This is a genomic window from Fibrobacter sp. UWB16 (assembly GCF_900215325.1).
Lineage (GTDB): Bacteria > Fibrobacterota > Fibrobacteria > Fibrobacterales > Fibrobacteraceae > Fibrobacter.
Genome location: NZ_OCMS01000002.1, coordinates 921,898 through 1,037,240 on the forward strand (window position 1 = coordinate 921,898; position 115,343 = coordinate 1,037,240).

Consider the following 115,343-nt stretch of genomic DNA (forward strand, 5'->3'; position numbering starts at 1 on the left):
GACAAGAAGTTCCAGATTACCGTGAAGTAATAAAAGTCGACCCCGGAACAAATGCAGCCGAGGTGAACGCTGCGAAAATGCTTGCATTTTCATAGCTGAGCCGAAGGGCATTGTACTTGTACAAATCCGGGGTGACAGGCTTCGCCTGCATTCGTCATTCCGAGCCCTTTACGGGCGAGGAATCCAGTCAAGTTTTAAAGCCGCGTTATGCGGCTTTTTTACTATCTTGCTTTTCATGAAACAGAAAATCCCCGGAATCCTCTTTTTACTCGCCATGCCTCTTTCCGTCCTCCTTTACATCAAGGTGGAGGCGCTCTCTGGCTCGGAGATTCTCGGGCTTTTTTCAGCTGTGGCGCTCTACGTCGTCGTTGCGCTTGTCATCGCGCTCTTCTTTAATAGCAAGGACAGAACTTAGAAAAGAAACGTCATTCCTCTTCGAGGCTTGACGGCTGCGGTTATCCAATACGAACGCAAGCGTTCGTGCTGTCAAACCTTGCACGTCATTGCGAGCGAAGCGCGGCAATCCATCTAAGTCCAGCGCTTATTCTTCCTTGATTGTATAAGGCAGCAGTCTTATTCCTACAGGGTTCAACTTGGCATGTCCACGGACGTTTGCTGGCAACTGTAGCCCAAAACCTGTTGCTTTAAGGCGATCTTCCTTGATGCCTTTATTCACAAGGTACTCGTAAACAACTGTTGCGCGCGCTTCCGAAAGGGATTGCGGAATCATCGCTTCACCTGGCTTTACGCTGCACTGAATTTCAATGGCGATTTTCTTGTTGTGCCGCATGATAGAAACCACATCGCTTAAAGCCGTGTAAGATGAATTAATCGGCTTGTCTGTGCTCTTGTGGAATTGAATTCGCCTTGCGATTTTGTCGAGGTTCTGCTTTTCTCGAATCGGGCAGCCGTTTGCATCGACTTCGGTTTGTTCAAGCGTGTTCGGACAGTTGTCGAGGTAATCGAAAATGCCATCTTTATCAGAATCCAAAGGGCAACCGATGCTATCGACTGGCGCATTTTCAGGCGTATCAGGGCATTTGTCATCTTCGTCAAATACACCATCAAGGTCATGGTCTAGCCGGCATCCGACGCTATCGACTTTTACTCCTGAAGGAGTCTTTTCACATTTGTCCATAAAGTCCGGGATGCCGTCTTCGTCAGAGTCAATGGGGCAGCCGTACATATTGACAATCTCGTTCGGCATGCTGTTTTGGCACTTGTCCCATTCGTCTGGGACGCCGTCCTTGTCCATGTCCAAGAAGCATCCGTATTTGTTCACGGTGAGTCCTGCAGGCGTATTCGGGCAGGAGTCGAGTACGTTCGGAATGCCATCTTCGTCTGTATCGAGGATACAGCCTTTCTCGTTGACTTCTTCACCGGGTTCGGAATTGGGGCATTTGTCTAGTTCGTTCGGAATGCCGTCGTTATCGTTGTCTCGGATACATCCAAATTCATCGACTGGGTAGCCTTCCTTGGTGTTGGGGCACTTGTCTAGGTGGTCTGGAACGCCATCGCTATCGTGGTCAAACGGGCATCCGTTCTCGTCAATAAGCACTTCTGCGGGCGTGTCAGGGCATCGGTCTAGGTCGTTTGCAATACCGTCGTTATCGTCGTCGGGCGCACAGCGGTACTTGTTTTCTTTGAACGAAAGGCCTGACTTGGGGCATGCGTCCATCTTCTTTTTAAAGTCTTCGATCCTTCCACTGAGGTCAAATGTACGGCTAAACTTGATGGATACGGCCATGGTTGGACTGCCAGGGACAGTGTAAGAATACTTGTGGTCCTTGTTCTTGACAGTGATGGCGTGGCCACGGTGGATCTTTTGCTTTCTGAAAAGGTCCATACCGAGATCGGCATTGATGGAAAGCGTTGTGAATTTCGGAAGTCTTACTTTCAAACCCGGTGAAAATCTCAGCTGGTCATTCAAAAATTCGTGCCATACGTTTTTAGTGCGAATGTGCGTTTCACCGGAGGTCTCGAGTACAAGAGAAACCCATTCATAGGGGAATAGATTTAAGCCTGAACCCCAGATAAAAATGTTCTCTCCGTTTCCAAATGTTCTGAGATAACCTGCATAGTTGTTCCAGTTGAGGTTCCTATGGATGTTTATCGTCATGTACAATGTTGCGGCGGCGACGAAATCAGATGCAGAATAGGGGTTGGACAATTCGTCTTCGTGAATGTACCAAAGGTGCCTTGGGCGTAACCCCTTTTCATTTGTTCCGGTAGGGATGAAAACTTCAAGTGCTGCAGCAAAGTTGAACAGATCTCTCAAGGACTGGTTGGGAAGTTGGACCTTGGCTAATAGTCCTATATCTCCAAATCCAAGCCCCTTGAGCTTGGTGTTACCAGCATTTCCGTCATAGTGGACGTTCAGGTTCAATCCGATTTCAAGGTAGTCCAAAATACCATAGCCTACATAACCGAGGACGGAGTTTGATGGGGAATCCTTGGTAAGCTCGTATTTTTTACCGTTTTCATCCGTCAGGAATCCTTCGATACTGGCGGGCTTACTGCTATTCGCCATTTCGAATCCGCCCATGACGAACAAGTCTCCCGGACTGAGAGTTCGTGCTCCAGGAACATGGATTCCGCTGCTGTTGATGGAAAATCCGGACTGCGCAAACAGAAAAACTGCGCTAAAGAGAAGTGTTGATAGAAATTGTTTCATTTTTCATAAAGAATTTAGACATTTTTTTATGATTATCTATTTGCATTTTAAAATTTATGTATATATTTCACTTCCGAAGTGAGAAACATGAACTCCGCAAATAAATTGCCCCCATGGCATAGAAAGTCGCAAAAGGCGTACAAGATTAACAGGGTGATCATCATCTTGCAAATTGTGACTGCACTTGCGATGTGCGGTGTTATCCTGTATGGTATGAACAGATTGATGCAATAAACTGGAGGAAAGCTTATATGAGTAAGGCTTACTATTGTGGTCGTCGTCCTAAGAGTGATGCGTTCGATGATGCTCCCGATCCGTCTTATTTGGGCGAAGAAGATGATCTGATCAAAGAAGAAGAAGAACCGCAGGAAGAAGAAGTTGACGAAGAAGTCGATTTTGACAAGCCGTCCTTTGGCCGTAACCCAATTTGGTCTGACTACGGCGAGGATATGGATTTCGACCAGTGATATGGTCGAATAAATTACTCAGACTCGGCTTCGCTCTTGCTCTTTTAATACTGACCGCCTGCGCTTCCAAGCAGGCGAAGCTTGCCGCGTCATCTCAGGGGAAACCTATCCAAGCGGAGAAGGTCTCTATTGATGTACCTACTGGAGTAAATCCAGGTAAGGAAATAGTTGGGGATTCGACAAGGCCCTCTTGGGTCTATTATCAGTATGGCCTTCAGGCTATTGATAATAATCAATGGGCTGTTTCCAAGCATTATCTCGAAGAATCGCTCCGTTTGCTTGTAACCGAGAAGTACGATTCTACAAAGAGTAAGCTTACACGTTCTGAAGATTCTATCTACAAAATGCAGATGCCTGTGCGTATCGTGCAAGCATTAGAAGATGTTTATCCGAACCTTGCAGAGCAAGAGGGGAATGATTCGGCTTCTGTAGATAGCTTAACTATTGATGGTGTTGATGCTTACGACGAAAATGCAGCCGATAGCGCTTCAATTCGTGTTATCGAAAATTTCTTAGATACAGTAGATGCCGGGCGTTTCTCGCTCCCGATTCGCTTTAACGAACGCGTCATGCAAGAAATTTACTACATGACGACTACGGCTCGCGGATTTATTACAAGGTCGCTTACCCGCAAGACGGCTTATGATTCCTTGATCAATGCAAAGCTTGCACAACGGCGTATGCCTCGTGACTTGATTTATTTGGCTTTGGTGGAATCCGGCTTTAACGTGAAAGCGTACAGCCGAGCAAAGGCTGCCGGCATGTGGCAGTTTATTCCTGAAACGGGTGCCCGCTATGGTCTTGAACAGGACTTCTGGGTGGATATGCGTCGCAATCCAGAACTTGCGACCGATGCCGCTTTGACTTACCTTTCTCGTCTTCACGATGAATTTAACGACTGGCTTTTGTCTATGGCGGCGTACAACTGCGGTGAAGGCCGAATTCGTCGTTTGATTAAGGAAAAACAGGCTGATTCTACATGGGGCAATCGCCCGGTGACGTATTGGGACTTGCAACTCCCGCAAGAGACAATGCATTATGTGCCGAGAATCCTTGCTGCAATGGTGATTGGGCATTATCCGGGACATTACGATGTGCAAATTACTAAGCGCCAGTTGCCTGCTTATGATACCGTTACTGTTTATGATTCGTTCTCGTTCGATGAAATTGCAAAGTTCCTGAAAGTCACGGAAGATACGCTTCGTACTTTGAATATGGAACTCACCATGTGGTGTACTCCGCCAAACCGTGACGCCTATTTGTTGCGCTTGCCTTATGGCACTCGTGCTGCGTTTGTGCAGAATTATGACCGCATGGAAAAGAATGGATTTTCGAGCTGGAAACAGCACAAGGTCCGTAAAGGGGAATCGATTGGCGTAATTGCACAACAGTATGGCGTCCGTGTGGCCGAAATTCAACGTGCCAACGACATGAAAAAGACGAAGCTCAAGCCGGGCCGTACGCTTCTCATCCCGATAAAAGTCGCTCCGCGCAGGTCTACAGGCAAAAAGCCAACGAAAGTCCGTACATATGTGGTGCAACTTGGTGATAATTTGGCTTCCATTTCTCGCCGTTTTGGCGTTTCTCAGGAATCGCTTCGCGTCTGGAACAATATCGAGGCGGGTTATAACGTCAAGAAGGGCGATACTATTTACGTTTCAAAGCCTGATCTCAAGCCGACGAGCTTTATTCAGCAACGTGTTGCGCTCAAAAAAGGTGAAAAATACGTGGTCAAGGCTGGGGATACCTATGCTGAAATTGCAAAGAAGTACAAAGTCCCTGTTTTCCTCTTGTTGCAGGCCAATAGCGGGTTTACCAAGCGCCTTACGATTGGTGATTCTTTAGCGATCCCGGCTTATGTTCGTCCGCTGCGTCGGATGTCGGGTGCCGTGGATGAAGGTACTCCAGATGTGGAACCGACCAAGACAAACGATGCTGTTGCAGATTCTAAGAAGTCTAGCAAGACCACTAAAAAGACGGAAAAGACAACCGAAAAGACTACTGAATCGACATCGAAATCTTCAAAGAAGACTCCCGCCAATACGACGATCATCTATACGGTCGAAGCTGGGGATAATCTGTTTGCAATTTCCAAGAAGTTTTCGACGACGGTTGCAGCCATTCGCGAAATGAACGATATGGGCAATTCCTCGAACATCAAGGTTGGTCAAAAGCTCAAGATTCCAGGATCTGCGGCTCCGGCGCCGAGCACCCCGAAGGTCGAAGAAATTACTCACGTGGTCAAGAAGGGCGAGGGCCTTTGGGATATTTCCCGCCAATACGGTGTGACAATTGAAGATATTGTGAAGTGGAACGGCCTTAAAGACACGAAAATCAAGATTAATGAGAAGTTAAAAATCAAAACGACCAAGAAAAACAAGAAATAATCGTTTGTTTTTGAAAAAAAATGTGTAAATTCGTGTTTTTTATGGAATAAATTGGAAAAAATAGTGTAGTTTTAACTTGAAAAATCAAAAATTCATTGGAGTATAATATGAAGAAGAAAATCTTGGCTCTCTGTGCTGCTGGTCTTATTTTTTCCTTGACTGGTTGTGAAGAAACCATGGACCCGAACGACCCGCAGTCTGTTCGTAGATATTTGACGAAGAAGCAGATTGGCTTTACGCCGAACCAGTTCGTCTCTTATGCGGTCAATAGCGATACCGCCAAGATGACTTTGTTCCTCCAGGCTTCCTTTGAAATTGACCAGCCGGCTGATAACGGCAACAACGCCGTCGCTATCGCAGCAAATAAGGGCAACATGATGGTGCTCAACTACTTGTTCGATCACGGCGCAAAGGCTAACGTCAACAACGGCAACGGTGAACCGGTTATCGATAACGCAGTCATGATGGGCAACAAGGAAGTTGTCGTCCGCATCTTGGATCAGCTCAAGAAGGAAGGCGTTGAACCGCAGAACCTCGCTACCGCAGTTCTTATCGCCGCAAAGACTGGCAAGGCCGACATGCTCGAAGTGCTTGCAAACGCTGGCGCTCCGCTTGAAAACCGCAGCCCGGATGGCTATATGCCGATTCATTGGGCAGTCAAGTCTGGTAACTACGACGCTATGATGTTCCTCATCAACAAGGGTGTCGATGTGAACGCCAAGTGCGGTCAGGGTTACTCAGTGCTCGACTGGGCTACGAACGAAGGCTATACTCGCCTCATCAAGGCTTTGAAGAAGAAGGGTGCCAAGAATACTGCAAAGTATAAGATTGACTCTCGTGGCAAATAAGCTAATCTTTTTTGCTTAAAATTTGTCATGCCCGCCTCCGAGCGGGCATCTCCTTTTTATAATCAGTCATACCAGTCTTTTTTGCATGTCATCCCGGCTGGAGCCTGTGCTGAGCGCAGTCGAAGCATGCCGGGACCACCTTTTTATAACCTGTCATGCCCGCCTCCGAGCGGGCATCTCCCTTTTTTTATGTGTAAATTTCTATCTTGTCAAACGGAAAAACAACAGGAGATTTTATGTCCGTTCAAGTGATGGTTAATGGTATTCCGGGTAACATGGGCCGCATCGTGGCCGAAACTTGTGTTGCTCGCGGTTTGGAACTTGTCCCGTATTCTTTGACGGGTGAAATTATCGTCGAAAACGAAGCCGAAGTTGCAGGCAAGACGATTCAGCTCTTGAAGCCCTCCAACCGCGAAGCCCGCATTGGTGAAGTGCTTGCCAAGTATCCGAACATGATTTGCATTGACTACACGCACCCGACGGCTGTGAACGACAACGCCGCTTTCTACGTGAATCACAAGATTCCGTTCGTGATGGGCACGACCGGTGGTGACCGCGAAGCTCTTACAAAGCTTGTTGCTGATGCTAACCATCCGAGCGTCATCGCACCGAACATGGCAAAGCAGATTGTCGCTTTCCAGACGATGATTGAATTCTTGGCCAAGGAATTCCCGACGGCATTCAGCGGCTACAAGCTCTCCGTTGTCGAAAGCCACCAGAAGACGAAGGCCGATACGAGCGGTACCGCCAAGGCTGTGGTCGGCGACTTCCAGAAGATGGGTTTTGACTTCACCGTCGATGACATCGAAAAGGTGCGCAACGAGAAGGAACAGATGGAACGCATGCACGTGCCCGAAGAATATCTCGGCGGTCACGCTTTCCATACTTACAGCCTCGATAGCGCTGACGGTACGGTTCACTTTGAATTCCAGCACAATGTTTGCGGCCGCAAGATTTACGCCGAAGGCACTGTTGATGCCGTGAACTTCCTCGCTGACCAGATTGCTGCAGGCACCGCAAAGCCGTTCAACATGATGGACGTCTTGCGCTCTGGAAAAATGAGATAAATGCGATCCTATATCCTTCGTCGTTTGCTGCTGATGATCCCGACATTAATCGGGATTTCATTGGTGTGCTTTATCTTGATTCAGCTCTTGCCGGGTGGACCTGTCGAAGAGCTGATTTCTCGTGCGCAACAGGCGGCTTCGATGAAGGGTGGCGTGGATGCGTCCAAGGCGCTCTCGCCGGACCAGATTGCGCAAATTCAGGCGTACTTTGGTTTTGACCAGCCTGCGTGGAAACGTTACCTCACGTGGCTTTGGAATGTTTTGCATTTGAATCTTGGGGAAAGCTACACGTACGGACTCCCAGTCTGGGACGTGATTGTAAGCCGTTTCCCGATTTCTTTGTTCTTTGGCGTGACCTCGTTCTTCTTGAGCTACCTTATCTGCATTCCGCTTGGGCTCTGGAAGGCGGTGCATCACGGAAGCAAGCTTGATTCTTTTACGAGTGGTCTTATTTTCTCGGGCTACGTGATGCCGGGTTATGCGCTTGGCATTTTGCTCATCATCTTCTTGGCGGGCGGTTCGTACTTGGACATTTTCCCGCTGGGTGGGCTCACGAGCGATGACTTCGAGGATTTTACGTTCTTCGGGAAAGTGTTTGATTTGGCACAGCATTTGGCGCTCCCGATTTTCTGCTACATGATTAGCGAATTTGCGTTCCTCACGTTCCTCATGAAAAACTCAGCACTCGAGGAATTGGGCCGCGATTACATGCGTACGGCTTTGGCTAAGGGCTTGAGCTTTAAGCAGGCTCTTGTGCGCCACGCTCTCCGCAATGCGCTTATCCCGATTGCAACCCGCCTTTCGGAAATTTGCACGCTGATGTTTGCGGGCGCTCTCCTCATCGAGAAGGTCTTTGATATCGATGGCATGGGGCTTTTGTATTATAATTCGATGGTCAATCGCGATTACAACGTGGTGATGGGGATTATCTTTCTCAGTAGCCTTATGGCGATGGTGGGTCGCCTTTTCAGCGATATCCTTTATACGCTCGTTGACCCGAGAATTAAGTTCTCGTAATTAGATTATATACCCCTAAAACCTACATTTTCTTTGTCATTTTCCTCTTTCTTATTGTATATTAAAAGTATGCAAAACGATATTATTAAAATTTCTCCGAGTATTCATGAGTTTCTCTTGACTCATGGTTATACTGAAAACTTTACTGTGACTCCCATTGCTGGTGCAGGCTCTGGAAGGCGTTATTTCCGTATCGCTAGCGATGAACGTAAAAGCGTCTTGCAGGTGAGTGCCGAAGTGAATGAAGATTTCAAGCACTTTGTCGAGTATTCCAAGACGTTTAGGGAATACGGCTTGCCGGTTCCGCGCGTTTATTGCGTTGACGAAGATGCTTGCCAGGTGTTGCAAGAAGACTTGGGCAAACGCAGCCTTTTGGACGAAGTTTTCCCGAATGATTCGAAAGTGCTCTCTGGCAGCGCTCGTATTCTGTACCCGGAAGTGATTGACGCACTTATCCAGTGGCAGAATGCAAGCCATCAGCTCTTCAGCCATCACACCGAAATTTGGCTCCGCCGCTTTGACTTTGCCGCCCTCAAGTGGGAATCCGATTACTTTACCGAGAATTACCTCAAGCTCCACAAGGGCATTACGGAAATACCGGAATCGGTTCGCAATTTCTATTCGCTCGTGGCGGTCTCCGTCGAAGCTCAGACGAAGGTCTTGATGCATCGCGATTTCCAGAGCCAGAACATCATGGTCCGCCCGAATTCCGAAGTCGCATTTGTCGATTTCCAGGGCGCTCGTCGCGGTTCCATGTTCTATGATATCGCATCGCTCTTGTGGGATCCGTACGTGAGTCTCCCGCTTCCGATGATCAAGGACTTCTTTGAATATTGGCGCAGCCAGTACCGCGGTACAAGAATTTATACGAAGGACGATGCATGGGAAGGCTTTGTGCATGCTAGCTTGCAGCGCTTGATGCAGGCTCTCGGCGCTTATTGCTTCCTCTCCAAGGTGAAAAAGATTGAAAAGTTCGAACAGTACATTGAACCGGGCAAGGCTCAGCTCCGTGTACTGTTTGGCGAATTCAAGCAGATTGCCAAGGCTACAGATCCTGAAGTGTTCAAGTTCATGGATTGGGCGCTTCAGTAATGGCTCTCATCTATACGCGTATTTACGCGCAGCCAGTGGAGTTCAATCGTGCTTTGGGTTACGCTTATGACGCGCTTGTGAAAGGTCCTTATCCGTTCGACGCGATGTCGACATGGAAAGGGCTTTCGGAGCGTGTGGTTCAGGGCATTTATATGGGGCAGGGGCTCTTGCTCCCGCATACGCGCGTTTCTGGCTTGCAGGAACCGTTGATGGCTTTTGTCGTCGCTCGTGAAGGCATTACGGGGATTAAAACTCGTAATGACGAGAAGGCGCAATTTATGTGCGTGCTTCTCTCTCCGGCGGAATCGGCGATGGCGCATACGGTTACGATTGCGAATGTGGCAAAGCGCTTGCTCGACCCTGAATGGAAAGAAAAAGTCCTCGCCGTCACCGACGAGGAAGAACTAAAGAAAATGTTCTAAAGTGTTACTGGATCCTTCGTGGCTGCGCCACTCAGGATGACGAAGTGCATTTACCATTGTACGCTACCGACGGCATAAGCGCGGTAGCCTTTAAAGTCTCCGAAGAATCTTGTGTAGCTTGTTCTAAAGCTGAACCATTCCCACGGAGTTAAGCTCAATGTCAATCCAAGTTCTTTGTAGCGGAGAGTCGTCTCTTCGTTCAGGAACTTTTTGTCCATGGCGCTTTCGGGCGTGTGCAAATCCTTGATGTTTCCGCCGAAGGCGGTGTCTTTGGCGACAGCGCCAAAGAAGAGCGTAGCCTTGATAAAGTTGTATGTGGCGGTCAATTCGGTATGGACTTCTTGGCTGTTTGGGCCGAGGTCACAACCAAGGCTTTGGGCGTAGCTCGCGTACGTGTAAGCGTTCCCTTTGTGATGCGTATAAACCCAGGGCTCAATGCGCGTGTATTCAAACATCCAGTTGAGATTCACAGGGCCAATTTCAAAGTTGTCGCGAGCGACGCCGAGCGTTGTGGCCCACTTGTTGCCCCACCAACTATCGTCAAACATGCTTGTCGGGGATTTCATATCATCCCACAAAAGTTCAGCGTAAAATTCCCAATTCGGGAGAGTTTTCACGCTCAAGTCAAAAGCCAGTGAGATGTTGTCCTGATCGCCTTGCAAGTGTTCCTGAAAAACGTAAGGGATGAAGGGGAGAACGTAAGCCCATTCAAATTCGCGGCCCGTGCTATCGCTATCGGGGTTCGGATTTGTACCAGCCGCTTCGGTGGTGGTGCCGTAAAGCGACGTTTCTGAAATGCCAAGTGTGATTTCTTTCGGGAGGTTCAAGTTCAGGCGGTGCGCATGGAAATACTTGCCAAAGTTCTTCTTTTCGTAGAGTTTGGCGGCATACTGCGTGTATTCAATAGGGCCTAATGTGAACTGGTAACCAAAATAAGGAGTCGGGGCTGCATCGGGAATGCGGCTGGAGCTATCTTGCCATGGTCGGTAAAAATTGCGTTCTCCACGTAAAATCACGTGGTTACGGCGGGCAGGCCCCCATTCCAAAAAGTCAAATCCAGCGAGCAACTTGACCGGCTCAAGATTGTAGCTCACGTTTGCGGCGAAGAGGTCCCAAGTGCGTTTGCGTTCGCTTTGCTTGTTGTAGGGGATTCCTTCGTCGGGATTGTAGTAATTGAAATTGATGTAACGGTTTGTGTAGTCCGTGTTGACTTTGACACGGGTGTCAAACAGGAACGCGTCGGTAAATTTACCGCTTGCGAAAAGGCGTATGGACATGGAATTGTCGTAATGCGTTTTCGCCTTGCTGAGATTCGTGACAGCAAGAGAATCCAGGAGCTGGACGTTGATGTTCAACTCTTTGGTATGCGCCGAATCGGCAAAGGTAATGTGGTGTGGCATGTCGACCGGATGCGCCGAGCAGGTGAGTGCGGTTCCAAAGATAATGCTAAGAATAGACGGGGTCTTGTGCCACGATTGCATTACTTCACTTCCTTGTCTTTTTTCCAGATGCCGATGATGCTCTTGTTCTTGCGGAAGGCAAGCCATAGAGTCGGCCAAATGAGGATGAGGTCACGGATGAGGCTAGTCCAGGCTTCTGCCTTATCCTGTGCGCCTTCGAGTTCAAAGCAACCGCAGGTGATGCCGAGGTCATTCCACAGCGCCCAGGCGAGTGCGATGATGAAGCTTACAAACATCCAGAAAATCGCAAATGCGGATTCGCGGACAAACGGCGACACGATCATCGCAAGCCCGAACCAGAATTCAAATTGCGGGTACACGAGTGCAAAGAAGTTGTTCACGAAGTCGAGGTGCAATGCCGAGAAAAACTGGTACTGCGCAACGAGCGTTGCAAACTGGTGCGGGTCCTGGATCTTGAAAATGGAGGCGAAAATGAACATGCCGCCAATGCCGATGCGGCAAAGCGTTTCGAGAGCGCGGATGGCGAAATCCTTTTGAATCTTGATGGCAGGGAAGATGAGTGCGCAAGCGAGAACGATGGCGCCAACGCCAACGTGGATGTTGTAGCGGTATGCCTTTGGCCAAATGTCGAGGAGCCATTCTTGGTCGGTGAATGTGAGAATCGTTTCGGGGAAGCTGATTTCGGCAACGCCGACGGTCACGAAGAATGTCGCCACGAGAAGGAGAACGCCCGCGATAATGGTCTTCTTGAGATTTTCTTTTTCAAAACATGCAATCATGGGAACTCCTTAAAGAATGTCTGCCGGCTTTTCGAGGACATCTTGGGTGCCAATCCAATCGACGGATTTGGCGTCATCGACGCGGATGTTGTTGATGATGGCAAGTGCGATGCTGAATGCGGCAATGCCGAGCAGGACAATCCAATTTAAGGACTTGAGGTAGACGAGAATGTCTTGATAAATCTTCTGAATTTTTTCTTTCATGTTGTTCAATATACAAAAAAAGAACCCACCGTTTGGCGGGCTCTCTTTCGTTCTTTCTATTAACTAGTGAATTCCAGCGCCGTCAGCGACGTCGCAGGTCACCGGCTTGCCGTTCACTTCGAGAGCTATTTCGCCGCAGAACACAGCGCCACCCTTTGCGGTAAGGGCAATCTTTTCGAAGTCTTTGACCTTGAGCTCGCGCGGTTCGCTCGGGGTAACACCCTTGAACAAAGCACGGTCACCCGGCTTGGCGTCTTCCGGAACGCTTACGAGTCTGCACTTGTGCGTTTCCGGTTCGAGGTCGCCTGCAAAGAGCATGCCTTGGCTCATGATGCCACGGAGGGCACTCGGTTTCAAATTTGCGAACAAGAGAATCTTGCGGTCCTGGAGTTCGTTTGCCAGGTAGCTGCTCTTAAGGCCACTGCAAATCGTGCGGAGTTCGCCTTCGCCTGCATCGACCTTGAGTACGTACAAGCTGCTTGCGTCCGGATGGTCGGCGACTTCCTTAATTTGTGCAACACGGAGGTCCATAGCGGCCGGAACGTCTGCTGCCATAAGCGGCTTGTTCTGCTTCGGCTTGGCCTGCTGCGGTTCAGCCTTCTTGACTTCTTCTTCAATGCGCGGGAAGAGCGGCTTGCCTTCGCCGAACTTTTCGCCACCCTTAAGGATGCCCCACACGAGGTCGTTCTGGTCGGTGAACTTGCTACCGATCATGGCGAGACCTTCTTCGCTCTTGCCCGGGATGACCGGCCAGAGCATGCTGAGCGAGAGACGCACTGCTTCAGCAGAAATGTAAAGCACTGTTGCAAGTTCGTCCTTCTTGGATTCATCCTTGGCGAGCTTCCACGGAGCCTTGATTTCGAGGTAGCGGTTGATGCTGCGGACGAGCGTCATGATTTCTTCGACGACCTGGGAAAGCTTGACCTGCGGAACCCATTCCATCACGTTTGTGCGGACGCGGTTTGCAATCGTAATCACTTCGTTTGCGGCATCGTCGAGAGCGTTCGGAGCCGGGAGTACGCCGCCGAAGTTCGTGAGCACCAAGCGGTGGACGCGGTTCAAGACGTTACCGAGGTCGTTAGCAAGGTCACTGTTGATGCGGCGGACAAAGCCTTCATGTGTGAAGTTCGCGTCTTGACCGACAACCATTTCTCGAGCGAGGAAGTAGCGGAACGCGTCGATGCCATACTTTTCCATGTAGTCCATCGGGTTCACTACGTTGCCTGCGGACTTGCTCATCTTTTCGCCACCGTTCACGAGCCACCAGCCGTGGGCGAGGATGTGCTGCGGGAGCGGAATGTCGAGAGCCATGAGCATGGTCGGCCAATAGACGCTATGAGTTGTCAAAATGTCCTTACCGATGAGGTGGTAAGAGGCGGGCCAAATCGGAGTGCCGTCAGCATAAGTCTTGTGGAAGGCGGTGGAGGCGCTCACGTAGTTGAGGAGAGCGTCAAACCAAACGTAAGTCACGTAGTCCGGGTCGAACGGCAGCGGAATGCCCCAGCTGAGGCGGATCTTCGGACGGCTGATGCAGAGGTCGTTCAGCGGCTGGCGGAGGAATCCGCGGATTTCGTTCCAGCGGTAGTCCGGCACAATCCAGTCCTTGTGGCTTTCCAAGAAGTCAATCAACTTCTGCTGGTAAGAACCCATCTTGAAGAAGTAGTTCTTTTCCTTGAGCCATTCCACCGGGCGGTGGCTGATCGGATCGCACTTGTTTTCGTCGAGTTCGTCTTCGCTGAAGAAGCGTTCTTCGCCAACGGAGTACCAGCCTTCGTATTCCTTCGAGTAAATTTCACCCTTGTCCCAGAGCTTCTGCAAACATTCCTGCACAAAAGCCTTGTGTTCCGGCATCGTCGTGCGGATGAAGAAGTCGTTCTGGATGTTCATCTTCTTCCAGAGGTCTTCGAAGCGGTGGTAGTATTCGTCCACGTGTTCCTGCGGAGTCACGTTACGCTTGGCGGCAGCGCGCTGCACCTTCTGGCCGTGTTCGTCGGTACCGGTCAAGAAGAATGTCTGGTAGCCGATGATCTTGTGGAAGCGGGTAAGGATATCTGCAAGAACGGTCGTGTAGGAATGCCCGATATGCGGGGCATCATTGACGTAATAAATCGGAGTGGTGACGTAAAATTTTTTCATGGCTACAAATTTAGTAAAAGGCGAGTGCCGCGGCAAAAGTGCGCAAAGCTAGAAAGCGCAAAAACTTGTTTTTGCATTTTCTAGCTGAAGCCACGGACGTCGTAGACGTCAAAGTAACTTGTTACTTTGACATGGTCGAGCCGTACTAAATGCATCCCGAAGGGATGCAAATATAGTAAAATTGCTTATATTATTACTATAAAACCAGAGGTACATATGTCATTTATTGATTTGGCAAGAAATCGTTATAGTTGCCGTGCTTTTAGCACGCAGGATGTTGAACCCGAAAAATTGATGCAGGTGCTCGAAGCGGGCCGTATCGCACCGACGGCGGTAAACGGTCAACCGGTGTTTATCAAGGTGCTCCAGTCGCCCGAAGCGCTCAAGAAAATTCGTGGTATCACGCGTATGGCATATAACGCTCCTGTGGTGCTTATGGTCTGCTATGATGACAATAAGGTTTACACTCCGACAACGTACATGGATAGCTTTAAGAGTGGCATCATGGATTCTAGCATTGTCGCGACTTCGATGATGATGCAGGCGACCGACCTCGGGCTTGCAACTCTTTGGGCTCGTGGTTTCAATGCTGCTCACATTGAACATGAATTTGGTTTTGAACCGAACATCAAGCTTGCTTGCCTTTTGGACATTGGCTATGCCGACCCGCAGAACGGTGTGCCGTCACCTCGTCATGACGTGCGCAAGCCGATGAATGAATTTGCCGAAAAGCTTTAATACGGGCAAAAATTTGCAATTATAGAGGGGTTATGAATAAGCTAAAGTACTTGTTGCCTTTGGTTGTTTTTGGTGTGTTTTCTTGTTCTGGGAAACTGCCTCAAGTTGAAGGTCGTTTGAATGCTTTGGCTTTGCCTCGGAGCGTCGTTGTCGTTTACGAAAACGATGTCCATTGCAATATGGACGGCTATGCAAAATTTGCGGGTCTTCGCGATGCAATTGCTGATACGGCTGATGTCTTGACTGTTTCGTCTGGTGATTTTTTGCAGGGCGGTGCGATGGGGAGCTTCTCTCGTGGCGGCTATGTTGTAGCGCTCATGAATGCTGTCGGTTACGATGTCGTGACGCTTGGTAACCATGAATTTGATTATAAGATTCCTCGCTTGATGGAACTTTCGGACTCCATGAACGCAGCAATCGTTTGTGCGAACCTTGTGCAGAAAGGAACTTTGACGCCGCTGTTTAAGCCTTACATTCTAAAGCAGATTGGCTCCAAGAAAATTGCTTTTGTCGGAGTGCTGACACCACAAACTCTAGTGGGGGAGTCTTATGCATTTACGGATGAATCGCTAAAGACTTTGTACGATATTCCTACAAAGGAAATTTTCAATTTAGTGCAGTCGGCGGTTGATGATGCGCGTAAAGCAGGCGCAGATTACGTGATTTTGCTTTCGCACTTGGGGCTTGTGCCGCCGGTGAGTTCTGTTGAAGTTGTTCAGAAAACGACGGGGATTGACGCTGTGCTGGACGGGCATTCGCATAGTGTTGTTGGCGAAGAGTTTATTGCAAACGCCAATGGCGACAGCGTTCTTGTTTCGCAGACGGGAACGAAATTCCAGAATGTCGGGGTGCTGGATATAACTCGCCATGGAAAATTTCATTCTCGGTTGATTCCGATGGATGGCGTCGTTGCGGTGAACCGTAAAGTTGCTGCTGTTTACGATAGCTTGCTTGCATTGACTGCCGCCGATTTGCAGAAAGTTGTCTCGAATACGAAATTTGAATTGACAATTAATGGCGATGATGGAAAACGCTTGGTTCGCAAAGGCGAAACGAACTTGGGCGACTTGGCGGCCGATGCCATGCGTTTCTCTGTGGGGGCGCAAATTGGAATCGAAAATGGCGGGAGTGTCCGCGTGACGATTCCTGCGGGCTCTGTGAAATATCAAGACATTTTGAACGTGATGCCTTTTGGAAATGGCATCTGCTTGATTCGTGCGACTGGGCGCCAAATTAAGGAGGCGCTTGCACAAGGCGCTTCGAAATTGCCTGAGGAATCCGGCGGATTCTTGCACGTCTCGGGACTCCGCTATACGGTTGTTGTGGATGCGAAAAATGGTGGCGGAGCTGCGCAAGTACGCATTGAAAATGTGCAGGTAGAGACTGAAAACGGCTTTGTCGCTATTGACGAGGATGCTCTCTATACGGTCGGATTGTCGTCTTATGTGGCGTATGAGGGCGGTGAAATTACAGCCTTCCGCGGAAGTGAAATCATTATGGATAAGGTGATGACCGATGATGAAGCGATGGTGAAATTCTTGAAAAGTTTGGGCGACGAAATCCCCAAAGCTTACCGAAAGCCGCAAGGGAGGATTGCGGTGAAAAATATTCTGTAGATTTTTTTTGACAAAATAGCTTGTTGAAACTATAGTATATTGGTCTAAAAAGGCAAAATGAATAAAACGTGACTAAATTCTTGAAGTTTATCGCAAACCGCAGGGGCTATTTGTGGTAAAATAATTTTTTTAATTTATTTTACATTTATTTGTTAAAGGTATTCTTGACAAAATAGCATTCTTGTGAGTATTATTTCTTTACTCAATCTCTAAATTGAGATTGGTAAAATATTCCATAAAGGATGTTGAAATGTTTAATAGCAAAATTTTGCTTTTGATGTGGATTGTTCTTGCCGTGAATGCTGTGGCTGCGGAACGGTCTGTTGCTGTTTCTTCGGCGGAACTTAATGTAATCGATGCCAAAACAGATGTGCTTGGTCGCCATAATTCTAAAGTTCGGAATACGCCACAGGCGTATGTGAAAACGACGAAATCAATGGCTTTGGCGAAAGAAGGGGAAAATTCACCAAATCCGAATACAGTTTCTATAGAGCCACATCAAGGATTTTTTGAATATAGGGCTAATACTAAAGGGACTATGGTAAAAAAATATGTCTTGGACACCGTAGATTACACTGAAGCACAATATTTGAGTCTTATCCAAGATATTGAAGATCGTGACGCACCGAGAAATGCATTTAAAGATTTTTATAAAAATGGTTATAAGTATATTGTAGATACATTGTCATCTAAATCAAAAGAATATAGTGGTGTTTCCATTACAAAAATAACAGGCGAAAGTTATGGAAATGATTCTTATAGCACGGATTTGTTTGTTGAGTGTTCTAAATATGTAATAAATTCGAGTGACCCTTGTCGTACAGAAGAACATTATGATTTTTTGAATTATGCCACAGTTGTGACAAATTCAAATTATTATAAATACCTTTTTTCTGCAAAAAAAGGGGTGAATATTGGTATATCTTTTACTGAAAACAATCTGCCTTCTTCTAGTTTTGGCATTGATTATAAATTGGTGGCAAATTGCAATACAAGTTATCCCGATCAAATTGTTCATGGTGCGAAAGTTGCTAGAACAATAAAGTCAATTGTGCCTAAAGCGACTCTTTATGGTTTGACAACATCTTGTACGTCTTCTCAAATACCTGTTGCCCTACCTATCGACGGTTATGATAAAGTTCCTAAGATTTATATAGGGAATCATTCTTATGGTAATGGTGTCGGTGTTTATGATAATCAGAGAAGTAGTTTCATAGATGATTTTGTTTATCATACAAGAACTATAGAAATTGCAAGTGCTGGTAATGAGGGATTGTTTTTAAATAATCAAATAACTCCATATGCTAGAGGGGTTAATGTCGTATCTGTTGGGGCGGTTCATAATGACTTTACATACGATCGAAGTTCTAGCTGGAAAAATCCGCGTTTTGATTCTAATGATTCTTATCCAAATTCTGGATTAGAATATGTTAAACCAGAGATTGCTAGTTTTGCCGATTTGTTTTTCCCTAAAGCAGATATATTTAAAGTTGATAAAGTTGTAAAAGGAACGTCGGCAAAATTGGATCCTTTTTTTAGACAAACGAGTTCTGCAACACCTTTTATTACTGCATTAGTCGCTCATTTGTTAGATAAATTTCCATTTTATAGGTGGCATCCGGAAGTGGTGAAAGCACTCTTGATTACTTCAAGTATTATTCCGATAAAGGATGCTGCACAACATGATAAGGATAACGAAAAGTTTAAAGTTGCTATGGGTGTTCCTGATGGTCGTGCTATGGCTCAATATAATCGTTCTCGCTTTTGGAATGGAAATAAAGGAGACTTTTTTAATAGCAATGGTGAAATTCGTTTTGATGAGATTGATATTGATCCTACAAAGACATATCGTATTGCTATAGCATGGTTGTCTAGTGGATCCTATGTGCTTGAAAATGGACGTCTTCCGCAGGATATTAATCTTGAAGTATGGCAAGATGGAAAAACGCTTGGAAAATCGGCATCTGAATCAAATCCTTTCGAATTTGTTGAAATCAAGCCGAAATCGAACAAAAAATTAACGATTATTATAAAAAGAAAGCGTAACGACTATGGTCGCGTGCTTTTGGGATATAATCTCTTAGAAGTTCATTAAATCGTTTAACTCGTTTTCTATATTTGTCCTTGTTAAATTTAACAAGGACATTTTTTATGCGTGATCAATTCGAAAGCCCGCTCATCAAGCGCTATGCTTCCAAGGAAATGAGTTTCATCTTCAGCCCGCAGTACAAGTTCCAGACTTGGCGCAAGCTGTGGATTTACCTCGCCGAATCCGAAATGGAGCTCGGCCTCCCGATTACGCAGGAGCAAGTCGATGAATTGAAGGCTCACGAAAAGGACATCAACTTCGAAGTTGCCGAAGAAGAAGAAAAGCGCCGCCGTCACGACGTGATGAGCCATGTTTACGCTTACGGCGTGCAGTGCCCGAAGGCTAAGGGCATCATCCACCTGGGTGCAACGTCTGCTTTCGTCGGCGATAACACAGACCTTATCCAGATGCAGCAGGCTATGATCCTCGTGCGCAAGCGTCTTTGCCGCGTGATGGACAAGCTTTCCAAGTTTGCTATGGAATACAAGGACATGGCCCAGCTCGGTGCAACGCACTTCCAGGCTGCCCAGCTCACGACTGTGGGTAAGCGCGCTTGCCTCTGGCTTCAGGACATGCTCATCGACCTCGAAGAATTGAACTTCCTCATCGAAGTGCTTCCGTTCCGCGGCGTGAAGGGCACCACCGGTACGCAGGCCAGCTTCATGGACCTGTTCAACGGCGACGAAGAAAAGATTATGGAACTCGACCGCCGCGTGACCGCCAAGGCAGGCTTCAAGCGCGTGCTCACCATCACCGGCCAAACCTACACTCGTAAGTGGGACAACCGCGTGAACCAGGTGCTCAGCTCCATCGCTCAGAGTTTGCACAAGTTCGCCACCGACATGCGCCTCATGCAGGGCGTGAAGGAAGTCGAAGAACCGTTCGAAAAGACTCAGATTGGTTCCTCTGCCATGGCATACAAGCGTAACCCGATGCGCAGCGAACGCATTTGCTCTCTCGCTCGTTTCGTGATGGCTCAGGTCAACAGCACCGCCTTCACGCAGGCAACGCAGTGGTTCGAACGTACGCTCGACGACAGTGCGAACAAGCGCTTGGCAATTCCTGAAGCATTCCTCGCTATGGACGCTATGCTCATCATCGCTGAAAACGTCACTAACGGTCTCGTCGTTTATCCGAAGGTCATCGAAAAGCGCATCATGGCTGAACTCCCATTCATGGCTACCGAAAACATCATCATGGAAGGCGTGAAGAATGGCGGCGACCGTCAGGAACTCCACGAAGAAATCCGCGTGATGTCCATGGAAGCTGGCAAGGTTGTGAAGGAACAGGGCAAGGACAATGACTTGCTCGAACGCGTTTTGAAGAACGAAAAGTTCCAGAAACTCGGCATCACCGAAGCTAAGCTCAAGGAAATCCTCGACCTGCGCAAGTTCGTGGGGCGCGCTCCGGGACAGGTCGTGAAGTTTGTGACCGAAGAAGTCCGCCCGGCTATCGAAGCTGTGAAGGACTGGGCTAACATCGACGCCGGCGAATTGAAGGTTTAATTTGCCTTATTGCCGTCGCGATACGGCATCACCGCGACTCTCGACGTACGACTTGTACGCCTTCGGTCGCGGATTCTTTGTCTCGCTAGGCACTAAGACAAATTGATTGTTATTAATACGATTTTGATGGCAAAAAAACGAGTCCTTGCGGGCTCGTTTTTTGCATTGTAACTAAATGATGTTACGGCTTGAATGGCGGAATATAATCATCGCCTTCGTTACTGCGATTATGCGGTTCCATATACACCCTCCTTTCCTTTTTGGATGACGAAAATATATTTAGTTTTGCGTGTTTTTTAATGTGAATTCCATCACGGTGTGATTTTGTTCACTTTTGAAAAAAGCGATTTTTTTTGTGATTTCTCCAATAAAATGGTGTATTTTACCATTATGGAGAAAATTGACTTATCACAATGGACGATGTTCAGCAATCGTCACAATTCCGAGAACTACAACAGTCTGGATGGCAAATGGATGTTGAAATTGGGTTTTCCGGGTTTTTGCTCGACGAAGGAGGAATTGCTTCGCGAGCAGGATATTTGCCGGAAAGTGGTTTCACTTGGAATCCCGACGCCGCATGTGGGCGATATTGTCGAACAGGATGGTCGTTTGGGCCTGATTTACGAACGCATCGTGGGGAAACGCTCGATTTCGAAATGTGTGGGCGAAAATCCCGAACATCTTGAGGAATACATCAAGGTTTTTGCAGAGCATTGCAAAAAGCTGCATTCTACGTCGTGTATTCCTGGCACGTTCCAAGATGCGGAGGAAAAGTATTCGCGCTTGATCGAAGAATCGAAGATGTTCCCTGAGAATGTCAAGGAATTTGCGCGTAACCTCATCAAGGAAACGCCAAAGGTTTCTCGTTGCGTTCATGGCGATATGCAGACGGGCAACTTAATTGTCAATGACAATGGCGCGTACTTTATCGATTTGGGCGAGTTTGCCTGCGGTAACCCGCTTTTCGATTTAGGTTGTTATTTCTATTTCTGCCATTACCTGCCGGATGATTATTTGCTGGCTGCCCACTACATGAATGCGGCGATGATGCGCAAGTGCTGGGACGTGTTTGCGAAGTATTACTTTGGTGCAGATACTCCGGAGAAATTGGCGGCGGTGGATACTCGCGTCAAGCCGTATGTATTGTTCCCGATTCTTGACTTTGAGCATTTGATGGCCGAAGATGCAAATTTAAAATACCTGGAAATGAATTTCCAGGTAGCTAGAAAAGACTTGGGATTGTAAGCGATTTTACTCGTTAATTCCATAGAGCCGGTTGTGTGCAAGGCAATCGGCTAGTTTTTTGTATTCCGTGACAAAAGCTTCGTGGGCGGGGGCGTCGCCGAGCGCTTTGTAGAGGGCGCTGGAAAGCGTTCCGCGTTTGAGCATTTTCTCCATAAAGCTTTGCGAGACTTCGGTGAGGTCGTTTTTCACGACGCTGTAGATGTGCTTCCAGAGGTCGCCGGCGGTAATCGGGGCGGCAGGAGTGTTCGCGGAATCCATGCCAAATACAGCGAGAAATTCTGGCCAGTCGATGACTGCGTTCTCGGCGTCCTTTGTGGTCTTGGCGAGGAGTTCGGCGAGGCGTGTCGTGTCGAAGTTACGCAAGAATTCGCGGTATTCCTTGAGCGTGTGTGGTACGGGATTTACGGCGGATGCGTTTTCGCGAGATGCCGCGAACTTGCCATTCACAATCGCCTTAAGTGTTGCTATTTCAAGCTCTACAATGGCGATATCGGCGTTTGGGCATTCCTGAATATCGACAAGGCGTATTTCGATAGCCCCGCGGTCAAAACGGGCGATGGCTCCACGGCTATTCAAGAAGAAATGATTGAGCAAGTGTTCGGTATCGTAAGGCGCGATAGCTTTCTTTACCTTGTCGAAAATCATCTTGTTGTATTCGTCATAGCTGTACGCCTGTTCCGGGATGACTTGGCCCGTGATTTCAGGGACTTTGTCCTGATTGTGGCGGTAAACTTCGATGCGGGCATCACGATAGCCGGTGTATTTGCCGTCGAGATACGGGCTGCTTGCGGCAATGGCTGGAATCAGCGGCAACAGCAAGCGAATTGCTGCGTGAAGCTCGCCAAATTCTTCGTCACCGTCAAAAGAAAGGTTCAGGTGTGTACTTTGTAGGTTTGCCCAGCCGTGGCCTTTGCAGTTGAAAATGCGGTCGTAAGTTTGGTAAATGTCGAGGCAATCGTACGGCCAAAGTTGCATTTCTGCCGGGTCCATGAACGGATGGCAGGCGCTCGGCAAAAGCATCGCGTTGATCTTTTCGAGCTTCTTGTTTGCACGGCGAATCTCGTGGAAGAATCGCTTGCCGAGTCCGTCAAATGTGGATTTTGGGTGTGCGCACTTGAATTCCAACACATGGCTTACGAGCTCGTTCGAAAGTCCGATATCGTCGTATTCAATGTCCGAAAGCTGATTGCCGTCTTTATCTTTTCCGAGCGGAACATCGGCGCGAGGCAGCACGTTGAGCGTGTCGCGATCGACAATCATGAATTCCATTTCAACGCCGAAGCGTTCCCAAAGTTTGTAGTTGCTCATGATTGCCCCCTATAAAAACATATCCCTTTCGTGTTGGAGCACTTTCTGTTGTGCTGCGTTTTGGCGGTCCTCGATGCGGTGGCGCAGGCTTCTCATGATGGCGAGATAAATCTTCTTTTTGCCAACTTGATCTTCGATTCCGTGGTCGATACTCGGGTTGTCGTTCACTTCAATCACGACCGGGTGACCGTTGATTTCCTTGAGGTCTACGCCGTAAAGCCCGTTACCGATAAGGCTTGCGACGCGGAGGGCCGTTTTCACGATGCCGTGAGGAACGCTTTCAATCGGGAGGCAATCCCATTTGCCACAAACAGCGTTTTTATCCTTGCTATCCCAGTTGTATATTTGCCAGTGGTCCTTTGCCATGTAGTATTTGCAAGCAAAGAGCGGCTTTCCGTCGAGAATGCCGATTCTCCAGTCAAATTCCGTGGGCGTAAATTCTTGAGCGATGAGCAAGTCGCTATGCTCAAACATCGTGTCGAGAATTTTTTCAAGTTCTTCCTTGTTGTTTGCCTTTTTGACGCCCATGCTGAAGCTCGAATCCGGCGTCTTGATGACCATCGGGAATCCGATTTCCTTGGCGAGCGTGTGTCGGTTTTCGCTGTGGGCAATAATCGTCTTCGGTGCCGGAATCTTTCCGACCGTCATCAGTTCTTGCAAATAAACTTTGTTGGAACAACGTAAAATACTGTCGGGATCGTCAATGACGGCGATGCCTTCGCTCTGGGCGCGGCGTGCAAATGCGTATGTGTGGTGGTTGACGTTCGTCGTTTCGCGAATGAAAATGGCATCGAATTCGCCAACGCGGTGGTAGTCCGTCTTGGTAATCATTTCCACGCGGAAACCCGTATCTTGTGCGGCTTCGATAAAGAGCTGAATCGCTTCCTTGTTGCTCGGCGGTTCCACTTCTTCAGGATTCGTTAAAATGCCGAGGTCATACACGTAGTCTTCCGTCTTGGGGGAGACATAGCGGTCTTTCTGGAAATATTCAATGGCGAACTGATCGACCATTTCCTTGTGCGTTTCGGGAATTTCGTCAACGCTAATCGGGCGGATGGACTGGATGAACCATTTTTGCTTGAAAACAAATTTTGCACGCAGGAGCGGTGCCTGGAAAACGCGGTAAAGTGCCTGCGAAAGTTCTAGGTATTGCGCGCTGACGTTTTGCCCAAAGTAAATGGAAAGCACGAATTCTGTGCCGGTCAGCTTGTGAAGGCTCTTCTGGATCAGCTCGTCAATTTCATCGCTGATGATTTTTACGACTGCTGGGGCCTTGAAATCGCGGATGTTCTTGACATTCGGGATGACCTTGTGACCGCGCGCTTCGGCAAGCAGGCTTACATAATAGCCCTTGCTCTGGTAGCTGTAGTCCTTGCACAAGTTGAAAACGCGAACGTTTTTCTGAGTTGTAAATTCTGGATTAGTAAGGTAGTCTTTTGCCGAGACAATTTCGGCTTCGGGAATGTGAAACTTCCAATTCTTTGGAGTGTTCACTACAATTATCTTTTTCATAATATCTGCACGTGTGGCGTCTTCATGTCGAAGTTGCGTCGTGCGTGCCAAAAACCTCTTTGCTTTTTGACGATATAAAGATAGCTCAATATTTCAAGAAATGTAAAGCGAGGCGAGGAAAAGGGAGATTTTTTCTACATTTCCCTCTATGCTCACAATTTCGGAATTCCTTCAAGAAAATTCGTTCCCTGCGATTTCGCTTTTTGAAAATGCTGATAACGAGGCCATTCACGTCAATGGGGCGTCGGTTCCGCTTGCCTCGATGATGGTTGCGAACCGTTTCTTGAAAAGTCCGCAGAACATTCTGGTGATTGCGAAAGATTACCGCAGTGCCGAAGTCTGGGTAGAGAATCTCGAAAGTATGGTGGGCGAGGAGTTTGTTCGCTTTTTCCCGTCGCTCGGCTTGAAACCCTACGAAATCAAGGTGCCGTTCGAGGGTGTGCTTGAAGAACGTCTGAAGTTCTTCCGCGATGTTTCGCATACTGAAAAGCCGTTTGTTGTCGTTTGTCCGCTTGATGCGTTCTTGATGAAACTCCCGGAGCCGGGCGAAATTATGCGTCAGGTGCGTTCGCTCCGCGTGGGCGACCAACTGGAGCCTTCGTCTTTGCGCCCGTGGTTCTTGGACCATGGCTTTGTAGAACAGCCGATGGTGAGCGGCGTGGGCGAGTTTTCGATTCGCGGTTGCATTGTCGATGTGAACTGCTTGCTTTATCCGCACCCGATTCGTATTGAATTTTATGGCGACGAGATTGAATCTATCCGAGCGTTCGATATTTTCTCGCAGCGTTCGCTGGAGCAGATGACGCATATCGAGTTCTTCCCGATGGGGGAATTTACGGTGCCGGAATCGGTGATGGCGGGCGAGGAATGTTCCAAAGAATCGCTGTGGTGGCATCGTCCGAATCACCAGCGCTTGGTGGCAAGCCTCCTGGATTACATGCCACGTGCGTCGCTTGTATTCGAGGAACTTTCGTTGCTTTCGGAAACGGCTTCAAAGATGTATGGTGCATTCCGCGGTGCTTATGACGAAGCCCGAGTGACAGATGCAGGGATATCTCCGCCGAACGAACTTTGGTTCAAGATTGGTGAGCTTTCACGTTTGTTTGTAGGTCGTGCATCGCTTGACATGACTCGTGTCAAGGTGGATGACGGCAACTGGCACGAAATGCACATGCGTCCGCAAGATTTTACCTCGAATGGTACGGATGCGGTTGCAAAAGAAATTGAGGAATTTTACGACAAGGGCGGTCGCGTTTATGTGATGGCGCAGACGCTTGGCGGCGTGAACCGCTTGCGTGAAATTTTTGATGGCTTGCCGGTCGAAGATTATTTTATCGGAAACTTGAGCGAAGGCTTTTGGCTCGAAGACGATAATGTGGCGTTTCTCACGGAATCGAGAATTCTAAACCGCCATGCGAACAAGGCTCGTAAGCACAAGATTGCGGGCTCGGTGACGAATGCGTTGATGGTGGAATCGCTGAATCGCGGTGACCTGGTGGCGCACGAAGACCACGGTATTGGTCGCTACTTGGGGCTTGTCCGCGTGGAAGTCAACGGTGGTATGGTCGATTGCGCATTGCTGGAATACGATGGCGGCGACCGCTTGAAGTTCCCCGTGTCGGACTTGCAAAAGATTGAACGCCTCGACCGCTCGGACGATGTGGAAACGAAACTCGACCGCCTCGGCAGCAAGACTTGGGAAAACATCAAGAAGCGCGTCAAGGAAAAGGTCATCAAGATTGCGCGAGACCTTGTGGAACTTTATGCGAAACGCGAACTCGTCGAAGGTTTCGGTTTCCCGCCCGATGGCAACATGCAGAAGGAATTCGAGGAATCGTTCGAATACGATCCGACGCCAGACCAGCTCCGCGCTACGGCCGACATCAAGCGCGATATGGAAAGCCGTCGCCCGATGGACCGCCTCATTTGCGGTGACGTGGGCTTTGGAAAAACCGAAGTTGCCATGCGTGCGGCGTTCAAGTGTGTGGCCTCCAACAAGCAGGTCGCTATTCTCGTGCCGACAACGATTCTTGCGGCGCAGCATTACGAAAACTTCTGCGAACGCTTTGCCGCTTATCCGGTCAACATCGCCTTGATGAACCGCTACAAGAGCGCCAAAGAAAAGAAGGAAATCTTCAAGCAAATTGCAGACGGTTCCGTGAACATCGTCATCGGAACGCATGCGCTGTTATCGAACAAGAGCGAATTCAAGGATCTCGGACTTTTGATTATTGACGAAGAACAAAAGTTCGGCGTGAAGCAAAAGGAAAAATTGCGCCAGCTCCGCCTTGCTGTAGATACGCTCAGCATGAGTGCCACGCCGATTCCGCGATCGCTGCACTTGAGCATGACGGGCGTTCGCGATATTTCGCTCATCAATACGCCGCCCATCAATCGCTTGCCGGTCGAAACCAAGCTGATGCAGCGCGATGACGAAGTCTTGAAGAACGCCATTCTCGATGAACTCGCTCGTGGCGGCCAGGTGTTTGTGGTGAATGACCGCGTGCAAACGATTACGAAGCTCGCCGAAGATATCGAAGCGATGGCTTCCGAAGCGAAAGTCGCTGTGGCCCATGGTCAGATGGAAGATCACGAGCTTGAATGTGTGATGGACGCTTTCCTTTCGCGCAAGTTCGATATTCTCGTGAGCACAAGCATCATCGAATCGGGCTTGGACGTGCCGAACGCGAACACGATTATCATCATGAACGCGCACCATTTTGGCATTAGCCAGCTTTACCAGATGCGTGGCCGCGTGGGCCGTAGCAGCGTCTTGGCAAAGGCGTTCCTTGTCATTCCGCAGCGCGGTGAAATCTCGCAGGAATCCATGCGCCGCCTCAAGGCTTTGGAGCAGTTTACTGACCTCGGTAGCGGTTACCAGCTTGCGATGCGCGACCTTGAAATTCGCGGTGCGGGCAACTTGCTCGGTCAAGAACAACATGGTTTTATTGCCGAAGTCGGCTTTGAAACGTATGTGCGCTTGGTGCGTGAAGCGGTCGAAATGCTGCGCGGTGGCGCTTTTGAAAAGCCAATTCAGCCGCGTGTGGAAATCGGCGTGGATGCGTACCTCCCCGAAGATTACGTGGAAGACGGGCTTACGAGAATCTCGTTGTACCAGCGCATTGCTCGCATTACATCGCAGGCGGATGTACAGAACATCGAAAGCGAATTGCAGGACCGCTTTGGCCCAGTGCCGACACCGGCAAAGATGCTTTTGCTCGTGACCGAACTTGGACTTTTGGCGGGCCGCTTGCGCATCCAGGGGCTTGCGCTCCGCAAGGGTGTCATTGTTGCGACATTTGCAGAAACGCCGTCGCCGGACCCGCGCGTGCTTGGCGAAATCAGCAGCCTTTGCACATGCTGTATGCGTTATTTGGGAATGTCGCCGTTACAGGCTGTTTTCGAGGTCGGGCGCGGGACTCCCGTGGAAATGGCAAAAAAAACGCTCGACGTGTTCCGAGCGTTCGCAAATATTCAAGTTCAGGCGGCAACCGTCAGGTCGGCGGATCCGTTACTCACGGCACTTGGCGTAGGCGAACCGAACTGATTCCAGGCGACCTTCAAGTTCTTCAAGAAGTTCCGCAGGTTCTAGGAACGATTCATCGGCGTCAGTCTCGAAGAACACGTTGCTTTCGGGAATGAGCTTGATAGCGGCTGCGGTTGATTTTTTGCGGAAACTATCTTCGTGCAGTGAAAAGAGCGCTCCATAGGGGAGGGCTTTTTTCACAAAATTTGCATCCCCGCCAAAACGGTGGAAAATCGGGCGTGGTGCTTCTCGTGACGGCGCATCTTGTCCTTGCGAAACCTTAAAACCAGCTTCTTCCAGAAGTTTCAACATGTGCATATAGTCCCCAACGCAGTGTATTTGCAAATCCCGCTTGAGTTCTAAAGCAAGTCCGGCCTGCACCAAAAAAATCTGGTCTTGGGTGCCGTCGTTATAGCCCGGATAGCGCTTGTCGATGCCCGCTTCGCCAACCATGGCGAGCGGATCCTCTTCGAGGTGTTTTCGTAAATCCGCAAGCATTTTTTCCGTTACTTGCGTTGCAATCATGGGGTGTAACCCGTATGTCACCTTAAAAGGCTTGAATTCTGTCGAAAATTCCTTTTTCAGCTGGGCTACTTCTTCCCATTCCCAGGGTTCACAAGAAACCGCAATAAAGTCGTAATTGCGGTCTAATAGCAACTGCGTAAGTTGCTTTTTTTGGGGTAATCGAGCCAAATGAATGTGAAAATCGAACATAATAGCCCCCTATGCCTTTAAAATACAAAGAATTTAAAGAAAAACAAAATTATTTGCTTGTTTTTTGGGGCAAAAAAGCCTAGTTTAAGTTTGTTGGTGCGCCAACCCAAGTTTTTTGATCACCTCATTAAAGGAGTCGCTATGCGCGATTTACTCGAAAAAGCTCTGAATAAAGGATTGACTGTCTGCTTTACATCTGAAAATGGCTTTGATGTCATTCGAATTTCTTCCGGTAACGAAGTCGTTGCAAGTTGCAGCCTTGGATCGAATAGCTTCCGTGCTTCGGTCGAAGATTCCCTCCAGGCGCTTTTGCTCGACTTGGAACGCAAAGGCTTCTAGTTGTGGGCGCGGTCGCCTAGGCGACTTTTTAGCTGAGAGCTCGCAACCTTCGTTTGCTTTTGGCTTTATATGAAAAAATCCTGCGATGTTCTCGCAGGATTTTTTGTATAAACAAAAGAACCAAGCAGTCTTCAGTGAGCAAAAAGCCCTCGGTATTAACCGAGGGCGATTGCGAGAGCGAGGTCCTGACGGAGTCTTGGTTAGCGAAAGGACCGAGCGGTCTCCTTAGTTTATACGACCCACCAAGTTGCCGGAGAGCATAAAGTCCTTGGTTGCACCGTAGCTGTGATAGCCAGCAGAGAGAGAGAAGCGGTCTGTAAGAGCCTTTTCGACATAGATTGCGCCGAGAAGAGCTCTGACATGCTTCGGATTGCCTTCAAAGTAACCGTGCTTTCTGCGGTTGCTGAGGCATTCTGCTTCGAGAATGACGCGGTCAACGGTCTTGAAGTTGAATTCAACGCCAAGCGTAAACGGAACAGCGAGGTCGTCAGAAATATCCAAGAGAGCGGCTTCACCGAATGCCGTAAAGAAGTTCGGGATAATCGGTGCACGAACCTTCAAAGATGCGTTGTGCTTGATCTTGGCGTCGCTATCGTGAACTTTGTCGAAAACGTTGCTGCGGTAGCCGAGCTGGAATTCGAGAAGTTCGAGGCTCGGGAGGTCGTGGAAGTTGAACACGAGGCGGAGGTCACCCTTGTTGAGGTGGGTAGACTTGCTGATAAAGGAAAGGGCGATGTCCATGTTTTCAGTCGGAACGAAACCGAATTCAAACTGGTTTTCTGGATCCTGCGTAGAAAGGAAGCCGTTCAGGTAACCATCGATGTAGCCACCGAAGTAATCGCCGTTCTTATCTGTATTGTCCCAGCGACCGACCTTGAAACTGAACCAGTTGTTGCCTTGGTAAGCCCATGCTTCATCGAGTGTGAAGTAATCTTCGGCAGCGCCAGTTTCACCCTTTGCATTGTCGTCCCTCAAATCGGTCGGATAGAAAGCTACAGCAAGTTTGCCCTTGAAGTTGTTCGTTTCGGCGAGGATAGCGAGGTTGGCTTTACCGTTCCAAGTTTCGAGGTTATCCGAATTTTCATCGCTTTCAGATGTCCAGAAAACCTTGCCAGCTTCGAGTTCGAAGTCTGCGTTGATGTCGAAATCAATTTCGTTTACAGTGAATACTGCGTTTTCGATCATCTTCTTTTTCTTACGACCTGCGGTGGAGGCTGGTTCCGTTGCGGCCGGTTCAGACGTTGCTTCTACAGCAGTTGAAACCTGGACTGCCGGAGCTGCTTCCTGAGCCTTGGCTTCTGCAACAGGTTCTGCCGGGGCCTTGACTTCGGCAACCGGAGCGGCTTCAGTCTTTGTGGCTTCGGCCTTGGCTTCTACAGCCTTATTTGCTTCTTGAGCTTTAGCATCGGCGGCCTGAGCTTGTTCTGCAACAGCTGCTTCTGCCTTGACTTCGGCAGCGGCGGCTTCAGTCTTTGCGGCTTCGGCCTTAGCTTCTACAACCTTGTTTGCTTCTTGTGCTTTAGCATCGGCGGCCTGAGCCTTTTCTGCTACAGCAGCTTTGGCTTCGGTCTTTGCATCAGCGGCTTCAGCCTTGGCTGCTTCTGTTGCCTTTGCGGCTTCCTGAGTCTTGGTGTCCGCTGCGGCGGCGGTAGCCTTGGCGTTGTCTGCAGCCTTTTCGACCTTGGCCTTTGCCTTAGCCTTCTTCTTTGTTGTTGCTGTCTTTGCCTTGGTTACAGCAGTCTTTGCTTCTACTGCCGGCTTTTCGGTTACAGCCTTTACATCTTCTGCACTGGGTGCTGCAAATACGGATGCTGCGAGCAAGCAAGTTGCAAGAAACATTTTCTTCATTTGGATCTCCTTGGTATAAATCCGGGTTTAAATACTCGATTAAATGTTAGTAAAAAAAACTTAATCTTTTTTTTACTACATATAAAGCCCCCAATAATCTAATTTAAATATCCAAAAGAGGTGATTGTTTTGAAAAAAATTTTGTTGGCGGTGTTGGTTGTTTTAACGGCGAGTGCGTTCGCCCAAATGAAAATTAATGTCTATAAGAAAATTGATGGGAATATAGACGAAAATCGCCCTCTCGGATATTTGATGTCTTCGGATGCCATCAAGGAACTTCCGATTCCGAAGGACAGAATTGAACATGAAAGCTTTGTAGATGTTCAAGAAAAGGTGCGCGGGAAAAACGGGAAATACAAGACCGTTACCAAAAAGCAAAGGGTTGTCACTTACGAAGAAGTGGAACCAAAGGCTCCGCCACGTTATGTACCGGTGAATTGCAAGTTTGGCGATGTGTGGGTCAAGCGCTCGGAACTGGACCGCTTTATGCAGGAATATGCAGACTTGAGCGGAGAATATGTCTCTGAAACGGGACGCGTTGTGCTCAAGAGTTCGCCGAGCAACGCGAGCCGCTTTAACATTATCGTGCAAAACGGCAAGGACGATAACGTCGCCGAAATCGAAATGGGCAACCTCGAAAAGAAAAACATCAATGGTCATGCACGTTTTGTCTACAAAGAAGAAGGATGTGCCGTGGGTGTGGATGTGTTTAACCGCGTCGTGCGTGTGGCCCAGCATGGCTGCGAATCTTATAATGCCGGTGAATATACGCTTGCGGGTAACTATCCGACGTTCAAGGGCAACAATCGCATCGTCGAAACGTTTAATTTGGATTCCTATAGTTTTTCTTACCCTAAATACCTCTGGTGTGCAAGCGGTTATGACACATGCGAACCGCTGAAAGATGAACACGGTATTGTGAACATCACCTGGAGCAAGGATGGTCATGGGACGATTGAACGCAAGGCGGGGAGTACGGTGCATACGTACCGCGCCATGGAACGCGTAATTCCGCACAAGCGCGACTACTTTATGGGCGAAAAGCCGATTGCCATCAAGACTAAGCGCACCGATATGAGCGGTGAATGGATGAACTGGTATTTCTATCCGCGCGCAGGCCGCTTCAAGATGATGCGTTCTGGGCAGCGCCACGATGCCGCTTACATGGAAATTTACGAACCGGTCAAAGAAGATGATTAAGTCGATTGATCAAAGCCGCATTTTGTTTTTGGATTCGGGGCCACTCGTTAGGCTTTTGCAGATGCACCCGGACTATTATCCGATTGTTTCGGGAGTGCTCGATGGCGTGTACGAGAACAATGTGCAGGTCTTGGTTTCGTCTGTGACTTTGTTTGAAATTTGCAAGAAGGCGTATGGAGCAAACGATGGTGTGCTGGCAAGGCAGTACCGCGAATTTTTCGAGAAGTCTGCGAACGTACGCCTTTGCGAAGTGAATGCCGATGTGTCACTCAAGGCGGCTGAACTTTTTGCTGCCGCAGCCCGCACGAACCACAAGCTGACCGAGGCGGAATCTTTGCGCTTGGCGACTGCTTTTGTGAACGGCGCTGACTGCATCCTCACGGAATGTGCAAACTTCCGCGACGATACCGATGCGCTTGTGGTAACGCTCGACGAAATTTAGGCTACGGGGTATGGGCTCGCACCTTTAGTGCTTTGAGCACGCTTCGCTTTGATCAAAAGAAGGACTGTTTTTAAAGATATCTTTCGTCTTTCGTCTCTTGTCTTTCGTCTAAAAAACTATCTTTAGCGCGTAAAATTTATTGGAGTTTAACATGTCTAATTACTGTCCTGTTATTGGTCTCGAAATCCATTGCCAGCTCGCCACTAAGACAAAGATGTTCTGTGGCTGCGAAATTGAAGTGAACACAAGCCCGAACAAGCACGTTTGCCCTGTTTGCCTCGGTATGCCGGGTGCAATGCCGGTGCCGAACAAGAAGGCTGTGGAATACGCCATTCGCCTGGGCCTCGCTCTCAACTGCGAAATCGATTTGAACGCCATGTGGACTCGTAAGAACTACTTCTACCCGGATCTTCCGAAGGGTTACCAGATCACGCAGACGGGTGGACTTCCGGTGTATGACCATCCGATTTGCAAGAACGGCTGGCTCGAAATCGTGAAAGCCGACGGCACCAAAAAACGCGTGGGCATTACCCGTATCCACATGGAAGAAGACGCCGGTAAGCTCATCCACGACATGAGCCCGTCCCAGAGCCATTTCGACGCTAACCGCTGCGGTACACCGCTTTGCGAAATCGTGACCGAACCGGACATCCGTAGCCCGGAAGAAGCCGTGCTCGTCTTGAAGAAGATCAAGCAGACGCTCGAATACACGCGTGTTTCTAACGCCAACATGGAAAACGGCAACATGCGTTGCGACGGTAACATTTCCCTCCGCGCAAGCGAAGACGCTCCGTTCGGTATCCGCGCCGAAATCAAGAACTTGAACAGCTTCACGAACCTCGAAAAGGCTCTCTACTGCGAAATGAACCTCCAGGCATCGACGCTCGATGCAGGCAAGGAAGTTGAACAGTGCACCAAGCGTTATGATCCCAACGCCGACAAGACGATTGTGATCCGCTCTAAGGAAGATGCTCACGACTACAAGTACTTCCCGGAACCGGATATGGTCCGCCTCGTGACCGACCCGGCTTTCGTTGAAGAAATCCGCCGCACCCTTCCGGAACTGCCGGATGCACGCCGCGAACGCTTCATGAATGCTTTCGGCGTTTCTGAATACGACGCCCAGGTGCTGACCGAAGACCGCGATGTGAGCGAATGGTACGATGCCGCCGCCAAAAACTGCAAGAACGGCAAGGTGCTCGCCAACTGGGTCATCACGGAACTCCTCGCCAAGCTCAAGGACGTGGAAGGCGGTCTCTCCGCTCTTAAGATTAAGCCGGAACAGCTTTGCACACTCGTGAACCTCATTGCAGACAACACCATCAATGGTAAGATTGCAAAGACCGTGTTTGCCGAAATGTTCGAAACGGGCAAGGATCCTGAAGCAATCGTTAAGGAAAAAGGCCTCGTGCAGGTGACTGACACCGCTGCCATCGAAGCTGTGGTCCGTGAAGTCTGCGCCGCCAACGCCGCTCAGTTCGCTGAATTCAAGGCAGGCAAGGTTGCACTCAAGGGCTTCCTCGTGGGTATGACGATGCGCAAGTCCGGTGGCAAGGCTAACCCGGGGCTCGTGAACCAGATCCTCGACAAGCTCGCTAAGGAAGGCTAGTTTAGACGAGAGACGAAAGAGTGTTTTTTTCGAATTCGAGAAAGCGTCATTGTGAGCCCAAGGTCACTGAGCGTAGTCGAAGTGGGGGCGTGGCAAACCACGGCAGTTTGTTGCTCGTGGTTTTGTTTGCACTCTTTCTTTCTTTCCCGACCTCTGCCTTTGCAAAAATGGACCGTTCGGACAGTTCCTATGTCAGCACGTTGAACATGACCGAAGAGCAAAAGGAAAAGGTCTATGGCGTTGATTCCTCAACTCTCGCCAAAGGCCCGACCTTGCAGGAACTTAACGAAGAAAATCCGACTTACGTCAAGCGTGATTATGACCATAGGCAACAGGTCGTTGTTGGCAGCGTAGTGATGTTCTGCGTTGCCCTTGCGATGGTCCTGATGAACAATTACAACCCGAAGAGATAAGTTTAAACCTACAACAAAGTGCCGCTGGCACGCCGAAATCAATATGAACTACACAGAAGAAGCAAAACAGAATTTCAACGACCTCTCCAAGAACCCGTATCCGGGCCGTGGCATCGTGCTTGGCACAAGCGCCGATGGCAAGTCCTACGTGCAGGTTTACTGGATTATGGGCCGCAGCGTGAACAGCCGCAACCGCGTGTTTGAAATCGAAGCCGACACCGGTTTCATGAAGACCAAGGCTTTCGATGAATCCAAGCTCACGGACCCGCACCTCATCATTTACTATCCGGCTCGCCACACGAAAGACGTGCAGATTATCACGAACGGCGACCAGACGGATACGATTTACAATGCCATCAAGCTTGGTGGCACGTTCGAAAGCGCTCTCCGCACTCGCCAGTACGAAGACGATGCTCCGAACTTCACGCCGCGTATTTCCGGCATCCACTACAAGAATGCTGAACCGGCCATTTACAAGCTCTCCATCCTCAAGAGCCGTAACAACAGCGAAGACGCTGGCTGCGAACGCATGACGTTTGAATTCGAAAAGGCTCTCCCGGGTCTTGGTCACTTCATCAGCACGTACGAAACGGATGGCAAGCCGATTCCGTCTTTCAACGGTTTTCCGAAGCTCATGCCGATTTTCAATACTGCTGAAGAAACGCTCAAGGCTTACTGGGACGCTCTCAATGCAGACAACAAGGTCTCTTTGATGGTCAAGTGGATTGATCGCGAAACCTTCGAAGCTAAGACGCTGATTGTGAACAAGAACGTTTAGTTGATTGCGCGCCTTGAGCGCGCATCTTACTTCTCAATGACCTGCCCCAGAATCTGGTGCAGGCGTTTTTTATTCCCGAATCCATCGGGATTTTCGATGTAGTAGAAAATCTGCTTGATGAGTGCGCTCGTGTTAAAATCGTACGAGGCGATTCGGAGCAAATAGCTTTCGGCAGAGTTGTCGAATCCGAGCACGTTCGGGTCGGTTTTGTCGCCCGGCAATGTGCAATCGCCGTCATCGCTTATTTCGTAAAAGAGTCCTGCGACTTCATCGTTCACGCAGACCCAGCAGTTGCAATCTTCGGGCACATTCTTGGCGAATTGCAAAAGTTTTTTCTTCACGAGATTACGGGCGTATGATTCGACGGAAAATCTCGAAACTCTCTGTCTTGCGATTTCCTTGTAGTCCCACGGGCTTGCAAATTCGTCATCGGTAAATGCAATGACTTCTAGCCCCGAATTCATGAGGCCTGTCAAGCGGTCCTTGGACCAGGAACTGTTATGGTACGGCGAGAAATAACAGACCTTCTTGAAGCCTTTTTGCAACAGGTATTTGCCGAGCTGCTGGCCTGGAATTTCTCCGAATGTCGAGTTGAAAAACGCCCAGTTGTTCTTGCTCAAGAATCTCGGCGGGATGTTCTGCAGCGGGTGTTCCCACCACACGGAAACGGGGTATTTTACGCCGTAAAATAGCTGCAAAAGCGCATGTGGATTCTGCACCAAGAGCGTCGATAGCACCGCGCCAATGGCGTTCGGGTAATCTGTCAGGTGACAGACTTTTCCGCTGCGGTCGATGAGTTTGCCGCTTTCTTCGTTGATTCCGAGCAGAATGAGCTTGAAATGCTGTTCACCGGCAGTCTGGTAAACGAGACGCAAAAAGTCGAGTTCACGTTCGCTTTCTGCGGTAAAGCCGCCCCACGAATTGCATCGCGTGACGAACAAAATCTCGCTGAAATTCTTGACCGTCTTTGTCTTGAGCGGGGAGGCGAATGCGTACAAGCGCCCACGACGCACGAGAATTCCCTGATTCACTTTGTGGATCAGGAACTTGCGGAGAATCGTCTGCGACACGTTATAGCGGTCGGAAAGTTCCTTCGCAAGCGGCAAATTCCTATTCGGGTCGAGGAATCCCTTTTCCCAGTCCGTTGAAAATTCTCGTTCAAGGCGTTCGAGCACGGTTTCGCGATGAACCGTCTTCGAAAGCATTTGCGCAAGATCATTGGCGTCCGGAGCCTTGCCCCAGAAGAATCCCTTGCCGCGGATGCTGTAAATGAGCCCTTCTTCAGAGAGTTGCTTGAGTACGCCCTGAATGGTTCCCGACGAGACTCCAAACGTTTTCATCAGCTTGCGTACAGACGGGAGCATTTCCCCGTCTTTCAGCTCTTGCTGCAAAATCGCTTGTTTGATCTCATCACGCATATTCTATGCCATGTTACGGGCTGCAATCCATTCGCGAACGGCGCGTTCAGCACGTTCGGCAAGAATCTCTTTCTTGTTCTTTTTCTTCAAGCCTTCGTGATGGGGGAGGAGGCCGAAGTTGAAATTCATCGGCTGGAAATCCTCGTTCTCTTCGACAAGGCGGTTCATCAAGGAGCCGATGCAGCTTTCATCTGGGAGCGGGTCAGAATGCCCGTGCAAAATCGTCTGGGCCATATTCCAAGCGGCGTACCAACCAGTTGCCACAGCTTCGGTATAACCTTCAGAACCCGTAATCTGGCCAGCAAACCACGTAGGCGGAATGTCCTTGGCGCAATCGAGTTCCGGACGCAAGCGGAGCGTCTTATCAAGGAACTTCGGCGATTCGATGAACGTGTTGCGGTGCATGCAGCCGAGGCGTGCAAATTTTGCATTGCGCAGTGCCGGCACCATGGTGAAGATTTCCTTTTGCGTGCCCCACTTGAGGCGCGTCTGGAAACCGACCATGTTGAACAAAGTCTTCTGCTTGTTTTCGGCACGGAGCTGGATCACGGCATACCACAGATGTCCGTTGTTTCCAAGCCCAAGCCCAATCGGGCGCATGGGCCCGTGGCGTAACGTTTCGTAGCCACGACGCGCCATTTCTTCGACCGGCAGGCAACCTTCAAAAAGTTCACGCTTTTCGAACGGGCGCGGTTCGGTTGCTTCTGCTTCGCAGAGCTTATTCACAAATTCAGTATAAGTTTCTTTATCGAGCGGGCAGTTGATAAAGTCTGCCGTTTCGCCCTTTTCCCAGCGGTTCATGTAGAACGCATGGTCAAAGTCAATGCTGTCTGTCTCGACGACAGGAGCAATCGCATCAAAGAAGTGCAGACGATTACTGCCAAGACGCTTAAAAATATCGTCGGCGAGAGCATCACTTGCCAAAGGCCCTGCGGCAACAAGCGTCGGGCAATCGCCTTCAAGGCTTGTCACTTCTTCGCGGTGCAGCGTGATGTTCGGAAATTCTGCAATCTTCTTTTCGACAAGTTCACTAAAAATGTCGCGGTTCACCGTCAAGGAATCACCTGCTGGCACTGCCGCTTCGCGCGCGCAATCCAGGAGGAAACTTCCGAGCAGAGTGAGTTCCGCTTTTAAAAGGCCGTGGGCACTGGTAATGCCTAAAGCCTTGAAACTGTTAGAACAGACGAGTTGGGCGAGGTGTCCATCCCTGTGGGCGGGCGTCTGCCTGTTGGGGCGCATTTCGTACAAATCCACCTGAAAACCACGGCTCGCTAATTGTAAAGCCGCTTCGCAGCCTGCAAGACCGCCACCAATAACACGTACTCGTTCGTTCATTTTAATTCACCACAATTTTCCGGTAACTCTTCGCGTTTCCGATCCAGAGCTTGACCAACAATTCTTCGAGGGATGCCGTACTTACGCATTCCGGGTCCGCATCCTGAATTTCGTCCGAAATAAGATTCGCCTGAGTCAAGTTCAGCATGCCGTAGTACAAAGCCTCAAGTAACTGAGACAAAAACTCGGGCGAAACCTTAGCAACAGACTCCATGTCGTTCAACGGCGGGAGCTGCGTCTTATCCGGCTGGAACTGATCCAGGTTATCCATAGTCCACATGTCGGTCGCCTTGCTCATTTCGGGCGAGGGCGCAATACCGCTAAGCTTGGAACGGTAATCGTTCCATTCCTTGGCGGTCGTTTTCCCGGCCTTGCGGACAGACTTCAAGAAGGAGAGAACTGCGTAATACAGGTCCTTCTCCCTTTGGTTTGATTCTTTTTGAGATACTGGAATCATTCTTACCTTATAATGAATTAGTGGCGGAAGTGGCGCATTCCGGTGAACACCATCGCAATGCCGAACTTGTCTGCAGATTCGATGGAGAGGTCATCCTTCTTGGAACCACCCGGCTGAACAATGTAACGGACGCCAGCATCATGAGCGGCTTCGACGTTGTCCGGGAACGGGAAGAATGCGTCAGAACCCATAACGACTTCGCCGAAGACCTTCTTTTCGAGAGCCTTGAGGCCTGCTTCGTTGATGAGCTTGCCGTTTTCATCGAAGAATTCCTTTGCTTCCGGGAGGCGAGCAACGTTGTCGCGGACGCGCGGCTGGCAAAGGCGGAGGTTCGAGTCAATGCGGTTCGGCTGACCCGGGCCAAGACCCATCACCTGGAAGTAACCCGGCTTGTATTCGTAGCACATCACGATAGCGTTAGACTTTGTATGCTTGGTGACGAGCCAAGTGAAGCGGGCGAGGTCTTCCTTGTTCTTCGGGAACTGAGCCTTCGTCACGCATTCAAACTTTTCCCAAGTACCGATGTCGCGGTCCTGGACGAGCATACCGCCAATCACGTGCTTGTAAACCTTGCAAGGCGTCGCCTTCTTGATTTCGCCAACTTCGAGGAGGCGAATGTCCTTGGACTTGTTCTTGAGGAATTCGAGAGCGTCGTCATCGAAAGCCGGAGCGAGCAAAATTTCAACGAACTTGCCCTTGAGGAATTCGGCAGTCTTCAAATCGACCTTGCGGGTCACTGCAATCACAGAACCGAAAGCGGACACCGGGTCACCAGCCCAAGCGGCTTCGAGAGCTTCGCGGAGCGTTTCGCCCGTAGCAAGACCGCACGGATTCATGTGCTTCACAATCACGACAGCATTGCCGTCGCTGAATTCGCGAGCCATTTCGAGGGCGGCGTCAGCATCGACGATGTTGTTGAAAGAAAGTTCCTTGCCCCAAAGCTGCTTGGCAGAAGCGAGGTTTGCTTCGGTGCAGGTCGGGTCGCGGTAGAATACAGCGGACTGGTGGGAGTTTTCACCGTAGCGCATCGGCTGCGGGTCAACGAATTTCAAAACGAGTTCTTCGGACATATCATTTCCTTTGTGGATTTTTCCGATGAAAATATAGAAAAAAGCCCACGCACGGTGGGCTCAAAAAACTAATAACCAATGACTATTGACCAACGACTGCTGGCTAACAATTAGAACAAACTAGCAGGCGGATTGTTGTCGTCCAATCCCGGCAAGTCCGGATTCTGCGGAATGTTGGCGAGCGGGTCTTCCGGTTCAACGATCAGGTTGTAATAGACATTATTCTTGAGCTCGTCTTCGATGTAGAAGAGCGTGCCGCCCATAGCGCTGCCGCATCCGGCGCATGCGCCTTGATAGCGGATTTGCAAACGGTTGTCGTCCGTCAAGTCGAGAATCTGCACATCGCCACCATCGCCTTGGAGTGTTCCGCGGACGGTCTGGTGGAGCCATGCTTCAATCTTTTCGATCTTTTGAGCCTTGGTGAGCGCATTCCATTCGGCATCAGCTTCGGCACGTCCTTCAGCGGTTTGCGTGCGGTACTTGATGCGTTCCATCTTCTCGCGAACGATGATTGCTGTAGCCTTCTTTTCTGGATAGACGAGCTGAATCTTCGAAATGAGCGTGTTCATCTGCTTTATTTCTACGGCGTCCTCCGGGATAGCTCGCACGTTCGGCGTGTCGCGCAGTTCTTCTTCGAGGCTTTCGGCGGTAATCTTGCAAGCGTTATCAATCGTCGCCATCTGGATTTTGCGGCAGAACGAATCGGCAAGGGCTGTAAAGAGCGGCCCGCCGTACGTAAAGAATCTCGTTTCCAGAATCTTGTCGCATTCCGGGTCAATCATCAAGTAGACCTTAAGGCTCGCTTCTTTCACATCGACGAGGGCGAGGCCTTTTTCATCAGCTTCAATCTGGAAAATAGCCCCGCGGTACTTGGGAGCCTTAGCAATATCTTGTAACTTTTGAGAAAATTTTGCGCTTTGTTCTTCGTTCATGAGCGCTAATTTAGAAATTTATAACGTTTTTGGGGAGGATTTTTCTAAAACCTTCTAATTTTATAGGTTTGCTCCAGGTTGTAATAATTTTAATTCAATTTTATTTCATTTTTATGTTTTTTATATTATTTTTATTTTTAAACATTAACAAGGAGTATCCCATGAAAAAGATGTTTCTCGCCACATTAACGGCACTTGCATTATGCAGCTACAGCTATGCACAAGATGACGAATACGAAGATGAGGCTCCAAGCCGCGTCGAAAAAGCACCTTCAGTTGTTGAAGATGAGGATGAAGCTCCTGTCGTTAAAAAAGCTGAATCGAAAAAAGCAGTTAAGAATACAGCATCCTCCGAAAATCCTTTCTTTGGTATCGGTCTTGATGTAACCGGACTGATGTCTAGAAATTACGCCATCAATTTCTCCTTCATGCTCAATCCGGACATGATGTTGACTGCTATTTTCGGTTTCCAGCACCAAGGTGAAACAACCGTTTCGTCTGGAGGAACTGATACTAAAATGCAAGACAACACGACAACGCTTGCCGTGGGTGCCGCGTTCGACTATTTCGTCGCAAGAAAGTTCATTCCGTTTTCAATTGGCGGGGAATTTGTTTTCAACAGTCTGCCTGATGATGTTGTAATGGGAATGTTCACAGAAAGCAATGCTCGTCTAGACTTTGGCGTGATGGCTGGTATACATGGGGCAATTACACCAAATTTGATCTTGTCTGGAAAATTGGGATTTGAATTCAACTACTACTTCGGCGACATCAACGATGTTGACGACTTGGGAGATCCGATTACCGGTGACTATGGACACATGGATTTCGGTCTTGCTTACAAGATTAACTTGACTTGGTTTGCGTTCTAGTCCACAAAAATATTGAAAACTTAAAAGGCATCGACTAAACGTCGATGCCTTTTAAGTTAAGCCCATTTTTTATTAAGCTTGGCGCTCTTCGAGCGCGAGCTTTGCTAGGCCTTGATAATCGTGTCCTTGGCAAGGACGACAATACCGGATTCGGTCACGTGGAAGAGTTGCTTGTCGCGTTCCAGGTCGTAACCAATCTGGAAACCGGCCGGAATATGCAAGCCCTTTTCAACGATAGCGCGGCGTACCTTGGCACCCGGGCCAATCGTCACGTTCGGGAAGAGGATAGATTCTTCGACGAGTGCGTCCTTCTGGATGGTAACACCCGGCGAAAGAATACTCTTCACAACAGTACCGCCACCGATAATGCAGCCTGCAGAAACGATGGAATCGACGGCTGCGCCCTGATGGCTTTCGTTGTCGCCCGCAAAGAAACGTGCAGGCGGCTGGTTCCAGTTGTACGTACGGATCGGCCAGTAGTTGTTGTAAAGGTCGAACGGCGGATTTTCGGAGCAAAGGTCCATGTTTGCTTCGAAGAATGCATCAAGCGTACCCACATCGCGCCAGTAACCCTTCGTAGAAGCCTTTTCGCCACGCACGATGTTCGTGTTGAAGTCGTAAACATACACCGGGTATTCCTTGTACAAGCGCGGAATGATGTGCTTGCCAAAGTCCGTTGCACCGTCGTTTGCGCCCTTCAAGAGTTCGCGCACGAGGAACTTGCTTGTGAAGAGGTAGTTACCCATGCTGGCGAGGCACCAACCCGGACGGTTCGGCATCTGCTTCGGTTCCTTCGGCTTTTCTTCGAAACCGATCATGCGGTTGTCCGCGTCAATTTCGATAATACCGAATTCACGAGCTTCTTCGACCGGCACCGGAATAGCAGCAATCGTGAGGAGGGCTGCACGGCTCAGGTGGAAATCAATCATCTGGTTGATGTCCATCTTGTAAATGTGGTCGCCACCGAAAATAGCCACGAGGTCCGGGCGTTCGTCGGTAATCAAGTTGATGTTTTGGAAAATAGCATCGGCAGTACCGCGGTACCATTCGTCACCCGTACGCATCTGGGCGGGTACGAGGTCCACATACTGGTCCAAACTTGCATTCAGGCTCCAGGCGGCAGAAATGTGCTTGTTCAACGAATCGCTCTTGAACTGCGTCAAAACCTTGATCTTGAAAATGCCGGAGTTGATGAAGTTGTTAAGAACAAAGTCGATAATGCGGTAGGTTCCGCCAAAGTGTACGGCGGGTTTTGCACGGTCGCGGGTGAGGGGCTGTAGACGGCTCCCTTGTCCACCAGCCATGATCATGCAAAGAATATTCTTTTGATGCTCTCTTGAGTAAGACCAGCTCATGAAATTCCTCTGTAAATTCAATTTTGTAATAGCCGTCCATAAAATACTTTTTTTTTTGCAAAAAACCTTATTTTTTTGAATTTTTGTTAAAAAAAACATACCCCGCCATTAGCTGACGAGGTATTTCAAAAAAAATGTAAACCTGTAAAAGATTCGATTTTTACTGACTATCCTTGATGCAACGAACAGAAAGAGCGTTTTCCATGTAATTTATGCCCTCTTCAAAGGCTCCGTTGCCATATTCAAGCTGTCGACTGTAGGCTTTTTTGAGTTTCTGCTTTTTATCTTTGCTAGAAGTCCAAAAAACAGCTTTTTCTTTTTGCATCACAAATTCGCCCTGATTTGAAACATGCCCACCGGGTAGAGCTGCAAAACCGAACTCATCCGTTCCACTGTTGATGATTTCGTATTCGTCTAGATAATAGGCTTCTCCGGTCTTTTGGTCATAGACTTTCTTCTTTTTTTTCTTGATTTTCCAATCATCTTTAGATCTTAAAGCGTTGCCGGCCTTTTTCTTCGAATTTGCATCGACGTATTCCTCTAGCTCACGCCATTCTCCGCGAGAGGGGAGGTGCCAGCCTTCGGGGCAAGCGTTCATTGCCTTTTTCCAAGTGTATAGGCGTCCGTACAGCTTGCAATTCTCTTTTTTGTAGTCGTAGCACCACGAGCCTTCCATATGAAGGTTCAGGTTTTCAGCCATCCAGGTCTGTTTTCCTATTTGAACTGTTTTATATGTTTTGTTGTCTCGAGGATCTTTAAATGTTCCGCTCTTTTCAGGGGCTGCAACGGATAAGGAAATTAGTCCCATTACGCAAAAAAACATGATACTTTTTTTCATCATTTTCCCCTCCGTTATTGAGAATTTTTTTTTAAGACACTTTTAAAATATATCGCAAAAGAGAAAAAGTCAATAAATCCTTAAAATTTCTATGACAAATTAGAATATATGCACACGGCAGTAATTTCAAAAAAAACGCCCTAAATAATTGTAAATCTGTCCAGATGTGCAGGTCTGCCGTGCGTTAGAAGATAAAATCGTTCTTGAAAGGGTGGTGCCCGCTTACTTCGACTTCGCTCAGCACAGGCTCCGGCGGGCATGACAGGTTTAATGTTTAGGTTGAATCTTTCCATTTTCTTCCTACTGCCTACTTCCTACCGCCTACTAATCGCTAAAATTCATTGACCAACACCCATTTTTTTTGCTATCTTGTAGCGCGTTCGAAATATCTCGAAATCTAACACGTTAAACCAATAGGAGCTCATAATGAGTCTTACTCTTAACGATATCAAGCACCCGAAAATCAGTACTTGGGTGAATGAAATGATTGCCATGTGCGAACCGGACAACGTCGTCGTCGTTGATGGTTCTCAGGAAGAATATGATGCCCTCATGCAGAAGTGCGTCAAGGCTGGCCTCGCAACGAAGCTTGCTAAGAAGGAAAACTGCTACTTGTTCCGTTCTCTTCCGTCTGACGTGGCTCGCGTCGAATCCCGTACGTTCATCTCCTCCGTCAAGGAAGAAGATGCAGGTCCGACCAACCACTGGATCGACCCGTCTGAACTCAAGCAGACGATGCGTAAGCTCTACAAGGGTTGTATGCACGGCCGTACCATGTACGTGATCCCGTTCTGCATGGGCCCGCTCGGCTCCCCGATTTCCAAGAACGGTATCGAAGTCACTGACTCCGAATACGTCGTTCTCAACATGGACATCATGACTCGCGCTGGCAAGAAGGTTCTCGATATCTTCAACGCTGACGTGAACGCTGAATTCGTTCCGTGCCTCCACTCCGTTGGTAAGCCGCTCCGCGAATGCGAAAGCGACAACGGCATCTGGCCGTGCGCTGACGTTGAATACAAGTACATCACGCAGTTCCCGGAAGAACGCCTCATTTGGTCCTACGGTTCCGGTTACGGTGGAAACGCCCTCCTCGGCAAGAAGTGCTTTGCTCTCCGCATTGCTACCGTTCTCGCTCGCGACGAAGGCTGGCTCGCTGAACACATGCTCATCCTCAAGCTCACCAACCCGAAGGGCGAAGTCAAGTACGTGACTGGCGCATTCCCGTCTGCTTGCGGTAAGACGAACCTCGCCATGCTCATCCCGACTATCCCGGGCTGGAAGGTCGAAACCATCGGTGACGACATTGCATGGATGAAGTTTGGCAAGGATGGCCGTCTCTATGCTATCAACCCGGAAGCTGGCTTCTTCGGCGTTGCCCCGGGTACTTCTGCAGAATCCAACAAGAACGCTCTTGTTTCTGCTGAAAAGAACACGATCTACACGAACTGCGCTCTCACTGAAGACGGCGACGTGTGGTGGGAAGGCATCGGCTACCCGGCTAAGGGCAAGCTCGTTGACTGGAAGGGCAAGACCCGTGACGCTCTCCCGAAGGACAAGGCTCCTAAGGGTGAAGAAATGGCTCACCCGAACGCTCGCTTCACCGCTCCGGCTAAGCAGTGCCCGTGCATTGCTAAGGAATGGGAAGATCCGGCAGGCGTGCCTATCTCTGCAATCCTCTTCGGTGGCCGTCGTCCGTCCACCATTCCTCTGGTCCACCAGTCCCTCAGCTGGAACCACGGCGTGTTCCTCGGCTCCATCGTTGGTTCCGAAATCACTGCTGCCTCTACGATTGACGCCTCTCAGGTCGGTAAGATCCGTCGCGACCCGTTCGCAATCCTCCCGTTCTGCGGCTACAACATGGGTGACTACTTCAAGCACTGGATCGAAATCGGTCAGAAGTCCACTGAAGACAAGCTTCCGAAGATCTTCTACGTGAACTGGTTCCGCAAGGATGCCAACAACGAAAAGCTTCCGGGTGGCTTCATGTGGCCGGGTTACGGCGACAACAGCCGCGTGCTCGCTTGGATCTTCGACCGCTGCAACGGTGTTGACAACGCTGTCGAAACTCCGATCGGTTACATGCCGAAGGAAGGCGCTATCAATACTGATGGTCTCGCTGACTACTATAAGGAAACTCTCCCGCAGATCACGAAGGTTGACGTGGAAGGCTGGAAGAAGGAACTCGCTGACGTTAAGGAAAACCACTATCCGAAGTTCGGCAAGCACCTCCCGAAGGAACTCTCCGAAATCATCGACATGATCCAGGATCGCCTCAATAAGGCTTAATTGTTCGCAAGCCGCGTGTTGCGGTCTAGCTTGCTAGACCATAACCGAGGCGAAGAACAAAGGACTGCGAAGCAGTCCAATTCCTAAAGGAATTATCCTTTAAAAATGCCCTTGCGATGAAAGTCGCAAGGGTGTTTTTGTATATAAAGAAAGTGCCGCGACGAGAAGCCGCGGCACTTTGAGTATGTTATTGGTTATGAATTTATTCTACATATTTCTTGATGAGGCGGACCATCAAATCGGCTAGCTTTTCCACTTCGTAGTCACCCACGGATGCTTCGATGTGCTCGTTGCCGATACCACTGTCATTTGTGAGGAATACGTATGTGCCGCCCGTCGCAAGTTCAAAGAATCTCAGCATAAATTCTGTGTCCTTGTCCACGCCGCTTGCTGCCACCGGAATAATCTTGATGCCGTTTTGGGCAAAAAGTGAAATGGACTTCTGGAGACTTTCGATGACGTCGTCCTTGTGATGCGCAGGAGCATCAAGAATCAAGAAGGCAATACGTGCGCGAGCCGATTCATTCCAGGAAAGCTCTTGCAAAGCATCTTCGAGTGCGCTGTGGACAGCTTCGGGATAGTCGCCACCACCCATTGCTTGTTGCTTAGATACAAATTCCTGAGTCGTGGAAACGTTATCCGAAAAATCATCATGGCGGGTGAGGTAATCGTCTTTTTCGTCGCGGTAGAACAATGCTGCCGTGCGCAAAGCAACTTTATTGCCCGAACTAGCGTGATCGATAATGTAATTCAGGTCGGAAATAAGGAATCGAATTTCATCGGTCATGGAGCCCGTGGCGTCCACGATGAATGCTATATCAGCCTTTGCAGCGGCAGGCTTGGCGTCATCACTTACAACAACGTTGAAGTTGACTTTCTCATCGCCCTGCAATGTGAACTGGAGCGGTTCCTTATAGCTTGCGCCATTGACGTTAAGCGAATAATCTGAGGCTACGATATCGCTATCATCATCAGCAAAGAGGCTTTGCCAGCAGTAAGCAAACCCGGCGTTATCCGTCTTTGTGGAGAACAGCACGGTGCCACCCTTAAGAAGTTCCACGGGAACATTTGCAACGGCGGTGTTATTGCCATCGACAACTTGTACGGCCACGAGATTCTTGGGATAGAACTTCCAGTAGCTTGTTTTATCGTAATACTTGTTTTCGTTAAGGAGGTCACTCCAGAACTTCCAATTGTTGAGGTCGTTCCATTCACCTGCCGTGAGCAGGCCCGAAGTTCTGTTGTTCGAACCACCTGCGCCACCCATGACATCAACAGCAACGCCATCTTTTGATGTCTCTCCACCACCGAAACCACTACCTTCGTAACTGTCATAGCTATCTAAAATGACATAATCACGATCTCCGACGGAGGGGACATCAGCGAAATTTGCAGCGCTGCTTTTGGGCGAGTCGCTTGAAGAACTTTCAATAGTCGATTCAATACTAGAGCTTGAGGGTGTTTCGTCAATGCCTGCGGTACTCGCAATATCCGCTCCGTTATCGTCGCTACAAGCGGCACTCAATAGCGAAAACGCAATAATCGCCAACCATTTCTTTTTCATTTGAAAGCCTCCTTCTTCTTTTTACAGCTTAAATATAATTCATCTACGCAACAAAAATGTGTAAACTTTTTAAATATCGAAGTTTTTATTAACGAAAATGTTAAAATATTTGCTATATGCAACAAAGCGTTTTATATAGCGTTTTTTAAAGAACTCGTCAAAAAAACATTGGCCATGGTGATGTTAATAAAAAATAACAAAAGTATTGACTTTTTCAGAGAAACTGGAAAGACGACGATTGCCTTAGGCGCAAATAAAGACGGCGAGGTAGAGATTGTTGTTAAGGATGCCGGCAAGCATCTTGTATCTTTCTTGACAACGGCTGGTAATAAGCTGACTCAAGAAATCGATGTAGTAACAGGAAAACTCAAAGAAATTATAGGACAGATGAATGAAAAAGATATTCGTGATAGTCTGAAAAAAACAAGTTCGGCTTCGGCAAAGGCCAAAAGTTCGGCCAGCAAAAAAATTATTCGTTCATCATCATCCACAAAAGTGAATACAAAATATCCGAGTAGTATTCACGGACGTTGGGAGGTCACAAAAGAAGTTTACATCCATAAAATTACGAATCGTGATTTATGCTATAAAACGTTCGGTGGTGATGGCGATGACAGCTTTGCAAAAGAAGAATGCCGTGATTATGAAAAAGAGGATGATTACTGCGTTGGAAACGCTATGAATGTTTATTCCGACGGCACAATTGATTATTTAGCTGGTAAAAAACAGACGTCATTCCACTACACCTATGATAAAACGAAAGGCATACTTTCTTATACGGATGTAGATGGCGAAACATATTCAATACAGGCTTCATCGAATGGCAAAACCATGATTATGGAAACAGTAACAGATGCGGACTATATGAAGATCACACACAGACTGACATTTACGAAAATTACAGACGATATCGAATAGGGGATAACGAGCCCTGCAATAATTCGATTTTGACACTTAGTTTGCGCGTATTTGAACGAATCTTGCATGGAGCCTATTACGGGGGCGGTGCCTGTGAGCCATAGGCAAGAAATTATCGATGCGTTTGAAAAATCCCCTGCCGGGACAGTTCTCCCGTTGCAAATCAACGCGGGTGGGCTCGGCTTGAACATTCAAGCAGCGAATGTGGTCATCTTATGCGAACCGCAACTGAAGCCGAGTGCCGAAATGCAGGCGATATCGCGCGCATACCGAATGGGTCAGGTTCGAAATGTGCTGGTGTACAGGCTTTTGATGCTTGATTCGATTGACGAAAAAATCAACACATTGCTCAAATTCAAAAAGCAGGTCTTTAATACGTTTGCCGATAAGTCTCTGTCCGGGACGCAGGATTTGGAAATCAGTCCTGATGAAATCAAGAATCTTTTTAAGAAAGAAATTGAGCGAATTCGAGCTGCGCAAGGGAACGTTCCGACAGACAAAAGTCTTATTGCAGAAAACGAGTGGCTTGGAAAAGAAACGAATGAAGAAATAAATGAATTTGGCTATCGGGAACATGATCCGGTTTTGATAACGCCGGATTTTATCCGGAAAACTTGCGAACGCTGAGCTCAATGTGATGCTTAGAGATTGTGATTGCTAAAATTGGGTATAACGCCATAAAGCTATTGTCATTTTATCAAGACAAATTCGATTTTAGCCTTATATAAAGTGAATTTTTCAACTTACTTTAAAGAAAGTAAGGGACAAAAAGGAGGCTTTATGACGTATTCAATGAAGGGATTTTCTCTTTTTGCGGGTTCCATCGCATTTTTGAGCACTCTAGCCTGTGCTACAACGATAAACGTTGACATGGGCAAGGAATACCAGCGCATCAGCGGCTTTGGTGCCGCATCAGCATGGGCGGGGTCCATCACCGACAAGAACGCCGCCTTCCTTTGGGACTCCACTAGTGGCGCGGGGCTTACCCTGCACCGCATCCGTATTGCTCCGGACGGCTCCACCTCCGAAACAAGTATCGCCAAAAAGGCGAGTGAATACGGCGTCAAAGTTTGGGCGGCCCCATGGACATCCAAATACACTGTAAATTACGATGGCGATAAAAAGCATTTGGATTTCAATCACGCCCAAGACTGGGCAAATACCATCTTAAAGTTTACGCAAAACATGCGAAAAGCAGGAGTCAACTTATACGCGATTTCGTCGCAAAATGAGCCTGACGGCACCGGCGATAACCACTACGAACCCGAAGAATTGGCTCGTTGGGTTGGCGACTATCTTGGCCCCACTCTCGATACCACGGGCATCAAAATCATTGGCACTGAAGCCATCAACTGGTACGGATTCCCCAATTACAAAAAAGCCTTCTTCAACAATCCCGCCGCTCTGAAATATACGGACATTTTTGGAACGCACGAATATGGTGGAGACCCGGCCGCTTATCCTGAAATTCACGAAGCTGGCAAAGAATTCTGGGAAACCGAAGTCTACGATCTCGGAAGCAACAAGGAAGACGTTGGCATGGGAAGCGCACTCCGCGTTGCAAACATGATTCACGACGCCCTTACTATTTCGAACATGAACGCCTGGCATTTTTGGTGGATTTATTCCTGCAGCGAACCCAGCTGCGGCAACGGAGCGCTTTGGCCGCAAGGACAAGGCAACCCCGATAACGTGGAGCCTACCAAGCGACTCTGGGTCATGGGAAACTACAGCCGCTTTGCACGCCCCGGCGCGAGGAGAATCGATGCTACCAAGAATCCCGAAAGAGATGTAAAGGTCACCGCCTACCGCGACTCCCTCAAGACGAAAATCGCAGTTGTTATTCTCAATTCCAAGAACGAGGAATTCAAGGCGGATTTCGACTTTGGAAACACCAAAATTGGAAGCTTCAAACCCTATGTCACCGATGACAATAACAACCTCAAGGAAGGAAGCGAAGTCAAGGTCGATGGGACAAAGTGCAGTTACAGCGTCCCGGCCCGCAGTGCAACGACCGTTGAATTCATTCTGTGGCAAGAGCCAAAGGTAGAGCCTCCCAAAGATTCTACAGAAGCAATTGCTTTCGGAAGGATTTCTGTACCGCAAAGCCATCGGAGTTTATATAAAGTATTTAGTCCGCTTGGAGCGTTTATCGGTGAATTCGAAGCTGGAGATGTTGGCGAACTCCGCAATGCCATGACAAACGCTGGCTTAAGCCGCGGTGCGTACATGGTCAAATGCGGGAATGCAAAAACGAAGCGTGTGGTGTTGAGATAAGTAAAAGGTCGCCCCGCAAGGGACGAGTTTTTTATTAGATGTGCAACTATTGCATTTTTTGCAACAGTTCAAAACGAGTTGTCGCGAGTAGCAGATTGAGTTGTTGCATTTATTGCAACAACTCAAAATGATTGTATGCAGGCTGTTTAATGGTGAATATTGTTGGAAACTCCGCTCTATTGACAAAAGTTTCTAAGGGAATATATTTTTAGGCATATGATGTACCCCTTCATGACATTAGACGACAATGCTAAAATTGTCCATTCCGAAATGGGTAAGGATGGTTGCGCCGATTCTCAGAAAAGTGAGGTTAGCAATTCCGCTCAAAAGGTCGAAATCGACATGGATTCTCTATGGAATTCTGGTAAGTGGAGCTATGAAAAGAATGAAAAAATACTAAAAGAGCATCTGCGGACGCCTTACAATCACAAATAAGAATTATTTTTTATTTGTACATCTCATTTTATTATGGAATCGCTTTAATGAAAAAAATTTTAACAGCCCTATCCTTCTTATTTCTATTAAATAGTTGTGGGGAAGAAAAAGCTTTTATGACTTCTTCTGATACAGTTTCTGTTATTGATATTAATCTTAAAGAATATTCGGTAAACGGTAATATTGTTGGCAAAACCTATGACGATATTATTCAAGTAGATAATTTGCTTATAAAACCAATAGATCAAAAATTGAATTCTTTAAATCAAAAAAAAAAGGATACGCCCTCCATCTTCATTTGGCAGAAAATCTCTCTTACGATGTTTTTCACAGAATTGTAGCAACGGCCGGTTTTTCAGGGATTTCATCCATCCAATATGTTATAGGGGATAAATTTAAAAATCCTTTTACTTTATATTTACCAAGTAGAGAGGGAAACGAATGCTATCAGTTGAAAATGAAAAAGCATCTACAATTACTAGATGATGAGATAACTGATGTACTTGTCTTAAGTAATGGAAAATTAGAGTTTCTGACTAGTAAAAACGACAAAATACTACAAGACAAGCGCCAAGAAATCGAGTGTGCTGAAAAATACATGGAGCTTTCTTTGTTTGTTGCCAAGCAAAATATGACCGCCAAATATGAAGTTCGTTTAAACGAACTAGGTATTATCGGAGGTGAAAAATCCTATGTGTTAAAAAATGAAGATGAATTATGGAATTTATTAGATGACGTTAGGTCAAGAAAGGAACTTGAAAATAAAATTGATCGAAAAAAGATTGTATTTGGCATAGAAAAAAATATTTCGCTTAAAGATATCGTTTCGATTATAATGAAATTAACTGAATATGGTTATGAAATTTCTTATGCCGCTTTAGGAAATTGATTTTTTTAATTTTCTAGCAAGGTGTTGCGGGCGGAGAGTCATCAGCGGGATAATGCTACTTCAAATTTTCTATAAAAGAATTGAGAAGCGTTTCGCTGATATGTCTTTTAGACATCCGAAGAATTTCCGCGCATGCCAATGCATCTTCCTTATTTAACAATCCATTTTCGTTGGCGGCAATCAAGATTCCAATCGTGCCGGTGATGCGAAGTTTCATCGTCGTGGCGACATGCCTTGCACGAACTTCGTCAACAATCAAAAGGTCGCTTTTGTTTTCGTCAGAATAAACGATGGCTTCGCTTTCGCCAAGGTCTAAGCCCGTTATACGCATCAGCATGCCGACGGCATTGCTGTTGCTGACAGAAACCCTTTTGAAAAATTCACAAGACTTCACCTGCTCGGCTTCTTCTAGAAACGCCTGGTTTGAAGTCAATTCTTCGTAAACAGCCTCAGGAAGCAGGACCTCGCCAAACAGTTTTCCAAGAATATCAAGACGATTGATTTTTAGGAAAGAGATTATCGGAGTTGCATCTGATACGACAATCATTCTTACCTCTTGGCAAGGAGTTCCTTAATGTTGGATGCATCCTGCTCGGCCTCATCCCAGCTCTGATCGATATAAGGAATACCTTCGCTTCCGTAAAGTTCAATAAGTTCCCATTTGGAAATGCCCAGAATTTCTGCGGCACGTCCATGGGAAATGGTCTCGTTCTTAATAAACGGATACAACAGCAACGCATTGCGACGGAGTTCGTCGCTCTTGTTGTCGCACACCATAAGGTCTGCAATATCTTCTGGAATGTCTATTGTTACTGTCGCCACAGGATTCCTCCAACCCCAATATACATTTTTCTGTGCGAAAACGCAAATTTGGGGTGGGGGGTATAAAGGAGAAGCCCGCTTGCGCGGGCTTGACACTAAGGGTGGGACGGGGCTGAAGCGAGGGGAAGACTTTCCCCTCTTCCATCCACCTTACTTCTTCACGTGTCTATGGTATTCCTGGAGGCTACATACTTCGAATCTTCCGAAGTCGTGCTTGTCCATGAGGCCTTCCACAGTAGAGGTAAGGGCTGCGATGGTCGTCGTGATAGGAATGCCCGAGACAACGGCCTTGGAGCGCATCTGGATTTCGTCGACCATGGCTTCTGCGCCAGTTTCGGTGGTGTTCACGATCCACTGCACTTCCTTATCGTGGATAAGGTCGAGCAGGTTCGGGCGACCACGGGAGATACGGAATACGGCGCGGGTCTTGATGCCTTCGTTGTAGAGCATGGTGGAGGTGCCGCGGGTCGCGTACAGTTCGTAACCGAGGTTCACGAGCTGGCGAATGAGCGGGACTGCCTTCTGCTTGTCTTCGTCCTTGAGCGAGACGAAGATGTTGCCCTGGCTCGGGACCTTGTTGCCGGAAGCCAGCTGGCTCTTGAGGTAAGCAAGACCGCGGTCGCGATCGAGGCTCATGACTTCACCAGTGGACTTCATTTCCGGAGAAAGCGTGATGTCGACGCCCGGGAACTTGACAAACGGGAAGACTGCTTCCTTAACGCTCACGTAAGGTACGCGGACTTCTTCGGTGAAGCCGATCTGTTCGAGAGATTCTCCGGTCATGCAGCGTGTTGCGTAGCTTGCAAGCGGCACGCCGATGGACTTGGACACGAACGGCACGGTGCGGGATGCACGCGGGTTCACTTCGATCATGTAGAGTTCGCCATCCTTGACAGCGAGCTGCATGTTCATGAGACCAACGACATGGAGTTCCTTTGCAAATTCCTTGGCGAATTCACGGACCTTGTCCTGAATTTCCTTGGAGAGAGTCATCGGCGGGATAACGCTAGCGGAGTCACCGGAGTGGATGCCTGCGGGTTCCACGTGTTCCATGATGGCGCCGATAACAGTGTGCTTGCCGTCGCTGATACAGTCCACATCGAGTTCGGTTGCGTCTTCGAGGAAGCGGTCGATGAGGATCGGCTTGCCTTCGCCAATGGCGGCAGCTTCTTCCACGAACTTGCGGAGATACTTTTCCTTATAGACAATCACCATGCCGCGGCCGCCGAGAACGAAGCTCGGGCGCACGAGAACGGGGTAGCCGATTTTCTCGACGATGGCGAGGGCTTCTTCCACATTGTGGGCGATGCCGCTTTCGGCCTGCTTGATGCCAATCTTGGTGACGAGCTGCTTGAAGAAGTCGCGGTCTTCGGCGAGGTCGATGTCTTCGGGGCTTGTACCGATGACATTTGCACCAGCCTTCTTGAGACGCATAGCAAGGTTCAGCGGAGTCTGACCACCGAACTGAACAATCACGCCCGCGCACTTTTCGCGTTCGTAAATGCCCATCACGTCTTCAAGCGTAAGCGGTTCAAAGTAGAGCTTGTCCGAAGTATCGTAGTCGGTAGAAACCGTTTCGGGGTTGGAGTTCACCATGATGACTTCGAAGCCGTGCTTGCGGAGCGTGAATGCAGCGTGGCAGCAGCAGTAGTCAAATTCAATGCCCTGACCGATTCTGTTCGGACCGCCGCCGAGCACCATGATGCGTTTTTTGCTCTGGTGACCCGGAATTTCGCGGACCGGTTCGGTATGGTCGGCGTAGCAGCTATAGTAATACGGCGTGATGGCTTCGAATTCGCCGGCGCAAGTATCGACGGAGTAGTAGCTCGGGACGAGGCCAATCTGCTTACGCACTGCCATGACTTCTTCCGGAGTCTTGTGGAAGAGGTAACCGATCTGGATATCGCTGAAGCCGAATTCCTTGGCCTGGCGGAAGAGAGCCTTATCCTTGGCGAGGTTTTCGAGAGAACCTGCAGCGGTGATTTCGTCTTCGAAGCAGGCGAGTTCTTCGAGGTGACGGAGGAAGTAGCGGTCAATCTTGGTGACTTCGTAAAGTTTTTCGATGTCCCAACCGCGGCGGAATGCTTCGTAGACTACGAAGATGCGTTCTGCGCTCGGGCGTGCGACTTCCTTGGCGAGTGTTTCGTCGTCGTATTCCTTGAACTTTTCGCACTTGGCGCAGGCACCGAATCCGCCGAATCCCGTTTCGAGAGAGCGGAGAGCCTTCTGCATAGCCTGCTTGAAGTTCGTACCGATTGCCATCGCTTCGCCCACAGACTTCATCTGGGTGCCGAGTGTAGAATCTGCCTTCGGGAACTTTTCGAACGTGAAACGCGGAACCTTCACGACAACGTAGTCAAGAGCCGGTTCAAAGCAGCTCGGGGTCGATTGCGTAATGTCGTTGCGGAGCTCGTCGAGCGTGTAACCCACGGCGAGAAGTGCTGCAATCTTTGCGATGGGGAAGCCCGTAGCCTTGGATGCAAGAGCAGAAGAACGGGACACACGCGGGTTCATTTCGATGATGATGCGGCGGCCGGTCTTCGGTTCGATAGCCCACTGCACGTTGGATCCGCCGGTTTCCACGCCGATGGCTTCCATGACCTTCAGGGAGTCATCACGCATGGCCTGGTACGCGCGGTCATCGAGGCTCTGGATCGGAGCAACCGTGATGGAGTCGCCCGTGTGAACGCCCATCGGGTCCAGGTTTTCGATGGAACACACGATAACGGCATTGCCCTTCTTATCGCGCATGACTTCCATTTCGAATTCTTTCCAGCCGAGGAGCGATTCTTCGATAAGCACTTCGTTGTTGAGCGAGGCGTCAAGACCGCGGTTCACGATGGTTTCGAATTCCTCTTCGTTGTGGGCGATACCACCACCAGTACCACCAAGCGTAAAGCCCGGACGGATGATCAACGGCCAGCTTCCGATGGTGTGGGCGATAGCGGTTGCTTCGCTCATGGAATGTGCGGAACCAGAGCGGGGGAGGTCAAGCCCGATCTTGAGCATGGCTTCCTTGAACAAGTGACGGTCTTCGGCGCGCTGGATGGATTCGGCTTTAGCACCGATGAGTTCCACCTGGTAGCGGTCGAGAATGCCGCGTTCGTTGAGTTCCATGGCGAGGTTCAAGGCGGTCTGGCCACCGAGAGTCGGGAGCAATGCATCGGGGCGTTCGCGACGGATAATTTCGTGGAGAATATCGACGCTCAGCGGTTCGATGTAGGTGCGATCGGCCATTTCGGGGTCGGTCATGATTGTTGCTGGGTTGGAGTTCACGAGCACCACTTCGTAACCTTCACGACGAAGCACCTTGCAAGCCTGCACGCCGGAGTAGTCGAATTCGCAGCCCTGGCCAATCACAATCGGGCCGGAGCCAATGAGCATAATCTTCTTGATGTCGGTACGCTTAGGCATTCTTGCCTCCCTTGAAAGCTTCAATCATCTTCTTAAATTCTTCGAACAAGTACATGGAATCGTTCGGACCCGGGGCAGATTCCGGATGATACTGCACGCTGAATGCCGGGAACTTTTTGTGGCGGATGCCTTCGACCGTGTTGTCGTTCAGGTTGATGTGCGTGACTTCGACATCGGCGGGGAGAGACGTTTCGTCAATGGCGTAGTTGTGGTTCTGCGACGTGATTTCGACAGCGCCCGTCAAGAGATTCTTGACCGGATGGTTGCAGCCGTGGTGGCCGAACTTGAGCTTGGAAACCTTAGCACCGAGAGCAAGGCCGAGGAGCTGGTTACCAAGGCAAATACCCATGAGAGGGATCTTGCCGAGGAGCTGCTTGACCATGTTGTAAACCTGCGGGAGGCTGTTCGGGTCGGCAGGGCCGTTGGAGAGGAACACGCCATCCGGCTTCTGTTCCATGATCTTTTCGTAGCTCGTGCCAATCGGCATCACCGTGATGCGCATGTCCTGTGCGGCGAGGTTTCTCAAGATGTTCGTCTTGATACCGAAATCAAGAGCGACAATGTGGTACTTGCCTTCGTTATTGAATTCGTAGCCGTTCGGGTCACTCACCTTGCTCGCGTAGTCCTGACCATCGAGACCTTCCCAGGCCTTTGCCTTTGCGATAGCTTCAGCTTCGGTCATTTCCGTGTCTTCGACATGGAGGTAAGCCTTCTGGGCACCGTGGGTGCGGAGGTGGAGCGTGAGGGCGCGAGTATCGACGCCTGCAATGCCAGCCTTTTTCTGGGCGAGCATGTAATCATGAAGCGATTCTTCGTTCAGTTCCTTGGAAACCCAGTCGAGGGAGTTCACGACAATGCCGTTCAAGAAAACCTGGCGGGATTCGGACTTTTCAAAGTTCGTAGCGTAAGCGCCAACTTCGGCCGTGGTGAAAACCACGAACTGACCGGCATAAGACGGGTCGGTCAAAATCTGCTTGTAGCCAGCCATACCGGTATTGAACACGGCTTCACCTACGGTGTCTTTCTTTTCGCCAAAGGCGTAACCGTGGAATACGGCTCCGTCAGCCAAGGCTATAAAAGCCTTGCGCTCGCGCTTTGCTTTCCATTGAAATTTTTCGTTCATGATTTACTCGTTGCTAGAATGTAAAAAGGCTGTGTATAAAAAGAAAGGCAAAAGCTAAATGCCTTTGCCTTAAAAATAAAACTCTTAAAAAAATGAATAGTCTTGTCAAAAACTGAAACCCAACCGACCTTTTTGTGGGCCGAAACTGCTTCCTTGAAGGCGAGTTCGAAGTCGACAAGTTCCATTCTTTTCATCGGGGGCTAATTATAGTAAATTGACAGGTTTACGACAATCCATTATTTAAGATTTTTTGTTTTTTAATTTTTCTCGTCTGCGGCTTTGAGGAGTCCGAGGAAGAGCGGTGCCGGGTGGATCAGCGAGGACTTCAGTTCAGGGTGGAATTGGCAGGCCATAAAGTAGGGGTGGTCCGTGAGTTCCATAATCTGCATAATGTCTTCGTTGGCAGCTTTTCCGGAGAAAACGAGCTTTTGCTGATTTGCACCGGTCGGATCGCCCTTTTCAATCTGTTCGACATACTGCGGGTTCACTTCGTAACGGTGGCGGAAGCGTTCGCGGATGGCGGTAGAACCGTAAACCTGGGCGGCAAGGCTGTTTTCCTTTATGACCACGTCGTGACCACCGAGGCGCATCGTCGCGCCCAAGTCCTTGATGTGTTCCTGGCCGGGGAGGAACGCAATGACCGGAACTTCGACGTGGTTCGTTTCGCTTTCCATTTCGACCGTACCTGCACCCTGCATACCGCAGACGTGGCGTGCAAATTCCACGACGGAGAGCTGCATACCATAACAGATGCCAAGGAACGGAATCTTGTTTTCGCGCACGTAGCGGATGACCTGAATTTTGCCTTCGATACCGCGGCTACCGAAACCACCCGGAACGATGACTGCATCAATTCCCTTGAGAGCTGTTTCGACAGAAACGGTACCATTTTCAATTTTTTCCGTATCGACCCAGCGGATGTTGGCATGCAAATCCAAATGGGCGGATGCATGTGTAATCGCTTCGACAACAGATGCGTAAGAATCTTCGAGGGCAAGGTACTTGCCGCAAATGGCAACGGTAAGCGTCTTGCGCGGATTTACAGAATTGCGCTTGAGGGCGTCCACGAGCTTGCTCCATTGATCGAGCTTGGGCGGGGCGTAAATGCCTAGCGTCTTGGAAAGAATCTCGGGAATGCCTTCGGCATCGTAAACGAGCGGGCATTCGTAAACGTGCTTCACGTCAATGCCAGAGATGATGTGGTCAGCTGGCAGGTTGCAGAACAAGCCGATTTTTGCCTTGAGGTGCGGCTTGATATATTCTTCGCAACGGCCGATGACAATTTCCGGGTAAATGCCAAGCTTGTTCAAGTCACGCACAGACATCTGCGTGGGCTTGGACTTCTGTTCGTTCACGCCAGACGGAATCGGGACGTAGGTGAGGTGTACGAAAATCGCATTGTGGTCGCCAACTTCGTGACTTAGCTGGCGAGCGGCTTCGATGTAAAACTGGTTTTCGAGATCGCCTACGGTACCGCCGATTTCAATCAACAGCACATCCGCTTTTTCCTGGTTTGCAATTCTGTAAAACTGTTCCTTGATAAGGTCTGTCACGTGCGGGATGAACTGCACCGTATGACCGAGATAGTCGCCGCGACGTTCCTTTTCGAGAATCATCTTGAAAATGCGACCCATCGTGAGGCTCCAATCTTTCTTGGCTGTCACGTTCAAAAAGCGTTCGTAGTGGCCGAAGTCCATATCGCATTCGCCACCGTCATCCAAAACAAAAACTTCACCATGTTCGGTCGGGTTCATTGTGCCTGGGTCTGTGTTGAGGTAACCATCGCACTTGACCGGAACCACCTTCATTCTAGCAGAAAGCAGCGCCCCGATGGACGCTGCCGCTACCCCTTTGCCGAGTCCGGAGATGACGCCTCCGGTGACGATAATAAACTTAGTCTTTCCGTTGTATCTATGCTGTAATGCCATTTTAACTTTCCTAATTTACACAAATTGTAATTCTTTTTGTCGCTATAAGCAAAAGGCGTGCCAAAAATGGTAATTTGGCGATTTTTGCGAAATTTTCAACAACGGGCTCAAACGCTACGCAAAAATGTTTTACATAAAATGTAATTTTTCGTTTTTATTTTACACTATATGTAATTGTATTTTACAAAAAAGAGCGTGCATTTCTGCACGCCCATTTATAGATCCCGACACAAAGCAGGAATCTCTAAGTCTTATTACTTCACAACCTTGTAGGTCTTGTCGCCGACGATGACGAGGAAGTTGCCTCTGCTATTGATGCGGACTTCTTGCATGGCAGAGCTTGTCTTTGCAGACTTGAGCACGCGACCATTTACGTCTGTAATGGCGAACTTGGTGCCAACCACAGCGTTTTCAATAACGATGGCGCTATTGGTAGACCAAACTCTCACAGCGTTGTTCAACTTAATCTTGGACCCAATGGCGATGGTTTCCGGCTTTGCGCTAACCTTGTAAAGCTTGCAAGATTCGAAAGCGTAGAACGTGGTATCCTTTTCAATCTTCACACCACAGTATTCGCTTGCTTCGACAGACTTTTCTTCGACAGTCGGCTTCGGCTTCCAAATCTTGAAGTTACCGCTCAAGTGGAGCATGGCGAGGTAGTGGACCAAGCCATCATAGTAGCGGTACTGACCGGTCATGAACTTCGTGTTCCAAGCGTTCTGGAGATTCTTCTTGATTTTTTCTTCAGAATCAGCAGTGCTTCTCAAGGCGATGGCGGCAACTGCGTTTGCACCGGCTTCGCCCTGCGTGTACTGTTCCTGCGGATTGGAACCGTCCCAGTTAAAGCGAGCGTGCTGATAGCCGTCCTTTTCAAAGAAATTGATGATGCGATTTGCCATTTCAATTTCTCTGGTAGAGTCAGCACCGAACAGGTAATAGTCCATACCGAAGTTCATAGCGCAACGCATGGCGTCGTACATGTACTTGGTGGAGTTGGAGTTGTAAGAATAGGACTGCGGCTGACCATTGAAGGAGCTGTAGTCGGCAAACAAGCCAGAGCTCGTGTTAGAAGACTTGTAAAGGTGATCACGTGCAGCGGTGACGGCCTTTTTCCACTTGTCAGTATCCTTTTCTGCCCAGCGGGAGAAGAGTTCCAAGTAAGCAGGCAAGTCATAAGACGGGTCAGAGAAATCGTTTCCGTTGCCGAGCGGCTGGAACACGATAATGTAGTTGCCCTGGTTAAAGAGCTTGTGGCTTGGGTTGTTCCACATCTTGTCCATGATGTACAGAGCGTCTTTTCTGTACTGATCATCGTCCCAGCGGTTTGCTGCGAACAAGAGAGACATCATAAAGTACATTTCGCCATCAGGTGCGCAGTTGTCGTCACCGCCCATGCCGCTATCGTTGCGCTGCCAGGCAAAGTAACCGTCCCAGTCACCACCCTTGTGCCACATGTGGTTCTTGGCCCATTTCCAGAGCTTGTCAAATTCTTCTTTGTGACCTGTCTGCACGGCAATCATCATGCCGTAAGACATACCTTCGGAGCGAACGTCATTGTTGTTGATATCCTTGATGTAACCTTCGTTACCATTGTCGAAGAACACCTTGGAATTGTTGTCGCCCTTAAAATAGTGTTCCCACATCGCATCCATTTTTTCTTTGATTTCTGCGTCGGTCTTGCCCAAGTAGGTCTTGAACGGGCTTTCATAGTTGCCGGTGTAATATGCGCCGTTGAACTGGGAACCATCTTTTTCGCAGTCCGGGCCATAGTAAGCGCCGTTTTCATCAAAGAAATTACCTGCGGTATCAGCTGCAGTTGCCATGGCGGCACTGAACAGCAAGGAGAGAGAGAATGCACAAACTTTTGTTGATTTCATGACAACAATTATATTTTCATTTTGCCACTTTTTATAGTGGTTTAGACAAAATCCCGATGTAAGTTTTTACAACAAAAAGAAGTTTATCAAAAAAAATCACCCGTCTTTCGACGAGTGATTTTGTCTTCGGTTTTGATGTGCTTAAATCGTTTTACGAGTGATGCGCATTTCTACTAGCGACTAGTAAATGAAAAGCATCTCACGATATTTCGGAAGCGGCCACTTTTCGTCCGGAACAATCTTTTCGAGAGAGTCCACAACCAAGCGGAGGTCGAGCATACCGTTCAAGATATCTTCGTGCTTCCCTGCGAGAGCCTTTTCCATCACTTCGATAGCAGCGAGTAACTTCTTGATGCTTTCGCCAAGCGGCTTGGCGTAAGAATCGAGAGCCGGGAAGCCCTGGTTCAGAGCCATTTCGTTTGCCTTGAGAGCAGCGGAGTAAGCTTCGATGGCCTGCGGGAGGATGATGTCCTTAGCCATGTCGCGAGCGATTTCACCTTCGATGTGAATCTTCTTGTGGTAGTCTTCCATGTTGACTTCGTAGCGGGAATCGAGTTCGCGCTTGTTGAACACGCCGTATTTTTCGAAGAGGGCGACGTTTTCTTTCTTGGTGAGTGCCTGGAGTGCTTCCATGGTGGTGCGGGTATTCGGGAGGCCGCGCTTTGCTGCTTCTTCAACCCATTCGTCGGTATAGCCGTTGCCGTTGAAGATAACGCGCTTGTGTTCCTTAACAATCTTCTGGAGAAGGTTCTGGAGTTCTTCGTGGAACTTGTCTGCAGAAACGTTGGCAAGCTTGTCTGCAATGATGTCGAATGCTTCGGCAACAATCGTGTTGAGGATAACGTTCGGTTCAGAGCAACTCTGGCTAGAACCCGGTGCACGGAATTCGAACTTGTTGCCAGTGAATGCGAACGGAGAAGTACGGTTACGGTCCGTAGCGTCACGCGGGAGTGGCGGGAGAGTATCAGAACCGAGCTTGAGAGCGCCAGCCTGCTTGCTGGACTTCGGATCGCCCTTTTCGAGCTGGTCGACGACGTCAGCAAGCTGGTCGCCGAGGTACATGGAGATGATTGCCGGAGGAGCTTCGTTTGCGCCGAGGCGGTGGTCGTTACCAGCGCTTGCCACAGCCATACGGAGCAAGTCAGCGTGAGTATCGACGGCGTAAATCACAGCGCAGAGCGTGGTGAGGAAGATGGCGTTCTGGTGCGGGTCCTTGCCCGGGTTCAAGAGGTTGGTCTTACCGTAGTTCACAGACCAGTTGTTGTGCTTACCAGAACCGTTGATGCCAGCAAACGGCTTTTCGTGGAGGAGGCAGACGAGTCCGTGACGGTCAGCGACCTGACGGAGGACTTCCATAATCTGCATGTTGTGGTCGCAAGCGAGGTTCACTTCTTCGAACATCGGAGCAAGTTCGAACTGAGCCGGAGCGACTTCGTTGTGGCGGGTCTTAGCCGGAATGCCGAGCTTCCAGAGTTCCTTTTCCACATCGTTCATGAAGTTCAAAATGCGAGACGGAATGCTACCGAAATAGTGGTCTTCCATCTGCTGGTGCTTTGCCGGAGCTGCACCGAACAAGGTGCGGCCAGCCTGATAAAGGTCCGGGCGCTGGAGGTAGAAACGCTTGTCGACGAGGAAGTATTCCTGTTCGGCACCGAGCGTAACAGTGACCTTCTGCTGGGCAACACCGAAGAGGCCCATGAGGCGGTCGGCGGATTTCTGCAAAGCCTGGATAGAACGGAGAAGCGGAGTCTTCTTGTCGAGAGCTTCACCAGTGTAGCTACAGAATGCAGTCGGGATGCAAAGGGTTGCGCCGTTGCCGTGACGCTTGATGAATGCCGGGGAAGTCGGGTCCCAAGCGGTGTAACCACGAGCTTCGAAAGTAGAACGGAGACCGCCACTCGGGAAAGAAGATGCGTCCGGTTCGCCGACGATCAAGTTCTTGCCGCTGAAAGCGAGGATTGCCTTGTCGCCTTCGGGTTCCAAGAAAGAGTCGTGCTTTTCGGCAGTGGAACCGGTAAGAGGCTGGAACCAGTGAGTAAAGTGAGTAGCGCCGCGATCAAGGGCCCACTTTTTCATGCCGTGTGCAACTTCGCCAGCGATGCTCGGGTCGAGCGGTGCGCCGTCATCGATAGTTGCAAAAAGCTTTTTGCAGATGTCTTTCGGCAGGTAAGTGCGCATGGCGTCGGCGTTGAAAACGTCTTCACCATAAAAGTCGATATTTGCGGGGGCTGCGGCCATGTTTGCGCCTGCTGCTTCGCTCGCGATTTCCTTGATTGCTTTTAATCTATATGCGTTGCTCATTTGGCAAACTCCTTATTGTTTTTTGTTTTTCGCAGCCCTATTTGCAAAAAACGTGCCAAAATGGAATTTGAATGATTTTACGCGAAAAAAGTGTAATTTGCGGGTTCCTAGCCCTCTTTACAAAATGCGATGTTTTCCAATTTTTGGAAAAACGAATGTTAATTTACAGAAAGTGTAAAAACAGGATGTAAAAAAGCGTTTGAACTAAGCCTTTCGTAACCAACTTGGGCTTTATTTGACAAAAACCTTTACAATTCATAATTTTGACGTAGAAAAGTAAGCTCGTATAGCGTGTTTTTCATGAAAATTTGGCTTTTTTTGTTAATTACATCAATATTATGGGGAGCTTGTAGCAATAGCAGTAGCTCGTCCAACGATATTGTACCCGACGTCGAACCCGAACCTGAAATAATGGAGGGCATGCAGGTCATCAAAGGCGGTGATCTGGTTTTGGGGAGTAACGAATCTTCGTTCAGGGCTGCTGAACGCCCTGTCATGAAAGTCCATCTCGATTATGAATTTTATTTAGATGTTCACGAAGTTACTTGTGGGAGCTATCGAATTCTCGCGAAAAAAGGCAAGGTGAAAGACTTTGGCGAATGCGCAAACGATGATCTACCATTAGCCAATGTTACTTATTTCGACGCCGTTCTTTATGCAAACGCCAAAAGCGTTGAACTTAACTACGATACCGCTTACACGTACACAAAAGCAACTTACGATACCGAAGGCCATTGCACAAATCTAGAAGGTTTTGCGTTCCATCCTGAGGCAGACGCTTTTCGACTTCCAACAGAAGCAGAATGGGTCCTCGCCTCATCGCGCAGCTGGAATCCCAAAGAAAAAAGCTGGAATTCTGAGAATTCCGAATTTCATGCGCACCCCGTCTGTACCGCAGGAAAGGATGCTCAAGGATTTTGCGACTTGGCAGGAAATGTAAAAGAGTGGGTGAACGACTGGGCTGGAACGTTCCGCGACACGACTGTTACAAATTATGTCGGTGCTCCTGATGGTGGCGCTGTTGGGGAAAGAGTTTTAAAAGGCGGATATTATTCAGACCGCGCATCAGAAATAAATTTGGTTTCCCGTGGCGATGATTACACCGTAGAATCTTCATCTCATGCAGAACGAATTGGGTTCCGACTCGCTTTTGGAAAAATTCCATCTCCGACATGGCTTGATGATAATGGCAAAGTGCAACAGAGCATAGTCTCTCCGCTTGCAAGCGCTGCCGCCTTAAAAGCTCATACTGGAACATACAACATGATTCTCGCATTCCGTAATGACATTAGCGGGAATCTTGCTTACATCAATTACAATGACGGAACGCTATCCGTTACAGAAATTGAAGACACTTTGGAAGTTTACCATCCCGATATTTCGCCTGACGGAAAACATGTAGCATTCTGCACTCGATTTGAAGGTATTGCTGGAGAATCCCGCCTTTACATTCGCGACCTGAACGCAAACGGTTCAAATCTTGTAAAGCTCGATGTTCCAAGCGCTGCAATCCCGCGTTGGCGCGTTGTAAACGGCGACACGGTTATCGTTTACGTCACGGATGCTGGCAACAACAAAGACGAAACCGCATTTACAGCGACGAGTACGTGGCAAGTAAAATTCGCAAATGGCAAATTTGGCGTCCCAGAAAAACTTTTTGATGGAGCTTATCACGGTGGCATTAGTGAAGACAACAAACTCGCTGTTACAGGTGCAAGATTGTTGCGTGCCCTCTTTGCGGATTCTGGTTCTGACATTACACAAAAATCGAACTCTGCTATATGGTACAATAACGAACAAGCTTGCAATGCGTCCCTAGCACAAGACGGCAGCAAGCGCACTGCATTCCTTGATTTCGCCGGAGAAACCGGTACAGCATTTGTCGGAACTCCATACGCCACGCACGAACGCATCTTCATCGCTGACAGCAATGGCAAATTGTTGCAGAGCGTCAAATCTCCTGATGGCTATACTTTCGATCACAGCGAATGGGCGACTGATGGGGAACGTTCCAACATCGTAGCGACTCTTGTCAATATAAACGGAGCCCATACGAAAATTGTGCTTGCAAACCCAACCGACAATAGCATTTTGGAACTTGCCGAAGGCGATGAACTCTGGCACCCCAATTTATGGGTAAAAAAAGTGATCAAGAATGATTCAGTTCCCAAAGACACGTTCCAGCTTAATCCCGACAGTGCGGGAATTTACTTTGTACCGGGCACGTCAGAAATAGCCGTCAAGTGGCGCTATAAAATTGATTTGCTTTGGCATCAATACGACTCGCTAAACACAGTCATTCTCGGATCGTCGCGAGCGCTTCACGGTGTTATCCCGTCGCTTTTCGATCAAAAGTTCAAGGCGCTCAATATGGCAAATTCAAACAGCATGCTCTATTGCGCAAATTTCATTTTTGAAAATTATGTTCTGCCGCATGTCAGCCACCTCAAATACATCGTCATTTCCGTTGATATGGATATCTGGTTCAATACGGCGCCCAACAGCTTCTTGTTAAACAACCACCGCAATTATCCTGGTTTTGCATACGACGAAGATCATAATTACTGGAAAGACGCCATTCCAAGCAAGCTCGCAGAATACACAAGAAAATCACCGGGGTATTCTAAATTCGAACCTTTATTGAACACCATGGGTTACGAACAACTTGAAGCCGCAGGGTGGGGAGAACCAAAAGTCTGGACAGACAGTTTGTGGCCAAACCGATTCCCCAATCTTTATTACGACAACTTTAATTTATTGAAAACGATTATTGAAGAATGTGAAGCACGAGAAATTTACGTCATTGGCGTCATCTTCCCGCAGAACCCCGCATACAAAAATACCGGTGCACTCGGATTCCACGGAATACAGAGGAGCAAGGCTCCCGCGCTCATCAAGGAACTCGCCGATTTACACGATGAACACCCCAACTTTGTCCTTATGGACGAAAACAAGATGGGGGAGCACGACTACACCGACGACATGGCTTTTGACTGCAACCATCTAGCCCACGAAGGGGCTATTCAAATGACCAAGCGACTGGATTCTCTTTTGCAAACTTTGCCGTAAAATCCACGAAACTCCATTTTACGCTTGCTTTTTTGTGCAGTTAATATTATATTTAGTGAACAAAAAGGCAAGTAAACAAGTGTGTCGTTAAAAACGATGGGCAAAAATGGATTTACGCGATAAACTGAACATTCTAGGCGATGCCGCCAAGTACGATGTTTCATGCTCGTCGAGCGGTTCCAAGCGCAATTCGCCAAAAGGCGGAATGGGGTGCGGGCACAGCTCGGGCATTTGCCATACGTGGAGCGCCGATGGGCGCTGCATTTCGCTATTGAAAGTGCTGTTCAGTAATGCCTGTAAGTACGATTGTGCTTATTGCGTGAACCGACGCAGTAACGATATCCCACGAGCGACTTTTACTCCCAAAGAGCTTATCAACCTTATGTTGGAATTTTACCGCCGCAATTACATTGAAGGGCTTTTCTTGAGCTCAGCCGTGATTGGCTCGCCAGATTACACGATGGAACTGTTAATTAAGGTGGCAAAGGAATTGCGATTGGTACACCATTTTGGCGGTTACATTCATTTAAAGGCGATCCCCGGCGCAAGTTCTAGGCTTTTGTTCGAGGCCGGGCTTTATGCCGATCGCAGCAGCGTGAATATCGAAATTCCTTCGGACAAGCAGTTGCAATACCTCGCGCCCGAAAAGAATTTTGCATCCATTTACCGCCCGATGAATTTCTTGGCGGAACGCAAGCTTGAATACAAAACGGACAAGTCCAAGTACTCTCCGAAGTTCTTGCCGGCAGGGCAGAGCACACAGATGATTGTCGGAGCGTCGGGGGAGACCGACTTCCAAATTTTGACGCTTTCGGCGGGATTTTACAAGCAACAGCAAATGAAGCGTGTTTATTTTTCGGGGTATGTTCCGATAAATGCAGACAAGCGCTTGCCTGTAATTACCACAAAACCGCCGCTTTTACGCGAACACCGGCTTTATCAGGCCGACTGGCTCATGCGCTTTTACAAGTTCGAGTACAACGAGATTCTTGACGAGAAAAATCCGTTCCTGGACCCAGATTTGGATCCGAAAGTGATGTGGGCACTCCGCCATCCGGAATGTTTCCCAGTCGATTTGCAGACTGCCGATTACGAGATGATTTTGCGCGTGCCCGGCATTGGCGTGAGGTCTGCACAGCTCATTGTCAGCGGAAGGCGTTATTCTAAAATCAGATTCGAACATTTGAAGAAAATGGGGGTGGTGCTCAAGCGCGCGAAATACTTCATCTACGATAGCGACGTGCCGCGAGAACTCCACAAGCTTTACCCCGAAATGATTCGTCCCTTGCTCATAGCGGGCAAACCCAAGAACGATCAACTCGACCTATTCGACTCCATGCCCGCAGCGCTGCCACAGCCAAAAGCCGCACCATCCACTAACGCTTTGTCAATCGCAAACAACTAACCATTCTCATCTCGTCATCCTGAACGCGAAAGCGTGAAGGATCCAGTTAAGTTTCGCATCAAAATTATGTCCCTCGCGATTCATTACGATTCTACTTTCGACGGCTTCTTGAGTGCCGTTTTCGAGATTTACCGCCAACATCTCGATGTTTCTTGCTTTGTCGCCGAACGCACGTACGAAGCGGAACGTGAAGCGGCAACCGACCTTTTCGCGCACCCCTTCCACGTTGAAACGTCTGAAGATTCCGCCAACCGCCTCAAACGAGCTATTACCAAAGCAGCAAGCAAGGACATATTGAATTTACTCGAAACGTGTTTCCGTTCCGAAGACGCGAACATTGAGATGAACATTCTTGCGTACTTGCGCAAGCTTTTTGCGGGGCTAGACCCGAATTACGGTCGCAATCCGTCAAGTCTCGAAATGATTCCGCTCATTACCATCGCGCGTTCCGTACGTCGCGAAATGGACAACATGTATGGAATGGTGCGTTTCAACAAAGCGCCCGATGGCATGTATATCGCCGAAATCGAACCGAAGTACGACATTCTCGAAATGATTGTCGGGCATTTCCGGTGCCGTTTCCCCAACGGCACATGGGCGATTATTGATGTCAAGCGTGGCTTTGGCGTCTATTACGAGAATTACCGAACACATTTTGTAACGGTTCCCGACCCGAGTTACATTTCAGCGCACGCCCCTCCAGATGAATTTACTCGTATGTGGAAGTCTTACTACGACACGATGGCGATCAAGGAGCGGCTCAACCCGCGCCTTCTTCGACGTTGCCTGCCTGTACGCTACTGGAAACATCTTCCTGAACGTTCGTTATCGAACTACTCGGCGAAAAACATCGGAAATGTAGTGCCGCCGCAACTTCCATCTGAAGTCGCCAAATCAAACGCGTCAGCATCCATAAGGCTCAAATAGCCGAGCTTACGCCTTGTGGCACATATTTTGCTTGAAAAGTCCATGGTTGAGCGCTGAATTTTTTATATATGCGAAAAAATTTTGGCTCTAAAATACATTTAGTTGTATATTTATAATGGATTAATTGACATTATGGAGAAAATTAAAGACATGAACGGCTCATCTGTGAAACCGGGCTTTTTCGTTCAAGATTCTTTTCTGTATAGCAAGGACAACGAAAAGGTTGTTCTTCGTGGTGTAAACCACATGTTTATTTGGACGGATCGTGAAGGCAAGACCATTCCCGAAATTGCAAAGACTGGCGCAAACTGTGTAAGAATTGTTTGGAATACTCGAGGCCGCATCAGCGACCTCGACAACATTATTTCGCTTTGTATTGCCAACGGCATGATTCCTATCCCGGAAATTCATGACACGACCGGTAACTGGGACCGCCTGAGCGACGCCCTTGAATTTTGGCTTCGCGAAGAAACACTCCAGATGATTTACAATCATCAGGAATACTTGATTTTGAACATCGGTAACGAACCGGGCGACAAGGCCCAGAGCGCCGATGAATTTTTCAATGCCTACAACATCATCGTAACAAAGCTCCGCGCCTCTGGAGTGCGTGTGCCGATTATGATCGACGCCGATGAATGGGGCCAGAACGAAAAGAATTTGTTGAACGTGGGCCCGAAGCTTTTGCAGGCAGACCCCGAACACAACTTGATTTTCTCGATTCACATGTGGTGGCCGACCGAACGCCACAATCCGGTGGCTACAGGCTACGAAACCGTCAAGGATCGCATCAAGGGGACGCTCGAAGAATCCCTCAAGCGTAAGATTCCGCTGATTGTCGGCGAATTTGCTCCGGTGGCTGCAGGCGGTGTTCGTGAAATTCCGTACAAGTTTATCATGTCGGAATGCGAACGCTTGAACATCGGCTGGCTCGCATGGAGTTGGGGTCCGGGTAACTTCGACAGTCCGGAAATGGACATGACAGTTCACGGCTCCTACAACACGCTTATTGGCTGGGGCAAGGAAGTCGCTGTCGATAGTCCTCTCGGCATCCAGAATACGAGCGTGATTCCAAACTTTATCCAGAATAAGGATTTCACAACCGGCTCTCAGGGAACTGGTGCGAATATCATTGAAAACGGCGAATTCAATGCCGAAGATCCGCTTTCTGGCTGGACAACCGACTTCTGGGGTGGAAAGGGCGATGTGACCGTCAAGGATGGCGTTGTGCATTTCGACATCAAGAAGGGCGGCAAGGATTCCTGGAATCTCCAGTTCAAGCAGCATTTCGCGCTCCACAAGGGTGTAACGTACATCTTTAGCATGCGCGCCAAGGCTGACAAGCCGCGTACGCTCAACGTGAACATCAAGAAGGACTGCGAAAGCTATACACCGTATGCAAACGGCCGTATTCTCGACTTGAGCACGAGCTGGCAGAACTTCAGCTGGAAATTCACGATGAAGGAAGAGACCGACGTCGACGCCGTGCTCATCTTCGACATGGGCGGCGTGCCGATATCCTGGAATCTCGCAGACGTTTCGCTCGTTCACGCCCGCAGCGTTGCCGACCGTTTGAATAGAACGTTCCAGCGCAACGTGCAAAAGAACTCCGGTTACTTCAACGCACCGAACGGCCCGTGGGAACTGCACCTGTACTCCACAGATGGCAAACTCCTCGAGATTCTCGACAAGGGTAAGGGCGGGGAAGGCATGCGTCAATACCCGAAGATCGAACGCAGCGGCATCATGGTCATCAAAGACCTCGGATAAAACATCATTTTGTCATTCCGGCCTCCGCGCCGGAATCGCCTATTTACGAAAAAGCGCAATCCCTCGTGGATTGCGCTTTTTCTTTGTCATTTCACGAAATCAAAAAATGCGGCAGGATCAGTGCCAAAAATTTCACCGAGCTTAACAGCCATTTTTCGAGATACCGTTCTTCGACCGTTTTCCATAGCGCAAAGATTCTGCACCTGAATACCGAGTTTTTCTGCAAGAGTCACTTGAGACCAATTGCGCAAATCCCTATTTGCGACAATCATTTCCCCTGGTGTAGTATCAAGCGATTTAAACCATTCCGTTTGTTCAAACGGTTCAGATTCGTTGTCGTCGCTAACAATTACATTTTCGGGTTTATAAGTGTCACGCAAAAAGCGTACAAGTGGGGCAGGAATATGTTTCGCTCTGATTTCAATACGGGGCCTTTTCACGACTGCCAGCATAGTACACCTCTATATTTATAGATCCGTCTTTACATGTCCAGCATGCTACCCAATTTAAAGCGAGATGACAATGGTATGTCTCGTTTCCAAGTTTTGAGTAATGCCAAAATAGTGGTTGAATCGGACCAGAAACTTTCAATGATTGCAGAAGAGCCTTAAACTTATTTTGTACAGCTTTAGGCATAGTCATTGCATTTTTCTGAGCCCGTTTTGTTACGGTCACATTATACATAATATAATCAATTTTTGATTATTCGTCATTGATTATTTTTGTAAATGGCATCTTTATATTTTTAATGTCGTTTTGTGATGCATCTTTCATGCGCTTATCTCCTTAAATTAAAAAAGACATCCAAATTTTTGGATGTCGCAGCGCATTATTCAGAAACGCAAAAGAAATGTAAGTTATATAGATTTTTTGGCAAGGCACCCATTGTAAAAAGGGTGTAAATTCGCTTATTTACGCGTTCGCGGACTTGGCGTTTAGCTTTTGCATGAGTGGGATGAGTCCACCGCCAATGGAATTGCCAATCGTAATCGCGACAAGTGCCTTGAGCATTGTCGTTGAAAAATCGCCTGCCAGCGAGAAGTAGAACATGTCTGCAATGCAGTGTTCGAAACCGCTTAAGATAAAGACCATCACCGGGAGGAACACGATAAATACTTTCCCGACCTGGTTTTCTACGTTCTTGTAGCCGTCAGCAGCGATGAACATGAGCATCCCGCAGAAAATTCCGAGCACGAGCAAACTAGCAAAACCATCACCGTCCTTGATAACGCAAAGAGCATTTGCATTCGCTTGAAGTGCCGCTCCATAGCGAGTCGCTGCCATTAACTTCGCGAAAACGAACGTTCCAATGAAATTTCCGAGCCAGACAATTCCCAAAAAGCCCCAATAATTAATCTTTTTGTTGACGAAATAGCCGACCTTGCCTGTAAAAAGGTTGAATCCGAAATTCAAAATCGTAAAAAGCCCCAGTCCGAACAAGAACGACCCGAGGATCTTATTGTCGCAAGAAAGGTAAACCGTTCCGCCGAGCCCAATGCACAAACCGGAGTAAATAGACTTGATAAAATTAATCATGGCGCCAAATTTAAAATTTTTAAACAACGCTCATTTTCCAATTTTTGTCTACAAATACGTTATAAAACTTAAATTTTCACTACTTTATGATTCTGAAGGCGTTTTTTGCGAAAACAAGGTCTTTATGGACGTTAATCTTTTGGCTAGAAATGTAAAAGTCTAGTTGAAAGCTCCAGTGATACTACAAAAAATGCATTTTTAGACAGAAAAGATGAAATTGGAAAATAAAGAATCTGAAAAACATAACACAGCATTCAAAGAAGTCTAATAAGAGCAAATTCATCAAATTTAGATTTACGTATTTTGTAAAAATTCAAAATTTAATTTCAAAAACTGTAAACCGTGTTTGCGTCAAATTTTAGAGATTCTGTTCAGAAATTTCATTCTTTTACATTTTTAACCGCTTTTTCATGAATTGAAGCGGGCTTTACGCATTTTGTCGCGAGTTGGCACAGTTTTTGCATAAAGGGCGCAAAAACTAAAAAGGATTTCTATGCAAGCACAAGCTCTTTATGATCCAGCCAACGAACATGACGCCTGCGGCGTCGGCTTGGTCGCCAATATAAATAATATCGCTTCTCACCAGATTGTTGTCCAGGGTATCACCGTCTTAAAGCGCCTCCTCCATCGTGGTGCAACGGGTGGCGACCCGGAAACGGGTGATGGTGCCGGCCTTCTGCTTTCGATGCCGCACAAGTTCTTCCACAAGATCTACAACGATCTTCCGAGCCGTTACGGCGTGGCGATGATCTTTGTCGAAAATACTGTGGCTGCCGATTCTGCCGATGCAGAAATTGAAAAGCTCGCAGCTGCTGAAGGAGCTCCGGTCGTTAAGATCCGTGAAGTTCCGGTGGATCCGTCCGCTATCGGCCACACGGCTCGCGAAACACTTCCGCACATCCGTCAGTACATTTTTGACGGTTCAAAGTTCGAATCGAACGAAGCGTTCGAAATCAAGCTGTTTGTGCTCCGCCGCTTGATCGAAAAGTCTGTCAAGAACCTCTATATCTGCTCTTGCAGCTCCAAGACGATTGTTTATAAGGGACTCTTGCTCGCCACACAGATCGAAGGCTTTTACAAGGATTTGAAGGATAACGATTTCGAAAGTGCTATCGCGCTTGTCCACCAGCGTTATTCGACCAACACGTTCCCGACCTGGCCTTTGGCCCATCCGTTCCGTTACCTCGCTCACAACGGCGAAATCAACACGCTCCGCGGTAACCTGAACAGCCTCAAGGCTCGTGAACCGTACCTCAAGAGCGACCGCATTGGCGAAGATTTGCAGAAGTGCTTGCCGCTGATTGCCGCAGGCCAGAGCGACTCCGCTAGCCTCGACAACATGTTTGAACTTTTGGTGGCCGCTGGCCGTAGCCTCCCGCATGCGATGCTCATGATGATGCCGCAGGCTTGGGGTGCAAAGCATTACCTCGGCCGCGATGTGCGTGGTTTCTTCGAATACGAATCCATGTTGATGGAACCGTGGGACGGCCCGGCAGCGGTCGCGTTCTCCGATGGCGTGAACGCTGGTGCCATTTTGGACCGCAACGGTCTCCGTCCGGCACGTTACACTTTATGTAAAGACGGTTTGTTTGTCATGGCATCCGAAACGGGTGTGCTTGACATCGACGACGACAAGGTTGAAGAAAAGGGTCGTTTAAAACCGGGTGAAATCATTTACCTCGATATTGAAAACCACCGCATCTTGAAGAATGCGGAAATGAAGGCTCTCGTCGCCCGCAGCAAGCCATACCGCCGCTGGGTTGCCGAAAACAAGATGAGCGTTCGCGGCCTCTTCAGCGAAATCAATCCGTCTGACGTTCCTGCCGATTTGCTTATCCAGCAGAAGCGCTTTGGTTACTCTGCCGAAGACTTGAGCGTGATTTTGCAGCCGATGGCAAAGACGGGCGCAGAACCGCTCGGTTCCATGGGTAACGACGCCGCTCTCGCCGTGCTTTCTGACAAGCCGCAGCCGCTGTTCAATTATTTCAAGCAGCTGTTCGCTCAGGTGACGAACCCGCCGATCGACCCGATTCGTGAGGAACTCGTGATGAGCCTTACGACCTACATCGGTAACCACGGCAACATTCTCGAAGAAACTCCGGAACAGGCTCACCTCATCAAGATTCCGCGCCCGGTCGTGACCGAAGACGAAATCCGCCGTTTCGAAAACATCGGCGACAAGAGCTTTACTGCTAAGGTGCTCAAGATGCAGTTCCCGATTGGCGGCAATGGCGAAGTTCTCGAAGAAGCTTTGCAGAAGCTCGCTGGCGACGCCATCCGCGCCGTGCAGGACGGTTTCAACATCATCGTCCTTTCCGACAAGAACGTGGATTGGGGCTATGTCCCGATGCCGTCGCTCTTGGCTACCGCTTGCGTAAATCGCTCGCTCGTCGAAGCTGGCGTCCGCCCGGAAATCGGTTTGATTGTGCAGTCCGGTGAAGTCCGCGAAGTCATGCACTTTGCCCTTTTGCTCGGTTACGGCGCAACGGTCATCAACCCGTACCTCGCTCTCGAAAGCATCACGAACATGTGCCATACCGGCGAAATCAATGTGGATCCGGTCACGGCTGCAGCCAACTACATCAAGGCTGTGGACAAGGGTCTCTTGAAGATCATGTCCAAGATGGGTATCTCTACGCTCCGCAGCTACCGCAGCGCTCAGATTTTCGAAGCCGTCGGTCTCAACCGCGAATTTATCGACAAGTACCTCCCGGGTACTGCAAGCCGCATCGAAGGTATCGGCCTCAAGGAAATCGCTCAGGAAATCGACGCTCGTTGCCATATCGCTCTTGCCGACGCTAGCAGCGTCCTCAAGGAAGGCGGTCAGTACCGCTATCGCAGCGAAGGCGAACGCCACTTGTGGACTCCGCAGTCTATCGCTGCATTCCGCCAGGCTGTGCAGATGGGCGATTACGAAAAGTTCAAGGCTTACTCCAAACTCATTGACGACCAGTCCGAACGTCTCGCAACACTCCGCGGACTCTTCAAGTTCAAGGAAACGACTCCGATTGACATTTCCGAAGTCGAATCTCGTGAAAGCATTGTCAAGCACTTTGTCGCTGGCGCTATGAGCCTTGGCTCCTTGAGCCCGGAAGCTCACGAAACAATCGCTATCGCCATGAACAGCGTGGGTGCCATGAGCAACTGCGGTGAAGGTGGTGAAGACCCGGATCGCAATACTCCGGGGCCGAACGGTGAAATCCGCAGCTCTGCTATTCGCCAGATCGCTTCTGGTCGTTTCGGTGTGACAATTGACTATCTCCGTCACGCTAAGGATTTGCAAATCAAGATGGCTCAGGGTGCAAAGCCTGGTGAAGGTGGCCAGCTCCCGGCTCGTAAGGTGAACGAATTTGTGGCTCGCGTGCGTCACTCTATCCCGAATGTGTCGCTCATTTCTCCGCCGCCGCACCACGATATTTACTCCATCGAAGACTTGGCTCAGCTCATTTACGACTTGCACAACTCCAACCCGAAGGCTCGTGTTTCTGTGAAGCTCGTGTCTGAAGTCGGTGTCGGTACGATTGCAGCCGGTGTTGCCAAGGCTCACGCAAACGTCGTTCTCATCTCTGGTCACGATGGCGGTACGGGCGCATCTCCGCTCACTTCCATTAAGCATGCCGGTCTTCCGTGGGAACTTGGTATTGCTGAAGCGGAACAGACTCTCGTTTTGAACAATCTCCGTGGCCGCGTGAAGCTCCAGGTCGATGGTCAGCTCAAGACCGGTCGTGACGTTGTGATTGGCGCTCTCCTCGGTGCCGAAGAATTTGGCTTTGCCACGAACTTGCTCGTATCGCTCGGCTGCATTATGGACCGCCGCTGCCATACGAACCAGTGCCCGATGGGCCTTGCCACGCAGGATCCGGAACTCCGCAAGCACTTCAAGGGCAAGCCGGAATACGTCAAGAACTTCTTGTTCTTCATCGCTGACGAAGTCCGCGAAATCCTCGCAAGCCTCGGTCTCAAGAGCCTCCATGAAGCCTGCGGCCGTAGCGACTTGCTCGATGTGAACCACGCTATTGAATTCTACAAGGCAAAGCACCTCGACTTCAGCAAGGTCTTCCAGACTGTTGAAGGCTGCAAGTCCTTCGATGAAAATTATGAACCCGAAGAACTCGTCAACTTTGACCGCCGCGAAATTCTCCCGTTCGTGCAGGATTCCTTCAAGGAAGGCAAATCGGTTGAACTTTGCGCTATGATCCACAATACGGACCGTACGGTCGGTACAGAAACTTCTGGCTACGTGGATGACTTCTACGGTGCAAAGGGTCTCCCGGAAGATACGATCAAGATTCATTTGCAGGGTGTTGCTGGCCAGAGCTTCGGTGCATTCCTCGCTCCGGGTATTACTCTTGACCTTGAAGGTGAAGTCAACGACTTTATGGCTAAGGGACTCAGCGGTGGTAAGATCATCGTTCGCCCACCGCACAACGCAACGTTCAAGGCCGAAGACAACGTCATCGCTGGTAACGTCATCGGTTACGGTGGCACGAGCGGTAAGGTGTTCATCAACGGTCTCGCTGGCGAACGCTTCGGTATCCGTAACTCCGGTATGCTCCTCGTTTCTGAAGGCGTGGGTGACCATGGTTGCGAATACATGACGGGTGGTCGCGTGGTCGTGCTCGGTCGCGTGGGCGTGAACTTCGCTGCCGGTATGACGGGTGGTCTCGCTTACGTCTACGACGAAACAGGTCACTTTGACTTGAGCTGCAATGTGGATTCTGTGGACCTTGAAAGCGTGCTTCCGGGTACGGAAAGCGAAAAGGAACTCCTCGACATCATCAAGCAGCACGTCGAAGCTACTGGTTCTGCAAAGGGCAAGCGCATTCTCGAAGATTGGAATGATGCCCGTCCGAAATTTGTAAAGGTATTCCCGGTTGAATACCGTCACGCTTTAGCTATGCACACTCAGAAGTAAACCGGTACGGAGGATATAATGGAAACAGTACAGAGAATACAAGATGTTTACCGTCCGGTTGATGAACGTGTCAAGGACGTGAAAGAAGTTGAACGCTCGCTGACCGCTGTTGAAATTGTGGCTCAGGCCGGTCGCTGCTCGAATTGCGGCGTGCCGTTCTGCCACGGTGCAGGTTGCCCGCTCGGGAACCTCGTTCCGGAATTTAACGAAGCGGTTGCCGCAGGCGATATCCGCAAGGGTTACGATATCATTAGCAAGACGGCATTCTTCCCGGAATTCACGGGACGCGTTTGTCCGGCTCTTTGCGAATCTTGCTGCACACGTAACTTGAATGACGATGCAGTGATGGTCCGTCAGGTCGAAAAGTTCATGATCGAAACAGCCTTCGAAGAAGGCTGGGTGAGCCTCCCGACAGCAGAACCGAACGGAAAGACTGCCGCCGTGATTGGCGCAGGTCCTGCGGGCTTGTTTGCTGCCGAAGCACTTCGTCGCAAAGGCTTTGCCGTGACGGTTTACGAAAAGCACGAAAAGCCGGGTGGACTCCTGCGTTACGGCATTCCGAACTGGAAGCTCGAAAAGCAGGTGATTGACCGCCGCGTAGCTCTCCTCGAAGCCGCTGGCATCAAGTTTATTTGCAATACCGAAATCGGCAAGGATATTTCTGCGGAATACATCCACCGCAATTTCGATTACACGTTCCTCGCTATTGGTACGCCGAACGCTCGTGACTTGAAAATCCCGGGCCGTGAAGCCGAAGGCATTTACCTCGCTCTCGATTACTTGCACGGTGCCGAAATGCCTGATTGCAAAGATCCGGAAAAGTACAATGCCAAGGGCAAAAAAGTCTTGATCATTGGCGGTGGCGATACGGGTAACGACTGCGTGGGTAAAGCAATTCGTGAAGGATGCAAGAGCGTTCTCCAGGTGGAATTCATGCCGAAGCCGCCTGAGACTCGTTCTCCCTCTACGCCGTGGCCGGATTGGCCGTACTTGCTGCGCACAAGCTACGCACACCACGAAGGCGGCGAACGTCGCTGGAATGTTTCGTCCAAGCAGTTTATTGTCAAGGACGGTCACGTGGCAGGTGTCGAAGCAGTCCGTGTCGAATGGGATATGTCTCCGCTCGGCAAGCCGCTCAAGCCGAATGAAGTTCCGAATTCTACGGAAATCATCGAAGCTGATTTGGTCGTGCTCGCCATGGGCTTCACAGGCGTTCCGGCTGAAGGCCTCGTGAACGACTTGGGCTTGAAACTTACGCCGCGTACGGCAATCATCCCAGACCCTGCACGTAACATTTACGCGGTCGGTGACTGTGCTAACGGAGCTTCGCTTGTGGTTCGCGCCATGGCAAGCGCCAAGCAGGTCGTAAACCGACTCAAGTAATACATCTCCGTTCCTGAAACTCAAGAGTTTTACAATTTTTGTAAAACTCTTTTCTTGTTTTTACACATTTTGTAAAATATTTCATTTCCTGAAAATCTCTTAATTTTCAAAATCCTCGAAATTACTTCAAAATCACCACTTTTACTGAAATTGTAAAAGTGGCACGATTTTTGCCTATAGAGCGCGAATAGCGTAAAAAGGATTACATTTTATGTCTTTAAAATTTTCAAAATGGACTGGTCTCGGCAACGACTTCGTTCTCGTCGAACCTGGTGAGTCTTTCGACATGACTCCGGGCAAGGCTCTGGAACAGCGTGTAATTGAACTTTGCGATAGACGCTTTGGCATTGGCGCTGATGGGGTAGTCGTCGTAACTCCGATAAACGAAAATGTAAAAAGTAACGAATTTGAAATGCGCATCTTCAACGCAGACGGTTCCGAAGCCGCCATGTGCGGTAACGCCACGCGTTGTGTTGCAAAGTTTATCCAAAGTCGCGGTCTTAGCGATGATAGCAATTTTGTTTTGCACACCAAAAGCGGTCTTGTAAAGCCATCCGTTCTGCCGGATGGCCGTGTTTGTGTAAATATGGGCCTCCCGCGCGAATTCTTGGGAACGATCAAGCTCACAGCAGATACATTTGATTTTACGGGCGTAACAGTTTCTATGGGCAACCCGCATACCGTTATCTTCGTAGACGACATCGAAAAAATTCAGCTTGAAAATTGGGGACGCATCCTCGAAGTAGACAAGATTTTCCCTGACCGTTGCAACATCGAATTTGCACAAGTGATCAACGAAAATACGATTCGCATGCGCGTCTGGGAACGCGGTTGTGGCGTGACGATGGCTTGTGGCACCGGAAGCTGCGCAACGCTTGTTGCCGCTCAGCGCACAGGTCGCATCGGTCTCGAAGCAGACGTTGTCTTGGATGGCGGAACGCTTCACATCAAGCACGAAGAAGGCGGCCCAGTCTTTATGACCGGCCCCGCAAAAGAAGTCTTCAAAGGCGAAATCTAAATCGTTTAAACGAGTGAGCTCCTAAAACCTATTACCTAAAACCGAATACTTAAAAATGAACAATTCAATCATCAATCCGTACTACGATCGTCTTCCTGGCAGTTACCTTTTTTCAACGATTGCCAAGAAAATCAAGGAATACCAGGGCACCCACGAAAACGCAGACATCATCCGCTTGGGTATTGGCGATGTGACTTCTCCGATTATCCCCGCTGTGATCGAGGCCATGCACAAGGCTGTAAACGAAATGGGTGTCAAGTGGACGTTCCGCGGTTACGGTCCAGAACAAGGTTATGATTTCCTCCGTGAAGCCATTATCCGTGGCGAATACACTCCGCGCGGCATTGAAATGGATCCGAACGATGTGTTCGTGAGCGATGGTTCCAAGTGCGATGTCGCAAATATCCAGGAACTCTTCTCGGCTGACGCCAAAATTGCAATCCCGGACCCGGTTTACCCTGTGTATCTCGATAGCAACGTGATGGCTGGCCGTACGGGGGTTCTTCAGGACGACGGTCATTTCTCCGAAGTGACTTATCTCGCCTCAACGGCTGAAAACAACTTCCAGCCTGACTTGCCCAAGAATCCCGTCCAATTGATTTATCTTTGCAGCCCGAACAACCCGACCGGTACGGTGCTCACTCGAGAAACGCTCCAGAAGTTTGTGGATTACGCCAACGAAACTGGTGCAATTATTTTGTTCGATGGTGCATACAATTGCTACATCCGCGACGAAAAGCTCCCGCACTCCATTTACGAAATTCCAGGCGCTCGCACTTGCGCCATTGAATTCCGCAGCTTCAGTAAGACCGCCGGATTCACGGGCGTTCGTTGTGCATACACAATTGTCCCGCACGAACTTGAAAAGCTCCGTGCCATGTGGAACCGCCGTCAGTGCACTAAGTTCAACGGCGTAAGCTACGTGACACAGCGCGCGGCAGAAGCCATTTACACTCCGGAAGGCTGGGAACAGACAAAGGCCGTCATCAGCGGTTACATGGATACGGCTGCAAAAATCCGCAAGGAATTGACGGAATGTGGTTATACCGTTTTCGGTGGCGAACACGCTCCTTACATTTGGTGGAAGTTGCCCGAAGGCGAAAAATCGTTTGACTTTTTTGACCGCTTGCTTGCCACTTGCGAAGTTGTCGGCACGCCGGGTAGTGGTTTTGGTCCCTGCGGTGAAGGCTATTTCCGCCTGACCGCTTTTGGCGACCCAGACCAGACTGCAGTTGCCCTCAAGCGCATTAGGGAAAAGTTGTAAAACGAAGTCATTAGTTATTGGTCAAAGCCCTTTAGTATATAACAATCATTTACTATTTTACAAATTATGAAACAACCAATAGCTCCAGAAATCGCGGTCGTTCAAAAGATCAGTACAATCATCATCCACGAGAGAAACGTTGAAAAGCTCTTGGATAATGTGCTCACCATTTTGGATACCGACATGGGTATGCTGAATGGCACGTTTACTTTGCTGTTCGGTAATACCTTGAAAATTGAAGCATCGCATGGACTTGATGAAAAGAAAAAGCGCCTAGGCCAATATCAGGTGGGCGAAGGCATCACTGGACATGTGGCAGAAACAGGCCGCAGCCACGTGATTCCCGACTTGCGCAAGGATTCTCGATTCTTGAACCGCACGGGCGCTCGCAATTACGATAGCCAGGTTGCTTTTATCTGCGTTCCGCTGATTCATGATGAACAAATTATCGGAACGCTTTCAGTAGACCGCCCTGTCGATGTGACGACGGATCTGGACCGCGATGTCGCACTTTTGGAAATCATCGCCAACATCACGGGTGATGCCGCAAGCGAATGCCAGACAATGCTTGTGGAACGCCAGTCCTTGATTGACGAAAACCAGAAGTTGCGTGACATGCTCAGCGGTAAGCCGAGTGAACTTGTTGGCAACTGCCGCGAAATGCAGATTGTGTACGAACAAGTGCGTCAAGTCGCTCCGTCGGATGCGACCGTGCTTATTCGCGGTGGTAGCGGTACGGGTAAAGAGATGATCGCTCGTGCAATTGTGCAGCTTTCATCTCGTAAAGACAAGCCGTTTGTAACGCTTAACTGCGCAGCCCTTCCAGAGAATCTTGTGGAAAGCGAACTTTTCGGTCACGAAAAAGGCGCATTCACAGGAGCCATTAACATGCGCAAGGGTCGTGCAGAAATTGCCGATGGCGGAACGCTCTTCCTCGACGAAATTGGCGATTTGACAATGCAAACTCAGGTCAAGCTGCTGCGTTTTTTGCAAGAACGCACGTTCAGCCGAGTCGGCAGCAACGAAGAACTCCATTCCGATGTCCGCTTCTTGGCGGCCACAAGCCGTAACCTCGAAGAACTCATGGAAAAGAAGCTCTTCCGCGAAGACTTGTTCTACCGCTTGAATATTTTCCCGATTGCGATGCCGGATTTGGCAAAGCGCCAGAGCGACATTATTTTGCTTGCCGAGCATTTCATTGAAAAGATGAATCTCAGGTACGGCAAAAAGATTGTTCGCTTGTCCACAACAGCAATTAATCTTTTGATGAGTTATCATTGGCCGGGTAACGTCCGTGAACTTGAAAACTGCATTGAACGCGCCGTGCTTACGGCAACAGACGATTGCATCCATAGCTACAATCTTCCGCCTTCATTGCAGACTAGCTTAAGCACGGGTACCGGAAAGATTATTACCGATCACGCTCCGCTTGACGTGATGATGTGCAATTACGAAAAGGAATTGATCACAGAAGCTATCAAGCGCAACGACGGTAATATTTCGGCAGCGGGCCGCGAACTTGGCATTTCTCCGCGAATGATGAATTATCGAATGAATAAACTAGGATTGATTACAAAATAAAATGTTCGGTTTTTACAGAATCGCTTCTGTGTGCCCAACTTTGAAAGTTGCGGATACGGAATTCAATACTGATGAAATCATACGCTGCGGTCTCCTCGCCAAAAACGAAGGGGCCGCAGTTGTCGTTTTCCCTGAGCTCTGCATTACGGGTTACACCTGTAGTGATTTGTTCCATCAAGAGCTTTTGCTGAAGAAATCGCTTGCATCGCTTTTAAAAATTGCAAAGGCATTTGACGATTCCGACATGATTGTCGCTGTGGGGCTCCCGCTCCGAATGTTCGGTAAACTCTATAATTGCGCCGCCCTTTTGCAACGTGGAAAAATCATAGGCATTACGCCCAAAATCCATTTGCCGAATCAACGTGAATTTTACGAAAAGCGCCATTTCAATAGCGGTCGCGATTTGCTAAGCGCAAACAGTGTTAAAACCGGCAATTATGGAAAAGCTCCGCTCACGTATTCGTTTGATGACTTGGGCGAGGTCCCGATAACAAACTTCTTTACGGTAAACGGTAGCGAAGAAATACGCATCGGCGTTGAACTTTGCGAAGACTTGTGGACCGCGGCACCGCCTAGCGGTGAACTCGCTTTGGCTGGCGCTAATGTGATTTTAAATTTGTCCGCAAGCGATGCGCTAGTAGGGAAGGGCAATTACCGTCGTAATCTCGTGATGAATCAGTCTGCACGCTGCATGGCAGCATATGTTTATGCATCTGCTGGCGTTCACGAATCCACGACTGACATGGTCTTTAGCGGCCATTTGATGATTGCCGAAAACGGCTCCATGCTCGCCGAACGCAAGAATTACAGCCGCAAAAGTGAAATCGTTTTTGCCGATATCGATGTGCAGCGCTTGAACGCTCAACGTTTAAGCGAGGGCAGCTTCCAAGATTTCGATTCCACAGAATATTTTGCAAAGGCCGCAAATTTCGCATCACTTCCCGTTGTTGCGAATGATTCTGAAAAGCCCACGGAAGGTCTTAAATACCGCTACATTGCGCCGATGCCTTTTGTTCCAAGCGACATAGCACATCGCGATTCCAACTGCCACGAGATATTCAATATCCAATGCGCAGGGCTTGCGAAACGTCTGGAATCGTCGTATGCCAAACGTGCGGTTCTCGGGCTCAGTGGCGGTCTTGATTCAACGCTTGCATTGCTTGTCGTTGTCGAAACATTCAAGTTGCTGAATCGCCCGCTGAACAAAATTCTCGTGATTACAATGCCAGGATTCGGCACAACCAAACGCACAAAAAATAACGCTGTTGCGATGGCGGAGCTCTTGGGCGTTGAACTCCGAACAATCGACATCAAGCCCTCTTGCTTGCAGCATTTCAAAGACATCGGTCACGATGCAGCAAAGCTTGACGTGACGTACGAAAACGTACAGGCTCGCGAACGTACCAAGATTTTGATGAACTTAGCAAATAAAGAAGGCGGCATTGTCGTTGGAACGGGCGACCTTTCTGAAATAGCTCTTGGCTGGAGCACGTATAACGCCGATCATATGTCCATGTATGCCGTGAACTGCGATATTCCCAAGACGCTCGTGCGTCACGTTGTCGCATGGTACGCCGATCACGTACAGGAATTGATGGGGGAGAGTGCGGCAAATTCCCAGGATTCCGCGAAAGCCCTCGCCGATGTTCTCCGCGACATTTTGGATACGCCTGTTTCGCCAGAACTTTTGCCTGCAGACAGCAACGGACAAATCGCTCAAAAAACGGAATCAATTCTCGGGGCTTATGAAATTCACGATTTCTATCTGTATCATTTTACAAAATATGGTGCAGAACCACGCAAATTGCTTTACTTAGCCGAGAAAGCTTTTGGGGCCAAAGTGGGCGAGGATGGCTCCGCAATTGAAGCGAAATACCCACATGAAGAGCTAGTTCGCGTTCTTAAGCTTTTCCTGAAGCGCTTTTTTGCGCAGCAATTCAAGCGCAGTTGCATCCCGGATGGTCCAAAGGTCGGAACGATTTCGCTCTCTCCGCGAGCCGACTGGCGAATGCCCAGCGATGCCTCCTCCGCGGATTGGCTCAAAGAAATCGAGAATCTCTGAGCCGCGCGGAATTCACCAAAAGAACATTTCCAAGCCGCCTCGTGCGGCTTTTTTTTGTAGCACAAAATCGAAAAATAGTCGCTACGCACAAACGTAAAACCCCGGAACATTCGTTCCGGGGTACTTTAGTCAACAGAGATACTTTTTGTAGTTGTTAGTTATTGGTTGTTGGTCGCTAGTTTAAGGCTTGGAAACTTCAGTAAGTTTTTTAACTAATGACTATTGACTAATAACTAAGTGCTAAATTACATGTTGCTGAAGATTTGGAATCCGCTGTAAGCTTCTTGACCGTGTTCAGCTTGGTCAAGGCCGCGAAGTTCTTGCTTTTCAGTCACGCGGAGGCCCATGGTCTTCTTGATGATGAAGAAGATGAGGCTTGCGGCAGCGAAGCACGGGACAGCGTAGGCGAGGACACCAACAGCCTGAGTGCCGAGCGTGTAGTCACCGGTGATATCGAAGATACCGACAGCGAGCGTACCCCAGACACCGTTCACGAGGTGGACAGAGAGAGCACCGACCGGGTCATCCAAGTGCAAGCGGTCGAACATGAAGACTGCACCGACAACGAGCACACCAGCGATTGCACCGATAATCCAGGAAGAAAGCGGGGTCACGACGTCTGCACCAGCGGTGATAGCGACGAGACCAGCAAGGCATCCGTTGAGAGCCATGGTGGCGTCCGGCTTCTTGGAAACGATCCAGCTTGTGAGCGTTGCAGTGATGATGCCTGCGACAGCAGCGAGGTTCGTGGTCACGAGAATCCAGCTAGTAGCCTTCGGGTCGCCATTGAGAGCAGAACCGGCGTTGAATCCCCACCAACCGAACCAGAGCATGAACACACCGATTGTTGCAAGCGGAATGTTGTGAGCCGGGATAGCGTGAACCTTGCCACCGACATACTTACCGATACGCGGTCCGAGAATCATGACGCCAGCGAGAGCTGCCCAACCACCCACAGAGTGGACGAGGGTAGAACCGGCGAGGTCGTGGAAACCGTGAGCACCGAAGGTGGAGAGCCAGCCGCCGCCCCATGTCCAGCTACCGACAACCGGGTAGACGAGAGCCACGTAGGCGATGGTGAAAACGAGGAAGGAGTTGAGCTTCACACGTTCAGCAACGGCACCAGACACGATCGTTGCGGCGGTTGCTGCAAACATTGCCTGGAACAGCCAGTCTGTGAACAACGTAAAGTGTCCGTTGTAGGCTGCGGTGAAGTTTGCCGGATTTGCCCAGTCGCCAATGCCGAAGCCTGCGAAACCGAGAATGCCGTTGAAAGTACCCGGGTACATAAGGCCAAAGCCGAGCAAGGCGTACATCGTGATACCGATTGCCGGCACAGCGATGTTTTTGAAAGCGACGTTTGCAGAGCACTTAGCACGCACAAGGCCTGCTTCGACACATGCAAATCCGAGACCCATGATGAACACCAACATGGCGCTGATCATGATCCAAATGTTTTCCGTCATAAAGATGGCGTCGTTGACGGTTGCGACTGTTGCTACTTCGTTCATTTGTATAAATCCTTTTTGAAAATTTTAGTTTCTAATTCTGAATTCCTGATTCCGAATTAACCAATCGCTTCCGGTCCAGTTTCACCCGTGCGGATGCGAACACACTGTTCAAGCGACGTGACGAAAATCTTTCCATCGCCGATTTCACCCGTACGAGCGCCCTTGATGATGGCATCAATGCAAGGCTGTACGAATTCATCATTCACAGCAATCTTCAGACAAATTTTCTTGAGCAAATTAACTTCAGTAACAACGCCACGGAAACGTTGATTGTAACCCTTCTGCTGGCCGCAACCAAGAACGTTAGTGACAGACATCTTGTAGATCTTGTTCTCATATAGCGATTGCTTTACGCTATTGAGCTTTTCAGGTTGAATGTAAGCTGTGACGAGCTTCATGTTGGTATCCTTTTTTTGAGGTTTCTTTTTGTTCGCACTCGTATTTGCAAAATGCGTGCCAAAAATTTTTCCAACACATAAAAAAGCCCGCAATCCCTTATTCTATGCGGGTTGCGGGGCAGTGTAGGGGAGAGACTTTCCTCAAATGAAAGATTTACAAGAATTGTAAGAAAGGCTTTTTATTTACAGAGTGTGAAACTACTTTTTGTATATTTTTCTACCGTAAAAATTTCTACGTAGGCTTTTCTTGCACAAATCTGTAATATTAAAACATGAAACTCCTTAAAATTTTACCTATAATCGTTATTGCACTCCTCGCTGCCTGCAAATCGACTGTACCGCAGACTGAAAGTTTGCTTGAGGAACGTGTTTCGACAGCACAAGAAAATAGATCAAGCTCTGCGGAGATGTCTGTAAAAAGCGAAAAAGATTCTACAGTTATTTTTGACCGTATAAAAAACTATGTCATTGATTCAGTTAAAACTGACATGACTACAAACTTCACCGTTGAAGAATGTATTTGTTGTCATTGTGCGCCATCTACTTATTTATGGGGTGAAGTTCAATACGACAGTACGCAAATCCATTTAGACATGACAAGCAGTGATCTGAAATATCAATTTATCTTGAATATTGAAAAAGGAATTGCAATTGCTAGAAAAAAATACACCGATTACGGCAAAGAAAAAATAAATGAATTGTGCTTCCAACACAAAAGCGATTCAACAAAGAAAAACGTCGATTGCGTTGACAATACTATAACATTCACGTTCAAAGACAATTTTAGCGGTTATGACTTAAGTCAACTAGGTCGAAATCTTCTATATGAATGTGATTTAATAACATCAAAACCTTCTTACAGTTGTGCCTGGTGGGTAAAGTTTCCTTGCGAACGTATGGAGCGAGAAAAAGAAATGCTTCCTTTAGAAGACGATTTGTAATGGTTGAATAAAAATGAAATCGATAATTAACGCAATTCTTTAGTTTACATAACGCAGATTATCGGAAAATTAAATTTAGGAAGGGGAGTCCGACGTTTCTTTTACCATAAACCCAATCTGTCATGCACGCCGCCGAGCGGGCATCAGCATTTTTGGTGTGTTTGTTTCACATTAAAACAATTTTTGACGTTTTTTGTTGGCATGGTATTTGCTATCTTTATATCGAAATTGTAAAACAGATGTCCGCACGGACAATTATTAAAGGAATATTGATATATCATGGCTGAAGAAAAGAATCCGGAACAGAATATTGAACCGAACGATGCTGAACGTGCTCAATTTGAACAGGATGTGCTGAAAGCCGCCCAGGACGCAATGAATCTCGAAGCCAATGCCAATGCTTCGGCAGGCTCAGCAACCGACAATGCCAACGCCGAAAAGCCCGCTGACGTAGAAGGTCAAAATGCCGAAGCGCCAAAGGACGACGAAAAAGCCGCCGAACAGCCCGCAGCACCTTCCGCCGAAGAAATTTTGAAACAGCAGCTCGCCGAATCCAACGATCGCTTCGTTCGTTTGATGGCTGAATTCGAAAACTTCCGCCGCCGTAATGCCAAGGAACAGCTTGAACTCATCGAAACCGCGAACGGCAAGCTTCTCGAAAAGCTCTCTGAAGTCCAGGACAATTTCGAACGTGCTTTCGCCAGCGAAAACAAAGCCAAGGATCTCGAAGCCTTCGAAAAAGGCATGCAGATGATTTACAACCAGTTCGCTAAGGTTCTCACGGACGCAGGCCTCGAACAAATCGACCCGACCGGCAAGGAATTCGACCCGAACCTCCACGAAGCTCTGATGCAGCAGCCCTCCGAAACCATCCCGGAAGGTCACGTCGTCACCGTATTCCAGAAGGGTTACAAGCTCAAGAACAAAATCTTGAAGACCGCAAAAGTCATCGTATCCTCCGGGAAATAACCCCCATATCCCCCGCCTTTATGCCCGCCACTCCCCCGTGAGCGGGCTTTTCTATTATGCAGGAACAAAAGTTTTGATTTTCTCAAGTTCCTCTGCCAATTCAATTTTTAGATTGCGAATATCAATATCGTCTTGTAGCGAGATGAAATAATCATCAGATACTCCAAAGAACTTGGCTAATCTTAAAGACGTATCGACAGTAATCCTTCTACGGTCATGAAGAATATCTTGAATCCTAGAAATGGGAACATTTATAGCCTGAGCGACCTTGTAAGCGGACAACCCCATAGGAATCAAAAATTCTTCGTTCAATATTTCTCCGATAGTCGGTGTTTCAATATGCTTGTTCATAACTAACTCCTAGTGGTAGTCTACAATTTCAACATTGTAAAAGTGACCATCATACATTCTAAAACATATACGCCATTGGTCATTTATGCGAATAGAGTATTGCCCAATTCTATCTCCATGTAACTGTTCCAAACGATTGTTTGGCGGAATACGTAAATCATCAAGACATTTGGCATTATCTATCATCATTAATTTTCTTAAAGCAACCTTTTGAATCGTGTTTGGCAATCGCCTTGAAAATTCCTGGTTATAGATGAGCTCTGAGTCTTTATCTGCAAAGCTTTTTATCATAGTCTAATATACCTTTTTCATGTGTATACGTCAAGTAGGTGTATTTATTTTGGAATAGAATGTCTAAACATAGTTTGCACCCTACTTATATACACGCTTTTTTAAGGCTTTTGTCTCAATTTTTATTGGGTAAATGTTTTTTACAATCCTTCCCTTTTGATAAAATGACAATAGAGATTTACGCAAGCGATTAACCGCAAACATTTTCAGATATATCTTTGTTATTGGGTGTAGGAATTAACAAGGAATGGAGATCAAGATGTTTGGTAAAAACCTAATCGTTTCTTCCGTATTGGCCTTGGCTTGTACGGGTTTCGCTCAGAAAATTGTAATCACGACGAACTATACGGCGGACCCGGCGCCCTATGTCCATGGGGATACGGTTTACCTGTACACGACCCACGACGAGGACAATGCCGACGGGTTCATGATGTACGACTGGCTGTTGCATACTTCCACGGACATGGTCAACTGGACCAGTCACGGTGCCGTGGCAAGCCTGGGAGACATCAAGTGGAGCACAAAGACTAACGGGGCCTGGGCGGAACAGGTCATCGAGCGCGACGGCAAGTGGTTCATGTACGTCCCCATTCACGGCAATGGCATTTCCGTCTTGGTGGCGGACAGCCCTTATGGCCCTTTCAAGGAACCTTTGAACAAGGCGCTAGTCTGGCAGCGCGAGCACTGGAACGATATCGACCCTACCGTCTGGATTGACGACGACGGACAGGCCTACATGTACTGGGGCAACCCCGATTTGTACATGATCAAGTTGAATAAGGACATGATTAGTACTCAGGGGTCCATCGTCACCTACCCCAAAATCAAGGATTACCAAGAAGGCCCCTGGGTCTATAAGCACGGCGACCATTACTACATGACTTTCGCATCCACCTGCTGTGCCGAAGGTATCGGGTATGCCATGAGCGACAAGATTACGGGCCCCTGGACCTACAAGGGCGACATTATGCCGCATTCTTCGCGCAGTAACGGAAACCACCCGGGCATCATCGATTTCAAGGGAAAATCCTACGTTTTCGGCCTCAATTACGAACTTTGGCGTTACAAGTCCGAGAAAATGGGCCAGAAATACCAACACAAGGAGCGTCGTTCTGTCGGCCTTTCTGAAATGAAGTATAACGCCGACGGAACTATTCAAAAAATTGACTATTGGCCGGACAATGGCGTGACCCAGCTGGAAGATTTCGACCCGTACAAGCGCGTGGAAGCGGAAACCATGTCGTGGGGCGAAGACGTGAGGGTCCGTAAGAGCGGTACCGCCGGCAATACGGTCATCACCAATCTTTCCGAAGGAAAATACACCAAAATTAGCGGCGTGGAATTCGGCGATGCAGGCGCAGAAAGCTTCTCGGCGTCCGTTCTGAACGTCAAGAAGGCGTCGAGCATCACCGTCCGTCTGGACAAGGTGAACGGCGAAATTGTTGGCAAGGCGGAATTTAACGCTGATGGCCTTGTGACCGTGCCGCTCACAGGTGCCGTTGGCAAGCACGACGTATTCTTTGTATTTGAAGGCGACTTCGAAGCCGACTACTGGGAATTCGAGGACAGCAAGACAGCCATTCCGCAAAGCCCGTTCTGCAAGGAAAAACTCAAAGATGCAGAAGCCAAGTGTGATGTACCAGCCGTAGGTGCAAGCGTTGAAGGCCCCGCAAACTTCATCGACTTCGAAAACTATGACGTGGGCGGTGCCGGCAAGGCCTACTACGACATGGATTCCGAAAATCAAGGCAAGGAATACCGCGAAGATCGCGTGGACATCGTGAAAAACGGCGACGGCTTTGCCGTGGGCTACACGCAGAAGGGTGAATGGCTGGAATACACTGTGAACGTCGAAACTAGCGGAACCCTCCCCTTCGAACTTTCTTACGCAACAGGCATGGAAAGCGCAAGCGTACGATTCTTCATGGACAATGAACCCATCACCGATACACTCTCGCTTTCTGGAACCGATGACTTCGATACATACGCTACGTACAAAGGCAAAACGACCAAGGAACTCACCAAAGGCGAACACGTGCTCAAAGTCCTAATAACAAGCGATTACGTGAACCTCGACTGGATTGCCTTCGGTAAAATTGATGGCGATATTATGGACAAGCGCAATGGCACCACGGGCATCTTGCCGAAATTTGCTTCGGATGCTGCAAACGCTTTCGCAACGACCGCCGGCGAATACAAAGTCTTTGACTTGATGGGCAACATGCTTGGCAAAGTCCGCCTGAACGCCGGAGCTTCACTAACGGACATTAAGACGAGCCTCAAGATTGCTGGTTATCACAACGGAGCTTATATCGTTCGCAACTCCGTCGGACAGACCTTTAGAGTTAACTTCGGAAAATAAGCTCACAAGACATTTCCGAGTCACCCCTATATAATATATCACTGAATCTTTTCCGCCCTGCGGTTGTCTTGATGACGCTGTGGGGCGTTATTTTTTGAAACAGCCCTAAATTTGCCCGTTTTTAGCTCAAAAAAAATGTTTCAGAACGAAACAAAAAGGGCGCTTTTCGGGGTTGGCACGGCTTTTGCTAATGTATCGGCGTAAAAAACTCCCCACTCAAACAAAAACACTGGGGATCAAGAATTTAAAATAGGAGATTAAAATCATGGGTAAGATTATTGGTATTGACTTGGGTACGACAAACAGCTGCGTTGCCGTGATGGAAGGTGGCAAGCCGGTCGTCATCGCCAATGCAGAAGGTTTCCGCACTACGCCGTCTATTGTCGCTTTCGGCAAGAACGGTGAACGTCTTGTGGGCCACGTTGCAAAGCGCCAGGCAATCACGAACCCGGAAAAGACGATTTATTCTATCAAGCGTTTCATGGGTCGTACGGCTGGCGAATGCTCCGCTGCCGAAAAGAACATGCCGTACAAGCTCGTTGGCACGGGTTCTGATCCGGTCCGCGTCCAGATCGACGACAAGCAGTTTGCTCCTCCTGAGATTTCTGCAGCCGTTCTTCAGACCATGAAGAAGATTGCCGAAGATTACCTCGGCCAGACGGTTTCTCAGGCTGTGATTACGGTCCCGGCTTACTTTAACGACTCTCAGCGTCAGGCAACAAAGGACGCTGGTAAGATTGCTGGCCTCGAAGTTCTCCGTATCGTGAACGAACCGACGGCTGCTGCTCTTGCTTACGGTCTTGACTCCAAGAAGAGCGAAAAGGTTGCTGTGTATGACCTCGGTGGTGGTACGTTCGATATCTCCATCCTCGAAATCGACGATGGTATGTTCAGCGTGAAGGCCACGAACGGTGATACGATGCTCGGCGGTGACAACTTCGACGAAGTCATCATCGACTGGATTAACGACGAATTCAAGAAGGAAAATCCTGGCATTGACCTGAAGAAGGACAAAATGGCACTCCAGCGTTTGAAGGACGCTGCTGAAAAGGCTAAGATTGACCTTTCTGCTACGACTTCTACGAACATCAACCTTCCGTTCATCACTGCTGACGCTTCTGGTCCGAAACACCTCGACCTCACCCTCAGCCGTGCAAAGTTTGACCAGCTCACCGCTCACCTCGTGGAACGTTCTATGGAACCGTGCCGCAAGGCTATCAAGGACTCCGGTCTTTCTTTGAGCGAAATTGACGAAGTGATTCTCGTCGGTGGTTCTACCCGTATTCCGGCCGTTCAGGAAGCCGTGAAGAAGTTCTTCGGCAAGGAACCGAACAAGACTGTGAACCCGGATGAAGTTGTGGCTATCGGTGCTGCCGTTCAGGGCGCTGTGCTTTCTGGCGACTCCGCTGTGAAGGACGTGCTCCTTCTCGACGTGACCCCGCTTTCTTTGGGTATCGAAACTCTCGGTGGCGTGATGACCAAGCTCATCGACCGTAACACCACGATTCCGACCAAGAAGAGCCAGGTGTTCTCTACCGCCGAAGACAACCAGCCGGCTGTGACCATTCACGTGCTCCAGGGCGAACGTGAATTTGCCCGCGACAACCGTACGCTCGGCAAGTTCGACTTGACCGACCTCCCGAAGAAGCCGCGTGGCGTGCCGCAGATCGAAGTGACCTTCGATATCGACGCAAACGGCATTGTGCATGTGTCTGCTAAGGACAAGGAAACCGGTAAGGAACAGTCCATCAAGATTACTTCTTCTAGCGGTTTGTCTGAAGACGAAATCAACAAGATGGTGAAGGATGCCGAAGCCAACGCTGCCAAGGACAAGGAACAGCGCGAACTTGTGGACATCAAGAACCAGGCCGAACAGATGGCTTACCAGGCTGAAGGTCAGCTCAAGGAATTTGGCGACAAGCTCCCGGCTGATACCAAGAGCCAGCTCCAGGCTGCTATCGACGATATCAAGGCCAAGAAGGACAACGGCACTAAGGAAGAAATCAAGGCCGCTATGGACAAGCTTCAGGGCATGATCAGCTCCATGGCTCAGGCTGCTGGTGCAAACCAGGCTCAGCCGGGTCCGCAGCCGGGTGCTTCTGAACAGCCGAAGAACGACAAGAAGGGCGATGGTCCGGAAGTCGTCGACGCTGAAGTGGTTGACTAATTTCAACCTTCAAAAAACAAATAGGATTCGCCTCTCAAAAGGGGGCAATCCTTTTGTTGTAAAATAACGATTTTTGATTTTTTATATGATGAGTTTGCCCGGAGGGCAAAATGGCTGAAAAACGAGATTATTACGAAGTTTTGGGCGTCGGCAAGGACGCAAGTGCTGATGAGATTAAGCACGCTTATAAGAAGCTTGCTATCAAGTACCATCCGGACAAGAACCCGGGCGACAAGGAAGCTGAAGAAAAGTTCAAGGAAGCTGCCGAAGCTTACGACGTACTCTCTAATCCTGAAAAGCGCAAGAACTACGACCAGTTCGGCTTCAACGCTCCTGGTGGCGGTTTTGGCGGCGGCGGATTCAGTGGTGCCGGATTCGACATCAACGATATCTTCAGCCAGTTTGGCGATATCTTTGGTGGCGGCTTTGGTTTCGGTGGCGGTGGCCGCAGAAGTTCTCGCAAGGCAGGTCCTCCGCGTGGTAACGACTTGCAGATCAAGGTGGCGCTCAGCTACAAGGAAATTTTCGAAGGTTGCACCAAGAAGGTTCGCTTAAAACGCTATACGCCGTGTACGGAATGTAACGGCAAGGGCGGTACGAACGTCAAAACTTGCGATACCTGCCATGGCACGGGTCGTGTACGTCGTGTGTCCGGCGGATTTTTCCAGATGGTTTCCGAAAGCGTCTGCCCCACTTGCAGTGGCATGGGCGAAGTAATCGCTAATCCGTGCTCACATTGCCACGGCGAGGGCCGCGTACAGGAAACCGAAGAGATTTCCATCAAGATTCCGGCGGGCGTAAGCGAAGGCCAGTACCTGAACCTCCGTGGCGAAGGCAACTGCGGTCCGCGTGGTGGCGCTTGCGGCGACTTGCTCGTCGTGATTGCCGAAAAACCGGACGATTTCTTCAGCCGTGAAGGCGACGACTTGCATTGCGAAGTCAAGGTTCCAGTCCACAAGCTGGTTCTTGGCGGTACGCAGCGCATCCCGACCATCAGCGGTGATGAAATCCAGATCAAGATTGCCGCTGGCACTCAGGCTGGCAGCGTTCTCCGTCTGCGCGATCAGGGCTTGTGGCCTCTCAAGAAACAGGGCGATCGCGGAAGCCTCTACGTACAAATTGGCGTAGACATTCCGAAGGACATTTCCCGCGAAGAGAAGGAGCTTTACCAGAAGCTCGCTGAACTCCGCAAGGACAAGGAAACTGCCCAAGAAGAAAGTTTTCTTGAACGGGTGAAAAATATCTTCAAGTAAAACAACATGTCATCCTGAGCGAAGTCGAAGGATCCAGTAATCTCCCGAACGTTCAAAAAAGCGTTCGGGATTTTTTTATAGTAACACATTTCCGCTCCTTAGGTGTTTAATAAGTAAAAGCTTAGAAAGCACATGCAAAATACGTCATTGCGAACGTCGCAGAAGCGCGGCAATCTCGAATAGCTTTTATGAATTTATTAAGGAGTCTGAAATTGAAGTACGTTATTTTGAATGCAAGCCCTCGCCCAAATAGCAATATCAGCCAAATGCTTGGGATAGTCCGCAATGAATTGTTAGCCTGTGGCGATAGAGTCCTTTACGTTGATGTTTGCAAATTGCAATTCCGCCCATGCATCGGCTGCATGAAATGCCGTAGCACACATGATTGTGTTATGCCCGATGACGAAGCCAAACAAGTTCTGCAGCTCGTGCAAGATTGCGATGCTCTAATCGTGGGCTCGCCGTGCTATTGGGGTAATATGACGGGGCAACTCAAAATGCTTTTTGACCGCTGGGTTTATGGCATGATGGACCATAGCGAAAGCGGCTATCCAATTCCGCTTCTCAAAGGCAAAAAAGCAGTCATTATCACCACGTGCTCTACCCCGTGGCCATTCAACATTCTCTTCAAACAATCCGAAGGGACTGTCCGCGCACTCAAGGAAGTTCTTTGCTGGAGCGGTTTCAAAATTGCAGGCGTGTTGCAAAAAGGTGGAACCCTCAAGAACAAAGAACTCACCTCACGCGAAATCGCCAAATGTCGTAGCTTCGCCAACAAGCTTCACCACAAGCATTCGTAAAGTTCAAAGCTCCCCAAAAAGAGAATCCTCGCATTCGCGAGGATCTCTATAAGTTATTTGAATTTCTTCTGATAAATAGCCTTTCCAGCGCTCTTGATTCGTACAATATACGGCGTTTTTGCCAAGTGCGCAACTGGCAAAACCGCAGAACCTTCAATGGAGCGACGCATCAGAAGCACGCCTTGCAAGTCGTGAATCGTGAGCTGTAGCGGCGCATTCCCGGACTGCGAGTACTTCCCGGACTGTGCGAGATTCCCCGACGCATTCCCTGCGTTCACTAGCAAGTCTCCCCCGCTTCTCATGACTGAGACTTTCCCAGCACTTTGCGCGACTCTCGAAGCAATCCGCGTTGTGCCAGAATTCGGTTTCTCCGGTTCCACATACGGATGTTCCGGGTCATCGACAATGACCTTGATATCGACCGTACTTTCGCAGCCATACGGATTCACATACGTTCCCGTGTAAACGCCGCTGCTCTGCCATTGCAAATTCTTGAAGCGCACTTCACGACCCAAGTAATAAAAGTCATTCGGACCTTTCCAAGTCCAGCGTCCGCCGTCGTACGGATGCGGACCAATCACAAGAGAATCACCTGGATTTACCTTGACTTCGGTAGTCTCGTTCCAGCCACCATCGTGAATCTTGGCATATGGAATGATTGAGCTAGCTTCGCATACGCCACCGGTTGCATTTTCAATGACCATCGTAACGATGGATTGGGCACCCGCTGTGACCGTAATTGCATTGTTCGTAACGTCAATATCAGAATCGGCTTTGAGCGCTGCCGGGAGCGTAAAGCGATGGATTTTGGCCTTCTTGCCAATCGTTGCGAACTTGCTCAAGTCAAACGTGTATTTTGCATCGCTAGAGCCCGTATTCAGCACCACTAGCACAAGCGAACTGTCTTCGCGAATGGCAGCAAGCGTGTTGCTGTTGTCGCTATCGATAAAACGAGAACCCGGTCGAATAGCACGGCTAAACGCAGCATGCATATAGAATCGCGGCGCATAAGAGAATGTCTGCTTTTTGTGGTCTGCGATAATTGTGCGCCAATTCTCGGCAGGGTCTGAAAGTTGCCAATCGACCCAAGCGCTCGCATGCATATCGCGGAGGTCATGCAATATCACATCCGCCATCCAAAGCGTAATTTCGAGACTTCCACTGCGGTGGAGCGGTCCCGATTCGGATTGCCAAACGCGCTTGTCGGCGGCAAAAGCTGCATTATAAAGCTTGGCTCGGGAATCGTAGCCAGAATAGCTATGCGTATTCACTTGAAACATGTAAGAACGTGCTTCGGCACTGTAGCTATTGAAACGCGCCAAAGCATCGCCAATGTTCGATTCATCGGCAGCACTCACAGAAGTTGCAGGGAACAGATCTTTCGCTTTAAGAGCCTTGCCGAGTTCCACAATCATTTCAGATTGCTTGTTCTTAAAGCCGCAACCTTCCTGGTCACCGTTAGCTTTCCACCAGCCTGCACTTGGCTCGTTGAACGGCTCAATCGTGCGGAATGTGATGCCCCATTCTTCCTTGAAGTGCTTAGCGACTTCGGAGAGGTAATCGGCGAAATCGTCAAAGTAATCGGACTTGAGATTGTCGGCACCATTGACTCCTCCCGAAACACAACCGCTGTTTGTCATCCACCATGGTGGGGAATTCGAAAAAGCTTCGAAAATCGGATCTTTCGCCATTTTTGCAAGAGCAAAAGCAATGTTGCGCTGGTTCGGGTCCGCCGTCCAGTCGTAATCGCCTTTTTCCGTTGGCTTGTAGCCAGGAATCGCGGCTCCCCCATCGCCCTTGGTCAAATGGTTATGACCGGGCTGGTCGCCACCGCCGATATTGTAACGGAAAATATTATAGCCAAGACCCGTGTCCGGATCGGCCACTGCACCCAAAAGTTTCGTATAGTTTGCCTTGTCCCAACCACCGGCGAGTTCTGCCCACCAGCAAAGACTTGTACCCCAGCCTTCAAAAAGTTGGTATTTTTTGCCCGGGTCCACGACGACCTTCGTCTGGGCCTGTGCGGCGCCGCAAGCTAGCGCAGCGGCCGTTACAACAAAAATCAGTTTACTCTTCAATTTCTCAACCCCATGTCTTGGCGCATCTCAAAGTGCGCGGTTCTTTACTCTCTAAAAATCCATTATTTTACGGAAAAGCGGACACCCCAACACAAGAAATTATTGACGAATTGTCATTTTCCTGCGCAATAGATAAAAAGAATCCCGCTTCACTTAGTGAAGCGGGATCTTGTACTTCACGAGCATTGCCCGTTACTAAGATATATTGCTAATTTTTATGCTTTTTAGATTTGCTACCGTAGTAACCGTAACCGTAACCGTAACCGTAACCGTAACCGTAACCGTAACCGTGTCTGTGTTCGCAATGGTTCAACACAAAAGCCTTGGGTTTATCACAATAGCGTTCCAAGGTATGTAAGGATTCCTTAATAGAATCCATAGAATGGCGACCATAATGCAACACAACGAGTGCAAAATCGATCAACGGGCAAATCATGTATGCATCAGTCACCAAATTCGTCGGCGGAGTATCAATAATAATTGCATCGTACTGCGGACGAATTTCGTCAATCAACTTCTTAAGCATGTCACCACGCAATAGTTCAAATGCAGAAAGCGTAAACTTGCCAGATTCCAAGATATCAAGATTCGGAAGGTTCGGACTCGAGATTTTAGCATTTTCAAAAGCGACCTTACCCATAAGAACATCGGCAAGGCCAACCTTCGTAAAGCGGCACGTGGCTTTTCTCATATCAGCATCAATAAACAAGGTCTTCTTACCGACCATCGCAAAAGTAGCAGCGAGGTTCGTCGAGATAAAGCTCTTACCGACACCAGGCGTAATACCAGAAACCATAATCACCTGATGTTCCTTATTCATATTGAAAGAGAAATCAATCGCCGTAAGAATCGAACGAATCGATTCGCTAAGAGGATCATCAGGATCTGTTTGGACATGAGTTTTTCTTGTCTTTCTAAATTTCAAGTTCAAGCCGGTATCAGGATATTGAGGAACCTTTGCAAGCACGCTTGTATTCGTTTCACGTTCAATTTCCGTAACACTGCGAACACCGTTATGCATCATACGCAAGAGGAATACCAAGAGTACTCCAAGCATAAACGAAGCAGCCACAGAGCAGATAATGATGTTCATTTTCTTCGGCTTGCTCGGAGCTCCGTTAATCTGCGCGAAGTCAACTATACGGACATTGCCTACTTCACCAGCACGCACAACACGCAACTGCTGAATGTTATTCAACATAGTCGTATAAATTTCATTATTGACCGCCACATCTTCCTTCAAACGAGCGACTTCCTGTTGCGTCAAAGGCATTTTTTCAGCTGTTTTTTTCAACTTGGCAAGTTCAGCCCTCAAACGATTCTGCTGACGAATGAGCGTCTGAACGCTCGGATGTTCTTCCTTAAACAAACGCATGGCAGCTTGTTTCTGCTGTTCCAAATCCAAAATTTGTCTCTGGATTTCACTTTCCTTGTTCAAGTGAGCGTGCGTTTCGCCCGTCATGTCCACAGACCCGATGCTGTAACGGTAATCGGCTAAAATCTTTTCGACACTGTCAAGTTTAGCCTTCACACCAGGGAGCTGCTTTTCCAAGAATTCGAGAGTCTTAGCGGCTTCGGCGCTGCGCATTTCAACGTTTTGACGCAAGTATGTCTTTGCCACCGTATTCAAGATCGATGCAGCCCTATCAGGATAGCGATGGTTGAAGCTAGCCTCGATAATGCCACTTTTCTTGCCCTTTTCGGCAACTTTAAGTCCACCCTTCAATGCGGCAATAGCACCAAGCATACCCGATTGAGAAAGAACAAATTCCTGCCCCGGCTGAGCAAGCATCTTTGAAACATGAATATCGAGAGTATCGCCAGCGTAGGGAGCCTTGTACAATTCACCGACTTTACCTTCCAAGATGACCTGTTCTTCAGGCGAAATGACTTCGTATGTATTTTCATCGACGGCTCTAGCCATCCACTTTTCTGCACGAGCGAGCGTAGGAATATAGAGGGAATCCAAGTCCATGCGCCCCTCTTTGTGCGTAAAGCGGTCAACGGCACCAACAGGCGTTGCATTGAAGCAAAGGCGTTCGGCTTCAACCACATAGCTCAACACCATGCGGCTCTTGATAAGTTCGATTTCAGCATCGGCCGGGCTTGCCACATCAAGGATGGAGCCCATCTCACCCATAGCCTTCGTCGCGTTACCACCCTTCGCGTCGATTTGCAACAAGATGTCGCTAGTGTACTGCGGACGTAGCCAGTTTGCAATCGAAAATCCGACAAGGCCGCCCACCAGAATGAACAGCAATAACGTGAATTTCTTTTCCCAAAGGATTTGCATTGCTTCAAGCAACGTAATTGTATTGTTGTCTGGAGGCAACTGAATTGTAGCTTGGCTAACAACTTTTTTTTCTTCTTTTTCAGCCATACGTTATCCTAATTAAGTAAAGCAATTACGAATTGTTTGAATAATAATGTCCTGCTGTTCGGGTGTCATCTTGTTGTCACTCGGCAAGCAAAGGCCACGTTCAAAAATATCAGCACCAACGTCTTCGCATCCACCTGCAATATAAGCATTCGTACGAGCACGGCCGTTGCCTTGAACCGTGATAAACGGATTCATGCGGTAAATCGGTTGCATATGCATCGGCTTCCAGATTGGGCGTCCTTCGGCATTAATCTCAGCAATCTTTTCGAGGATTTCAGTCGGGCAGCTCTTGCCCTTTTCATGAATATAAAGACAATCCGTTTCACCGCGGACCTGTTTGCACATGGCGTCCTTGTCAATAATCAGGCAACTCAGCCAATAGTTCGGTTCGCTATTCTTTTCGTCAAACGGATTCATCTGCACAGGAAGCCCACGAAGCCCCTCACGGTAACGTTCGTAAATAGCCTTTTTCTGGGCAATATGCTCTTCAAGATAAGGCATCTGTCCACGCACAACACCTGCAATCACATTGCTCATGCGGTAATTGTAGCCAACTTCTTCATGCTGGTACCAAGAGGCTGCTTCACGGGATTGCGTACTCCACTTGCGAACTTTGTCTGCATCATCCTTGCTATCCGTAAGGAACATGCCACCACTTGAACCAGTAATAATCTTATTTCCATTAAAGCTGATAGCGCTATAATCGCCAAACATGCCGGTTTGTACGCCTTTATATGTAGCGCCAAAACTTTCTGCGGCATCCTCGATCATCAGTGCGCCATGCTTTTTGCAAACAGAACGGAGTTCATCTACCTTGCCCGGTGTGCCGTACAAATGAGCCACGACCACAAGGCGAACATTGGGATAAATTTCAAAAGCCTTTTCCAGAGCCACAGGATCCATATTCCAGGTCTCTCGCTCCGTATCAATAAAAACGGCTTCACCATTTTCGTATGCAACAGGATTGACAGTCGCATCAAAGGTCATGTCACTACAAAAGACCTTGTGTCCGCGTAAAGACCCCTCGCCCGTCTTGGACATTCCATAAAGGGCTTCACCAGCAAGTTTGGTGCAAAGGTGGAGCGCGGCAGTACCTGCGCTAAGAGCAACAGCATACTTACAGCCAACCTTTTCGGCAACAAGACGTTCAACTTCATTGATGTTTTTACCAACAGTACTCATCCAGTTGGTTTCGTACGCTTCGGTCACGTACTTGATTTCATCGCCATGCATCGTCGGGCTGCTAAGCCAAACCTTATTTTCAAATCGAGTCATTAAAGCCATCCAAAAAGCATTTGAATTATGGGAAATATTAGTTTATTTTTCGCTGACATTCAACTTAGTTTTTTCATAAACAAGCTGATTTATAAAAAAAGCTACCCAACCATTTATGTTGGATAGCTTTTACTTTGTCTAACTTACCAAATTACTCATTACTTTGCAAAAGGAACGAGTTCTACGCGACGGTTTTGGGCACGGCCAGCAGCATCACCGTTATCGGCGATCGGCTTGGACGGACCATAACCCACAGCACGCAAGCGGTTGCTATTCACACCGCGCTTTTCGAGATAAGCGACAACAGCCTGAGCACGAGATTCAGAGAGCTTCTGATTCTTAGCATCAGAGCCCTTGTTATCGGTATGGCCCTGAACTTCGAGATTTGCTTCCGGAATCTTGTTCATAAGATCGGCAATGTCGTTAAGAGTGCTATAGCTGTTCTTGGTGAGCTTTGCAGAACCCGTCTTAAACTGAATACCCTTCTTAAGCTGATCAAGGTCTTCCTTCTTATTGATCGGGCAGCCTTCACCATCAACACGGACACCCGGAAGTGTATTCGGGCACTTGTCGATAATATCGGCAACACCATCCTTATCGAAGTCCGGCAAGCAACCAGTCGAGTCTACAGCATGGCCAGCCGGAGTACCCGGGCACTTATCCTTAAAGTCTGCTATGCCATCCTTATCGCTATCAAGCATGCAGCCGTTCGGGCCAACTTCAGCACCGCGTTGGGTGTTCGGGCACTTGTCGAGGTAATCGGCAACGCCATCCTTGTCAAAGTCCATCGGGCAACCCGTAGAATCCACAGGAATGCCGGCCGGAGTGTTCGGGCACTTGTCAAGGTTGTCAGCAACGCCATCCTTATCAAAGTCAAGCATGCAACCCGTAGAATCCACAGAAATACCGGCAGCCGTATTCGGGCACTTGTCGCTTATATTAGGAATACCGTCGTTGTCTGTATCAACACGGGCGAGAGAGTCAGCAATAGCTCTTTCACGAGCAAGTTTTGCATCATCAATCGGGCAACCTTCAGCATCGACCTTTACGCTGGCTTCGGTACGAGCGCACTTGTCTTCGCTATCCGGGATGCCATCGCCATCGGAATCTACCGGCTTACCAGCAGCATCAAACTTGAAGCTCAAGAGGGCAGAACCGGAAATAAGGGGAACGCCGGTATAGCCATACTTGGCCTTGACACCTCTCTGGCCCTGATAGTAGATGGTATGATCCTTACCATACTTGATATCAGCATGGTGATCGAAACCACTCTGGAAGAAACGGGCAGCAAAGTCCACGCCAAAAGCAAAATCAATATCATACGGGAGGTGGAAACGGAAACCCGGAGTGATGAGCATCGGGTCAACAAGCGGGTCGAAGGAGTAACGACCGTTATCCTGCAAGCGCATTTCGCCAGAGAATTCCACAAACGGAGTCATCCAGGATGTGGCGTTCCAGTTCAAGCCCGTGCTATAGACGAGCGTCTGAGTCAAGTTATAGCTAGCCGGAGAAACATAGCTTGCCGCCAAGTTCCACACAATCGGAGCACCAACCTTGTTGAAGTCGAACGTGAATGCGAGACCCGCAGCAAAAGCCCACCTATCAGCAGTAAACGGATGCGTATAGCTGCTACCATCCAAATACCAGGCATGACGGGGACGCACACCGGCGCTTTCTTCACCCGTCGGAACATAGAGGTCAAGCATCAAGGCCATGCTATAGACGCCAGCCGATGCAAACGGGAGACCGATCTTTGCAAAGACATCCAAGTCACCGCGGCTAGTCGTCCACATATTTGCCATTCCACCCCACTTGGAATTGGCATGTTCATAATAAAGCGGAAGTGACATACCGACATCAATGAAATCCAGGACACCAACTTCTACAAAGACGTTGCCTGAAAGAGAAGCATCAGCATCATTAAATGCGTACCTCTTCCCCTTTACTTCATAGATACCGCCACGAGACAAACCCCAGGAGCCAAACGTAAGATTTCCGCTTGCACCGAAGTTGACTTGCCACTGACCAAGGGTCTTTGCATTGATTTCATGCAGGCCCTCCGAGCCACCCAGCATTCCAGCCTGTGCAAAAGCTAGAGTACTAGATAACAAACCTAGAGTGATGATCTTTTTCATATTTTATCCTTCTTTTGAGTTTGTCGTTGTTGTTAAGACTTTTGTTCCACGGGTTCAGACTTCTTTAAAATTGCACTGTTGAACTTTTCAGGAGTCGTGAACGTCGGGACAATTTCGTGCAAAGCGCGAATAGCGATTTCAACATCGTTTTCTGAAGCCGCGCTCTTAAGCTTCCACAGTTCATTGATGAACTTAGAAGTATCAATATCGATTTGCTTGCCAATGAAGATAAGCTTGTTCTTTGTCTTCTTCAAACCTTCTTCGTTCATCAGGAGCTCTTCCTTAATCTTTTCCCCAGGACGGAGCCCCGTGAACTTGATCGGAACATCCTTGTACGGAACCTTTCCATACATACGGATCAAGTTTTCTGCAAGCGTCACAATCTTTACCGGCATGCCCATATCGAGCACAAAGATTTCACCACCATGAGCGATACTAGCCGCTTCGAGCACAAGGCTCACAGCTTCAGGAATCGTCATGAAGTAACGAATGATTTCCGGGTGTGTAACCGTCACAGGCTTGCCCTGTTCAATCTGGCGTTTGAAAAGAGGAATCACGCTACCATTTGAACCAAGCACATTGCCAAAGCGAGTCACAACAAATTCCGTATTACTATCCTTCTGCATGGACATAAAGCGGACAATCATTTCGCAGCAGCGCTTGGAAGCTCCCATGACATTTGTCGGGTTCACCGCCTTGTCGGTACTGATCATCACAAACTTTTTCACATTGTTGAACATGGCAAGCGTCGCAACGTTAAACGTACCAATAACGTTGTTCTTAATCGCTTCCATCGGATTGTTTTCCATCAGTGGCACATGCTTATGAGCGGCAGCATGGAAAATCACTTCAGGATTGTAGGTCTTGAAAATTTGGTTCATGCGGAAATAGTCACGGACACTTGCGATAAGAGTCACAAGGTTCAAAGACTTTCCGTATTCCATCACCAGTTCTTGCTGGATATCGTAAGCGTTATTTTCGTAAATATCGACAATAATAATTTGTTTAGGATTATACTTTGCAATCTGACGAACAAGTTCACTACCGATACTACCACCACCGCCAGTCACCATACAAACTTTGTTTTCGATATAGGCACGGATGTCCTTGTTATCGAACTTGATAGGATCGCGACCAAGTAAATCTTCGACCTTGATATCACGGATTTGCGTTGCAAAATTAGTCGAGCCATCGCCAACATTGGAAGAATCCAAAAGAGTACCAACAAAAGGAAGAACCTTCACCGGAAGTCCGGTCTTACCACACAAGTCCATGATGACTTGACGGTCTTTGGGAGGGCAACTCGGAATCGAAAAAAGAATCTGCTCAATATTTTCTTGCTTTGCAATTTTAGGAATGTCACTTGTCGTGCCTGCAACAAGAACCCCTTCGAACGGTTTCCCGATTTTAAAGCGGTCATCATCAATGAGGCAAACAGGATTGATTTTTGCAGCTTCCGAAGTAGAAAGCCCCTTTTCCGCATCCTTGGTGCTGTTCTTGATTTCATCGAGCAAAAGCTTAGTCGCATTACCGGCACCGATAATCATGGTGCGCTTTTTCATCGCTTCACGGTGACCCGTGTTAATAATCGAAATAAAGGCATTACGGAACATGTAGCGGAAAAGACACACGCCAAAACTCGCCATCAAAGCTTGGACAAGGCCAAATTCCCAATAAAGCTTTCCACGAACCAAATAGAAGAAAAAATAAGTTACGACAAGGCCTACAAAAACGCCTTTACAGCAGCTTAAAAAGTCATAGCGGTTAAGATAGCGCCACAGCTTATTGTAAGCTCCAAAAAAGAGAAGCCCACTAAAGCACATAATGACACACAAAAAGAAAATGGCAAAAAGGTCAGCACGTCCAATCGGTTCTGCATATAATGGGAGTAGGTAATTTGCAAATAAACCAGCAACAACAACAATAAAAGCATCCGCCAACGCCAATACACGTTTGCGAATCCTAAAACTAGTGAACAATCCCATCAATTTGGACATAGTCAAGCCCTACTTTTTTAGTTCAGAAAAGTCTTAAAAAACGGTTTCTTATGTTATAAGATAATTACAAAAGACTACCAAAACAAGGTAGTACGTACAAAAATGGCCTTTATTTCGCCTAAAATGAGCTCTAATTCATAAGAAGCATGATATCCACTATAGTTTACAGACGGAGCAATTGTGTATTGGAGCGGAGCTTTATCGGTAAATTTTTTGCGAACGGTCTTATACGGGTCATTGATATCGCTACCTCGATCAATACCTTTCCAAAGCCACTTGTTGTGCAAACCAAAGAAGATACTTGCTGAATGGTTCCAGAAGAGGCGGCTGTAAAGAGTCCAGTCAATGGCAAGCGAGTTCGGACCATTCGGATTCCCTAGCGGGAGTCCAAGGTGCGCCATCTGAGCCTGAGCCGTGTCGTAATGGCAATAGGTATAAGGTTCAACACGCGCAATTTCTGCGATAGTTCCGAGCTGTAAAAGTTTACCATTTACTTCCATGTCATGAGCCACCTGAAAGCCAAGCATTGCGGCCCAGCGGTTATTGCTGTAACGATTTTGATAAACGGCATAAGGCGATTCCATGTCATCCAAGAAGAATTCACCATAGACACGAGCCAGCTTGAAGAGCTGCACATTAAAATCCACCGCCAAGGCACCGTTGTTTACGCGTTCGGAATAATTCCCCTTTTCAATGAAAAGCGGAGCTACCGGAACAAAAAGCCAAGGCTTATTTTCGTTGTAAAGAATCTGAAGTTCAGAAATACCAAAGGTCACATTTTTGAGAGCTAGCTCATAACGGTGAGCATAAAGATTGCGATCGTTCAGGTTGTCTTTGCTATAGCTCCAGGAATTCACACGAAGATCCGCATACACACTATAAATTCGTAACGGTCCAAATGTAAGGTCGAGCGAAAGCATGTTGTACGGGAGCGCAAACTGGTTCAGCGAGAGGTTGTTGTAGTACCCCGGCCCCCAGTGTAGCACATCACGAGCAAGCTGCAAACGAGCCCATGCATAGTTGAGAGCCAAGTGAGCGCGGTAACGTGCAAAGCTCACATAGTCAATTCCTCCATCGCCACGATCCTTGGACTGCACGTCAAAAACTTCGTGGTCGTAACTCTTGGGCTTCTTGGCGGCATGCCCTTCAGAGTAAATACGCGCATCAAGATCAAAGTCGAGGGAATCAGCAAAGCCGCGGATAAAAAGTCCACCATCAATAGCTGGCCATATAGTATCGCCAAGAGCCGAAGACGATTTGTAATCAATACCGAGGATTGGACTTACCGCAATAGCGAACTTATGCGAAGACGCGCTATCACTTTCAAAAAACGCCATCGCATTTCCATGATTCTTGTAAAAATCCTTCTGGAACGTTGTATCGCGACGTGGATAAATAAAGAAGTGGCGGCCATCGTCTACAGTCTGTCTATGATACTCAAAAAGCATCGGAGCATAATCGAGCCCGCGCAGGTTACGAGTGCGTTCAGAACTGATAACTGGCGAACGACCTGTTTCTGCAAAAACAATCGTTGCTAAAATAAGACTAGCGAAAAAAGCTTTCATTCTCCCCTCCATCAAAATTATTCTTCGGCGTCCTTGTCGATAACTTCTGCCGCTGAATCCCCGTGAAGAGCCACCAAACGAATACCGTCAAGCGTCAGATACGGATCGTAAGTGTCTATGATTTTGGTATGGCTTGCAATTGTGCGGCCCCAGCCACCAGTTGCAAAAACAGGAACATCTTTCTTACCCATTTCCTGTTTGATTTTAGCAACAAGCGTTTCCAGTTCAGCCATAAAGCCAAACAGAAGACCCGCGCGGATAGCATCATCGGTATTGTTCGCAATTAAATGCTTGGGCCATTCGATACTTACCGGCAAAAGACGAGCCGCTTTTTGCGTAAGCACATCGAGACTAGCACTAATGCCAGGAACGATGATACCACCAGCAAAGCCGCCATCCTTCATGACATCAAAAGTCGTAGCAGTCCCCATGTCAATAACAATGGCATCGTTGTAGCCGCGTTCCTTAAGCGCAATCACATTGCAAAGACGGTCTGCACCAAGCGAACTCGGGTTCGGGTAAGCAATCGGGCAATTGAGGCAGTTTGATGAACTCACCACCTGCACCGGGCGTTTTAAAAGCGTCTGCAAAGCCTTGACCCACGGGCGTTCCAAAGACGGCACAACCGTCGAAAGGCCAACATGCGTTACAGCTTCAAGTTTGATTTTTGAAAGATGGATAAGGCCACCCACACGATTCATCACTTCGTCCGAAGTTGTTTCCTTGCGGGTTGTAAGCCTCCAATGATCTACAACTTTGTCGCCCTTGTAAATTCCAAGAACGGTGTGCGAGTTACCCACATCGACCACAAACGACAAAGTATTCTTTAAATTCTTTTTCATCGGAATGAAAGATAGTTATTTATTCAAATTCAAAAACGCTTGCTTCAATTCTCGTGTTGCTTTTTCCGGGTCTGCGGATTTCATGATAGCAGAAACGGCACAAATTCCTGAAATGCCAGAACCCTTAAGCACATCGATATTGTCCTTATTGAGCCCGCCAATGGCATTCACCTTAATCGGCACCGCCTTCACGATAGCTTTGAGCGTATCGACACTCGTGAGGATAGTGACAACTTTAGTCGTTGTCGGATAGATAGCCCCAACACCAAGATAATCGGCCCCCTGTTCGTAAGCCTCCAAAGCCTGAGGAACAGTCTTCGTCGTTGCGCCAATTATTTTATCTGCACCCATCAACTGACGTGCGATTTTCACAGGCATGTCTGTTTGCCCCACGTGTACACCTTCTGCATCAATAGCAAGAGCCACATCAACGCGGTCATCGATAATCAGCGGGACATTATAACGCTTGGTAATTTCGTGAGTCGCAGTTGCAAGTTCCATATATTCACGAGTCGAGCGATTTTTTTCACGAAGTTGAATGAGCGTCGCTCCACCTTTGCAAGCGGCTTCAACAGTTGGCAAAAAACGTTCAGAAGGCACACTAGTGCTATCGGTAATGAAGTAGAGCGTTGTATCAAGATTTTTCATGTTTTTAAAGGTAGAAAAAATTGCTCTAGTTTGGAATAGAACATCTTGAAGCTTTAAATTTGTGCGCTTTCTCACGTTTATTACTTTTTTATCATAGAAATATGTCAATTCAAAATTGCAATATATAGATTTCCATTATAAGGGTTACAAAACCCAATTAAACTATATGGAGCGATATTATGAATACTATAAATTCAAAGAGGGGTATTACCCTTATGGAGCTTATGGTGGTTATCGCTATTATGGGCGTTCTTTCCTCCGTAGCGATGCCAAAGCTTTTCGGGTTCGGTGAAAAAGCACGTGAAAAAATCGACCTGATGAAGCTTTATGACCTCAGAAACGCTATCAACATAGCGCTCATTGAAGATAGTGAAGCCATGTCAAACTATTCTCCTGTACAATCTCAAAATGATTCAACCCGAAATAGTTTTATCACCAAACTTCACAATGGGTTATCATCAAATGGTGGTGCAGCGTTGTTTGTGATTGAATTGCGTAGCGACCTTTCAATCAATGTACAAGGTAAGCACTGGAAAGCCAATAACACGTATAACGTTTGTGAAATGGTCGGTACAGACGGAACATTCTATTCGGCTTTGAAAACCGCAAACTTTGATGGCGTTGCAGACATCATCGCCGCAAGACTTAGCGGTAATTCATGGAAATCTAGCGGAGATACTTATACTTCGAAAGAATACAAAAACGCCGAAAATAAATCGGACTACCGTACGGCTCCGAAAAAGAAGCTGTTCCAGAGTAGAGCTTTAAATATCGGAAAGTATGAGGACAATACACGTTATACAATGAATGTTCGTTGGACCGATCCAGACGATCCATATTCTGTCGAAGTGTTCTTGCTACCTCAAGATGGTAATTGGGAAACCGCCTATCGTTCCGATAATGGAACATGCTTCTCTACTTACGGTAATAGAGGTTGTCGTAAGAAGAAAAAATAATTTGCCAGAAATAACGAAACGCCCCGGATTTATCCGAAGCGTTTTCTAGTAACTGCGGCAAGAGCACGAACTTAATAGAAACGGTGCCGAAAGCGCATTACACGTACAAGTAGTCGTTCAGCACGGGCTGCATGCCTTCGCTGCTCATGTCGGCGTACATCTTGTCGATGCTGCGGCCGTCATTGATTTCGAACTGTTCATCGCCACCTTCCCCATCGTCGTGACCACTGTATTTGCTTTCGTGGTCGCCAATGCCGGTCGAGACGCCTGCGGAAATCTTCGTGGCAGCAATTTTCACAATGCCATTGCGGAATTCCTTGCTTTCGCGGCTCGAAACAGTGATACCCACGAACGGAAGGAAAATGCGGTAGGCGCATAGCACCTGACAAAGTTCCTTTTCGTGAACGTCAAGCGGACTGATTTTTTCGTTGTTCACAATCGGGCGGAGACGCGGGCAGCTGAGGCTCATTTCGGCATGCGGGTACTTCTTTTGCAAGTAGTAAACATGCAGAGCACTTGCGAGTGCATCACGGCGGAAGTCCGAAAGTCCAAGAAGTGCCGAAAATCCGCAGCCGCGCATGCCACCCATGAGGGCGCGTTCCTGAGAATCAAAGCGGTACGGGAATACGCGCTTGTGACCGAGTAAATGAAGTTGTTCGTAACGCTTGCGGTCATACGTTTCCTGGAATACGGTTACGTAATCGACGCCACATTCATGCAGGTACTTGTATTCGTCGACATTCACCGGGTAGACTTCGACACCCACGAGCTTGAAGTACTTGCGGGCAAGCTTGCAGGCTTCACCGATGTATTCGACACTGCTTTTAGCGCGGCTTTCGCCCGTGAGCAACAAGACTTCTTCCATGCCACTGTCGGCGATGACCTTCATCTCGTGCTCAATCTGTTCCATGTTCAACTGCATACGCTTAATGTGATTGTAGCAGTTGAAACCGCAATAGACGCAGTAGTTTTCGCAGTAGTTTGCAATATAGAGCGGCGTAAAGAGATAGACGTTATTGCCAAAATGGCGGCCCGTCTCAATCTTTGCCTTGGCTGCCATCTGTTCAAGGAACGGAGCAGCCGCAGGAGAAAGCAAAGCCTTGAAATCTTCAATAGAGCAAGTGTCATGCTGCAAGGCGAATTGAACATCGCGTGCGGTGTACTTGGACGCATCATAGCTTTCAAATGCGTCAAGAACCTTGTCGCGAATGTCGGATTGAATCACTTCCATTCCCGGCAAGTATTCCATGATGTCCGTACGGACAGACGGATCTGTTTCAATTCTGTGCTTGCGTTCTAGAGCCGCCGGCGAGAGATTTCCAGAATCAAAAAAGTAATTGTTGTCTTTGCGTTCGGCCATTTTAATCCCTCAAGAATCCTGTAAGCGGATCAGAGGCAGATGCCCCACGAGAAAGCACACGGCCAAGCCCGGCGAGATAAGCCTTGCGGCCTGCTTCAATAGCAAGTTTGAATGCAGAAGCCATCTGCGTAATGTCGCCCGCTGTTGCAAGAGCGGTGTTAGCCATAATGGCGGCTGCGCCCATTTCCATGGCAGCACAAGCTTCGGACGGTTTGCCAATACCCGCATCCACGATAATCGGGAGTTCGATTTCGTCAATCAAAATCTGGATAAAGTCTCTCGTGCAAAGACCCTTGTTTGAACCAATCGGCGATGCAAGAGGCATCACGGCAGCTGCACCGGCATTCACGAGGTCGCGAGCCACATTCAAATCCGGGTACATGTACGGCATCACCACAAAGCCTTCCTTTGCAAGCGTTTCGGTAGCTTTGATGGTTTCGGCATTGTCCGGGAGCAAGTACTTGGTATCGCGCATGATTTCAATCTTCACGAAGTCGCCGCAACCGAGTTCACGGGAAAGTCTTGCAATGCGCACAGCTTCTTCGGCATTGCGAGCGCCCGACGTATTCGGCAAAAGCGTAACATTTTTCGGAATGTAGTCAAGGATGTTTTCGTGTTCCTTCGTGTTTGCACGGCGAACGGCAAGCGTTACAATTTGAGCGCCTGCATCCTTGACCGCAGCTTCAATGAGCTTGAGGGAATACTTTCCAGAACCGAGAATAAAACGAGAATCAAATTCATGACCGCCAATAACAAGTTTGTCAGAATTCATTTGCATGTCCTTTATGTTAAACTTCTAGACCGGCAATAATCCGGATAATCGTGAGCGCCTCATGCGCTGCGCAAATCTGCACGCGTGGAGCTAGGAGCGCAAGTCCTTGAGTCACGTCGCTCTTGCCATCGCCACAGAGGTAAAAATGTTTTGAAATCTTACGTGTCTTGATGGAATTCGCATCGTCCGTGCCTGCCATTCCAGAGGCGGCAACGAGATATTTTTGCGGATACTTTTCAAGCACAGCGTTTACAAGCATCGACTTTGTTTCGGGATTATCAAATGCTTCGCATACAACATCGGCGTTAGTCACGAACTTGTCGATGTTTTCTTCCGTGATTTTTTCGTCGTATGCTTCAAACTCTGTGTACGGTGCTATTTCTTTCAAATTTTCGACGAGCGCAAACGCTTTAGGCTCTCCAACCTGAGATGCCTTGTACTGCTGGCGTTGCAAGTTCGTCACGTCAATACGGTCAAAATCCACGAGAATGAGCTTCTTGATGCCTGCGCGAGCGAGATTGATGGCGACGTTAGAGCCTAGTCCACCAACGCCACAAATTGCAACTGTGGTCTGTTCAAGTTTCTGAACGATTTGTTCGCCCTGCTTTTGTACGAGTGCGCGTCGGAACTCTTCCCTGCTCGGGATTTTATTGCAGGTCATCACCCGCCTCCAACAAAGTTCACAACTTCGACGACATCCCCCGCTTCGAGGACGACCTCAGCATACTTTGATTTGGGGACGATTTCCAAATTGCGCTCAACGGCGATGCGTTTTGTATCGTAATTTGCGGACGCCAAATATTCGGCAATGGTCATGCCTGCTGCCGCGACGTTTTCACCGTTGATTTTGACTGGATTTGAGTTCAATGGAACCTCCCTACGTTGGCATTATCCAAATCAGGTTCGGTCGAAGTTTTCAACTTCCTCTCAGCCCGTTTTACGAGCTCCCGTAAGCGCCATAAAATTAACTATTGGAGATGTATTTGGCAACTAACTTGGGGCTTTGCCACGCTTTTTCTAAAAGCAAAAATGCCCCGCAGTGCGGAGCATTTTCAAAAGATTTTGAGAAGTAAGATTACTTATCCTTAGCAAATTTCTTAGAGGCGGCCTTGACCTTCGGATCGTTCTGAGCGTCCTTGATCTTCTGCTTGATACCATCTTCGATGGACTTCTTGAGCTTTGCGGCAAGGTTGGGGAAACGATCTTCCAGGGAATCACTAAAGACAGCCGGCTTCTTTGCAGCAGCAGGAGCACCACCCTTGCGCTTGCCGTTGAACGGGCGCTTTTTCTTGGACGGAGCCTTCTTTACTTGAGATTTTTCTTGGGATTTTGTTTCCTGAGGCTTAACTTCTTCTGTGGATTTGACTTCTGCTTCTTCTGCCATATATATACCTCTTGGAAAATTGTTTAAGTTGACGGGCGCAAAGATAGTAAAAAACTATGAAATTGCAAGTGAACACGCTATGGTCCTTAGTTATTAGTCAGTAGTCGTTAGCCAAATTGCCGTACCTTTTGAGGCATCATCAACTATTGACCAATGACTATTGACTAGGTTCTAGATTCAATCCAATGCGCGAGGACTGTGATGTCGGCGGGGCGCACACCAGGCACGCGGCTAGCTTGCCCAAGCGTTAGCGGTTTGTGGGCGTTGAGGCGCTGGCGGCTTTCGATGCTGATGGCCGTAATGGACATGTAATCGAAGTCCGGCGAGAGCTTGACCTTTTCCATCTTCTTCTGGTCGTCAATTTCGCGTTCCTGGCGATCGAAGAAACCGGCATAGAGTTCTTCGGCGTACATGTACCACTGGTCACGGCGCGTGATTTTTGCATCCGGTGCAGCCACCTTGAAGAAGGTTTCGGGGTCGATTCCCGGACGGCGGAGCACGTTGATCCAGCGGGTACGTTCGGAGGCGAGAGCCTGACCGCCCGCTTCAAGAATCGTATTTGCTTCTTCCGGCGTTGCAGATGTTTCCGTAAATTGCGTCTTGAGACTTGCCATGAGGTCGCGGCGGCGAGTCCAGTCTTCCCAATCGCGGTCGCTGATCATTCCAATCTTGCGGGCTTTTTCCTTGAGGCGCATTTCGGCATTGTCGCTGCGGAGGAACAGACGGTATTCCGCACGGCTCGTAAACATGCGATACGGTTCATCGAGCAAAATGTTCACGAGGTCATCGACCATCACGCCGAGATAGCTTTCGGAGCGCCCGAGAATGAACGGTTCCTCGCCCTTGACCTTGAGTGCAGCGTTGATACCAGCCATAAGGCCCTGACCGGCGGCTTCTTCGTAACCGCTTGTGCCGCAGACCTGACCTGCAAAATAGAGTCCAGGAACATTCTTGCATTCGAACGTCGGGTAAAGTTGCGTGGCATCAACGGAATCGTATTCCACAGCGTAACCGATTTGGAGCACTTTCGCGCGGGTAAGGCCCGGAATCGTGTGGATGGCAGCAAGCTGGATGTCTGCCGGCAAGCTCGAACTGAAACCGTTGATGTACACACGTCCGATGTCAGCCTGTTCCGGTTCGAGGAACAGCTGGTGCCCGTCGCGGTCGCCGAAACGGTTGATTTTATCTTCGATACTCGGGCAGTAGCGCGGGCCCTTGCCGTGGATACGGCCGCTGAACATCGGGCTATCCTTAAAGCCACTGCGCAGAATATCATGCGTCTTGATGTTTGTGCGCGTAATCCAGCAGACGCAATCGTTGCGTATAAACTTGTTAATTTGGTCACCCCAGAACTTGTCGGGAGTTGCACCGTCAAAATGGCGGTCGCTCATCGGCCACGGGTGCTCGTCGCCGTGCTGCACGTCGCATTCGTTAAAGTCGATAGAATCTGGATCCAAACGGCTTGGCGTACCTGTTTTAAGGCGGCGCAAGCGGATGCCGTTTTTCGCAAGGCATTCCGAAAGTTTGTCTGCACTCGGTTCTCCCACTCGCCCACCGATGCTCGTTTCAAGCCCGGTGAACATCTTGGAGGCAAGGAACGTTCCGCTCGTCACCACAATCGCACGAGTGATATAGCGGTCGCCGTTTAAAAGCGTGAGTTCCAAGCGGCCGTCGTTCATGCGTTCAAACGATGCAAGTTCGCCTTGAATCAGCGTGAGTCCCGGCAAGCTTTCCATTGTCTCGCGGGCAACTTCGCTGTAATACTTCATATCGCATTGCGCACGCGGTCCCCAGACAGCGGGGCCCTTGCTCATGTTGAGCATGCGGAACTGGATGCCCGCCTTGTCAGTCAAAAGCCCCATGAGACCACCGAGAGCATCGATATCGCGAACAATTTGACCTTTAGCAACGCCACCCACAGCAGGGTTGCACGACATTCTACCAATTGCGTTCAAATCCATCGTGAGCATGGCGGTTTTGACACCAATCTTCCATGCGGCATGCGTGGCTTCAATACCGGCGTGACCGCCACCGACGACGACAACATCAAATTCTGCGATAATCATGCGCCAAATTTAAAAAATATGAATCAATACGGCTATAGAAAAAACGCACTACAAAAAAGAACACATCCCGCGTTTACGAGATGCGTTTTAACAAGACTGTGTAAGGGGATTCCCGCTCGGAGGCGGGAATGACAAGTGTCGAGCGAGCCAAGCACAGAAAGTTCAGAGGATTCCCGCTTACTTCGACTGCGAACACTTCGACATTGCTCAGTACAGGCAGCACAGGCTCAGGCGGGAATGACTGAATGCCGAGACCAAAGATTACTTCTTGGCCTTTGCCTTAGCGTCTTTCTTTACTTCCTGCTTCGGTTCGACCTTTGCAGAATCAGCAGCCGGCTTCTTGACTTCGATCTTCCATTCGACGTTCTTGCCTTGGAGAAGTTCAGCAATTTCCTTCTTCAA

Annotated in this window: 91 protein-coding genes and 1 riboswitch (2 of these 92 only partly in view); of the genes, 46 read left to right on the forward strand and 45 right to left on the reverse strand. The window is 48.6% G+C overall.

Annotated features, from left to right (window positions below; translation table 11 throughout):
• Both CRN95_RS09215 and CRN95_RS09220 read left to right on the forward strand, forming a co-directional pair.
• Positions 1-30 carry the 3' portion of an endo-1,4-beta-xylanase gene (locus CRN95_RS09215; RefSeq protein ID WP_088631209.1) on the forward strand. It extends 1,620 nt beyond the left edge of the window, so only the last 30 of its 1,650 coding nucleotides appear in the window; the start codon falls outside the window, past its left edge; it ends in the stop codon at positions 28-30.
• Between the two features lie 205 nt (positions 31-235).
• Positions 236-415 carry a hypothetical protein gene (locus CRN95_RS09220; protein WP_097020683.1) on the forward strand — a complete coding sequence of 60 codons (180 nt, stop codon included), beginning with the start codon at positions 236-238 and terminating at the stop codon, positions 413-415.
• A 126-nt stretch (positions 416-541) separates the two neighbouring features.
• Here CRN95_RS09220 and CRN95_RS09225 read toward each other — a convergent pair whose 3' ends face one another.
• Positions 542-2,674 carry a thrombospondin type 3 repeat-containing protein gene (locus CRN95_RS09225; RefSeq protein WP_088631207.1) on the reverse strand — a complete coding sequence of 711 codons (2,133 nt, stop codon included), beginning with the start codon at positions 2,672-2,674 and terminating at the stop codon, positions 542-544.
• Positions 2,675-2,925: 251 nt separating this feature from the next.
• Here CRN95_RS09225 and CRN95_RS09230 point away from each other — a divergent pair, with 251 nt between their 5' ends.
• From CRN95_RS09230 to CRN95_RS09260, 7 genes are all read left to right on the forward strand, one after another.
• A complete protein-coding gene (locus CRN95_RS09230) occupies positions 2,926-3,141 on the forward strand; it encodes a hypothetical protein (protein ID WP_088631206.1) in 216 nt (71 codons plus the stop codon).
• Positions 3,138-5,528, forward strand: coding sequence for a LysM peptidoglycan-binding domain-containing protein (locus tag CRN95_RS09235; protein ID WP_097020684.1), 2,391 nt, complete (start codon positions 3,138-3,140; stop codon positions 5,526-5,528). The genes CRN95_RS09230 and CRN95_RS09235 overlap by 4 nt, the downstream gene beginning before the upstream one ends.
• A gap of 107 nt (positions 5,529-5,635) precedes the next feature.
• Positions 5,636-6,376 carry an ankyrin repeat domain-containing protein gene (locus CRN95_RS09240; protein ID WP_088631204.1) on the forward strand — a complete coding sequence of 247 codons (741 nt, stop codon included), beginning with the start codon at positions 5,636-5,638 and terminating at the stop codon, positions 6,374-6,376.
• A 236-nt stretch (positions 6,377-6,612) separates the two neighbouring features.
• Positions 6,613-7,443 (forward strand): dihydrodipicolinate reductase, encoded by an 831-nt coding sequence (gene dapB / locus CRN95_RS09245; RefSeq protein WP_097020685.1) that lies wholly within the window; start codon positions 6,613-6,615, stop codon positions 7,441-7,443.
• Complete coding sequence (locus CRN95_RS09250; RefSeq protein WP_014545089.1) at positions 7,444-8,460, forward strand: ABC transporter permease subunit; 1,017 nt, start codon at positions 7,444-7,446, stop codon at positions 8,458-8,460.
• Positions 8,461-8,529: 69 nt separating this feature from the next.
• Positions 8,530-9,552 carry an aminoglycoside phosphotransferase family protein gene (locus CRN95_RS09255; protein ID WP_097020686.1) on the forward strand — a complete coding sequence of 341 codons (1,023 nt, stop codon included), beginning with the start codon at positions 8,530-8,532 and terminating at the stop codon, positions 9,550-9,552.
• On the forward strand, positions 9,552-9,974 hold the full coding sequence (locus CRN95_RS09260; RefSeq protein ID WP_097020687.1) for a PTS sugar transporter subunit IIA: 423 nt from the start codon (positions 9,552-9,554) through the stop codon (positions 9,972-9,974). The genes CRN95_RS09255 and CRN95_RS09260 overlap by 1 nt, the downstream gene beginning before the upstream one ends.
• A gap of 50 nt (positions 9,975-10,024) precedes the next feature.
• Here CRN95_RS09260 and CRN95_RS09265 read toward each other — a convergent pair whose 3' ends face one another.
• The 4 genes from CRN95_RS09265 to metG all read right to left on the reverse strand — a co-directional run bounded on the left by CRN95_RS09265 (position 10,025) and on the right by metG (position 14,514).
• The gene (locus CRN95_RS09265; protein WP_097020688.1) at positions 10,025-11,455 is read right to left on the reverse strand and encodes a hypothetical protein; all 1,431 of its coding nucleotides are present in this window, start codon (positions 11,453-11,455) and stop codon (positions 10,025-10,027) included.
• Positions 11,455-12,174, reverse strand: a complete 720-nt coding sequence (locus tag CRN95_RS09270; RefSeq protein ID WP_097020689.1) for a MauE/DoxX family redox-associated membrane protein — start codon at positions 12,172-12,174, stop codon at positions 11,455-11,457. The genes CRN95_RS09265 and CRN95_RS09270 overlap by 1 nt, the downstream gene beginning before the upstream one ends.
• Before the next feature lie 9 nt (positions 12,175-12,183).
• Positions 12,184-12,378, reverse strand: a complete 195-nt coding sequence (locus CRN95_RS09275; protein ID WP_145993980.1) for a hypothetical protein — start codon at positions 12,376-12,378, stop codon at positions 12,184-12,186.
• Positions 12,379-12,441: 63 nt separating this feature from the next.
• Positions 12,442-14,514 carry a methionine--tRNA ligase gene (gene metG, locus CRN95_RS09280; protein WP_097020691.1) on the reverse strand — a complete coding sequence of 691 codons (2,073 nt, stop codon included), beginning with the start codon at positions 14,512-14,514 and terminating at the stop codon, positions 12,442-12,444.
• A 216-nt stretch (positions 14,515-14,730) separates the two neighbouring features.
• Between metG and CRN95_RS09285 the strand changes: the two genes are divergently transcribed.
• The 5 genes from CRN95_RS09285 to CRN95_RS09305 all read left to right on the forward strand — a co-directional run bounded on the left by CRN95_RS09285 (position 14,731) and on the right by CRN95_RS09305 (position 21,707).
• Entirely contained in the window at positions 14,731-15,252 is a 522-nt protein-coding gene (locus CRN95_RS09285; RefSeq protein WP_088629749.1) for a nitroreductase family protein, read from the forward strand.
• Positions 15,253-15,284: 32 nt separating this feature from the next.
• Complete coding sequence (locus tag CRN95_RS09290; RefSeq protein WP_097020692.1) at positions 15,285-16,868, forward strand: bifunctional UDP-sugar hydrolase/5'-nucleotidase; 1,584 nt, start codon at positions 15,285-15,287, stop codon at positions 16,866-16,868.
• Between the two features lie 250 nt (positions 16,869-17,118).
• Complete coding sequence (locus CRN95_RS09295) at positions 17,119-18,963, forward strand: S8 family serine peptidase (RefSeq protein WP_088629747.1); 1,845 nt, start codon at positions 17,119-17,121, stop codon at positions 18,961-18,963.
• A gap of 56 nt (positions 18,964-19,019) precedes the next feature.
• Positions 19,020-20,462, forward strand: a complete 1,443-nt coding sequence (purB, locus tag CRN95_RS09300) for an adenylosuccinate lyase (RefSeq protein WP_085490310.1) — start codon at positions 19,020-19,022, stop codon at positions 20,460-20,462.
• A 390-nt stretch (positions 20,463-20,852) separates the two neighbouring features.
• Complete coding sequence (locus tag CRN95_RS09305; RefSeq protein WP_235002971.1) at positions 20,853-21,707, forward strand: TIGR02172 family protein; 855 nt, start codon at positions 20,853-20,855, stop codon at positions 21,705-21,707.
• A 6-nt stretch (positions 21,708-21,713) separates the two neighbouring features.
• Here CRN95_RS09305 and CRN95_RS09310 read toward each other — a convergent pair whose 3' ends face one another.
• The gene (locus CRN95_RS09310; protein WP_088629745.1) at positions 21,714-23,015 is read right to left on the reverse strand and encodes a glutamate-cysteine ligase family protein; all 1,302 of its coding nucleotides are present in this window, start codon (positions 23,013-23,015) and stop codon (positions 21,714-21,716) included.
• Positions 23,016-23,024: 9 nt separating this feature from the next.
• On the reverse strand, positions 23,025-24,527 hold the full coding sequence (locus CRN95_RS09315; protein ID WP_088629744.1) for a RimK family protein: 1,503 nt from the start codon (positions 24,525-24,527) through the stop codon (positions 23,025-23,027).
• A gap of 148 nt (positions 24,528-24,675) precedes the next feature.
• On the opposite strand from CRN95_RS09315, the gene mfd reads away from it, so the two are divergent.
• Positions 24,676-28,074, forward strand: a complete 3,399-nt coding sequence (gene mfd / locus CRN95_RS09320; RefSeq protein WP_088629743.1) for a transcription-repair coupling factor — start codon at positions 24,676-24,678, stop codon at positions 28,072-28,074.
• Here mfd and CRN95_RS09325 read toward each other — a convergent pair.
• Positions 28,039-28,767, reverse strand: coding sequence for a TatD family hydrolase (locus tag CRN95_RS09325; protein WP_088629742.1), 729 nt, complete (start codon positions 28,765-28,767; stop codon positions 28,039-28,041). The two genes, mfd and CRN95_RS09325, sit on opposite strands and share 36 nt — an antisense overlap.
• Positions 28,768-28,908: 141 nt before the next feature.
• On the opposite strand from CRN95_RS09325, the gene CRN95_RS09330 reads away from it, so the two are divergent.
• Positions 28,909-29,106 carry a hypothetical protein gene (locus CRN95_RS09330; protein ID WP_088629741.1) on the forward strand — a complete coding sequence of 66 codons (198 nt, stop codon included), beginning with the start codon at positions 28,909-28,911 and terminating at the stop codon, positions 29,104-29,106.
• A gap of 225 nt (positions 29,107-29,331) precedes the next feature.
• Here CRN95_RS09330 and CRN95_RS09335 read toward each other — a convergent pair whose 3' ends face one another.
• A complete protein-coding gene (locus CRN95_RS09335) occupies positions 29,332-30,954 on the reverse strand; it encodes a hypothetical protein (RefSeq protein ID WP_097020693.1) in 1,623 nt (540 codons plus the stop codon).
• A 120-nt stretch (positions 30,955-31,074) separates the two neighbouring features.
• On the opposite strand from CRN95_RS09335, the gene CRN95_RS09340 reads away from it, so the two are divergent.
• From CRN95_RS09340 to CRN95_RS09360, 5 genes are all read left to right on the forward strand, one after another.
• The gene (locus tag CRN95_RS09340; RefSeq protein ID WP_235002972.1) at positions 31,075-32,154 is read left to right on the forward strand and encodes a hypothetical protein; all 1,080 of its coding nucleotides are present in this window, start codon (positions 31,075-31,077) and stop codon (positions 32,152-32,154) included.
• Complete coding sequence (locus CRN95_RS09345) at positions 32,147-32,596, forward strand: hypothetical protein (RefSeq protein ID WP_097020694.1); 450 nt, start codon at positions 32,147-32,149, stop codon at positions 32,594-32,596. The genes CRN95_RS09340 and CRN95_RS09345 overlap by 8 nt, the downstream gene beginning before the upstream one ends.
• A gap of 151 nt (positions 32,597-32,747) precedes the next feature.
• Positions 32,748-34,205 (forward strand): Asp-tRNA(Asn)/Glu-tRNA(Gln) amidotransferase subunit GatB, encoded by a 1,458-nt coding sequence (gene gatB / locus CRN95_RS09350; RefSeq protein WP_088659270.1) that lies wholly within the window; start codon positions 32,748-32,750, stop codon positions 34,203-34,205.
• Positions 34,206-34,294: 89 nt separating this feature from the next.
• The gene (locus CRN95_RS09355; protein ID WP_235002973.1) at positions 34,295-34,618 is read left to right on the forward strand and encodes a hypothetical protein; all 324 of its coding nucleotides are present in this window, start codon (positions 34,295-34,297) and stop codon (positions 34,616-34,618) included.
• A 43-nt stretch (positions 34,619-34,661) separates the two neighbouring features.
• Entirely contained in the window at positions 34,662-35,396 is a 735-nt protein-coding gene (locus tag CRN95_RS09360) for an IMP cyclohydrolase (RefSeq protein ID WP_097020695.1), read from the forward strand.
• Between the two features lie 26 nt (positions 35,397-35,422).
• Here the strand turns inward: CRN95_RS09360 and CRN95_RS09365 are convergent, their stop codons facing one another.
• The 5 genes from CRN95_RS09365 to CRN95_RS09385 form a co-directional block, all read right to left on the reverse strand.
• Positions 35,423-36,814 carry a GntR family transcriptional regulator gene (locus tag CRN95_RS09365; protein ID WP_088629737.1) on the reverse strand — a complete coding sequence of 464 codons (1,392 nt, stop codon included), beginning with the start codon at positions 36,812-36,814 and terminating at the stop codon, positions 35,423-35,425.
• A gap of 3 nt (positions 36,815-36,817) precedes the next feature.
• Positions 36,818-38,149 carry a methylenetetrahydrofolate--tRNA-(uracil(54)-C(5))-methyltransferase (FADH(2)-oxidizing) TrmFO gene (trmFO, locus tag CRN95_RS09370; protein WP_097020696.1) on the reverse strand — a complete coding sequence of 444 codons (1,332 nt, stop codon included), beginning with the start codon at positions 38,147-38,149 and terminating at the stop codon, positions 36,818-36,820.
• 1 nt (position 38,150) lies between these two features.
• A complete protein-coding gene (locus CRN95_RS09375) occupies positions 38,151-38,606 on the reverse strand; it encodes a hypothetical protein (RefSeq protein WP_073424267.1) in 456 nt (151 codons plus the stop codon).
• 17 nt (positions 38,607-38,623) lie between these two features.
• Complete coding sequence (locus tag CRN95_RS09380; RefSeq protein ID WP_073424266.1) at positions 38,624-39,676, reverse strand: IMP cyclohydrolase; 1,053 nt, start codon at positions 39,674-39,676, stop codon at positions 38,624-38,626.
• A gap of 110 nt (positions 39,677-39,786) precedes the next feature.
• Positions 39,787-40,608: a NifU family protein gene (locus CRN95_RS09385; protein ID WP_088629735.1), complete on the reverse strand. Its 822-nt coding sequence runs from the start codon at positions 40,606-40,608 to the stop codon at positions 39,787-39,789.
• A gap of 161 nt (positions 40,609-40,769) precedes the next feature.
• Here CRN95_RS09385 and CRN95_RS09390 point away from each other — a divergent pair, with 161 nt between their 5' ends.
• Positions 40,770-41,480 carry a hypothetical protein gene (locus tag CRN95_RS09390; RefSeq protein WP_088629734.1) on the forward strand — a complete coding sequence of 237 codons (711 nt, stop codon included), beginning with the start codon at positions 40,770-40,772 and terminating at the stop codon, positions 41,478-41,480.
• Between the two features lie 104 nt (positions 41,481-41,584).
• Here the strand turns inward: CRN95_RS09390 and glgC are convergent, their stop codons facing one another.
• Both glgC and CRN95_RS09400 read right to left on the reverse strand, forming a co-directional pair.
• The gene (glgC, locus tag CRN95_RS09395) at positions 41,585-42,835 is read right to left on the reverse strand and encodes a glucose-1-phosphate adenylyltransferase (protein WP_014544985.1); all 1,251 of its coding nucleotides are present in this window, start codon (positions 42,833-42,835) and stop codon (positions 41,585-41,587) included.
• 160 nt (positions 42,836-42,995) lie between these two features.
• A complete protein-coding gene (locus CRN95_RS09400) occupies positions 42,996-43,673 on the reverse strand; it encodes a fibrobacter succinogenes major paralogous domain-containing protein (protein WP_235002974.1) in 678 nt (225 codons plus the stop codon).
• A gap of 426 nt (positions 43,674-44,099) precedes the next feature.
• Between CRN95_RS09400 and CRN95_RS09405 the strand changes: the two genes are divergently transcribed.
• Positions 44,100-45,962 carry a phosphoenolpyruvate carboxykinase (GTP) gene (locus CRN95_RS09405; protein WP_073424191.1) on the forward strand — a complete coding sequence of 621 codons (1,863 nt, stop codon included), beginning with the start codon at positions 44,100-44,102 and terminating at the stop codon, positions 45,960-45,962.
• 202 nt (positions 45,963-46,164) lie between these two features.
• On the opposite strand, the gene CRN95_RS09410 is transcribed toward CRN95_RS09405, so the two are convergent.
• Positions 46,165-47,526 (reverse strand): hypothetical protein, encoded by a 1,362-nt coding sequence (locus tag CRN95_RS09410; RefSeq protein ID WP_097020697.1) that lies wholly within the window; start codon positions 47,524-47,526, stop codon positions 46,165-46,167.
• Here CRN95_RS09410 and CRN95_RS09415 point away from each other — a divergent pair, their 5' ends adjacent.
• The 6 genes from CRN95_RS09415 to CRN95_RS09440 all read left to right on the forward strand — a co-directional run bounded on the left by CRN95_RS09415 (position 47,527) and on the right by CRN95_RS09440 (position 52,045).
• Positions 47,527-48,444, forward strand: coding sequence for a hypothetical protein (locus tag CRN95_RS09415; RefSeq protein ID WP_097020698.1), 918 nt, complete (start codon positions 47,527-47,529; stop codon positions 48,442-48,444).
• Between the two features lie 51 nt (positions 48,445-48,495).
• Positions 48,496-49,071, forward strand: a complete 576-nt coding sequence (locus CRN95_RS09420) for a C-terminal helicase domain-containing protein (protein ID WP_235002975.1) — start codon at positions 48,496-48,498, stop codon at positions 49,069-49,071.
• Positions 49,072-49,224: 153 nt separating this feature from the next.
• Positions 49,225-50,721, forward strand: a complete 1,497-nt coding sequence (locus CRN95_RS09425; protein WP_097020699.1) for a glycoside hydrolase family 30 beta sandwich domain-containing protein — start codon at positions 49,225-49,227, stop codon at positions 50,719-50,721.
• A 216-nt stretch (positions 50,722-50,937) separates the two neighbouring features.
• Positions 50,938-51,156, forward strand: a complete 219-nt coding sequence (locus CRN95_RS09430; protein WP_097020700.1) for a hypothetical protein — start codon at positions 50,938-50,940, stop codon at positions 51,154-51,156.
• Between the two features lie 47 nt (positions 51,157-51,203).
• A complete protein-coding gene (locus CRN95_RS09435) occupies positions 51,204-51,497 on the forward strand; it encodes a hypothetical protein (protein ID WP_097020701.1) in 294 nt (97 codons plus the stop codon).
• Positions 51,455-52,045 carry a hypothetical protein gene (locus tag CRN95_RS09440; RefSeq protein ID WP_145993981.1) on the forward strand — a complete coding sequence of 197 codons (591 nt, stop codon included), beginning with the start codon at positions 51,455-51,457 and terminating at the stop codon, positions 52,043-52,045. The genes CRN95_RS09435 and CRN95_RS09440 overlap by 43 nt, the downstream gene beginning before the upstream one ends.
• 55 nt (positions 52,046-52,100) lie before the next feature.
• On the opposite strand, the gene CRN95_RS09445 is transcribed toward CRN95_RS09440, so the two are convergent.
• The 7 genes from CRN95_RS09445 to CRN95_RS09480 all read right to left on the reverse strand — a co-directional run bounded on the left by CRN95_RS09445 (position 52,101) and on the right by CRN95_RS09480 (position 63,510).
• Positions 52,101-52,592 (reverse strand): DUF3368 domain-containing protein, encoded by a 492-nt coding sequence (locus tag CRN95_RS09445; protein WP_097020703.1) that lies wholly within the window; start codon positions 52,590-52,592, stop codon positions 52,101-52,103.
• Between the two features lie 2 nt (positions 52,593-52,594).
• Positions 52,595-52,867 (reverse strand): UPF0175 family protein, encoded by a 273-nt coding sequence (locus CRN95_RS09450; RefSeq protein WP_200816196.1) that lies wholly within the window; start codon positions 52,865-52,867, stop codon positions 52,595-52,597.
• A gap of 150 nt (positions 52,868-53,017) precedes the next feature.
• Entirely contained in the window at positions 53,018-56,281 is a 3,264-nt protein-coding gene (gene carB / locus CRN95_RS09455; protein WP_097020705.1) for a carbamoyl-phosphate synthase large subunit, read from the reverse strand.
• Positions 56,274-57,404, reverse strand: coding sequence for a glutamine-hydrolyzing carbamoyl-phosphate synthase small subunit (gene carA, locus CRN95_RS09460; RefSeq protein ID WP_074208447.1), 1,131 nt, complete (start codon positions 57,402-57,404; stop codon positions 56,274-56,276). Before carA ends, carB begins: the two co-directional genes overlap by 8 nt.
• Positions 57,405-57,661: 257 nt before the next feature.
• Positions 57,662-59,332, reverse strand: a complete 1,671-nt coding sequence (pyrG, locus tag CRN95_RS09470) for a glutamine hydrolyzing CTP synthase (RefSeq protein ID WP_097020706.1) — start codon at positions 59,330-59,332, stop codon at positions 57,662-57,664.
• 254 nt (positions 59,333-59,586) lie between these two features.
• Positions 59,587-61,209: a glycosyl hydrolase family 8 gene (locus CRN95_RS09475; RefSeq protein ID WP_097020707.1), complete on the reverse strand. Its 1,623-nt coding sequence runs from the start codon at positions 61,207-61,209 to the stop codon at positions 59,587-59,589.
• Between the two features lie 180 nt (positions 61,210-61,389).
• Entirely contained in the window at positions 61,390-63,510 is a 2,121-nt protein-coding gene (locus CRN95_RS09480) for a glutamine synthetase III (protein ID WP_097020708.1), read from the reverse strand.
• Between the two features lie 300 nt (positions 63,511-63,810).
• Between CRN95_RS09480 and CRN95_RS09485 the strand changes: the two genes are divergently transcribed.
• The 4 genes from CRN95_RS09485 to CRN95_RS09500 all read left to right on the forward strand — a co-directional run bounded on the left by CRN95_RS09485 (position 63,811) and on the right by CRN95_RS09500 (position 70,681).
• Entirely contained in the window at positions 63,811-66,579 is a 2,769-nt protein-coding gene (locus tag CRN95_RS09485) for a TIGR02171 family protein (protein WP_097020709.1), read from the forward strand.
• Between the two features lie 106 nt (positions 66,580-66,685).
• A complete protein-coding gene (locus tag CRN95_RS09490) occupies positions 66,686-67,984 on the forward strand; it encodes a putative DNA modification/repair radical SAM protein (RefSeq protein ID WP_097020710.1) in 1,299 nt (432 codons plus the stop codon).
• A 66-nt stretch (positions 67,985-68,050) separates the two neighbouring features.
• Positions 68,051-68,911, forward strand: coding sequence for a TIGR03915 family putative DNA repair protein (locus CRN95_RS09495; protein WP_097020711.1), 861 nt, complete (start codon positions 68,051-68,053; stop codon positions 68,909-68,911).
• Between the two features lie 132 nt (positions 68,912-69,043).
• On the forward strand, positions 69,044-70,681 hold the full coding sequence (locus CRN95_RS09500) for a cellulase family glycosylhydrolase (protein ID WP_088629720.1): 1,638 nt from the start codon (positions 69,044-69,046) through the stop codon (positions 70,679-70,681).
• 86 nt (positions 70,682-70,767) lie between these two features.
• On the opposite strand, the gene CRN95_RS09505 is transcribed toward CRN95_RS09500, so the two are convergent.
• Positions 70,768-71,133, reverse strand: coding sequence for a helix-turn-helix domain-containing protein (locus tag CRN95_RS09505; protein WP_097020712.1), 366 nt, complete (start codon positions 71,131-71,133; stop codon positions 70,768-70,770).
• 460 nt (positions 71,134-71,593) lie between these two features.
• The gene (locus CRN95_RS09515; RefSeq protein ID WP_097020713.1) at positions 71,594-72,217 is read right to left on the reverse strand and encodes a formate/nitrite transporter family protein; all 624 of its coding nucleotides are present in this window, start codon (positions 72,215-72,217) and stop codon (positions 71,594-71,596) included.
• 493 nt (positions 72,218-72,710) lie between these two features.
• On the opposite strand from CRN95_RS09515, the gene gltB reads away from it, so the two are divergent.
• The 6 genes from gltB to CRN95_RS09545 all read left to right on the forward strand — a co-directional run bounded on the left by gltB (position 72,711) and on the right by CRN95_RS09545 (position 84,440).
• Positions 72,711-77,132: a glutamate synthase large subunit gene (gltB, locus tag CRN95_RS09520; protein ID WP_097020714.1), complete on the forward strand. Its 4,422-nt coding sequence runs from the start codon at positions 72,711-72,713 to the stop codon at positions 77,130-77,132.
• 18 nt (positions 77,133-77,150) lie between these two features.
• Positions 77,151-78,515 carry a glutamate synthase subunit beta gene (locus CRN95_RS09525; protein WP_097020715.1) on the forward strand — a complete coding sequence of 455 codons (1,365 nt, stop codon included), beginning with the start codon at positions 77,151-77,153 and terminating at the stop codon, positions 78,513-78,515.
• A 211-nt stretch (positions 78,516-78,726) separates the two neighbouring features.
• The gene (gene dapF, locus CRN95_RS09530; RefSeq protein ID WP_097020716.1) at positions 78,727-79,533 is read left to right on the forward strand and encodes a diaminopimelate epimerase; all 807 of its coding nucleotides are present in this window, start codon (positions 78,727-78,729) and stop codon (positions 79,531-79,533) included.
• A gap of 55 nt (positions 79,534-79,588) precedes the next feature.
• The gene (locus CRN95_RS09535) at positions 79,589-80,797 is read left to right on the forward strand and encodes an LL-diaminopimelate aminotransferase (RefSeq protein WP_097020717.1); all 1,209 of its coding nucleotides are present in this window, start codon (positions 79,589-79,591) and stop codon (positions 80,795-80,797) included.
• Positions 80,798-80,863: 66 nt separating this feature from the next.
• Complete coding sequence (locus tag CRN95_RS09540; protein WP_097020718.1) at positions 80,864-82,378, forward strand: sigma 54-interacting transcriptional regulator; 1,515 nt, start codon at positions 80,864-80,866, stop codon at positions 82,376-82,378.
• 1 nt (position 82,379) lies between these two features.
• Complete coding sequence (locus CRN95_RS09545) at positions 82,380-84,440, forward strand: NAD(+) synthase (RefSeq protein WP_097020719.1); 2,061 nt, start codon at positions 82,380-82,382, stop codon at positions 84,438-84,440.
• Positions 84,441-84,685: 245 nt separating this feature from the next.
• Here CRN95_RS09545 and CRN95_RS09550 read toward each other — a convergent pair whose 3' ends face one another.
• Together CRN95_RS09550 and CRN95_RS09555 are read right to left on the reverse strand one after the other, a co-directional pair.
• On the reverse strand, positions 84,686-85,951 hold the full coding sequence (locus CRN95_RS09550; RefSeq protein WP_014546485.1) for an ammonium transporter: 1,266 nt from the start codon (positions 85,949-85,951) through the stop codon (positions 84,686-84,688).
• Between the two features lie 56 nt (positions 85,952-86,007).
• Positions 86,008-86,349, reverse strand: coding sequence for a P-II family nitrogen regulator (locus CRN95_RS09555; protein WP_088629766.1), 342 nt, complete (start codon positions 86,347-86,349; stop codon positions 86,008-86,010).
• Between the two features lie 272 nt (positions 86,350-86,621).
• Here CRN95_RS09555 and CRN95_RS09560 point away from each other — a divergent pair, with 272 nt between their 5' ends.
• Positions 86,622-87,290 (forward strand): hypothetical protein, encoded by a 669-nt coding sequence (locus CRN95_RS09560; protein ID WP_097020720.1) that lies wholly within the window; start codon positions 86,622-86,624, stop codon positions 87,288-87,290.
• 279 nt (positions 87,291-87,569) lie between these two features.
• On the forward strand, positions 87,570-88,259 hold the full coding sequence (grpE, locus tag CRN95_RS09565) for a nucleotide exchange factor GrpE (protein ID WP_097020721.1): 690 nt from the start codon (positions 87,570-87,572) through the stop codon (positions 88,257-88,259).
• Positions 88,260-88,313: 54 nt separating this feature from the next.
• On the opposite strand, the gene CRN95_RS09570 is transcribed toward grpE, so the two are convergent.
• Together CRN95_RS09570 and CRN95_RS09575 are read right to left on the reverse strand one after the other, a co-directional pair.
• The gene (locus tag CRN95_RS09570; protein ID WP_088629711.1) at positions 88,314-88,610 is read right to left on the reverse strand and encodes a HigA family addiction module antitoxin; all 297 of its coding nucleotides are present in this window, start codon (positions 88,608-88,610) and stop codon (positions 88,314-88,316) included.
• A 9-nt stretch (positions 88,611-88,619) separates the two neighbouring features.
• Positions 88,620-88,901 carry a type II toxin-antitoxin system RelE/ParE family toxin gene (locus CRN95_RS09575; RefSeq protein ID WP_072828569.1) on the reverse strand — a complete coding sequence of 94 codons (282 nt, stop codon included), beginning with the start codon at positions 88,899-88,901 and terminating at the stop codon, positions 88,620-88,622.
• Between the two features lie 259 nt (positions 88,902-89,160).
• Here CRN95_RS09575 and CRN95_RS09580 point away from each other — a divergent pair, with 259 nt between their 5' ends.
• From CRN95_RS09580 to CRN95_RS09595, 4 genes are all read left to right on the forward strand, one after another.
• Entirely contained in the window at positions 89,161-91,263 is a 2,103-nt protein-coding gene (locus tag CRN95_RS09580; protein WP_097020722.1) for a family 43 glycosylhydrolase, read from the forward strand.
• Positions 91,264-91,528: 265 nt separating this feature from the next.
• Positions 91,529-93,430, forward strand: a complete 1,902-nt coding sequence (gene dnaK / locus CRN95_RS09585; RefSeq protein ID WP_097020723.1) for a molecular chaperone DnaK — start codon at positions 91,529-91,531, stop codon at positions 93,428-93,430.
• 110 nt (positions 93,431-93,540) lie between these two features.
• Positions 93,541-94,683, forward strand: coding sequence for a molecular chaperone DnaJ (gene dnaJ, locus CRN95_RS09590; protein WP_097020724.1), 1,143 nt, complete (start codon positions 93,541-93,543; stop codon positions 94,681-94,683).
• A 212-nt stretch (positions 94,684-94,895) separates the two neighbouring features.
• Complete coding sequence (locus tag CRN95_RS09595) at positions 94,896-95,483, forward strand: flavodoxin family protein (protein ID WP_097020725.1); 588 nt, start codon at positions 94,896-94,898, stop codon at positions 95,481-95,483.
• Between the two features lie 53 nt (positions 95,484-95,536).
• Here the strand turns inward: CRN95_RS09595 and CRN95_RS09600 are convergent, their stop codons facing one another.
• The 8 genes from CRN95_RS09600 to thiE all read right to left on the reverse strand — a co-directional run bounded on the left by CRN95_RS09600 (position 95,537) and on the right by thiE (position 108,403).
• Entirely contained in the window at positions 95,537-97,561 is a 2,025-nt protein-coding gene (locus tag CRN95_RS09600; RefSeq protein WP_097020726.1) for a glycoside hydrolase, read from the reverse strand.
• Positions 97,562-97,769: 208 nt separating this feature from the next.
• Positions 97,770-99,941 (reverse strand): polysaccharide biosynthesis tyrosine autokinase, encoded by a 2,172-nt coding sequence (locus tag CRN95_RS09605; protein WP_097020727.1) that lies wholly within the window; start codon positions 99,939-99,941, stop codon positions 97,770-97,772.
• Between the two features lie 12 nt (positions 99,942-99,953).
• A complete protein-coding gene (locus CRN95_RS09610; RefSeq protein WP_097020728.1) occupies positions 99,954-101,216 on the reverse strand; it encodes a DegT/DnrJ/EryC1/StrS aminotransferase family protein in 1,263 nt (420 codons plus the stop codon).
• Between the two features lie 158 nt (positions 101,217-101,374).
• A complete protein-coding gene (locus CRN95_RS09615; protein WP_097020729.1) occupies positions 101,375-103,351 on the reverse strand; it encodes an OmpA family protein in 1,977 nt (658 codons plus the stop codon).
• A 32-nt stretch (positions 103,352-103,383) separates the two neighbouring features.
• On the reverse strand, positions 103,384-105,045 hold the full coding sequence (locus tag CRN95_RS09620; protein WP_235002976.1) for a nucleoside-diphosphate sugar epimerase/dehydratase: 1,662 nt from the start codon (positions 105,043-105,045) through the stop codon (positions 103,384-103,386).
• 377 nt (positions 105,046-105,422) lie between these two features.
• On the reverse strand, positions 105,423-106,913 hold the full coding sequence (locus tag CRN95_RS09625; RefSeq protein ID WP_097020730.1) for a hypothetical protein: 1,491 nt from the start codon (positions 106,911-106,913) through the stop codon (positions 105,423-105,425).
• Between the two features lie 17 nt (positions 106,914-106,930).
• Complete coding sequence (locus tag CRN95_RS09630) at positions 106,931-107,755, reverse strand: type III pantothenate kinase (protein WP_097020731.1); 825 nt, start codon at positions 107,753-107,755, stop codon at positions 106,931-106,933.
• Positions 107,756-107,770: 15 nt separating this feature from the next.
• The gene (gene thiE / locus CRN95_RS09635) at positions 107,771-108,403 is read right to left on the reverse strand and encodes a thiamine phosphate synthase (RefSeq protein WP_097020732.1); all 633 of its coding nucleotides are present in this window, start codon (positions 108,401-108,403) and stop codon (positions 107,771-107,773) included.
• Between the two features lie 179 nt (positions 108,404-108,582).
• On the opposite strand from thiE, the gene CRN95_RS09640 reads away from it, so the two are divergent.
• On the forward strand, positions 108,583-109,359 hold the full coding sequence (locus CRN95_RS09640; RefSeq protein WP_097020733.1) for a type II secretion system protein: 777 nt from the start codon (positions 108,583-108,585) through the stop codon (positions 109,357-109,359).
• 97 nt (positions 109,360-109,456) lie between these two features.
• Here CRN95_RS09640 and thiH read toward each other — a convergent pair whose 3' ends face one another.
• The 7 genes from thiH to CRN95_RS09675 form a co-directional block, all read right to left on the reverse strand.
• Positions 109,457-110,719: a 2-iminoacetate synthase ThiH gene (gene thiH / locus CRN95_RS09645; RefSeq protein WP_085490345.1), complete on the reverse strand. Its 1,263-nt coding sequence runs from the start codon at positions 110,717-110,719 to the stop codon at positions 109,457-109,459.
• A gap of 1 nt (position 110,720) precedes the next feature.
• Complete coding sequence (locus CRN95_RS09650; protein ID WP_015732455.1) at positions 110,721-111,491, reverse strand: thiazole synthase; 771 nt, start codon at positions 111,489-111,491, stop codon at positions 110,721-110,723.
• Positions 111,492-111,507: 16 nt separating this feature from the next.
• On the reverse strand, positions 111,508-112,152 hold the full coding sequence (thiF, locus tag CRN95_RS09655; RefSeq protein WP_097020734.1) for a thiamine biosynthesis protein ThiF: 645 nt from the start codon (positions 112,150-112,152) through the stop codon (positions 111,508-111,510).
• The gene (gene thiS / locus CRN95_RS09660) at positions 112,152-112,358 is read right to left on the reverse strand and encodes a sulfur carrier protein ThiS (protein WP_014545015.1); all 207 of its coding nucleotides are present in this window, start codon (positions 112,356-112,358) and stop codon (positions 112,152-112,154) included. The genes thiF and thiS overlap by 1 nt, the downstream gene beginning before the upstream one ends.
• A riboswitch (TPP riboswitch) is annotated at positions 112,349-112,453 on the reverse strand. Its footprint overlaps the gene before it by 10 nt.
• A gap of 113 nt (positions 112,454-112,566) precedes the next feature.
• The gene (locus CRN95_RS09665) at positions 112,567-112,875 is read right to left on the reverse strand and encodes a hypothetical protein (protein WP_014545014.1); all 309 of its coding nucleotides are present in this window, start codon (positions 112,873-112,875) and stop codon (positions 112,567-112,569) included.
• Between the two features lie 164 nt (positions 112,876-113,039).
• Positions 113,040-114,941 carry a tRNA uridine-5-carboxymethylaminomethyl(34) synthesis enzyme MnmG gene (gene mnmG, locus CRN95_RS09670; RefSeq protein ID WP_088629691.1) on the reverse strand — a complete coding sequence of 634 codons (1,902 nt, stop codon included), beginning with the start codon at positions 114,939-114,941 and terminating at the stop codon, positions 113,040-113,042.
• A 261-nt stretch (positions 114,942-115,202) separates the two neighbouring features.
• A protein-coding gene (locus CRN95_RS09675) for an FKBP-type peptidyl-prolyl cis-trans isomerase N-terminal domain-containing protein (RefSeq protein WP_088629690.1) crosses the window boundary here: on the reverse strand, positions 115,203-115,343 show its final stretch. The gene runs 1,176 nt beyond the window's last position; only the last 141 of its 1,317 coding nucleotides appear in the window; its start codon lies beyond the right edge, outside the window; the stop codon is at positions 115,203-115,205.

Excerpts from the sequence above, each read along its gene's own strand:
- CRN95_RS09220 (WP_097020683.1), top strand. The coding sequence starts at position 236 with ATGAAACAGAAAATCCCCGGAATCCTCTTTTTACTCGCCATGCCTCTT.
- CRN95_RS09225 (WP_088631207.1), bottom strand. The coding sequence starts at position 2,674 with ATGAAACAATTTCTATCAACACTTCTCTTTAGCGCAGTTTTTCTGTTT.
- CRN95_RS09230 (WP_088631206.1), top strand. The coding sequence starts at position 2,926 with ATGAGTAAGGCTTACTATTGTGGTCGTCGTCCTAAGAGTGATGCGTTC.
- CRN95_RS09240 (WP_088631204.1), top strand. The coding sequence starts at position 5,636 with ATGAAGAAGAAAATCTTGGCTCTCTGTGCTGCTGGTCTTATTTTTTCC.
- dapB (WP_097020685.1), top strand. The coding sequence starts at position 6,613 with ATGTCCGTTCAAGTGATGGTTAATGGTATTCCGGGTAACATGGGCCGC.
- CRN95_RS09250 (WP_014545089.1), top strand. The coding sequence starts at position 7,444 with ATGCGATCCTATATCCTTCGTCGTTTGCTGCTGATGATCCCGACATTA.
- CRN95_RS09255 (WP_097020686.1), top strand. The coding sequence starts at position 8,530 with ATGCAAAACGATATTATTAAAATTTCTCCGAGTATTCATGAGTTTCTC.
- CRN95_RS09260 (WP_097020687.1), top strand. The coding sequence starts at position 9,552 with ATGGCTCTCATCTATACGCGTATTTACGCGCAGCCAGTGGAGTTCAAT.
- CRN95_RS09265 (WP_097020688.1), bottom strand. The coding sequence starts at position 11,455 with ATGCAATCGTGGCACAAGACCCCGTCTATTCTTAGCATTATCTTTGGA.
- CRN95_RS09270 (WP_097020689.1), bottom strand. The coding sequence starts at position 12,174 with ATGATTGCATGTTTTGAAAAAGAAAATCTCAAGAAGACCATTATCGCG.
- CRN95_RS09275 (WP_145993980.1), bottom strand. The coding sequence starts at position 12,378 with ATGAAAGAAAAAATTCAGAAGATTTATCAAGACATTCTCGTCTACCTC.
- metG (WP_097020691.1), bottom strand. The coding sequence starts at position 14,514 with ATGAAAAAATTTTACGTCACCACTCCGATTTATTACGTCAATGATGCC.
- CRN95_RS09285 (WP_088629749.1), top strand. The coding sequence starts at position 14,731 with ATGTCATTTATTGATTTGGCAAGAAATCGTTATAGTTGCCGTGCTTTT.
- CRN95_RS09290 (WP_097020692.1), top strand. The coding sequence starts at position 15,285 with ATGAATAAGCTAAAGTACTTGTTGCCTTTGGTTGTTTTTGGTGTGTTT.
- CRN95_RS09295 (WP_088629747.1), top strand. The coding sequence starts at position 17,119 with ATGTTTAATAGCAAAATTTTGCTTTTGATGTGGATTGTTCTTGCCGTG.
- purB (WP_085490310.1), top strand. The coding sequence starts at position 19,020 with ATGCGTGATCAATTCGAAAGCCCGCTCATCAAGCGCTATGCTTCCAAG.
- CRN95_RS09305 (WP_235002971.1), top strand. The coding sequence starts at position 20,853 with ATGGAGAAAATTGACTTATCACAATGGACGATGTTCAGCAATCGTCAC.
- CRN95_RS09310 (WP_088629745.1), bottom strand. The coding sequence starts at position 23,015 with ATGAGCAACTACAAACTTTGGGAACGCTTCGGCGTTGAAATGGAATTC.
- CRN95_RS09315 (WP_088629744.1), bottom strand. The coding sequence starts at position 24,527 with ATGAAAAAGATAATTGTAGTGAACACTCCAAAGAATTGGAAGTTTCAC.
- mfd (WP_088629743.1), top strand. The coding sequence starts at position 24,676 with ATGCTCACAATTTCGGAATTCCTTCAAGAAAATTCGTTCCCTGCGATT.
- CRN95_RS09325 (WP_088629742.1), bottom strand. The coding sequence starts at position 28,767 with ATGTTCGATTTTCACATTCATTTGGCTCGATTACCCCAAAAAAAGCAA.
- CRN95_RS09330 (WP_088629741.1), top strand. The coding sequence starts at position 28,909 with ATGCGCGATTTACTCGAAAAAGCTCTGAATAAAGGATTGACTGTCTGC.
- CRN95_RS09335 (WP_097020693.1), bottom strand. The coding sequence starts at position 30,954 with ATGAAGAAAATGTTTCTTGCAACTTGCTTGCTCGCAGCATCCGTATTT.
- CRN95_RS09345 (WP_097020694.1), top strand. The coding sequence starts at position 32,147 with ATGATTAAGTCGATTGATCAAAGCCGCATTTTGTTTTTGGATTCGGGG.
- gatB (WP_088659270.1), top strand. The coding sequence starts at position 32,748 with ATGTCTAATTACTGTCCTGTTATTGGTCTCGAAATCCATTGCCAGCTC.
- CRN95_RS09360 (WP_097020695.1), top strand. The coding sequence starts at position 34,662 with ATGAACTACACAGAAGAAGCAAAACAGAATTTCAACGACCTCTCCAAG.
- CRN95_RS09365 (WP_088629737.1), bottom strand. The coding sequence starts at position 36,814 with ATGCGTGATGAGATCAAACAAGCGATTTTGCAGCAAGAGCTGAAAGAC.
- trmFO (WP_097020696.1), bottom strand. The coding sequence starts at position 38,149 with ATGAACGAACGAGTACGTGTTATTGGTGGCGGTCTTGCAGGCTGCGAA.
- CRN95_RS09375 (WP_073424267.1), bottom strand. The coding sequence starts at position 38,606 with ATGATTCCAGTATCTCAAAAAGAATCAAACCAAAGGGAGAAGGACCTG.
- CRN95_RS09380 (WP_073424266.1), bottom strand. The coding sequence starts at position 39,676 with ATGTCCGAAGAACTCGTTTTGAAATTCGTTGACCCGCAGCCGATGCGC.
- CRN95_RS09385 (WP_088629735.1), bottom strand. The coding sequence starts at position 40,608 with ATGAACGAAGAACAAAGCGCAAAATTTTCTCAAAAGTTACAAGATATT.
- CRN95_RS09390 (WP_088629734.1), top strand. The coding sequence starts at position 40,770 with ATGAAAAAGATGTTTCTCGCCACATTAACGGCACTTGCATTATGCAGC.
- glgC (WP_014544985.1), bottom strand. The coding sequence starts at position 42,835 with ATGAGCTGGTCTTACTCAAGAGAGCATCAAAAGAATATTCTTTGCATG.
- CRN95_RS09400 (WP_235002974.1), bottom strand. The coding sequence starts at position 43,673 with ATGAAAAAAAGTATCATGTTTTTTTGCGTAATGGGACTAATTTCCTTA.
- CRN95_RS09405 (WP_073424191.1), top strand. The coding sequence starts at position 44,100 with ATGAGTCTTACTCTTAACGATATCAAGCACCCGAAAATCAGTACTTGG.
- CRN95_RS09410 (WP_097020697.1), bottom strand. The coding sequence starts at position 47,526 with ATGAAAAAGAAATGGTTGGCGATTATTGCGTTTTCGCTATTGAGTGCC.
- CRN95_RS09425 (WP_097020699.1), top strand. The coding sequence starts at position 49,225 with ATGACGTATTCAATGAAGGGATTTTCTCTTTTTGCGGGTTCCATCGCA.
- CRN95_RS09430 (WP_097020700.1), top strand. The coding sequence starts at position 50,938 with ATGATGTACCCCTTCATGACATTAGACGACAATGCTAAAATTGTCCAT.
- CRN95_RS09435 (WP_097020701.1), top strand. The coding sequence starts at position 51,204 with ATGAAAAAAATTTTAACAGCCCTATCCTTCTTATTTCTATTAAATAGT.
- CRN95_RS09445 (WP_097020703.1), bottom strand. The coding sequence starts at position 52,592 with ATGATTGTCGTATCAGATGCAACTCCGATAATCTCTTTCCTAAAAATC.
- carB (WP_097020705.1), bottom strand. The coding sequence starts at position 56,281 with ATGCCTAAGCGTACCGACATCAAGAAGATTATGCTCATTGGCTCCGGC.
- carA (WP_074208447.1), bottom strand. The coding sequence starts at position 57,404 with ATGAACGAAAAATTTCAATGGAAAGCAAAGCGCGAGCGCAAGGCTTTT.
- pyrG (WP_097020706.1), bottom strand. The coding sequence starts at position 59,332 with ATGGCATTACAGCATAGATACAACGGAAAGACTAAGTTTATTATCGTC.
- CRN95_RS09475 (WP_097020707.1), bottom strand. The coding sequence starts at position 61,209 with ATGAAATCAACAAAAGTTTGTGCATTCTCTCTCTCCTTGCTGTTCAGT.
- CRN95_RS09480 (WP_097020708.1), bottom strand. The coding sequence starts at position 63,510 with ATGAGCAACGCATATAGATTAAAAGCAATCAAGGAAATCGCGAGCGAA.
- CRN95_RS09485 (WP_097020709.1), top strand. The coding sequence starts at position 63,811 with ATGAAAATTTGGCTTTTTTTGTTAATTACATCAATATTATGGGGAGCT.
- CRN95_RS09490 (WP_097020710.1), top strand. The coding sequence starts at position 66,686 with ATGGATTTACGCGATAAACTGAACATTCTAGGCGATGCCGCCAAGTAC.
- CRN95_RS09495 (WP_097020711.1), top strand. The coding sequence starts at position 68,051 with ATGTCCCTCGCGATTCATTACGATTCTACTTTCGACGGCTTCTTGAGT.
- CRN95_RS09500 (WP_088629720.1), top strand. The coding sequence starts at position 69,044 with ATGGAGAAAATTAAAGACATGAACGGCTCATCTGTGAAACCGGGCTTT.
- CRN95_RS09505 (WP_097020712.1), bottom strand. The coding sequence starts at position 71,133 with ATGCTGGCAGTCGTGAAAAGGCCCCGTATTGAAATCAGAGCGAAACAT.
- CRN95_RS09515 (WP_097020713.1), bottom strand. The coding sequence starts at position 72,217 with ATGATTAATTTTATCAAGTCTATTTACTCCGGTTTGTGCATTGGGCTC.
- gltB (WP_097020714.1), top strand. The coding sequence starts at position 72,711 with ATGCAAGCACAAGCTCTTTATGATCCAGCCAACGAACATGACGCCTGC.
- CRN95_RS09525 (WP_097020715.1), top strand. The coding sequence starts at position 77,151 with ATGGAAACAGTACAGAGAATACAAGATGTTTACCGTCCGGTTGATGAA.
- dapF (WP_097020716.1), top strand. The coding sequence starts at position 78,727 with ATGTCTTTAAAATTTTCAAAATGGACTGGTCTCGGCAACGACTTCGTT.
- CRN95_RS09535 (WP_097020717.1), top strand. The coding sequence starts at position 79,589 with ATGAACAATTCAATCATCAATCCGTACTACGATCGTCTTCCTGGCAGT.
- CRN95_RS09540 (WP_097020718.1), top strand. The coding sequence starts at position 80,864 with ATGAAACAACCAATAGCTCCAGAAATCGCGGTCGTTCAAAAGATCAGT.
- CRN95_RS09545 (WP_097020719.1), top strand. The coding sequence starts at position 82,380 with ATGTTCGGTTTTTACAGAATCGCTTCTGTGTGCCCAACTTTGAAAGTT.
- CRN95_RS09550 (WP_014546485.1), bottom strand. The coding sequence starts at position 85,951 with ATGAACGAAGTAGCAACAGTCGCAACCGTCAACGACGCCATCTTTATG.
- CRN95_RS09555 (WP_088629766.1), bottom strand. The coding sequence starts at position 86,349 with ATGAAGCTCGTCACAGCTTACATTCAACCTGAAAAGCTCAATAGCGTA.
- CRN95_RS09560 (WP_097020720.1), top strand. The coding sequence starts at position 86,622 with ATGAAACTCCTTAAAATTTTACCTATAATCGTTATTGCACTCCTCGCT.
- grpE (WP_097020721.1), top strand. The coding sequence starts at position 87,570 with ATGGCTGAAGAAAAGAATCCGGAACAGAATATTGAACCGAACGATGCT.
- CRN95_RS09570 (WP_088629711.1), bottom strand. The coding sequence starts at position 88,610 with ATGAACAAGCATATTGAAACACCGACTATCGGAGAAATATTGAACGAA.
- CRN95_RS09575 (WP_072828569.1), bottom strand. The coding sequence starts at position 88,901 with ATGATAAAAAGCTTTGCAGATAAAGACTCAGAGCTCATCTATAACCAG.
- CRN95_RS09580 (WP_097020722.1), top strand. The coding sequence starts at position 89,161 with ATGTTTGGTAAAAACCTAATCGTTTCTTCCGTATTGGCCTTGGCTTGT.
- dnaK (WP_097020723.1), top strand. The coding sequence starts at position 91,529 with ATGGGTAAGATTATTGGTATTGACTTGGGTACGACAAACAGCTGCGTT.
- dnaJ (WP_097020724.1), top strand. The coding sequence starts at position 93,541 with ATGGCTGAAAAACGAGATTATTACGAAGTTTTGGGCGTCGGCAAGGAC.
- CRN95_RS09605 (WP_097020727.1), bottom strand. The coding sequence starts at position 99,941 with ATGGCTGAAAAAGAAGAAAAAAAAGTTGTTAGCCAAGCTACAATTCAG.
- CRN95_RS09610 (WP_097020728.1), bottom strand. The coding sequence starts at position 101,216 with ATGACTCGATTTGAAAATAAGGTTTGGCTTAGCAGCCCGACGATGCAT.
- CRN95_RS09615 (WP_097020729.1), bottom strand. The coding sequence starts at position 103,351 with ATGAAAAAGATCATCACTCTAGGTTTGTTATCTAGTACTCTAGCTTTT.
- CRN95_RS09625 (WP_097020730.1), bottom strand. The coding sequence starts at position 106,913 with ATGAAAGCTTTTTTCGCTAGTCTTATTTTAGCAACGATTGTTTTTGCA.
- CRN95_RS09630 (WP_097020731.1), bottom strand. The coding sequence starts at position 107,755 with ATGAAAAAGAATTTAAAGAATACTTTGTCGTTTGTGGTCGATGTGGGT.
- thiE (WP_097020732.1), bottom strand. The coding sequence starts at position 108,403 with ATGAAAAATCTTGATACAACGCTCTACTTCATTACCGATAGCACTAGT.
- CRN95_RS09640 (WP_097020733.1), top strand. The coding sequence starts at position 108,583 with ATGAATACTATAAATTCAAAGAGGGGTATTACCCTTATGGAGCTTATG.
- thiH (WP_085490345.1), bottom strand. The coding sequence starts at position 110,719 with ATGGCCGAACGCAAAGACAACAATTACTTTTTTGATTCTGGAAATCTC.
- CRN95_RS09650 (WP_015732455.1), bottom strand. The coding sequence starts at position 111,491 with ATGAATTCTGACAAACTTGTTATTGGCGGTCATGAATTTGATTCTCGT.
- thiF (WP_097020734.1), bottom strand. The coding sequence starts at position 112,152 with ATGACCTGCAATAAAATCCCGAGCAGGGAAGAGTTCCGACGCGCACTC.
- CRN95_RS09665 (WP_014545014.1), bottom strand. The coding sequence starts at position 112,875 with ATGGCAGAAGAAGCAGAAGTCAAATCCACAGAAGAAGTTAAGCCTCAG.
- mnmG (WP_088629691.1), bottom strand. The coding sequence starts at position 114,941 with ATGATTATCGCAGAATTTGATGTTGTCGTCGTCGGTGGCGGTCACGCC.